The following is a 115,343-nucleotide window of genomic DNA, read 5'->3' as shown; positions in this document are numbered from 1 at the left end:
TGCAGCACCTGCCAAGAGGATACCTGTATTAATCTCATTGATTTGTAGTTGTTCTGGTGTAGCATCTTGTTGTTCTATAATGCCAACTACTCTCCCGTTTTTACGGAGAATGCGACCATAACCCGTTGGGTTATCCAAGTTTCGCGTAAGTAAAACAATACCACCTTCTATCTTTGCCATCTGGAGACGACACAATGTTGAACTTGAAATTAAAGGAACGTCACCATATAACATTAAAATATCTTCATTATCATCAAAATATGATGAAGATTTCTGCATGGCGTGGCCTGTACCAAGTTGTTCTTCTTGAAAAATCCAATTTAAAGATTCATCCTTGAGAGTGGTTTTTAGAAGATCACCGCCATATCCGTAAACTAGATGGATGTTTCTTGCATTAATTGCTTTAGCACTATCTATAACGTACTGAACAATAGGTTTACCTGCAAGCAAATGTAGCACTTTTGGTATATGAGAGTGCATACGAGTACCTTTGCCAGCAGCAAGAATTACTGCGCTTATAGAATGGTCGAACATAAATATCTCGGCTAATTATTTATTCAACGTGGCAACGAAGAAACGGTAAGACTTTATATGGGGCTAAACTATGTTTACTCTATGGGTAGGCATGTAAAACTTATATCTTTAATAAAGCAGATGCTATTATACAAAAAACACTTATTATATAGATATAGCAAAAGCATTGTCATGCTCTCATAAATTATGCTAAATAACCACATCATATGGTGTAGATTGCTCTACAATACCCTGAATTCGGTATTATCTGATTTAACTATCTTAATTTCTTATTTTGCTAATTTATTTCTTATTTTGCTAATTTACTATCTTCCTATTTACTCTACACCACACACCATACCTCATACCATACCTCATGTTCATATTTAATCTATCAAATAAGATAAAAATATCTATATGCCACTATATAGTAATAAATCAGAATATATTTAGTTATTACTCAATAGCAAAGATAATAGAAATACATATTAAGATCATGTAACTCATAGTAATTAAAACCTTTTAGTTTTTAGATTTTTAATTTTTAGATTTTTAAATTAAATGATCATAATCATGTTAAATTAGATATTTAAATCGTTCTATATGTAAAAATACAGAATCATCACTATACTTTAAGTTATAAAAAATCTCACTTAAAAGTATCGCTTGATTATAGTTATAATCGGACTTGATTATAGTTATAATCGGAGATGATAAAGATCTGTTCATGTGGTCTATATTTTCTAAATAATTTAGCTAAGGCATCATACTATCTAGACATTAATCTTACTAATTGTAATACTTTATTGGAAACATGGAACATTAGAGAGACATCACCCTAATACTAGTCAACTTTCTTTTAAGTTTTAGACCTAATAATAAAAACAACATATATTATATTATTCTTTACTACATATATAAATAATCCATTCTATCTCTTATAAAAGATATAACACATATAAATCTATATTGATAGATTCTTCCTCTCAGTGCTCTTAAACTTAAGACAATCTACTAAATATTAGCACCTAACAATAATTCACTAAAATAGCAATAATTCTGCCTATGTTTAACAAAATAATATTTTATGTAACTATAAAGCATGTCCACTGTCTAAATTAGAAATTACACAAAACTTAGCTCCATAGTAAATATACGATAGGATCGTATAATACAACAAATAATAACAAACATATAAGATTTTCATCTTTCTCATTGCTAGAAAGATATCAGTAAACAACATTTTAAAATATATTAATACTCAATCTGATAATACTTTTTAAACTGATTTGTTAATGATTATTGCAAATATAATAAATTTAATTATAATTATTTATCATTATCAAATTTCATCTAAAAATAAAAATGATAATTTTAAACATACATTGAGAATTAAACATACATTGAGAATGTAATATCGACCAGATAACAAAAATATAAGATAAATTTTTTTAAAATTATCACTTTGAGGCTCAACCTAAAAATCGGTATTACATCTCAGGTAAAGCTATATTTATTAAAATCAGAGCTTATCAAAAATAATGATCCTCATTAATAACTATTGTATTTTACAAAATAAATGATTTTAAGATTTTTAAAAATCAAGATAAACTAGTAGTGTAGATGAAAAAAAGATTCTGATTCTATAGAAGAATAGATTATTAATATCTTCATGTGATTCTATAGAAGAATAGATTATTAATATCTTCATGACGATCTAATTTTATAAAATATAGATAATATATTTATATTGTGGATCAAAATTAGATAAAACTATTCATTATAAAATAACAACCATACATTTAATTTCATTAAATAACAAGATATGTAGCATATTACCACAACATTAAAAATTATTGATTTTAAGATAAACATCTTAAATATGATAGGATATAAGGCAAAATATAAAATAAAAATCTTTCCAAAGATAATAATTTTAGCTAATTTGTTTTTATTATAGAATAAAAAAATAATATTATAAGCTAAAATAAATTTTTGATCTATTATCTATTATCTATTATCTATTAATTTAAAGATCACTAATTTTCTGATTTAATATAAATTAATTACATTATTAGCGCGCTAAGTTCAAAATAGGATTATTGTCTACTATAATATCAATATTGGTTATATTTATTTACTATAGTTCATGATGAAAAGTTCATGATTAAAAATTTTAATAAATAGTAAGTTATTCTTTTAAATTTTCAGATAACAGAAGAAATATTCTATTATTTTAAGATAACAATAATTAGTTGTATATTAATATTTATTACATTAATAGATCACAATATTATACAAGATTATTATCTTTTTACATAAAATTTTATTAATTGATAATTTATTATTATATATTTTTATTTAATTTTTATTTAAAAGCTTCATATAAGTATGAATAAAATATTTTAATAAAAATACTGTTAATAAAATTATTAAAATTAAATGATATTTTGTATTAAGAATAACTATTCTGCTATTAGGTATAAATCACGAGGCATCGTTCTCATAGATAAGAATTCTCATAGACATAGATAAGAATAACGAAATATTATATCAATGATTGTCTTAATCTTAAGCTATCACTTTATTACTCATGACATATTTAACGCTCTTTCATAATCAGGATGGTTAACGACAATCGTTGTTTAGTATAAAAATTCATATTTTATAGTCTTAAAAAATAAAAAGACTTCAACCCTTAGCTTTAATTTTTTTAAAGACCTGATACCAAGAAATCAACAAATCAAAGATTTTAGGTAAACTTAAGTTCAATTACTATCAATAGATTTTTTTGAATAGAAAATATTTTAATTATTATTTTAATATATCAGAATAATTTATCTCTTTGTATGCCAGTATATCTCTTATTGTTCGAGATTTTTTGAACACTTTAAATTTCAAATTTTTATAAAAATTTGAAAAATCATCATAGATAGTGTTTAACTATTGCGCATTTATACGCTAATGTTGAGTAAATTTCTAGTAAATTAAACAGAAATTATGTAATGCTTATTAAGCAAGATTTTTCAAGAACATATTGTGTTAGATGTTACTTTATATTAATCAAATTAATGAAAATTCTCTACTATTAATATTGTATCTCACCTCAATTTTGGAGTTATTCGATTCATATATATAATATTTTTATCTAAAAATATTTTATTTTTAGATAAAATAATATCCACTATTAAATAGATAACAATTACCCCCTTTGTCAACGTATTATTTTAGCACCAACTACGCATTAAAATTATTGAAGTGTATGCATATATAGAGAAAATTCACTTATTTTTAACTAAAAAATCTTTCAAAAATATCTTTTAATTATTATTGTATTACTTAAATCTGTCTATAGTCCAAGACATCTAGACCTTTATTGAATAATTTTTTATATTTTGTCTAATATTTACAGTTATTAGGGTATTCTGTTAAAAACATGTTAAAAACATTAATATCTCTGACATCTATGTGCAAAAATAAAGATTTTTTATACTATACATTATTTTATACAAGTTATATTTATAACCTATAGTAAAATGATAAATACTTTTCATCCAATCTAAAATCAGAAAGATTCTATTAGATGAAGAGCGTATAGCAAACATAGAGTATTTTCTTTTTTATTTTTTTTAATTTTCTACGCCCTTAAACACAATCGGCATGATTAACAATAACTCATTGCGCCATCTAATCTTACCACCATACTCTATATAAATCACATATATAACATATTCTTGAAAAAATTTTAAAAACTACAAAGAAATATCCAAAACACGCTCAAAAATCAGAGCAATAATGTTTGCGGCAGTAGAAACTATTTAAAAAAACATATAATATAATAAAAAATATATCTAGACCACTGAGTTGCATATCATCTAGTGCTCTTTATCTTACTTATCTTACTTTGTATATCTTACTGAGATGTAAAGTTTTATGCTATTCATACATCTCCCATTGCCACTTAACATATCACGTCTTACTGTTACAAAGGCATAATGTTACTGTTACAAAGGCATAATGCGAAAAACTATTCTGACAAAATACGGATTTTATTCATTATCGATTTCTCAAAACAGAGTAGCAAAATCTTAAAAATTCACATATATTTTATTATACATTCTTTACTATTTCTAGCACTTTTTAGGTGTTACATTCCTAATATGTTTGATAATATAACCATGAGTTAGATGATATATATAATTTATAGATAATATAATTTACTAGTTTTATATGATCTAAAAATAGATAGTTTAATCAATAATCAAAAATGAGTTAGTATATTTATGGTAAAAACCATAGCATCATCAGTCATAAATTTTTCTATAAACAATGCTTATCAAATATATAAAAAAGATTGCACTGAGAATTTAATTAAGACAGAAAATAAAGCTTACTTTTCTGTTTAAATATAGATGTTATAGAATATATAGAAATACTCTATAATCGACATTTCTAGATGTTTTTATATACTAATTATTTCATTTTATCATAAATATCTTGAGATACTCAAAAAACACTATTATCACTATAAACACCAATAAAATAATAATCTCCAACATTCTTAAAATTTTTTAGTGAAATAATTACAGAACTGTATATTACTTAAGTGTAAATAATCAAAACCGAAAATGTAAATCATCAAAATCAAACTCTATGATCGGTAGAAAGATCAAACATACAAAAAAAAATTAATCAAATAAAAATATCTTTTTAAATCAGTCATTATAAAATTAACAAATTAATATAATAATTAAATTACAATCATCAATAGGAAAATTATCGATAATCTTTATTCCACTGAATAATTGATTATATAACTAAAATCAAAATATAATTATAAAAATATAATGATGTAATATAAAAGTATGATTTTTTTTATAATTCATTATAATAAAATATCTAACATGCATAGTTTATAAAAGAACACTGAAAAATATACAAATAATGTATTATCTCGTCGCATCGTTAGTCGCATCGTTAAATATATCTTTATATGTTGTAAAATATATGTTGTAAAAATTAAAATATAAAAATTAATAATCTTCAATCTTCAAAGAACCCGCACGACTTGCTAAAATATAGAAGCCTTAAATATAGAAACCTTATATAGAATTTTTCTATATGATACTTTTTATAAAAATATTACTACATCATTAGTGATGGTGTACATCGAAAAATCATTTCTCAACAATGTACAAGAAGACTTAAACTGATAAAATGCAATAAACTTTATAATCTTTACTTAATGATCTTTGAATCTCTTCCTGAATATTACTCATAGACTTTTATTTAGATAAAAATTTTTGTAATATCGTCAAATATAATTTTATACATCTTACCACATGCTAACTTCTCTAGCTGCATTGATCACTTTTTCTTTAAAATAAAACATTATTGAAAATAAAGATGTATAAATAATGTTTAATTATATATCTTAAATTATTCTAGGTACAATTTAGCATCCAACTATGGATTGTATATGCTTAATCTAATTAAAACAATTTTGTAAAAAAATCAATCACTATATATCTATAATTTGCTTAAATATAAAATATTTAATTCTCTTATATTTTATATTTGCATACACAATAAAAATATAAAATTATATGAAGAAATTCCAGCTGCCTTAATTTAATTATTTTATCAGAGATACTAAAATAGATTTTCTGACCCACTAGCACTGTTCAGAATAATATCAAAAATTTAGTTATGCTTTTTAAGCATCAGAAAGTGCTGTAACACTATTGTACTCTACAGTAAAAATGTGTATTTTTCATACATAGAACACATTACTAGTAGTGATATAATAATTAATAAAATAATAAACAAAAATACCAAAATCCTGTATACAATCAGCTAATCTATTTTTTTATAGTTATTGCTAATATAAAAATTCTTTATATATATTCACAAAAAACTAATCAATAATATACAGACACATAAAATTTATACAAAATAACATGCAATTCCCGCCATGAGCAATGAAAATTATACTTAAAAATATCTGTAATATATAAATCATCTGCGATATAGATATTAAAGATGCTAAATCTTACTTACTCATACACAAATATAAAAGATATCAACTATGTAATTGATATTATCTATTGTATAATAATACAATAAAGAACTGCATAGAAGAATTTAATATTGAGTCACATATCTATTTTTATCTTAAAATTATCTCACTGCATTCTACAATATCTGGATACTCTATTAGAGAAAGATTACCATGGTGCTAATAGAATTAAATAAATAGTCCTATTGGTTTCAATATATATTACGAAAAATCACATTTCAAAGTAGAAATTATAAATAAACATAAAAGATTTTATGACTATCTGCATAAATTTATCAACACGCGGTAATCAAAATCTTTAACGTGATTGATGGCTTGCATCTGAACTATAGTTAGCTTTCAATAGATCAGATAATTTTTAGTATAGAGGTGCCCTATTTTTACCAGAGTGGCTAATTTTTATCGAAAAGTCCGTGGTTGCGAAGAAGTTAGAGCAACTAAAATAACAGAAAACTGTCAAGTGGCTATTGTTACCAAAAATCATCATAATATCTCACATAAGAATATTAGCGATAATGCTCTTAAAGTATTATACCGTCTGCATAAATTTGGATACGAAGCTTATCTCGTAGGTGGTGGAGTGCGTGATTTGTTGCTTGGTAAACAACCTAAAGATTTTGATATAACTACTAATGCGACACCAGATCAGATGCGGAAATTATTTCGTAATTGTCGTTTAGTTGGCCGTAGATTCCGTCTTGCCCATATCATGTTTGGAGATGAAATTATTGAGGTAGCCACCTTTCGCGGACACCACAAAGTAGAATCAAAACATATTAATCATCATGCACAATGTGCCAAAAATGGTATGCTATTACGTGATAATATTTTTGGCTCTATTGAAGACGACGCTCAGCGTCGCGATCTTACAATTAATAGTTTATATTATAATATAGCTGATTATACAGTCCGTGACTATATGGGTGGACTAAACGATCTTAAGACAGGAATTATTCGCATAATTGGAAATGCAGAAACTCGTTATCGTGAAGATCCGGTTCGCATGCTACGGGTTGTAAGATTTTCGGCTAAATTAGGAATGGATATTGCCTATGAAACTCAAGAACCAATCCCGCGTCTAGCTACGCTACTATATGATATTCCTCCTGCTCGTCTTTTTGAAGAAATATTAAAGCTTTTTCAGACTGGTTATGCCTATAGTACATATCTTGAACTGTGCAAATATCAATTATTCCAACCTCTTTTTCCAATTATTACACAATACTTTACTAAGAGTGGCAATAGTCATATGGAACAAATGATTCTGTTGGTATTAACAAATACTGACACACGCATCCATAATCACATGCGTGTTAATCCAGCGTTTTTATTTGCCGCTATGTACTGGTACCCACAACTAATAATATCCACAACACTTGCCAAAGAAAACAACCTTAACTATTACGATGCTTTTATATTATCTATGAATAATGTTTTAGAAAAAGCCAATCAAGCTTTGGCTATACCAAAGCGTATTACCACATTAGTGCGAGAAATTTGGCAACTACAATTTCGTTTAACTCGCCGACAAGGTAAACGAGCATTCACAATTATGGCAGATCCAATATTTCGCGCCGCATATGATCTTCTCAAAATGAGAGCTCAAGTAGAAAAAAATCATGATTTGCAGAATCTAAGCACATGGTGGCTTGAATTCCAAATATCTGAACTACCAAAACAAAAGATAATGCTTCAAATACTTGATCATCACCTAATTCGTTCATATAAAAAACAGGCGATATATGCATATTCACTCACTGATTTACATCATGCGAAAATAACTAAAAATAGTGATTATTAAAATGCATCGCGCATATCTATCATTAGGTAGTAATCTTGACAGCCCACCACGACAGATTAATAATGCTTTGAAAAGGGTGGCATCTATTCAAAAATCTTACATTGTTTCCACATCTCTATTCTATGAAACTCCATCTTATGGTCCAATAAATCAACCTAATTTCTTTAATGTAGCTGTGTCTCTTGATACACATCTAGATCCTGAAGCACTATTAAGTAATATTCAAGATATTGAAAAAAAACAAGGACGTATTCGATCAGTAGAAAAATGGGGGGCTCGTATAATAGATATTGATATTATGCTCTTCGATAATATAACACTCAAGACACCTCAATTAACTATACCACACTATGATATGCATAATCGTGCTTTTATGATAATACCTCTCCTTGAGATTGCTCCAAAAATTTGTTTACCAAATGGCCAAAAATTATCATCCATCCTAAATAATCTAGATTATAATGCAATAAAAGATATCAGAAAAATCTAATATTTTATGAATCATGATAAAACTTCAACCATAAACCAACCCAAGACTCTATATTTATTAGGATATCACTGACAAATAGCTATCCGTATATATAAGAGTAAAAATATGCCCCTTGATGATCTTTCAATACCCGCCTTAATCTACCAGTGATGCTATCATTAAATTTTTTTAAGATAATAAAAATATTTATCTGTAAAATTTAAATAAAATCAACATCTATACCTTAATAATAGATATCGTACACATATGATAGCTAAATATATAATGTACCGACCAGACTATCCGAACTTTGAAGCTTATTGATAATGAAATTAAATTCTTACACTCTTGATGTAAAAAATGATCTTTCTAAGAATTTTCTAAAATATCTCTTTTTACACACAAAATCAGGTATATCAGCTTTCTATAACTATAAGCTAACTCATATAAATTTATCATGTTTGTTGCAAAAGAATTCATGCTTGATTTATTAAAGATCCGTATCTATCTGAAAGAAAAGGACTTATATAACAACCCTACTAAAAATAATCTTAACGGATTGTGTTTCTTCTGGGCATCCTATGAAAGGATAAAATAGATTATGAATAATCATTTCTATTAATTAAATATTAAAAATATTTAGCAAACTCTAATTCAAATAATAAATATTATAATAATTATTATAATCCATTAGTATCAACATTTATTACTTCTTATTCAGCAAAAATTGAACCACATCAGCATATTGCTGAACATAGGTAGTTATAGAGCTCGTATCTAGCTCCTCACCATTAACCATATATTTTCCATGTATAATGATTGTTGGTACTCCTTTAAGGTGAATATTTTGTGCAACTCTACCTTGTTGTTCACATAATGCATCGATTACTGGGCTATTCCATGCAGTGTCATATTGTTCTGCCTGTATTCCAGTTGATTGAACAAACACTTTTTTTAAGGAAGCTCGATCAACAATGCTCTTTGTAATAAGAATTCCTTCAAAAATAGGCAAGATTGCTTTCTCTTCTAGCCCCATCATCATGGCAATAGCCCATGCTCGAGTTAGGGAACGACCCATATCCCCGCCAAAATTAATAATGTGATACTTAATTAATTTGCTATGTATCGGAAAATTTTTCTGAACAGTCTGATTAGCACACCATTCTTTTTCAAATTCATAACAATGAGGACAATAAAATGAAAAAAATTCAAGAACATGAGGCATACTAATCACGGGTTGATCGAGGCTAATATACTTTTGACTATATCTTGATAAAGAGGCGCTGGCATGAAAAGTGAACATAGTAGCTAATAATAGTAATAGAATATTTTTCATTGCATACCTTCTTTTTCTCTTTTATAAATGCATCATTAAATCTATTATCAATCAGATATACAGGTTAAAAACGATTTTTAATCACACTATCATACGTAAATGCTTGATGTATTATATCAGTATAATAATTTTTCTATTTTGGTAACTATTTCCATATATATCAATGTTACATAACAAAAAAATTCTTAAAAGATTATTAATGAAAATTATAATAGAATAATGAATGAATTGATATTGTAGAAAGTTCTTATCAAACATTTCTTTTGGAATCACTCTCTTAAGAGTCAATACAATTCTATGCAATGAATATATTACTAATATATAAAATCAATTTGAATCTGTTTAAATATCCAATCAGCATCCATTGATAAAGAATCAATATTAGAATACTGTTACAGTATAGTTTTATTATTATTGATAATACATCTAAAAATTGTATAATCTATATATTCTATATAAATTATTTATAAAAATTATCTAGATTACTACAGATACTTCACTAGGACACTAAAAATTAATATTGGTAATTTATACTAATCAGTAACTTACTATTATCATATAAATGATTAAGATTATAGAGAGTGCACTAAACATATGTATTTCTTTCACAGCACCATAATTAAACAATGAATTATGGTGATGATATATTTCCTTTAAAGATTGTTAGAAAGAAAATCATTTTGCATTCTCTCTTAAGAGAAGTGTATTCTTATAGATTATTTTATAGCTCTAATTAGATTCTACTTACTAAACCTATAAAAAAATTGATACGGTCATATATTTTATCAATACTGCTTTATATAAAACAGGTTGAAACTAATATATATATTATATATTATATATTATATTATTATATATTATATTATATATTTTATTAGAGAGGCAACTTGCACTAGAGCCATCATAAATTATTTTTTTATAATATCTAAAATAGCACTGTAATATCTATTGATATACATTACAATATTGCTTTCTATCTAATCTGTCTGATATTAAATATATTATATATAATATAATGAATAATCCAAAAAGAGTTTAGAGATAGATCTAACACTCTTTTAAAAATAAATAATTATATGCTATTAAGTTAACTTAGAATTTTATGCAACGCATTTCTATAATATCTATATATGTAGTGTGTATCACATAATATGATACACAGATATCAAACCTAATTCCAGCGCATAAAAAGATCATTTTCTAATTGAATATCAAACTGATCTAATATACGGTTTACCGTTTGGTTAATAACATGCATTAAATTATTAGGGCGATGATAAAATGCTGCTACTGGGGGCATAATAATCGCTCCCATTTCAGCTGCCGCAGTCATCATACGTAGATGCCCAAGATGTAAGGGGGTTTCCCGAACACCTAAAACCAATCGACGCTTTTCTTTTAATACCACATCGGCCGCACGGATCAACAATCCATCCTGCGAGCTATAAACAATACCAGATAAAGTTTTTATGGAGCATGGTAAAACTACCATGCCAATCGTTTTAAAAGAACCAGAAGAAATGCTAGCCGCGATATCACTGACATCATGCACTACATCAGCCATTTCATATATATCCTGTACTGAGTAATCACTCTCTAGAAGGAGAGTTTTAGATGCTGATTCAGTTATTATAATATGTGTTTCAATATCATCAACCTTCTGTAAAACTTGTAAAGCTCGTACACCATAAATTACTCCACTGGCACCAGAAATTCCAAGAATGAGTCTTTTCATATCGTATTCTCCTATACAACATGACTAATAACATAAGGCATCAGATACAATAATGTCTTATTAATCAACCCGTATATATTAAGTCTGCCAAATGAATGCTTTATTAATCTTGATATAGCTTTTAAAAGGAGTACGAGTTCTTAAAAACTGCCATACTTGAATTAAATAATTTTTATTTCAAAATACTTGTTAGAGCATTTTTTCTAAAGAGTTGATCTATTTATAGATCAATGAATGATTTCTTGTAAAAACTAAATAGTCAAAAACCTACGTTATAAATACTATTCTGACAATCAGACTATTTTTATCTATTTTTATCCATTTTTATAAAAACTAATTTTAGGTTGATAATGTAAACAAAAACTAAAATAAAAAAATTTTAGAAAAAATATATATTTATTTCAGGTAATATTTAAGTTTAATGACACATAAAAGATTCATATTTAATAAATAGTTATTATAAATATTCATTATGTTATATATAGAATATATTATATTAATACTATACTTATACAATAAGACTGTAATATTAGATTAATCACGGATAAAAAAATCAAATTTTATCTAATAATCTAATAATCAAGATTAGATCTATCAAGTAGATCTGTGACAAAAAAGATTAAAATAATAATTTTATTATCTACAATGTTCATTGTAAACAAAATAGAATTTCCGTAAAAATTAACCAATTCTCCGTTATTAACTGTAAAAATATAATCATATATAGCACTGCTATACTATAGTTATCATGACTCTATTTTATGTTTCATTATATATTTCCAAACTTTCCATATCATTTTGACGCTGTAATGTTTTGGCATCATCATTACGTAGTACTTGTAGATACTCAAGATACTCCTTATCAATATCTTGAGTAATGTAAATACCATCAAATACAGAGCACTCAAATCGTTTAATTTCAAGATTACCTTCTCGAACAGCTTCGATTAAATCTTTTAGGTCTTGAAAAATCAATGCATCAGCACCGATTAACTGACGAATTTCTTCTATATTTCTTCCGTGAGCAATGAGTTCTTTAGCATTTGGTATATCAATACCATAAACATTTGGAAAACGAATTTCCGGGGCAGCTGAAGCCAAGTAAACCTGATTTGCCCCCGCTTCACGCGCCATTTCAATGATTTGCTCTGAAGTAGTTCCACGAACGATAGAATCATCCACTAACAATACATTTTTACCGAAGAATTCAGCACGATTAGCATTTAATTTACGTCTTACAGCACCACGGCGCAAATGCTGTCCTGGCATAATAAAGGTGCGACCTACATAACGATTTTTTACAAATCCTTGTCTATATGGCTTGTTAAGAATGCGCGCCATCTCTAATGCTATATCACAAGATGTTTCAGGAATTGGGATCACTACATCAATAGTATGATCTTTCCATTCTCTAGCAATTTTAAGACCAAGTTTAGTTCCCATGCGCACTCTGGCGCTATATACAGAAATCTTATCAAGAAATGAATCTGGGCGCGCAAAATAGACATACTCAAATAGACACGGATTGCACTGTGGATTCTCGGAACACTGCTGACTAAATAATTGACCGCTGACGGTAATGTACACTGCTTCTCCAGGTGCTACGTCGCGTAAAATTTTAAAACCAAGCATATCTAACGCAACGCTTTCAGAAGCTATTATATGTTCAATACGACCATCAGCTCTTTGACGTTCGCCAATGACCAATAGGCGAATTCCATTAGGATCACGAAATGCAACTAACCCATGACCGATAATCATCGCTACACATGCATAAGCACCACGAACCTTCTGATGCAGTTCAGAAACGGCTGAAAAAATATTTTCCGAAGAAAGCCTGTGCGCTTCAAAACGATTTATTTCTTGCGCAAAAATATTAAGTAAAATTTCTGAATCTGACGTAGTGTTTACATGACGATGGCTATCTTCAAACAGCTCTTTACGCAAAATATGCGCATTTGTAATATTTCCATTATGCGCAAGAGTAATACCATAGGGAGAATTCACGTAAAAAGGCTGCGCCTCAGAAGCACTACAGCTACCAGCTGTAGGGTAACGGACGTGCCCGATACCCATATTGCCTTGCATTCGTCGCATATGACGAACATTAAATACAGCACTTACTAATCCATTTGCTTTTCTCATATGAAAACAATTTAAGTGATCAAGAGTCACGATACCAGCAGCATCTTGTCCGCGATGTTGTAACACTGTTAATGCATCATAAATAGATTGGTTTACTGGCATAAAACCTGCAATCCCAACAATACCGCACATATTAATCATTCCTCATAAGCTAAACAATAACACGCTTACCGTGGCATAAAAATTGATGTGCCTTTTAAATAACTTAAAATCCAATGCATTAGACATATAAACTTCGGAGCAAGTTGAGATTTTTCCAAATCTAGAACTGTATTAAAATCAGTAAATGTGTCTAAGAAAAAAAGCATTAATGAAGCAATTATTATACCCCGTAATCCCCCAAAGCCAATCCCAAGGACCTGATCTGTTCCTGAGAATCCAGTTTTTAATACTAGATGCCCCATCATAGAACTTGCAACAGCTCCTAGTGTTAATACCCCAACAAATAAAGATGTTATAGCAATTCCATTGCAAACTAAGGTATTATGTAATCCCACCATCATTAGCCAATTTGACAAAAAATTGTAATAATAATAGGTGATAAATAATGCAAGACCCCAAATGACGAGAGATAATATTTCTTTAATTAAACCACGCTTCAAACTTACAAAAGCTGAGCAAGAAATAATCGCTAATATAGTATAATCTATCCAGATCATCACACGCTTCCGTTATTATTTTTAATTAATAATATATTAATATTTTTATCTTAAAATTATACCTTTTACGCTGCAAATATAATAAAATATGACAACATGTTACTTAATAGTAACATGTTTAAAATATAATATTAAAAAGAATATCTACAATATTAGCTATAAATAACCACCATTAATTTTTAAATTAGCTTTTCATGATAACCTTTAGAAGCATTTTATTACGTCATATCACCTCTTCTTTATTCACAAATAATATAAAATAAGGTAAGATTTTAGCATTAGATATCTTTGTTAATCCAAACCATTAAAAGCAATCATAACAATATCGTTATTTTAACTTATATCATAGTAAGAAAAAATTTATCTATACATCATTTATTCAAACTATGCATCTTTAATAATTTTTTTCATATAATAAGATGCACTTTCCATGCAATATATTTTTCTACCTGATAGAACTAAAGATAACAAAACATTAAAACAGTTATTATAAAACTTGAGTGGTATTATGATAACTGTTTCTCCAGTATTACTAAACGCTGTTCTAGAGCAGAGAGTTTTTCTCTCATACGCAATAAAGCTTGAACTTGAACATCAAACTCTGCTCGACTAACTAAATCCAGTTGCATTAATTGTGACTGAAGAATCTGCCGAATTTTCTTTTCCATATCGTATCCAACATCTCTTACACTTATTGGCATTGCACTATGAACCTGACGGGCTAAACTTTCAATTTTTTTTAAATCAATCATCGTTATTTACCTAAAAATCTCTTAAGGATAGATTATCTTATATACTTAGTTCTATCAGAAAGAACAATCAGTACTATAGATAACATTAACATTTTATAAAATACACCCTTTAGATAAAAGTATTTTTAAAGCGAATACATAATATGAGTATATATTAATGATTTAAAATCACATACCATGCAAATATCTAATCTCACCATTAAAATAATTATATCGCTTAATCATATTACTATATTATACAAAAACTTTTTATAATTCATATACGAATCATTCCTGTTTATTATAATATAACATGCAACCTTCTCTCAATGCCGAGCATTAATTATTATTCTTAATATTAATTCAGAAAAAAATTATTCATTGATACTACAGATAATATTAATATCCCATACAATATATTTTTATTTCTTGCTATACTATCACCATCTAGATTACATCTGTAATGGACATACTCCAATAAGTAATATTTTTAAAATATTTTAGATATATTTAACCATTGTATTTATCAAGTAAAAGCATGTTAACTAAACAAAATACTTCTCTCTAATAACTATTAATATACTCAATACTAGGTCTTATTGTGCTATACCTTAAGAGTTTTAAAATAAGTGGAGAAAAATTCACTTAACATGCCATCCTCCTATTCATCCTTCTTGTTAAATCTATTGTTATGCATATTGACTATTATAGTCAGTAATATGCTTTATATAAAATTTTAATTTAATCAAAATAGTGCTTTATTGTGCTAACCAATCTTCTATTTGTTTCTGAATGCCCACCCAATCCAACTGATAATCAATACGAATTTCATCTTGAGTTCCTTGAGGAATAAACTCATCCGGAAAACCAATATTTAAAACTGGAACTAATTTGCGTTTAGCCATAAAAAGTTCATTAATTCCACTACCAGCACCACCTTTAATCGCACCCTCTTCAATAGTAACTACTGATTGATGATTCTCTAATAAACCCAATACTAAAGACTCATCTAAAGGCTTTACAAAACGCATATCAATTAGTGTACTATTAATTTTTTCTGCTACCATTGCCGCTTGCTGAAGAAGCGTTCCAAAATTTAAGATCGCTAATTTCTCCCCTTTTCGTTTTATTACACCTCTCCCGAGGGGGAGAATTGATAGCGGTTTGATAGGCGCCCCAATTCCATAACCTCGTGGATAACGCACAGCACTAGGCCCTCCTTGATGATGGTATCCAGTATATAACATCTGACGACATTCGTTCTCATCGCTAGGTGTCATAATAATCATGTTAGGAATGCAACGTAAAAAAGAGATATCAAATGCTCCTTGATGAGTGTGTCCATCAGCACCCACTACTCCTCCGCGATCAATCGCAAACAATACTGATAATTTTTGCAACGCAACATCATGAATAACCTGATCATAAGCTCTTTGTAAAAAAGTAGAGTAAATTGCAACTACAGGACGATAACCACCAATTGCCAATCCAGCAGCAAAAGTCACTGCATGTTGCTCAGCAATGGCAACATCAAAATATTGCTTGGGATACTCACGTGAGAAGTTCAACATGCCAGAACCCTCACGCATGGCTGGTGTCACTGCCATGAGCTTATCATCAGTTTCTGCAATCTCACTGAGCCATTGACCAAAAATTTCCGAGTAACTGGGTAATTTTTCAGTATTTCGAGGTAATAAACCTATGTCGAGATCAAACCTAGGAACAGCATGCCAACTGATAGGATCTTCTTCTGCCGGCGCATAACCTTTTCCTTTTTTTGTAATCACATGTAAAAACTGAGGGCCATCTAATGTACGTATATTGCGTAACATAAGAATTAACTCTCGAACATCATGTCCATCTACCGGACCAATATAATGAAATCCAAATTCCTCAAATAATGTACCCGAACCAGGAATAGCTTTACAACTTTTATCAATTCTCTTGAAGACCTCTTTTAAAGATAACAACCCATTAAGGATGTCTTTACTAGTTGCACAAATACGGGAATAAGTTTTCGTGGGTAAAATTTGATTAAGACGATTATTTAATGCTCCTACATTTTCAGAAATTGACATTTCATTATCATTAAGAACAACTAATAAATTAGCCTTGATATCTCCAGCATGGTTCATTGCTTCAAATGCCATACCAGCAGTGATCGCTCCATCACCAATTACACAAACCGTTTGACGACCTTTATCCTCTTTTTCAGCTGCAACAGCCATCCCTAAGCCAGCACTAATTGAGGTAGATGAATGACCAACACTCAAAACATCAAATTCACTTTCTTCGCGCCATGGAAATGGATGCAGACCATTTTTCTGGCGAATAGTACCTATCTTATCACGGCGGCCTGTTAAGATTTTATGTGGGTATGCCTGGTGACCAACATCCCACACTAAATGATCAAATGGTGTGTTATAGACATAATGCAATGCCACAGTGAGCTCAACCACACCTAAACCAGAAGCTAAATGACCACTAGAACAACTAACACTCGAAAGTAAGTACTGTCTTAGTTCACTGCAAAGCAATGGCAGGTTCTCTTTTGGCTGCAAACGCAATTCTTGTACTGTGCGCACCCAGGCAAGAGTAGGATACTTTTTAAATTCAAAACTCATTAGCATCTCATGTAATATTATTGATCACGTGTAATGATAAAACTTGCCAGAGCTTGTAGCATAGCGGTATTATATTTCTGTTTAGAAAAAATTTCTAATACACTTAAAGATTTGTTATATAGATCTCTTATCTTTGCTCGAGAATTATCTAATCCAATTAGTTCAGGATAAGTACTTTTTCTAAAACGACTCTCAGACATAGTTCTTTTTTGTAGACTTTTACTGTCCTTAGCAACATCTAGAATATCATCTTGAACTTGAAAAGCTAAACCAATTGCGTCAGAAAATTGGTCAAGATCTGGAATGAAGGCTATGCCAATATCCCCAGCCGTTAATGCGCCTAAACGAACTGCTGATCGTATTAATGCTCCTGTCTTACATTGATGGATATTCTCTAAATTCTCTATAGTAATAGTCTGCCCCTCCGAAATTAAATCTAAAATCTGACCACCACACATCCCTGCTACACCACTAGCATGTGCTAATTCAGAGAGCATAGCAATACGGTTTTCTAATATAACTCCAGGCATTTGAGAGTTAATCAATATAGAAAAAGCAAGTGTTTGTAAAGCATCTCCAGCCAAGATAGCGATGTCCTCTCCAAACTTAGAATGGCAAGTAGCTTGATCACGACGTAGGACCTCATTATCTATCGCAGGTAAATCATCATGAATGAGAGAATACGCATGCATGCATTCAATCGCTGCCGCTGAGGCATCAAGAGATGCATCTTGCACATGTAACATGTTACCTGTTGCGTATACTAACAAAGGTCGTAAACGTTTTCCGCCTAGCAATACACTATATTCCATAGCTTTAACTAAAGGGGTTTTCTTTAAAGGCAACTTAGAAAGGTAGTCTTTTAACACTACATTTATACGATTATAATGACTATTTAGTGACATATTGAAGCTCATTACGTTTTCCGTTCTTAAGAAAGCTTTAGATTATATCTTCACTGTACTATTATACATCTGCGTCAGCTTATATCTATATCTATCATTATATTTAATATACAGTGATATACTTTTCAATCTTGCACTATGTCTGTCTAAATTAAACAAAGTACAAGATAAACAGACAATAAATAAAGTATAATACAAAATACAAACAGAAAATTATATACCTTAGATAGCAAGTAAAAATTATTCTATAGACTCAAACGTCCCTATGTGAGAAAATATGAATCTATAATATCTCCAGTGATCTAACCATCATCACTAATACTAATCATCAGAATCGTAATTATTTAGAGTAAAAAAATGAACAAACCAGCATTTATCATCACCATAGATACTGAAGGTGATGATCTTTGGAATAACTGCAATCAAATCACAACAAAAAATACTTATTTTTTACCACGTTTTCAAGAGTTATGCGAGACATATCAATTCAAAACAACTTGGTTAACTAATTATGAAATGACTATTGATCCAGCATATATTGAATTTGCTAAAAACATTATTGCTAATAAAAGTGGTGAAATAGGCGCTCATTTACACGCCTATAATAGTCCTCCAATATATAATTTGACTGGGGATGACTTACGTTATAAACCTTACTTAATCGAGTATCCAAAGAAGCAAATTAAGGAAAAAATTATTTATTTGACGCACTTATTAGAAGATGTACTACAAATCAAAATGCATTCTCATAGGGCAGGTCGATGGGCATTTAACACATTTTATGCTCAGTTATTAATTGAGCAAGGTTATAAAGTAGATTGCTCAGTGACCCCGAAAATCAATTGGGAATCTTCTATTGGGGATCCAAAATGTTCTGGTGGTGTTAATTATCAAAATTTTCTTGATCAGGCCTATTTTATTGATGAACAAGATGTGTCAAAACCAGGCTGCTCGACATTTCTAGAAGTCCCAATAACCACTCAATATAAACATGGTTTATTAATCAATCAGGTGCAAAAAGTTTTACATAAGCTATGTAGTAAACGACATTATCCATCAGTGCACTGGCTTCGACCAAAAAGAGGAAACATAAAACAAATGATAAAATTAATTCAAAACACTTTGGCTAGCGGTAAGGATTATGTCGAATTCATGCTGCATTCCTCTGAATTAATGCCAGGAGGAAGTCCAACATTCAAAACCAAAAATGAGATCGAAGAGTTATATTACGACTTAGAGCAATTATTTGAATATCTACGTATACGTACAGTGAGCATGACATTATCAGAATATTATGAAAAAAAACTTCTTAGACATCACACGAATCTAAAAGTATAAAATATTCTTTCTCTCATCAAATGCAGAAGAAACTGCTACTTGTGCATAAATTATATTTACATAAATTACATACTCAACATCAAGCATATATCCCACTATATTACATAGAATTAATTTATCCATAAGAAAGTACTTACATGTAACATGTAATATGCATTACATGATATATAATACAATTATTATTAATATCTACAACATCTCAAACAAGATAAACAGCTAATTTGTTTTCTTAAAAAAGTAATCTATGCAAGATATATGCCCTAATATTCAATAGTTAGTAACTATAAAAAAGAACTTGCTATACATATAGCAAAATATCTTTCTATAATTTACGCCATAATTTATAACAATTAATAAGCCCATTAGTGGAACTGTCATGACAATTGACATCTTCCGTGCGGGATATATCTAAAAGAATACGGCTTGCTGCTTTTTTTCCAATCTCAACGCCCCATTGATCAAAGCTAAAAATATTAAGAATAGCCCCTTGCGTAAAAATTTTATGCTCATAAAGAGCCATTAGTGACCCGAGAGTATATGGAGTGATGTAACGTAAAAAAATCGAATTAGTTGGACGATTACCCTTTAATACCTTATAATTAATTGCCTTTTGATCTAATACAAAATCACTCGGATTATAAGCGTATTCTTTTTTTATTTCTTCAGATGTTTTACCAAAAGCCAGCACCTCTGTTTGAGCAAAAAAAGCAGATATCAACTTATTATGATGGTCACTTAACGTATTCCAAGATATTGCAGATGCAATAAAATCACATGGTATTAACTTAGTTCCTTGATGTAATAGCTGATAAAAAGAATGCTGTCCATTAATACCTACTTCTCCCCAAATGATTGGGCTAGTCTGATAAGATATTGATCTTCCAGTACGATCGATATCTTTTCCATTAGACTCCATGTTGCATTGTTGAATATAAGCGACAAAACGATGCATAGATTGATCATATGGTAAAATTGCTTCTGTTTCTGAATGAAAAAAATTACTATACCAGATGCTAATCAAAGCTAGTAATATTGGTAAATTTTTTTCTAATGGAGCCTCATAAAAATGACGATCCATAGCATATGCTCCACTCAGTAGTTTTTCAAAGTTTTCAAAACCAATAGAAAGCGCAATAGATAAACCAATAGATGACCATACCGAATAACGCCCCCCAACCCAATCCCAGAGCTCAAAAATATTATTGATACTTATCCCAAAATCACTAGCCGCTTTTCGATTACTAGATAAAGCAACAAAATGCTTAGATATATCAATCTTTTTTCCTGAAGTTAAAAACCATGTACGCGCACTACGCGCATTTGTTATGGTTTCTTGAGTAGTAAATGTTTTTGATGCAATCAAGAATAGTGTAGTATCCGGAGTTACAATGCTTAATACTTCAGAAAGATGCTTATAATCAATATTAGAAACAAAATGCATTCTAAGATGATTTTTATATGGTCTTAGCGCCTCTGTGACCATACATGGCCCAAGATCTGATCCACCAATTCCAATATTTACCACATCAGTGATAGCTTTCCCAGTAAAACCTCTCCATTTACCATGAATTACTTCCTTAGTGAACGCCTTCATTTTTTGTAATACCGCATTAACTTGAGGCATAACATCTTGCCCATCCATAATAATCGGAATATTTTCACGATTACGCAAAGCAATATGAAGCACTGCACGATCTTCAGTGCAATTAATTTTTTCACTAGAAAACATAGATTTGATAGCACTATGTAAATTAGTTTCTCTTGCTAGTGCTTGTAATTTGTCTAGTGTTTCGCTAGTAATAATATTTTTAGAAAAATCTACCAGCATCTGATTCTGAAAAAATATAGAAAAATTAGAAAATCGTTGTGTATCATTAGCAAAAAGGTCACTAATTGTTACATTTTTCATTTTTTTAAAATGATCTTTTAGATCCCGCCACGCAGCAGTATATATTGGATTAAAATTTTTCATGAAACTGACTCTTAATTAAGAACGTACTAGAAAAATTGATAACATATAGCTTACCAACAATCTAATAGTTACTTAAATGATGCCTATTAATTTAATATCTATAAAAATATTCTAATAATTTAACCATATCATCACGCACAACTATTAGAAATATAGAAAAAATGACTAATAAAATTTGTATGATGTAATTACCAATAAAAATAACTTAAAAATAAACTATAAAATATCTTATTTAAAAATATTTAAGCGATGCATAACATGCGAGCATAATCTATATTATACTAATAAAATACTAAAGTATTTTATTTTATATCATGGCATAAAGTTAAACCATAATAAGCAGAAATTTCTAATATCTTACTTATTCTATTAAAAATAAATAAGAACGATATTAGAAACTACATCAATAAAGTTATAACGTAGTTTATTAGAGTTTTTAATAAACTAGATATAATATATTTTTAATAGATCATTTTCACTCTATATTACTAATAGAAATATTACTGATATATAAATAGATAACTAAAACTTCATGAAGTAATTTGCCTATAATGCAAATCATACAATATTAAACATCTTAAGTTACTTCAAAAACTAATAGAAATAGCTACACGATCAAATCCACGACAACCTTATTAAATAATTTTAAATGAGTCATTTAGAAAATGAAAAGCATGTATATGGTATGATTACAATGAAGGAAGTTATATATAAATAACTAAAGTATAGTTTAATAAAACTATTATACTAATTTGCAACATTCAATTAAAATATAAAAGGATCGGTACATGCTACAAGATAGATCTGGAGTTCTTCTAGTAAATATTGGAACACCTGAAGCTCCTACTAAAGCAGCTATAAAAAAATATCTTAAACAATTTTTAAGCGATCAAAGAATCATTGACATGCCACGATGGTTATGGTGGCCTATATTACATCTGATCATACTACCTGCTCGATCGCGACGTTTAGTGAAATTATACACCTCAATATGGATGAATGAAGGGTCTCCATTAATAGTATATAGCCAAAGACAATGCTATGAATTATCTAAAAAATTAAATATCCCTGTAGAGCTTGGCATGAGCTATGGAAACCCTAGCTTGAAAAGTGCTCTAGACATACTAATAAGAAAAAAAAAGGTTAATAGACTAATTATTCTCCCCCTGTTTCCTCAGTTCTCTTGTGCAACCGCAGGAGCAGTATGGGATGGAGTGCATAAGGTATTTTCTGGTTATCGACGTATACCATCAGTCTGTTTTATACGTGACTATGCACAAAATCCGACTTATATTGCTGCATTAAAAGCCTCAGTAAATGATTCATTCAAAAGATATGGCAAACCAGATCTTTTAGTTGTTTCATTTCATGGTATTCCTCAACGTTTTGTTAATGAGGGTGACGACTACCCCCAGCGTTGTTATACAACTTTTAAATTACTCATAAAAGCCTTAGGTATGAACCTAAACACAGCCATGCTAACCTTTCAGTCTCGCTTTGGATATGAACCTTGGCTGACGCCATATACTCAAAGTATCTTAAAAATGTTACCCAATAAAGGAATAAAAAACGTTCATGTCATCAGCCCTGGGTTTTCAGCTGATTGTCTTGAGACTTTGGAGGAAATTAATATACAAAATAGAGAAGTATTTTTTCATGCCGGTGGTACACATTTTGAATATATTCGAGCGCTCAATGTTGATGAGGCGCACATTAAAATGATGAAAGAGATAGTAACCCCTTTCTTTTAACAATTGACTACATAGTCATCTTCTATCTAATATTTGAAAATTATAAATTTTTAGTATATTTTTAAATTGGAATTCTGGTGCCTACACTATAAGAATGTGTAAATTCACTTTTTCTTAGTTTTATGCTAAGCGTAATAAATTCTTCAAAAAACCAAATGAATTTTAATAAATAACTTTATTTAAAAGAACTATTTATTTCTTATTTAAGAGGGTAAGATTATTAATATAATATATATAGCCCATCTCATGTCATAAATGCTACAAGCACAACATATTAAGGAAACAATAGAGTTATTAAGATAATTTTTTAAATTATTTAACTGTTATGATGAAATGATTTTAGTAAATTTTAATAATTATAAAAATACACAATGATTTTATTAAACTAATAATGACTGCTCGAATTAAATATTGTAAATTTTTAAAATTTAACAACCATTGATAAACAATAATAATCCTAATGAATAATGAATAATAAATGATAATCATCAAGATGATATTATTTATTTTATAATATTAAAAATATTTATTTAGATTTTTCTAATAAATAAAAATCATTACTATGTAGTAGAATACAGCATAAATTTTAATCCATATACCATGAAGAGATTCTGCAAACGAAATTTTTCTATTATTTATATTAAATCATATTAAAAATATAAAATATATCATATATTTAAATCGTATACTAAATATGTTTTTAATAAATAAATTAAATTATTTTAAAAATAAAAACATATCTATACAATATATAAATTGTATCAATTTTTATTTTATTTCTATCTCTAGCTCTATACATTAAAAAGAAAATGCATAATATCACCATCTTGCACGATGTACTCTTTCCCTTCTGATCGTATTTTTCCAGCTTCTTTTGCTCCCTTTTCCCCGTTATAATTTATAAAATCATCAAAAGAAACAGTTTGCGAACGAATAAAACCTTTCTTAAAATCACTATGAATTTTACCAGCTGCTTCTGACGCCATTGTGCCAATAGGAACAGTCCATGCCCTAACTTCTTTTACACCTGCTGTAAAGTAAGTTTGTAAACGCAATAGATCATACCCAGTTTTAATGATACGCTGTAAACTAGTTCTTTGAATTCCTAATGCATTCATAAACTCCTGACGTGTAACATTTTCTAACTTTGAAAGTTCTAATTCCATCGATGCGCAAACTGTTACTACTTCTGCAGATTCTGTAGCAGCAAGATTATATAATTGATCAAGATAGCTGTAATTTTTACAACTATCTTCATGCACATTAGCGACATACATACTTGGCTTCAATGTGAGAAAATTTAAATCACGAATTAAGCAACGATCTTGAGCACTTAAATTTAAAGTAGAAAGCATAGAAAAGTTTTCTAGATGCGCCAAACACTGTTCGTAGATACCGCGCTTAATTTTAAAATCTTCATCCTTATAGAATACTTGTTTTTTTATGATACGTTGTAGAGCGCGATCACAAATTTCTAAATCAGATAAAATTAATTCACTCTTAACAGTGCTAATATCATCCAAAGGATTTACTGTATTATTAACATGTATGATATTATTATCTTCAAAGCAGCGAACAACATGGATAATGGCTTCAGTTTCTCGAATATGAGTTAAAAATTGACTACCCAATCCTTCACCTTTAGATGCACCTTTAACAAGACCTGCAATATCCACAAACTCTATAGTAGTAGGTATTACCCTCTGGGGCTGTACAATCTTTGCTAATTTTTCTAAGCGTACATCACGAATCGCCAAAATTTTGCTATGAGGTTTAATAGTACAAAATGGAAAATTTTCAGCCTGTACATTTGCACCAGTTAACGCATTAAATAAAGTAGATTTCCCAATGTTTGGCATCCCAATAATTCCGCATTTTAAACCCATTACTACACCTTATATATTACCATAATAATAATTCGAACTTTTCAACCTACAAACCTAATAAAGCAATCTAAATTAATACACTATACTAAAAATTAAAATAAAATTCTGTCCGTAATTTTTCGAGTAACGTATTAAATTATTGTATATGCAGTACAATAAATATTGTATCTGCAGTACTATAAAAATCTTCTTTTAAAGAAAGAGCATGTATGTCTCATGACATATAACTAAAAAATTATAAAATATATTTTATTTTAACAAAATTTATGCATGTGAAAAAATACATAAAATTCATGTAATAAAAATCATTTTGACTTAATAATATAACTCTATCTATTGATTAATGGAGCTACTATCAATAAAAAAACGCACACCTCAAAATTTATCATCTACACAGATCAATCGAGATCACAAAAAGAATCTTTACATAACACCATTATTGGTTAAAACGTAATACGGAATATATTTCTTGAAAATAATAGAAATTATAATACTTTTAATATTGCTATTCTTGATCTAAGAATATTCTATATAAATACTAATATCTTAACAATAATTAAACATATCCAGATCTTGTTACTTGCTTTTTTTCTTATTTGCTTACTTTTTGACTTATTTAGTATTAAATATATTTAAATTAAATAACAAAAAATTTTTTAATACAGTTTATAAAAATAAACATCAATAAAAGTAGTCACTAATCAAAGTAATACTCTTAAGCACTGTATATAAATTTAATACAATTGTCTATTAAAATTAGATTTTGCAACATGCTTCTCAACAATAAGACCACCTCATGAAATAATTAGAGAAAATATATTAAAATTTAATATAAATTAAATATAGTTTGATATGTATATACATGCCAAATCAAAAAATTTGACTAAAGCCTGTTTTCTATAAATGAGATGCTTATTGCTTTTGATTCTTACAGTGAAGCAAAATATCTAGCCTAGTTTTCTCTTTTAATGTTTAATGTATTCTTTATCTTATCCGTAATGAATAACTTTATAAATCTATCTATTGATTCTGATACCTAAAATGATTTTTAAATTTACTCGTAATTAAAGCAATACCTTGTAATCTAACGTAACCATTAATAATGACGTGATCAAGTAATCAGAGAAAATCGTATCTAGCTACATATATTATGTAACTACATATAAATGAGCGCGACTGTAGAGTTTTTTAAAGACTCTTTAATAACATTTTTTTACGTGTCTGGATGGATATAAAATAATACCAAACCCAGCCATGAGGGCTATCAATTCCGAGCAAACATAGCGAATGATAAGAACAGATCTCCTGCCACTGGAAAGAAGACGCTTACCGTGTCGGTATTGACAAATACGTAAATAAAACTATTGTAAATCCACCTGAAAAACCCTACCAAAAGCATTCTGTGCGCAAACTGCTATCAATAATCCACGTATAAGAAATAACGATATAGCACAAAAGAAATATAACTTCTACTAATCCTAGCTCTCTTCAGCCAAAACAGAAAAAATAAAGTCTATGTGTCTATCAGGAAGGAACTTAAGCTGAAATTAAGTTATATAAAGACAATCTTTACTAAAATACCACCAGAACCAATAGCAATTTTTGACTGAATAATATGATAACCTAATCCTAGCGGATCACTTTCAGGAGAAAGAAAAATACTAATACAATGACGTTTCGGATGGTGTATGCACTAGAACCATACTCCAGGCGTAAATGCCGCAATAGAAAATGTTGCCATAACGATCCGAATCAGCGTATACCTAATAAAAATAATACAACCAAACCAGAAATAGCAATAAGTATCGAAATACCAAGATCAAACTAAAACAAAACTAAAAAAGTCGGGATTAATATCAGAATTAATGCGGCAATAGTATTGCTTATTCTTGGTGAGTACATATCGTGATTTACGCACCGAGCTACCATTAAAGGTACAGAGATTTTAGCTATTTCTAATGGTTGAAAACGTATCATACCAAGATCTAACCAATGCTGAGCCCCCTTTGCTTATTTGTCCAGATACATCAACTAAAATAAGTGAGATAAGAAAAAATCGCATATAAGGTAAAAAGCCAATATCTCATAAATATGCGAGGAAATCCGCGCCATAAGTATCATCATACTTATACCCATACTAACCTAAGTCACCTTATATGCTATCATACCAAGATTCTGTCTACTGGCGCCTACTGGCGCTCCACATTATTAATAGACTGACAACTAATAATACAGTAATAATCAAAAAAAAGAACGGATCTACATGTATGCGATCCAAAACACCTCTATCCTTGTGATTAATCATTATTGATTAGTTATTCTCATGCACAAGACAATAAAATAATATGCTAGAAGCCTTCTAATAATGACGCGTAGACATTATGTAATAATCTAAAATTTGACGTGTAATTTTTCCAACAGATGCGCTATCCTTGGCATTCTCAAGAATTATAGCAATTGCAATACGTGGATGATTATATGGTGCATACGCAACCATCAATTTATGATCACGCAAACGTTCATTGAGTAGATTAGCGTTATAGACTTCTTCATCTTTTAAATCAAAAACCTGCGCTGTACCTGACTTGGCAGCAATTTTATATGGTGCATCTGCAAAACTTTTTCTAGCAGTACCGTTGATGTGATTAGCTACACCATACATTCCTTTTTTAACAATTTCCCAATATTCTCTATTTACCTGATAAATAGGGGTAGTCTTTATCTCATTCCATAGTACTTTATGATTCCCTTGTGTAACATAGAGAAAAAAATGTGGAGTTTTAATAGTCCCGTTATTAATCAGAACCATAAGAGCCTTATTCATCTGCAACGGGGTGGCAGTCCAGTAACCTTGCCCAATACCAACTGGAATGGTATCCCCCTGATACCAATGACTTTTAAAGCGATGTATTTTCCATGAACGAGTTGGCATAATACCAGAATTTTCTCCTACTAAATCAATTCCAGTCAGACATCCATAACCAAACTGCTTCATCCAGTTACTTAAACGATCAATACCTATATCATATGCAATTTGATAAAAAAATGTGTCAGAAGACTCTTCTATCGCCTTTATTACATCTAAATTACCATGACCAGATCGCTTCCAATCGCGAAAGCGTTTAGCAGACTGTGGTAATTGCCACCATCCAGGATCAAAGAGAGTGGTATGATTTGTTACTACTCCAGATTTTAATGCAGCAATAGCAATACACGGTTTCACCGTGGAAGCTGGTGGATAAGTCCCTTGGATAGCACGGTTAATTAATGGGTGATTACTATCATTTAACACAATTTTATATTGGTCTTCTGAAATACCACGTACAAATAGATTTGGATTATAACTAGGCATGGACACCATTGCTAACACCTCTCCGTTACGTGGATCAGTTACAACAACAGCAGAACGACTACCACGCAAAAGAGTTTCAATATATTGTTGTAGCTTTAAATCAATACTCAGATAAATGTCTCCACCCGCCTGAGGTGCTCTTTTGTCGAGTTGACGAATAACTCGCCCATAGTTGTTAACCTCAACTTCCGCATATCCAATATTACCATGTAATAAACTTTCGTAATAACGCTCAATACCTAACTTGCCAATATCACTGGTCTCTGTATAATTAGACGAGCTACCATTAATTTCTAAGCGTTGCATATCTTGATGATTAATCTTTGACACATATCCAAGAACATGAGTAAGAACTGATCCGTAAGGATATAATCGTTGCTGATAACCTTCTATGATCACCCCTCGAAAGCGATACTGATTAACTAAAAATCTAGAAACTTGAATATTGCTTAAACTACTTTTCAAAACAATAGAAGTAAAGTGATTTACCCGTTGTCTCTCTTTTTTAAAATCCCTCAATTCTTTAGTCGTCAAATTGACAATAGGCGTGAGTTGCTGCAAAATTAATGATAAGTTCTCAACTTGTTCTGGTATAATTTTTAGCTGATATATAGTTCTATTTAACGCTAAAAGTACGCCATTTCTATCACAAATCAAACCTCTCTTAGGGAGAATTGGTATTAATTTAATTCGATTTTCATTGAAACGCGTACTATAATCTTTATAATGAATAATTTGTAAAAAATAAAGATTAATGAGTAATATTAACAAAAGTAAAAAAATACCTACAAAAGCAATGTATATGTGATGAATAAACAGTTTTTTTTCAGCACTATAATCACGGAAGAAGCTATCTTGTAATTTCATTCGACACTTTAACGCTTACTATCTAATTAACTAATATAATGAACATTATATATTATAATAAAAATTATTCATCGCAATAACTCTATAGATTTTATCTATCCAAACTCTATACTACAGATGTTGATTTATATTAGAATACTAAAAATTAAATAGCTCTCCTCTATTTTTTTCATTTTATTACATACTCAATAAAAGCAATACGCTAGAATTTAGAGAATACACAGCGGCAATTCAATCCCATGCACTGACCTTGAAATTATCAATAACAATACCGATGTAATATGAAAATATTTCCCATAATAAACCTCACTAGCTTCTTGAGCCATTCTTAAGTTATATATTTATACTAAAAGATCTTCACTCATAGTGAAAATGTTCTAAATTTAAACTATCAATTTCAAAATTTGATAAATTTTTCTAACATCAATAGCACTCCTCATAATACGAGGATACATCATAAACATACCAATAATATTTAGAAATCATAAAGCATGACCTATTACAATCATATATATTCAGTATAAATATCATGGTATTTATTTCTGATAACCATTTCAATATTAGGGTAGATCCACCTGATTTTATATTGCTTTATATATTTCAAAACAGAAAAATTGTACAAAATCTTCATTTAATTGAATATTTAAAACGTGCGCTGATTAATTGTACTCAGGAGGGACTAAATAGAAAAGTGATAAAGCAATTTCCGGACTTTGTCATTAAGAGCTCATACTATATTTTTCTCTATAACTATCATTGATGATTACATAATTATTAGAATAGTAATTCTCTACAATATACCTCAACTCACTATTAATTTTAGGGTATGCAATAATTTTAGTTATTAATATAAAAGCTTAAAATAGATATTTTATTGTTTTACAATGTAAATATATTATCTCAGGTAATATATCTGTTAATTAGAAATTAAACATATAAAATATGATCACTATCATAAGATATATAATTCTTGCATAGTGAGTAACATATCCCTATCGAACACTAAAAAATCCTATGCACTAATAACACAATCTCCATTTAATCGATAATATACGCAAGATTTCTACTTTCATTACGGGTACGTATTGTACAAATAGTGAATCTATTTATCTTCTATCTAATTTATGTAGAACAGTATGTTACGATTTAGAAAAAGACTTGATTAATTCAATTATTCTTATGAAAGATATTCCATAACGCAAGAATTTTAAAAAACACAAATAAATTCTTTCCACTATCAGCCTTACGAGTTTTGCTCTGCTACAATAATGAACACAGAAGATATTACAATAAAGACATAAAATATTTTAACTCTGTTTATAATCGTTAACAAATCAATCTTATTGTATAAATGGCACAAATATTATTATTCATATAATCACTTTTATCTAGAGATATTAATTATCTCTGCATATTATTTCGCAAAAATTATTACTAGATGAACGTTACTGCATGATGATTCTAGAAGATTATCTGAAAATCCATGAAACCTTGATCTACTATAAGAGAACTAAATTGTAATCATATCAATTACAACATAAACAAAGATGTAATATGACTGCTTAATAAAGATTGATAAGAAAAACCTTAACTTAACAGATATAATATACTCTAACAAAACTCGAGAATAAATATATCTTTTTATAGTTATAGTCATCTGTAAATATTATCTATAGATGACTAGTAATACATGTCACTAAGCTAAAAAATTGAAAAAACTAGATATACTAAAAAATAATTTCTTACAAAAGACTATTGAAGTTATAAATTCCTATGCATTACTTTCATAAACATATGAAAACTACAAGGCTCAAGATTTTTTACCTAATTATGCTATTAAAAGATATTTTAATAGTATATTCATCTCAAAATAGTACTATATTATATCATTTAGTACATTTTATATCTTAAGTATTATACATAGTAAAAACTATTAAACAGCGAAAACTTATTAAATATAGCTATAAGAAATTATATACCATGATACAGAATTACATGATAACCGCATCATAGATAATAATAATACAAAGGAGTTCTTTTGCCGAAAATTTATATCTATCTTCTATCGGCTTTATTTATTATCAGTGTCTATTCCGCTATCGCTAAGGCGGATCAGACTAATTTAAAAATTACTGGGTTACCGAAAAATTTGCAAACTAATGTGCAAGCACATTTATCTGCATTAACTAATCAGGAAGTTTTTACAGATATCCGTTATCGCTCTCATATTAGCGCAATGGTCAAAGAGGCCCTTAAAGCATTAGGTTATTATGAACCAAGGATTACTTTTTATCTTATACAACCTCATAGACCCAATAAAAATCCCTTACTTATCGTACAAATCATACCAGGCAAGCCGATTACAATTTCTCAAGCAAAAGTGACATTAAGGGGTGGCGCATGCAGAGATGAGGATTATCTTGCGCTAGTTGCAAAAGCAAAACCTCTAAAAGGTAGCATCCTTAATCACAGACAATACGAAAATTTTAAAAACTCTTTAGACAGAATAGCATTACATAAAGGTTACTTTGACGCTACTTATCTCAGAAGCCAATTAAAAGTGGCCGTCTCTCATTATATAGCATTCTGGGATATCGACTATGATAGTGGAGAACGTTATTGTTTTGGCGCAGTCAATTTTATAGGTTCGCATATCCGTGAAGCATATTTACAAAACATAGTACCATTTCACACAGGCGATGTCTATTCCGCTAATAACATAGCAGAGCTAACGCGGCGCTTATCAGAAACTGGCTGGTTTAATTCAGTAGCTGTTATTCCAAGTTTTGATAAAAAAAATATAGATAAAAAAGTACAACTCAAAGGAATTGTTACAACACGCGCTCGTAATACTATTGAAACTGGTTTTGGATCTTCAACGGATATTGGATTACATCTGAAAACAAAATGGAAAAAGAGCTGCGTTAATAACCGCGGACATAGCTTTCATACTATTATGAAAATCTCAGCGCCTGAAAAAAACCTTGAATGGACATATAAAATACCACTTTTACAAAACCCACTAGAGCAGTATTACCTGTTACAAGGTGGCCTGAAGCGCACTCATTTAAATGACACTAAGTCTGATGCCTCCACTCTATCTGTATCACAATATTGGGAACGATCCAATAGCTGGAAGTGGGCCGCTCACATACATTGGATACTAGACCATTTTACTCAAGGTAATAATACTAATACTACCATGCTCATTTATCCAGGAATTACTCTTGATCGAACCCGTTCGCATGGTTCACTTATGATGCCAAATTGGGGTAATTCTCAGCATTATTCTATCGATATATCAAATTCCCTATGGGGTTCATATATCGATTTTATCGTAATACAAGCAAAAAATGTATGGGTTCAAACTATACAAGAAAGATCTAGATTTATTGAGCGTATCAATCTAGGCTGGATTAATACTAAAAACTTCTCAAAAATTCCACCGGATCTACGTTTTTTTGCTGGTGGTGATCAGAGTGTGCGAGGTTATAAATATAAAGGATTGTCTCCGCATGATAATGAGGGAAAACTGACTGGTGCATCAAAGTTAGCAATAGGATCAATAGAATATCAATATCATATGACTGGGAAATGGTGGGGGGCAATATTTATTGACTCAGGCTCGACTCTTCAAGATCTTCAAAAAAATCTCGTTAATACTGGTATTGGTTTTGGAGTACGCTGGGAATCTCTTCTGGGTCCTCTAAAACTTGATGTTGCACGCCCTATAGGTAACGGACATACACATAATATACAATTGTATATTGGTCTTGGACCAGAACTATGAAATGGTTTAAAAAAGTTCTAACGTTCTTTTTTATCTTAAGCGCATTAATATTGTGTTTTATTACGTTCTTAGTAGGCACTACTACCGGCATGAAGCTAGTATTGCATACCGCAACCAAATCTATCCCCGCTCTCCATATCAACACAATTAATGGAACTTTACATGATGGTGTTTTAACAGGAGTCCTCTATAGCACGCCTGGGATTAGAATAAATATAAATAAGGTTCACTTCAAACTAAGTTATAAATGTTTAATGAATAAAAAACTCTATGTGAATGAATTAATACTAAAAAAAGTTAATGTATTGATTAATAATAATTGGCAAACATCACAAATCGCTCATTTAATAAAACAAAAGAATTATAAATATAATATTTCCTATTATCCTTTAATACTTAAAAAATTAGCCCTTTATAAAATAAATATACAAATAAAGAAAACCAGAATATATCTCAGATCTTTTATCGGCGGCGCTAAATGGCAGCCACATGAGCTTACATTAACATCATCCCATATGCAAGGGCTCACAGTTTCACTACCGAAAAATAAAACTAAAGAATTAAGCATGCAAAGTTCAACATATAATATAAAAAAACAGTCTACACATCTATCCTATGATTATATAAACAAAATAATCAAAACACTACAAAAAAAGATGATAATTCCAGATCTAGCAATATTTCATCTTCCGATTCATATAAAGATAATGACACTTTTCTGTGAAAATTTACATTTTATAGGAGATAATAATATCTCTATTTATAAAATTTTAATTAAAGCTACTATTAAGAATCAAAAATTATATTTAAAAAATCTAGTAGTGAATTTTCGAGAGGGAATAATACAATCTCATGGTCACATAACATTCCATGGAACATGGCCATTAAACTTCATATTATATAGTATTGTTCATCTTAATAAACTACAACCTGAAAAAATAAAAGCTAATCTTAATGGCGATTTACATGGTCATTTAAAATTAAAATGCAAATTATCTGGGTCAATACAAGCACTCATAAGTCTCCATACCCAATTGACTCCTTCTAGAAAACCAATATATATACAACTACAAAGCTCTAAATTGTCCTGGCCACTTTATGGAGCAATACCACTCCAAGCTAATAATGTTCATTTTATCTTTAGAGGTAATCTAAGTAACTATTCTGTATCCTTATCGGCAAATTTTAGCGGACAATATACACCATCTATCATGCTAATTGCCAATGCTGAAGGCAATGCAGATAAACTAATTATTAAAAAACTACAGTTAAAATCGTTAAAAACAATAACCGAATTTAAAGGAAGAATTAACTGGAACAAATCACTTAACTGGTGTGGAGAGCTTAGGTTTTTTGACATAACTCACGACCAAGATAACCCTGTAACAGTCTCTACTCTAAATTCAGAACTGATTACTTACGATAGTCTATATAATAAAAAAAACAAAATATTTAAAAATAACATACGGCAAACAAAAAATTTAAGGATATATTTTCCAATAACAAGAAGTTTATTGTATCACCCATTAAAAATCTATGGTTCATTATCCACTTACAGTTTAGAGCAGTGCCATATCCCGGTTATTAACTTAAATTTAGGTGGCAATATCATTACTATTAAAGGTATTTTTAATAAACAGATTGATTTATATATGAGTATTCATGCAAAATATTTAGAACATTTTATTCCAGAGTTGTCTGGTAGTGCAAATGGGAATATCCATATTCAAGGTGATCTTAAAGAGCTGCGTCTTTTAATGAATCTTAATGCTAATCACCTAAAATGGCATGAAATGCAAATCGCTCATATGCAACTGAACGGATCTATTATTACTAGTAATAAAATACAGAGCAAAATAAACCTATGTGCAGAAAAACTAAAATGGAAAAAAATACTAATAAACTTTTTAAAATTACATGCCATTGGCGCTATCAAAAAACACACACTCACAATTAATTTACAAGGAAATCAAGCCTCAAGTCACATTACTATTCAAGGATCTCTTGATCCAATAGTAGGCCGATGGAGTGGTACATGTCCTAGTGTCTACTTTTCAAACACTTTAGGGGAATGGCGCTCAAGCAATAATATTACTCTTAATTACCTTTACGAGAAACAAATGTTCTGCATGGGATCTTCTAATTTAGAAAATCTAAAAACAGAATCATCCGGACCAAAAATAATAAAACCTCATACATCTTCTCATCTTAAAATTTCTTTAAATCACATAAATCTAGCTATGTTTAACATGTTTATGCCAGTTACGACTCAGTTATCAGGAACGCTAAATACTGGAGATGCGCATATCATATTTAACCGTCACGCCTCGCTTATCGATGGCACTATTTCCGTAATAGGTAATAATATTGCAATTAATCATAATGTTGCTGGGCATAACATGCCTATTATATTACATAGTTTTGAACTATATTTAGCGTTTAAAAATAATTGCATGCAATTTCAATGGCGAACTAGCATTATGCATAATGGCGTGCTATATGGTAACATTCAGGTTTCTGATCTTAATGGAAAACGTATATTAATTGGAGATTTTAATGTTGATTCTCTTTCTATAGGATTTCTAAATGCAGTTTTAATGCCAGGTGAAACAATTTCTGGAATAGTAAATACACATTTGCGCCTTGGAGGTAGCTTAAAAAAACCAGAGATATTTGGTAATATGTTTTTAAGTAATGCTAGTTTTGATGGTAGTCTAATTCCTATAAAACTCGCCACTGCAAAAGTAGATATATTATTTAACGGTGTTATTTCACATCTAACAGGAGTCATTAAAACTGAACAAGGAGAAATAGTTTTTCATGGTATCACTGATTGGAGTCAACTAAATAATTGGCACACACGTATCTCAGTAACAGGAGACAGAATACGATGTGCAGTATCACCCACACTAAAGATGGACATCATACCAAATCTAACATTTGAAGCCGCTCCAAAATCATTAACTCTAGTGGGAGATATATATATACCATGGGCACGTTTCTTATTACAAACAGCCCCGTTAACTATAAGCAGAGTTTCTTCTGATGAAACTCTGCTGGATTCAGATCTACAACCTATAGCACCACGATCTATGATAATACCTATTAGTAGCCGTCTTACTCTTCATATTGGTAATGATGTTTTTCTGAAGGCATTTGGCCTACAAGGAAAACTGCACGGTAATTTAAAAATTACACAAGATAAAAAAGGTCTAGGCCTATATGGGCAAATAAAAATATTAGCTGGTCGCTTCCATGCCTATGCTCAGGATCTTGCTATACGTAAAGGAGAACTACAATTTTCTGGATTACTTGATCAACCATATTTAAATATTGAAGCCATTCGTAATCCAGAATCCACTACAGATGATGTAGTTGCTGGGGTAAAAATTACTGGCTTAGCAAATGACCCCAAATTTGAAGTTTTTTCTGATCCAGAACAAACACAAGAATCAGCTTTATCCTATCTTCTTCGTGGTCAAAAATTAACTTCCGCTAGTAATGATAGTTATGCATTAACATCCACACTAATAAGCTTGGGGCTTGCACGCAGCGAGAGTATTATTAGTAAGATCGGTAAAATTGTTAGAGTTAAAAATCTTTCTATGGCCACTATAGGGGCAGGTGATAAACAGCAAGTACAAGTTAGTGCCTATATCCTACCTAGTCTACAAATAAAATATGGCTTTGGTATCTTTGATACACTAGAGACGCTTACCTTCCGTTATCAGCTGATGCCAAAGCTATATTTGGAGGCGATATATGGTCTGGATCAAGCTATTGATATTCTCTATCAATTTGAATTTTAGTAAAAATATCACAAAAAAAAAGACACAAAATACTACATTACATTGAGTCATGCAAATAAAAATAGTTTTTAGTAATTTAAAGAAATATTAAGTATATGTTAAAACAAATACAAAATACCTAAAAATTTTCACAACAATTAGAATTTAATAATTTTGTATAACTAACTTATTGTCATATAATGACACTTAAAGTTATGCTTGAGAATAACATTCTATCACCTTTTGCCTTCTGTGTTATACCTAATCTCAGGTTAAACATATTTAATACGCTTACGATCTAATATTTCTAATATCTTGCTATATCAAGAACCATTATTCTAACCCTAATGCACTTATCGTAATTAAAGCAGTTTTATTTTACTGTATATTACACTTTAATTTTAAATATATTTTATTATAGCACAGGTGACGTTATTAGACACAAAGTAGTTAATATCAAAGCGATTTCATCGACTTATAACATAAGCTTATTTTAATATATTAAGCTAAACTTATTGGCCTTGCATAAGCAATAGATATTATCTGTTAATAAGATACTTTCATAAAGTATAAAGTTTTCTTAAAAAATTCATACCTACCTTAAATATTAAAAGATACCATAATAAGATATAACTAATAACCAACCTATTCTTATCTGTATGATAAAAATTCATAATAAAATATCTCTACTTAACAAAGGTTTTTTGTATAACAGACAACACATCTATCTAGTTTTTAAAAAAATATCTGTACTATTATCTCTCAATGGAGATTTCTTTAAAAGAAACCTTCCTCTCTCTAGATTTTTACATCATTTTGTATATACATCCTTAGACTACTAATAGAACTGTATATCAAAATTAGTTATGTGATTCATTTACAGTAGTAACAAAAATAAATGTATCATAGTAATATTTTATGACACATCTACATTACGATTATAAATGATCAAACAAATCATGCTCACTAGAGGTATGTCAAGATGAAATAAAGAAAAAATGCTTTCAGCATTAGTTAGTATCAGAATTTCTTAATTGCTAAAGATGTCAAGTAGTTTGCTTTTACTGATAGTTATAAGTAGATTTTATGCACTGCATTAGTAATATTACTAATGAATTTTATGCATGAATTTCATTCAAGAGACATAATTGAGAAATGAATACACTAAAAAATGATCGTTACCTACGCGCCTTATTGCGTAAACCAGTAGATAGTACTCCTGTCTGGATGATGCGTCAGGCTGGACGTTACTTACCAGAATATAAAGCGACTCGTGCTATTGCAGGAAGTTTTATGTTATTATGCAAAAATCCAGAGTTAGCTTGCGAGGTAACACTACAGCCATTACGCCGCTATGCCTTGGATGCAGCGATTCTGTTTTCTGACATTCTTACTATTCCCGATGCTATGGGTCTAGAACTTTCTTTTTCAGATGGTGACGGTCCGCGCTTCGCTTACCCCATTACTTGTCGCGCTGATGTTAAAAAATTATCCATTCCAGATCCGGAACAGCAGCTTGGTTATGTCATGAACACAGTGCGCGCTATTCGTAAAAACTTAAATGGACAGGTGCCAGTAGTTGGTTTTTCTGGTAGTCCATGGACTTTAGCAACTTATATGGTTGAAGGTGGTGCTAGTAAAATCTGTTCTAAATTAAAAAAAATGATGTATACAGATCCAAATACTCTTCATCTGATGCTCAATAAATTGGCAGATAGCATTATATTATACCTAAATGCACAAATACTTGCTGGAGCTCAAGCCATCATGATCTTTGATACATGGGGAGGCATCCTCACAAGACGTAGTTACCAAGAATTTTCACTTCAGTACATACACAAAATTATTGATGGTATATTCCATGAGCATGATTGGCAGCGCGTGCCGGTGACATTATTTACAAAAGGTGGGGGACAGTGGCTTGAGGCCATGGCTGATATAGGATGTGATGCACTTGGGATAGACTGGACTATAGATATTGCTGATGCTAGAAGGCGTGTTGGCAACAAAGTGGCTATCCAGGGTAATATGGACCCATCAATATTATACGCCTCTCCTTCTCGTATCAGACAAGAAGTATCGACAATACTTGCAGATTATGGTCATGGAAGCGGGCATATTTTTAATCTAGGGCATGGAATTTATCCTGATGTTTTACCAGAAAATGCACATGAGTTAGTTGAATCTGTGCATAAACTTTCAAAAATATATCATCTACGGTAAGATGTCTACGCGAAGTTTTTAATTCATTGTCACTCATCCTAAAAAAATTCTACCAAGAGTAGATACCTATAGTATATAATATATGAGTGTTATTTTTAATTTTAATACTAAAAAGACAAATTAATGTTAAATATCTAGTATATTATATACACTTATGCTTATGTAGATTAATATACCACTACTAATATTACAAACTTTTTCAATATCAAGTGGACATGCATATAATATATATAATCGTTAAAATATTACTATATATTTTTTGTATTGTAATACATTGTTTTAAAATTTTTATAAAATACTAACAAGTATAAAATACTAATCATTACATAATTACATACAACCTTTGCTCTCATAACAGTTTTAACTATTATAAATACTGAAATATACTTCATCACTAATTTTATCTATAATTATAGGTTTATCTTTCATGAAAGCTATCTATAAATAAACTATACATAACACTTTAGTCTTATATATTTTAGTCTTATATGTTTTATATATAATAAATATATTAAGAAATAAAATATAAATAATTTTTATAGATTTTATTATCTATTATAAATATAATAATTTAATAAATAAAATAATAGTATTATTAATGAAGAATACTATTCTATTAATAGATAATAACTTTTAGAAATCTTAAACATACTTAATAATGTTCTTTTGTAATTTCAACCATTATTTCATATAATCACTATAAATTTTATTATATAATAAACTATACTATATATAGTATAGTTTATAAATTTTTTTATCAAAAATAATTTTTTAAAATAACACACTCCATCAACGAATAAATTATTTAATGCTATTAAAAGCATAATCTTGTTAGTTTTATTTATATTAAAAATTAATCAACCTGTTAAAACTATTTAAATAATTCTAGTTTATACACTAAAAATTCTATAATCATCTAATAATTAAAAATTATAGAACACTTTTATCATGAAATAGAAAAAATCTTAGTATATTGATATTTTGCATAATTTTACAATCTAGTTAGTATTTATCAAAATCAAATATTCAAAAACTCTTATTAAAACATATAGGATAAATGAACTGAATTCCATATGAAGACAGTATTCATACACGAACATAATCGCAATATAAAATCATATTACTCATAATAGATTGCTCGAGAATGCTAATATTTCGTTATTACTTAAAGATTTTATTATGTAAAAAATTACTGACAAATTTAACAGATACTGCTATTATTATTTAAAATTTTTTTCTTAGCATATAAAATGGAATATAATACGGGATACTGCAAAATATGAAGATCAAATATCATCTAGAATGAAATATACAGTCACCTAAAAATCTTAAAAACACTTTTAATAGTAAAATAATAGTATTTTAATTGACCACAAATCATTGATTCATATTATTTATCCGAATGATTAACAATTTTATCAATCATTTTCTTTTTTGAGAAGTAATATTTAAAGAACAGGTAAAGTAGATAAATTCATTTGCATGAGTAGAGTTAAAAGTTTTGTTACTAGTAAAATATTCACCCAGAGGATTTAATGGCTAAAGAAGATAATATTGAAATGCAGGGAACAGTACTAGAGACACTACCCAATACAACATTTCGCATTGAATTAGATAATGGTCATACGGTGATAGCGCATATATCTGGAAAAATGCGAAAAAATTATATTCGTATTTTAACTGGTGATAAAGTTACAGTAGAAATCACCCCCTACGATTTAAGTAAAGGCCGCATTATTTTTCGCAGTCGATAATATGAGTCTATAGTTACTTGGTTTTATAAAAATTCTTTTATCAAAAAAGATGATTATTTATCATAAGTAATATCACTATACATACATGCTATTATATAGTAAAAGATAATATAAAATCGCGTAATATATCCATGCAGAATATCTGTGACTAGTACAAACTCCTAGCAAGAATAATAGATAAGGTGATGCTGTTATTATAAAAATCTAGATAAACAATTATTCTTTAATATTTTATGTATATTTCATAGCCAAATGTATGTAATAAAGCTATTCTCCAATCTAGCTCTATAAGCTATATTATAGTAATAGATAAAATCTAAAAACATTAATTTGTACAGTATACAGATCATATATATATAATTAATCTAAAATTTTTTACATTGTTCTTATTTTTTATAAAAAGATAACTAATCTGTGGTTATTAATCATTTTGTATAGATTTTTTAACTAAAAACAAATTTTTAGAGGTTACTACACGCATGGCACTTATTGGTATTTTTTTTGGTAGCGATACAGGTAACACTGAAAAAGTTGCAAAAATGATTCAAAATAAACTTGGGCATAACATCGCAGGACTGTTTGATATTGCTAATAGCGCCAAAGAAGATCTTGAAAGCTTTGATATTCTATTATTAGGTATTCCCACATGGTATTATGGCGAAGCTCAATGTGATTGGGATGATTTTTTCCCAACTCTATCAGAAATAGACTTTTCAGGTAAATCAGTAGCCTTATTTGGCTGTGGCGACCAGATGGATTATTCTGATTATTTCTGTGATGCAATGGGGGCTATTAGAGATATCATTATATTAAAGTCTGCAACAATCATCGGAAAATGGTCTACTCAGGGTTATACCTTTGAAAAATCTAAGGGGATGCTAGATGATACTCATTTTCTTGGTCTTGCTATTGACGAAGATAGACAACCAGAACTTACTAAGGATCGGGTTAATCGATGGGTAGATCAGATTTGTCATGAACTTAATTTAAAATTATCATCATGATGATGACAGTGATAAAATTATAAAGTTTTAGATTAAAATATTTTTGATATAATCACCCAAGATAAGATAGAATTTTATAAATTCACAGCAAATATTACTCAAATATATTACTTTCATGATAATTTACAGAATTATTAGTGTTTGTATAAAAAACAAATAACATATACCATGAATAATAATTCTATTAGTTTGATAAATATCACTATTTATTTAACTAATATTACAGTTAAATCAAACTTAAAAAATTTTTCAGAAAGATTATAAATGTTATAGTTTATTCTAATTTAATGACCATGTTGTAAAAAGTAGTACTGATAGTTACTTTAGAAAATCAACTACAAACATTTTGAAATTCGTGTATCAATCCCAATATTTTCTTAAGTAACTTAAGTGTAAAAATATTTTTATATATGAAAAAGATTTCAAAAGCTACCGTTACATGCACTATTACATTTTTTTCGATTTTATAGAACATATATCACTTAATAATAATAAAAATAATAATAAAAATTTATTAGCCTATGGATGAACATAACCCACACCTTCTACATATAGGTAAAGTAAAATAAAAACAATATGAAATTATATATATATACTCATTGCCCATTTTGCATTAAAACACGTATGATTTTTGGTTTGAAAAATATTGCCGTCAATCTTATCGTGCTAATGAACAATGATGAGATCACACCTAAAAAAATGATCAATAAGAAAATGGTGCCAATTTTAATGAGAGAAGATAATAAATATATGGCAGAAAGTCTTGATATCATTAAATACGTTGATACTTTAAACCAAACTCCTGTACTAATAGGTAAAACTAATCCTGCAGTGCATTACTGGTTAAATCATGTCAATAAATACATATACTATTTACTTATACCACACATAGCTGTAGCGCCATTTATTGAACTATCCACTCCTGAAGCGCGCAGCTATTTTAAGATAAAAAAAGAAAAATCCTACGGTAATTTTGAAAACTTGACTAAAGATTTTTCAAAATTAATCAATAATATTAATAACGATTTACAGCAGCTCGCGATACTTATTAATAAGCCTGATTCAGTAAATGGTCAACTCTCTCTCGATGACTTTCATTTATTCCCTCTTCTATATCTATTATCTCTTGTAAAACAAGTTAAGTATCCAATACAAGTTGCTCACTATCGTGACAATATAAGTAAAAAATCAAAAATACCTCTAATCTTTTAGATTATATCTTACATGTAAGAATCATTATAAATATTTTTATAAACACTATTTTCTATGTATTTTTACAATTTTACATTTATTAATATTAAGATATGTTCACTGAACACCAGCCAACGATAAGATCCATATAAATTTGTGATCATCTGATTGAGACACACTCAAATAATTTATATAAAATTTTTTTAATTATCAAAACTCAATAAAAATAAAACAACAAAAAATTCTAAAAATTTTATACAGCATGCCGAATGTATTAGTTTTTATTTAAAGAATCTCTGTAAAGATCTAGGGTAGGTGCAGTAATTTATATCGCCAAACAAGCGATAATAATTTTTTTTATTTTTAGTGAAAAATAATACCTGTTAGATATTTTTAACAAATAGTATAAAAACATCCTTTGCCATTGGCAATAATCTATTACTATGTATTTTTTCAAGTAATAACTAGAAATATTTATTCAATACCACAAAAAACTGATCTATAAATAAATATATTTATCCTTTGGACATAACATGAATAAAACCCTAGAATATAATTATGTTTAACAATTTATACAACATCACACTAGTGTATATCTATAAATTAATGTATCTATAATTACTGTAATTATAGCTCTAATACAAAATAGAGTGTTTAATAAATATTTTTATATTTTATTAAAAAAATTTCTTAATAAAGAAAAAATCTATAATTAAGAGTTATCATCATTGTAAAGTAAAACAAACGCTCATCTTGTGAAATATAAAAGATAAGTTTCAAAACAAACTCTTGATTCCCATGCAGTCTTTATATTATTGCTAACAGTTTAAAAATTCCATCGTTTTTCCTATTACATGGCGCATCGTCCATAACTTTTAGACGCTTTTTCTTAAAGAAAGATCAGACATATTATGTTATTTATATTGTATCTATTAGAATATTCAAATTAATTAATAAGCTAGTGTTAAATATCTATTAACTTACAGTTTAATTTTACATAAAATTTTATGAGTACTACAAATTATCACCTGAACTATTTAAATCTATATATTGTATGTATAAAAAATCAATCCTTCATTGAACTAAAAACTTTTATAAAATAAAAAATTATTAATTAATTAAAATAAGTAAATTAATTCATACAAACTAATATAGTGGCATTATACATACGTAACATCTCGCTCTTATTATATTATAATAATTTATATATAATATAAAAACTTAAATAAATATTATATAAAGGTCTTATTTTATATAAAAGAATCATTGGTTTTTAAAAATCTTAAACAGAAAATCCAAACAATTATCCTTTTATTAATTATTAAGAATTGCTGATAAAAGTATCAAATAGATTTTTAATATTAATTTTAGATACAATATCCTAAATTCATAAATCTGAATAAAATTAATAGGTAAAACAAGGTGATTTATTTAATTATTATGTCATTTTAAAATTAATGATAACTTAAATTTTATCTAATCAATGATCTAATCTAACCAATGAGATTTCACAAAAACAATAATATGAAAAACAATATAATGCCGATCATTGATTATATCATCACCACTTTTAAGAATTATGATGAATTACTAACGATGCAGGCATTACCTACCTATATTATTATCAAATAATATAAGATAGATGCTAATTTCATATATTATTTTATAATATATGTTCATTTTTCATATATGAATTTTATTTCATTAACTAATTTTTAATTATATTTTTAATTATATATTATATGATATATTAGTGAGTATCATTTAAATAGTATTATTTTTAATAATCTATCATATCATGTTCATATATCATATTATAAAAGCCATTTGAACTATATTACCCAATAAATCGTAGCAAAATATCTATTCTGAGCACTGTATAGTGTGCATACTGCTTTAACAAAATAATCGCTAAATTTTTTTCTACGTTAAATACTCCATATACATATAGATTCATAAAATCATGCATAAAATTAGAGTTACTTTCAAGGTAATAGATAACAAAAATCTATATAAAAATATTAAATATAAAAGATATTTCTGTGCAAAATGATGATTTAATAGTAAATCTCTATGAGAAATATAAATTTTAATCTCAGTTTATGATACAATCACCTGAGGTTAGTATATTAGTACTAGATTGTAGATAAACTCTTTTATAACTACTCATTACGTATTTTATTTATCCTTCATGATTTTCAATACATAATTACATCAACTAATCAAAGGATGAGGATTGTTCATCTTACGCCCATACTCTCACATGAAGAGTTTATAAAACACCTATCAATATAATAAAGTTATTTAATTAATAAAATATTTTCATGTTTTATGTATTATGAATTTTCAATAAATGATATTCTTATAATTGAGCATCCTGCACGAATGTAGAATATACAATCATGCAGATATTATTTTAAATTTTTTTTACTAACTTATGCTATTTCTTTTATCTAATAATAATTAGATGTATACTCCATGTGATTTTTGTTTTTCAAGATATCTCAATAAAAATTTCTGCGACAAGCAGGCAAATAGTTTATAAATCTCAAAATATAAGTATGAGCTACATTAAAAAATGTAGAACATTTTAATAAATAAATAATTAAGGAGATTAATTTTTATGATACGTATTGCTCTATTCCTCCTAACTAACCTTGCTGTCATGTTAGTATTTGGATTCATTCTGAGCTTAACAGGGGTGAGGTCAAACAGTTTGACTGGTCTTATAATCATGTCCGGCCTATTTGGTTTTGGTGGGGCTATAGTTTCGTTATTGATGTCAAAATGGATGGCGTTACGTTCGGTTGGTGGTGAAATAATTCAGAATCCTCGTAATGAAACTGAAAACTGGTTAGTAGAGACTATCTCCCTACAATCAAAAAGAGTAGGCATCACCACTCCACAAATTGCTATCTATCATGCGCTAGACATTAATGCTTTCGCTACTGGTGCACGCCGTAATTCCTCATTAATTGCAGTATCTTCTGGCCTACTAAAAAACATGAGCCGTGATGAATCTGAAGCAGTTTTAGCACATGAAATTAGCCATATCGCTAATGGTGATATGGTCACTATGACCTTAATTCAAGGAGTTGTAAATACTTTTGTAATTTTTATATCGCGAATTATAGCTCAACTGGTATCAGGTTTTGGCTCAGATTCAGATGATCCTGAAGAAGAAAAGACCAATGGTCATCCCATGATTTATTTGCTTGTTTCTACAATACTTGAGCTTGTCTTTGGCGTGCTTGCTAGCATTATTACCATGTGGTTTTCACGTCATCGTGAATTCTATGCTGACGCAGACGCGGCTCGCTTAGTTGGATGTAAAAAAATGATTGCCGCCTTACAACGTTTAAAAACTAGTTACGAGCCAGAAGAGCCTGGTAATCTGATGGCATTTTGTATTCATGGTAAATCCAAATGGATCAGTGAACTTTTTATGTCACATCCGTCACTTGATAAACGCATTGAAGCTTTAAACAAAATAGAAAATCGTATGCAAAACGATAATATTACTAATTTCTAATTTTTAATGTATTATATTTATTTTTAAAGTTCATTCTATAAATATAGAATAATATCTTTATTAAATTTACATCCCTATGATACAAACATAAACTAATAAAAATCTCTTAATTTTTCGAAAATAAAAACTTTGGTGCGCTAAAATCGCTCTAACAAATCTTTAAATCTGATAATGCGAATGCTCTAACCAACTTTCTAAAATAATTGCAGCAGAAAGTGAATCAATAAAATCTTTTTGAAGTAAAGCGGAAAACCCTCCTTGTTTAAATATTTTCGCACGCGCTTCAACTGTACTTAAACGCTCATCATGTAGATCTACCGTTATTTTATAACGTTCATTAAGACACTGTGCAAAAAAAGATGTTTTTTCTGTAAAAGGCTGCCTACTTCCATCCATGTTAAGTGGCAAGCCTACCACAATGTGAGTTGGTTTCCACTCTTGAAAAAGACAATCTACTTGCTTCCAGTCAGGTGTACCAAATTGTGCTTTTATCGCTTTTAGCGGATATGCTGTACGAGTAATACGCTGACCAGTAGCAACTCCAATACTTTTTATACCAAAATCAAATGATAAAAATGTCTGATTGAGCATCACGCATGGCCCGCTTCGCTAACAATATTATACATATCAATACCAAGATTCTTAGCTGCTGCGTTCCATCTTGATGCTATAGGCGTGCGAAATAACACATTACTGTTTGCAGTAGTGGTTAACCAAGCATTCTCCATTAACTCTTGCTCTAATGGACCTTGTCCCCATGCACAGCAACCTAAAGCAACTAACACATCATCAGGTTGCTCATCAGTACCTAAAGTTTCTAGAACGTCGCGAGATGTGGTCATTATCGTATCATCTGAAACACGCATACTAGAAGAAAAGGTTTGTTGTGCTGAGTGTAAAATAAACCCTCGGTCTTCTGCTAACGGACCTCCAGAAAAAACTGGTTTATTTAACTTAATCTTAGATACTTTAGAAGAGTGAACAATTTTTAATTTTTGAAGCATCCCTGAAACCATAAGATTATCCATAGGTTTGTTAACAATTAATCCCATAGCCCCATCAGAATTATGTTCAAAAATATAGACAACTGCCCGCTTAAATAACGGAGTTTTTAAAGTTGGCATAGCAATTAAAAAATGATTTTGTAAATTCATACTAAATATTCTGCATTTATTAAATACCTATTATTTTAGGTATTATCAAAAGAAATCTCTCTATATAAAGGATAACGCTCTATTATAGAAAGCATTTAGGTAAACGTTTTTCGATAACATCCATCAATAGTCCACTAATTGATATTGATAGAGCGGCCTCAATCTCACAAATACAGGTTGGACTCGTGACATTAATTTCAGTTAATTTGTTACCTATAATATCTAATCCAACAAACATAAGACCTTTTTTTTGCAATGTTGGGGATACGCGATCTACGATTTTTCTATCACTTTCAGATAGCATGCGCACTTCTCCATAACCACCAGCTGCAAGATTACCCCGTACTTCACCTACTTGTGGTATACGAGCCAAGCAATATGGTACGGCTTGACCATCTATGACAAGAACACGCTTATCACCATCCAGAATCGATGGTAAATATTCTTGTGACATGCAATATACACTGCCATATTTAGTTATAGTCTCAAGAATTACTGATACATTTGAATCGTCTTTTTTAATACGAAAAATAGATAAACCCCCCATTCCATCTAATGGCTTAACTATAATATCATGATTCCTTTGCCAAAATTCACGAATTTTTATAATATTCCTGGTCACTAATGTCTCTGGTATGAGATCAGAAAACCATAAAGTAAATAATTTTTCATTACAATCACGCAAACTCTGCGGTTTGTTAATAACAAGAACACCTTGTTCCTCAGCTCGCTCTAAAATATAAGTAGAATATAAAAACTCAGCATCGAATGGAGGATTTTTTCGCATGAGTATTACATCCAGACTAGATAACGCTATATCTTGTTCATTTGTAAAAGAAAAATAAGGAGAATTATTATTTTGTATAATTATATTAATTAATCGCGTACGAGCACGCCCATCACCCTTATATAAGTATAAATCAGGCATTTCCATATAATGTACTTCATAACCACGAAACTTTGCCTCTATTAACATCGCTATACTAGAATCTTTTTTTAAATTAATCGAGGTAATTGGATCCATTACTATACCTAGCTTAATCATCCCTCTTATTACTCCTGTCAATCTCCTTCATTTTTTAGTACCTAAATAAATACCTCATGTATGCATAAGTCATAATATTATATTTTTAAGAAAAATTAAACTTTTAGTCTAAAAAGCGATTTTAATAATAATTACAACTATTATAAAAAAGATTTTATATTAAAAATAAAGGAAAGTTCTTAATATCTAACAACTCAATCAAACTATATCTGATACCATCATAGTATACATGTTAATATCTAATTTATAACATAAATGTGTACTGTACCAGTACAATACATTATAACTTTATATTCTCAATACTCAAATTTTTACCCAATTCGCATATCATACATTCTATAATGATATTATTAGAAGTATTTATCCAAGATGGCTTATTGTTTTGTATTGTCTATATTCAGTTATATTTTTCAGTTATATTTCATATATATATGATATTTTACATACTCTATCCTATATCATATAGGATAGACGATAACCATAGCATCTATGACTGATTAGTTAAAAAATTTTTAAACTTCTATATCTCTAGCATGATTATTAATAACAGATTGCACTAAGTACATCAATACAAAATTTATAGTTTTTTAAGAAAACAATTCTTAATCAAAAGATGAGTTTTTCATACGCTAATAATGATCCTGATAATCACTGATCAGCTAAAAATTTTTGAGATAATTAAAATTTTTATCTACTCGATCTCATAGCCATGATAGAAATAGCTAGGATCGAATTATGTAAAATACCTTACCGTCACGTCATTTAGCATGACGTTCTGCTATATTAATCTCCAATTAAAATAACATATACATACTCGCATTAGAGAGCGAACTATTTATGATATGACTAAACGCTATATGATAATAAATCACTACTATGTCTCTTTATATTAAAATAATCTACAATGCTTTTTTGCACTACACTATGTCTATAACTATATAATTTGCACATTAATACTTGCAATATCTTAATATGTAATATATTAATTTTGCAAAGAATGTGACATTATATCCTATAATAAATGAAATATAATTGACGTACATAATATGCTCTTTTTGGTCTGTTTTATAATCTTAATGTAGATGGTGTATATGCGTAAAATCAACACGTGTCACCAGAAGCTGGTCAATCCGGTAACTATCAATATCGACCACCTCAAATTTATATCCTTTTAATTTTATAAAATCAGTACGTTTAGGGATTTTTCGCAACATAAACATCATAAAACCACCAATAGTTTCATAATTTTCTGAATCAGGAAAAGAATCAATCTGCAATACACGCATAACATCATCAATCGGGGTGCTACCTTCAATTAACCATGAACTTGCGTCTCGCGCAATAATCTGGTCTTCTAATCCTTGTCCGGCTAAATCACCCGTTAAGGTTGTCATCACATCATTAAGAGTAATAATGCCCACTACTAGTGCATACTCATTTATGATGACTGCAAAATCCTCTCCGACGGTCTTAAAACTTTCTAAAGCTTCAGATAATCGAAGAGTATCTGGTACAATAAGCGCAGAGCAAATCTGTATGTTGCTATTTAAAGATAAAGGCTGGTGACTGAGAACGCGCATTAGAAGCTCTTTTGAATCTATATAACCAATGATGTGATCAATATCATCACTACAAACTAAAAATTTTGAATGCGGATGACAGGCAATCTTCTTTTTTAAACTACATTCATCTTCATCGAGGTCAAACCAAACCACGTTTTCACGTGGAGTCATGGCAGAAGTCACTGCCCGTGACTCTAGTTCAAATACATTTTCAATCAGTTCATGTTCTTGTTTTCGCAATACACCAGCTAATGCTCCTGCTTCAACTATAGCGTATATATCATCAGATGTAATTTCATCCTGACGCACCATTGGTATTTTAAAAATTCGAAATATAATAGTAGCGCCGCCATTAAAAAACCACACAAGTGGACGAAAAATAAATAGACACACACGCATTAAATGAATAATTTTGAGTGACATTTTTTCGGGAGAATTCATTCCTAAACGCTTAGGAAATAAATCAGCGAATAATATAAATAGACTGGTAGTAAGTGTAAATGAACATATAAAACTAAGACGCTCTGCAACATCAACGCGAACTATATGCACAAAAATCGTAAAAAATGCTGGAGAAAAAGCTGTATCACCAACGATGCCACCTAAAATTGCTACTGCGTTCACACCAATTTGTATTACAGTAAAAAACATACCAGGATTTTCTTGTATATTAAGCACATGCTGCGCATTAATATTACCATCATCAGCTAAAATCTTAAGCTTAATTTTTCGAGCTGCCGCCAGGGAAATTTCTGAAATCGAAAAAAATGAACTAACCAAAATAAGTAGTATTATTATAAGAAAACTATCTAACATAAAAAATCCATATTAAGTCTCAACGATCCATATCGTAAGTCAATGATTTTAATTAAAAACAAAATTATTAACGTATTATATTCAATCTAAAACATAAATGTGCAGATTTCCGCGTTTACTTATAAAAACATTAACACTATGATGATGTATATACTAAAAAATCTATAATTTTACATAAGTTTTCAGAAAATAACATGAGATTTATAATCATGACCTAATATCAGTATATATTTTAAAAAAAAATCGTGATCGTTGTATAATTTAACTATGGAGCAATATTTTATAAATTTTTAGTTTCTACTAATCAAAAACAAATAACTTTTATAGGAATGGCTATGTCCTGATAAATTCAGATATACAAAAAATATTCATGCTACCGCGCAGAAAAACTGTGAAAATATTTTTAACCAAATTAATCATACATAAGTTATATAATAACTAGAAGTTCTATTTATTATCTTAGGTAGACAATCAATGATCCAGCCCTAATACCTAATAAATAAAAATGATATTCAATATAATATTTTATCAAAAACACTCACATATATTAAACACATGATATAAATGCATAATATATTTTATATATTAGAAATAATATGCCAGAATGACATCTTAGAATTTTTAGAAAATCTAACTAGCGCGCAACTATTATCTCACAACAATAATACTAGTAGAGATATTTACAGATCATATGAAACAAAACATAGTAGAAATCAAAAACCTAAATTTTGCTTATAATAATTTATTAATTTTTGATAATATTTCTATTTCCGTGCCTAGAGGAAAAATAACAGCTATTATAGGACCATCCGGCATCGGAAAAAGCACATTATTAAGATTAATTGGAGGACAGATCCATCCGCAACGCGGAGAAATATGGTTTAACGGTAAAAATATCCCTGCTCTTTCTAATTCATGTTTGTATGAGACACGAAAAAAGATGAGCATGTTATTTCAATCTGGCGCTCTATTCACAGATCTTAATGTATTTGATAATGTTGCCTGGCCGCTTCGAGAACATTCTTATCTACCAATACAATTACTAGAAAGCGTAGTAATAATGAAACTAGAATCTGTTGGATTGCGGGGGGCTGCACATTTAAAGCCCTCTGAGTTATCAGGTGGAATGATAAGGAGAGCTGCATTGGCGCGTGCTATTGCTCTAGAGCCAGATTTAATTATGCTCGACGAGCCTTTTGTTGGCCAAGATCCTGTTACTACAAGTGCTTTAATTAAGTTAATTAAAAATCTTCAACATTCTTTAGATATAACCTTTATTATTGTATCTCATAATGTTTTGGAGGTTCTTAGTTTTGCGAACTATGCGTATATTATAGCAGATAAGATAGTATTAGCGCAAGGCACAACAGAAGAACTGCGTAAACATCATAACACCCGAGCCCGTCAATTTATTAACGGTATTACTGAGGAACATATACCATGCTTCTTTCCTTCTAGGGATTATCTACAAGATTTAATTGGATCAAGAAAAGGCATACAATAATGTATCTAAAATTATTGGCTTTACTGAGTTGCAAAATAATTAACTTTTGCGCTTCCTTAGGGCGAGCTGGATTAATACTATTCCATGCACTATTTAATCTTCCACGTTGTCACTTACATATAGCGTTATTAGTAAAACAACTATATAATATTGGATTTTTATCACTATTAATCGTTATGATTTCTGGATTATTCATTGGAATGGTTTTAAGTATGCAGGGATACCAAGTATTGAAAACTTATGGCACTGAAAGCGATCTTGGGATGATAGTCACTCTATCACTTCTACGCGACCTTGGGCCAGTAGTTACAGCTCTCTTATTTACCGGGCGCGCTGGATCAGCTGTTACTGCAGAAATAGGTCTCATGAAAGCTACTGAACAACTTGCGAGCATGGAAATGATGGCGGTTGATCCATTACAACGCATTATTCCTCCTAGATTTTGGGCTGGCTGTATTAGCATGCCTTTACTAACTTTTATCTTTATCTCAGTTGGAATTCTGGGTTGTGCAGTAGTAGGTGTGACTTGGAATGGCATTGATTCTGGTTTTTTTTGGACTGCTATTCACGATAGCGTTCATTTAAAACAAGATATTACAAATTGTGCAATTAAAAGTGCAATATTTTCTGTAACTGTGATATGGATAGCATTGTTTAATGGCTATTATGCCACTCCAACCTCTGAAGGAATATGTCAAGCCACCACAAAAACTGTAGTGCACGCCTCACTAGCAGTACTTGGTCTAGATCTTATTTTGACAACGCTAATGTCAGGGCGCTAATATACAATGCAAACAAAAAAAAATGAAGTTTTAGTAGGCATATTCCTGCTCGTTGCTCTAAGCGCGATTCTTTTTATATGTCTTAAAGTAAGTGGTATCAGCCCATTATTTAATACACCCACATGGAAGCTATATGCCACTTTTGATAATGTAGGTAACCTAAGAACAGGTTCACCAGTTAAAGTTGGAGGTGTAGTAATAGGTCGCGTGACCGACATTACACTAGATCCAAATACTTACGCACCAAAAGTTCAAATAGACATTAAAAAACAATATAATAATATCCCAAATACTAGTTCACTGGCAATACGAACCTCCGGTCTATTGGGTGAGCAATATTTAGCGCTCAACATTGGCTTTAGTGACCCAGAAATAGGTACTAATATGCTAAAAGATGGCGAAACTATTCAGGACACAAAATCAATTATCGTACTTGAAGACATAATTGGTCAATTTCTATATAAAAATGATGATACGGATAATAAGCATCGACTTTCTATAGCTGATATTACAAGCCCAAAAAAATCAAAACCTCGGTTGATAATCAATAATCCATAACAGAGGCTAATATGTTCAAATTTATACTTATCCTGATAATAATATTCTCTTCACAGGTAAAAACAAAAGAAAATACACAAAGCAATCCTTATAAAATCATGGCAACAGTTGCCATACATACTTTTGATCGAATTAAAAATGAAAAGACAATTATTAATCATAATCCATGCTATCTTCAAAAAATTATAGAGGAAGAGCTTTTGCCCTATATACATATAAAATATGCAGCCGCATCAGTATTAGGACCTTATTACCAAAGTACAACTAAAGCTCAACGCAACACCTACTACAAGGCTTTTAGAATATATGTATCTCGTATTACTACTCAAATGTTAGCAATGTATAAAGGACAGTCTTTTTACATTACACCAGAAAAACCAATTCATACCGAAACAATAGTTCCTGTTCGCATAACTATTGTGGATCCTACTGGCGGGCCAAGAACACGATTAGACTTTCAGTGGCGCAAAAACAGTATCACTGGTCATTGGCAAGCCTGTGACATTATCGTAGAAGGTGTGAGCATCATTATGACTAAACAAAATGAATGGAGTTATATTTTACGCCAAGAAGGTATCAATGGTTTAACAAAAAAACTGCAATCCTATACTCATTATTCAATCAAATCGAATAAATAATAAGAATGAATAACCAGCTAAAGTGGAAAATAGAGAAAAAAAACCTCTATCTTACAGGTGCACTAGTGCATAAAACGTTACTACCTTTATGGCAGCAACGTCATTTAATAATGAAATGCGTAGATAACATAGATATCTGCAAATTAACACGAGTCGACACAGGTGGCCTAGCTTTACTAATTCACTTGCAGAGAAATAATGCACATCATCAAAAAGAACCATGTATTTCTATTTCTGGGATCACGACTCAAATCCATGCTCTGATCACACTGTATAACTTGCAAACAATTATTAATAATAAGCACTGAGGAATTCGATCGATAACATTAACAACATAGTAAAAACTACCTGATAACTCAGAAAATCCCTCAAGAAAATTTTTCTTATTACTTTTAGATCTGATATTGTATACAATCATAGTATTATAAGTAATACATAATTATAAATTATATCTATTTTAGATAAATTTTAATTAATGTATAGAACTGTGCTATTTTATAAACTCTGATCGATCCTATTATAAATTTGATAGCTTACAGAAATGTTTTGGTATTTTACCAAGCATTAATTTAGCACGGTAAACTTAATCTTAATCAATTAAATTACCTTAATATCTTATTCCTTAATATCTTATTATATAATTAACATCTATTATTTAGATACCCTGAATGTTTTATAATTTCTAATTTATATATCAGACTTTTAGTTAAACAGCCTTACTGACTCTACTATCATAGTCTATATAACTTATTATGCAGTCAATATATATATGAATATGCTATGAATTTTTTATTTATTAAACCTAAATAAAAAATATATTTATATATATTATTTACACATACCTTTTAAATTATGAAAATAGATAACATTTTCTATATAAAATTTAAAAAAATACATACATATATATTCTAATAGTATCATATACTATACATATAGTTTAGCAACTTACACGATCATACTAAGAGCTCTATATCATATTCTATACCATAAACATATATAACAACTAGTTATTTTTGCTTAAAGTAAGCATAACTAATAACGAGATTAATTTTAACAGAATATAAAATAATAATGATATATCAAATGTTTTTCGACCAAAATGATGACATATTATATAAAATATAAACAAAATTTCTATTTAAAAAGTTATTTAAATATCCTATTTAACGATTTTAAAAAATCCAAATTTTTAACAATAAAAAATAATTATCTAAATCTTATATGACAAATCGTCCTATACAATTTTATATAGCAATCTATTTAAGTATTACTGATTTATGTCATTCAGGAAATTCAAGATTCTATTAACCTATCTTTCTTAGAAGAACCATAACAATTAATTATAGAAATAATATAATTTACATTTAATAAAACTTTGTTAGATTACCAGTAGCTGATTAGAATCATGATTAAATTGATATAACAATAAAAGTTAAGTGATCCATAAAATATTCTCTTAACTGTATTACAGAATCACGCAATTATGCAAAATTCTAAGATAAAAGTAATTTTTAGAATTTTTTATCTTCTCAATAAGATGTTTGCTTATTTATGATATAGTGAGATTTAGAAAATGGTTGATAACAGTATAATTAAATCCGTTTTACTAAAAATATTACCATTACAAAAAGTATATGTTAGTGGTGATAGTAGTCATTTACAAATTATTGCGATTGGTCAAGTCTTTAATGGACTTAGTCGCGTTCAAAAACAAAAAATAGTATATGCCCCTCTAGCATCCTATATTACCGATCATCATGTGCACGCTATTTCCATTAAAACATTCACCCCAGAAGAATGGAATCGTGATTCGCAATTGAATGGTCATTAAATCATAATATGAGAAGAATATCATTTCTTATATGACCATATTATAAAATAGTTTGCAGAACTTACTGGTAACCATTTCTAGAAATTTCGAGTAGTGATAATGGATAAATTTCGCATAAAAGGTCCAACCCGGTTAAGTGGTGAGGTTACTATTTCTGGAGCTAAAAATGCTGCATTACCTATTTTATTTGCTGCTTTGCTTGCTGAAGATCCAGTAGAGATATATAACGTCCCGAAGTTAAGAGATATAGAGACTACCATAAAATTACTCAGAAAGCTAGGTGTGAAAGCTGAGCACGATAATGCAGTATATTTAGATGCAAGTAAAGTCAGTGTATATTGCGCTCCTTATGATCTAGTAAGAACTATGCGAGCTTCAATTTGGGTTTTAGGTCCATTGCTAGCACGTTTTGGAAAAGGCCAAGTATCACTACCTGGAGGCTGCGCTATTGGTGATCGACCAATTGATTTACATATTACTGGTCTCAAGCAACTAGGTGCTCATATCAAACTCAAAGGTAGTTATGTTAATGCTTCTGTACAAAATCGTCTAAGAGGTGCTCATATTGTAATGGATAAAATTAGTGTTGGCGCTACAGTTACTATCATGATTGCAGCCACACTTGCGAAGGGCACCACTATTATTGATAATGCAGCACGAGAACCAGAAATTGTTGATACTGCTAATTTTTTGAATATGCTAGGAGCAAATATTACCGGAACAGGTAGCGATTGCATAACGATTATAGGCGTAAAACGATTAGGTGGTGGTGTATATCGCATTTTACCTGATCGCATTGAAACAGGAACCTTTCTAATTGCGGGTGCGATCTCTGGCGGTAAAGTGATGTGTCGAGCTTCACAACCGAATACATTATGTAAAGTATCTGAAAAACTACGTGAAGCTGGAGCGGACATTCAAGAAGGAAAAAATTGGATTAGTGTAGATATGCACGGAAGACGACCAAAAGCAGTGAACATTTCAACCGCTCCTTATCCTGGATTTCCAACTGACATGCAAGCTCAATTTAGCCTCCTGAATTTAATTGCTGATGGATCTGCACAGATTACTGAAACTATTTTTGAAAATCGTTTTATGCATGTTCCAGAACTTTTGCGCATGGGTGCAAAAATTGCAATTGAAAACAAAAATACCCTTATTTGCCATGGTGTTAAAAAACTATCTGCAGCACCAGTTATGGCTACCGATTTACGTGTTTCCGCTAGCCTTGTGTTAGCAGGCTGTATTGCTGACGGAATTACCCTGGTAGATTGTATCTATCATATAGATCGTGGCTATGAGCTTATTGAAAAAAAATTAATTGCATTAGGAGCAAACATTCAGCGCATCAAAAATTAATATTAAGTATACTCCAAAACTATTATCAGATATCAAGCAAGTAATGTTACCATTAACAAAAAAAGTAAGTAACCTTTAGTTGCTAATCTCTGTACTCATTATTTTATAACTATCTACCATATCATATCATCGATAAAAATATGCATTTAGTATAATTTTGCAACATTATATGATCTAAATAGAATGCCTAATATTTCTAATTTTATTAGAATACGTTATTAGTTTAATTATCTTCAGGAGCGACTAATGATAAACCTTGCATTAACTTATCTCCTAATTACACATACCATATAATTTTAGTTATAATATTAATATTGTCTAAATTAATACGTTTATTCTATGGAATATAAATTCCATTATAGTTGTTTAGCATATACAGCTTTATAATACTTTTCTTTATATAAAAAATATATTTTTAAAATATTTATTTAAAAAGTAACTTACTTTAGAAAAGTCTTAGTAAAAACTTTAGAACATGACGGTTAAGCATTAAAAATAAAGTAAAGATATAGTATTACGATACTAATGCAATTTTTATTGCACATATATCAATATGATACGTTAATCATAAATGTGATTTTGCTGTTACCAGGAAAAATATACATTTAGAAGTACGCTAGCAAAAATAGTTGGTTGTGCTTAATACAGAAAACTACATAAATCATTCATTATGTAGCTCCAAAAAGTTTGGATTTTATCTATATGATATAGATTCAATGATTATCAAGAATAAATGAATAAACTCTATCATTTATACATAACACCGAAATAGATTATCAAACAATATTCCAGTTTCAATCAAAACTCTCTATCTTTATTTGTATATTCTCAATAAACTATATTTTATTCCAATAATGCATTATTCTAATAATATAGACCTATTCTCTATATATTAATCTATACTTTATGACATATATAATGCAAAAAATTTTCCACACTAATTTTATTAAAAATAACAGTATACTATATTAAGTAATACCTAAAGATTCTATTATAATTAATAAACATATGAATAAAATTATTTACTGTTACGCAATAACTGATTGATGTTTGTTTTTAAAAGAGTCTTAGCGTCTACCGTCTTAACAATAACTGCACAATAAAGGTTATATTTTTTATTTTTTGACGGAAGGCTGCCAGGAACTACAACAGAACCTGCTGGGACGCGCCCATAATATATCTGATCAGTATCACGTGCATAAATTTTTGTACTTTGCCCAATATATACCCCCATAGATATTACCGAACCGGCTTCTACGATCACCCCTTCAACAATTTCTGAACGTGCCCCAATAAAACAATTGTCCTCAATAATGGTTGGTTTTTTTTGCAATGGCTCTAGAACTCCGCCAATACCAACACCACCAGATAAATGTACATTTTTACCAATCTGCGCACATGAACCAACTGTTGCCCAAGTATCGATCAATGTACCTTCATCGATATATGCACCGATATTAACATAAGAAGGCATTAAAACAGTATTACGAGCAACATACGCACCATACCGAACCGATGCCGGTGGAACAACGCGTAATCCTTTTTTTTTAAAACAATTAGCATCATATCGTGCAAATTTCATGGGTATTTTATCATAACCAGGATTATCCAAACTACCCATGATCTGATTTTTTTTAATATAAAAAAAAAGTAATATCGCTTTTTTTACCCACTCATGAATTATCCACTGACTTTTGATTTTTTCAGTAACACGCAAACTTCCATTATCTAAATGAGCTATAACATCATAAACTGCTTCACAAGTGCTCGGGTCAGCGATTTTAGTGTTAGTAATACACAAATTATCAAAGGAATCGTTAATAATTTTCTCTAACTGTTTCATAAATAGTTTAGCTCAGTTTATTTATATATAAATATATCTAAGATCTAGAAAAAATTAAACACAAACTTTTACAATATTCAAGTAAGATAATCTCATGGTATATACTAATAAAATTTCAGATATTTAGAAAATTCGCAATATACATTTATATATATTAAATAAAAGAGATTTACATGTGCATTTATAAATTAAATATATTATTTTAAATTAAAAATCAACACCCCATATCAGTGTAGATAGCTAATGCTTTATATACAAGATATTTTCTAATAATTATATATGCTAGAATCACCTACCTTTTCAATATTAGAAAAATTTAGAAAAATTTTAATAGAACAGACTATCTTATTGAATTCATCATTTTGAGGAGCAAAAATAAAATTTGCATGTGAAAAACATCTTATAAAAAAACAATAGATCTTTAAAGTAAATCTTTAAGAAAATTTTTAATTATTCTAATAAATAAAATATTTAAAATTTTATAACTACATCTATTATCATCGCCACACTAAAACTAAAACACTGTTTCGCGTAGATCACTCATTTAAAGATACATATTATACAGAAACTGAGAAAAATTAAACATTTACTACAAATTTAAGATTAGTAAATTGACTATAGATCACAAAGAAGACTCTTATTTATCCTTGTCATCACTTTTGAGCACTGTAATACATTCATGAACCTTAGTGCACTAAAAAAGAGATTGCAAAATAAAATCATGAAAACAATTAGCACAAATATTCTATAATAATTTGACAAGTTATCTATATATAATTGCACAGAAGTGTTAATAGTAACAGGATTTTTCTTTCAATCAAATCAACCATAAATCTTTATTATTTTATTCAAATAAAAAGAATGAGTTTCCACAAAACTATAGAACTTAATATAAAAATATTAACATGAAATCCTTAGATTGCAATAGAGACGGATATTCTGACATAAAGAAACATCATATGGATGATATCCAATTGCACAATGTATAATAAATAAACAATTAAATAATTTTAAGGTTTTTAACAATGAAAAAAATCATTCTTTTTATTAAAAAAAATAAATATAGCAGATATAAAAATCGTTCTCTCTATACCATATTTTAGACCCCGGATAAATCAAAAATATCCACTAAAAAATAACAGCCGATAAAATAAAATTAATTCTGATCAAGAATAAACATAATAAATATTACAAAATATAATTGGGTAGTAGTTTAAAAAGTCCACGTATTATCTCAATAAACAATATATATTATGTTGTCAGTGACATTAATCAAAATTTATAATAAAAATTATAATTAATATCCCCCCCCGTAATATGTTCTATATGGAGTTAAAAAACTTCTATAATCAGTATCAAAATATTTGATATACTTCATATATTCAAGATATTAATTGAAAATTAACTAAAGTGTTAAAAAAGTTATAATCTAACCTTAAAATCACTTATGAAATAAATCTGTAAATCTGGCATTAGAATAATAAAAAGAAAAATTTAACATCTTAATAGAAATATTAATCCAACGTATTTGTATAACTTTCTATACTAATAAAATTCTTAAAAAACAATCACAAATATAATATATCACATACTTGAGCTATTGGTGGTGAGAGAGGGATTCGAACCCTCGATACGTTTCCATATACACGCTTTCCAGGCATGCTCTTTAGGCCACTCAGACATCTCACCAAAATTTATTACACTATTATAACAGAATCCTATAATAGGATTAAATGTTTTCTAAACAGATCAAGAAATTATTTATATGTACATAATATTTTATGTACAATGGTGCCCATAGTTGATAGTACGCTTTTATTTTATATTTTTATGAAATTATTTAATATAAAACATTAAATATAGTTTTATAAATTAATATAAATGTTTCAATTTTTCTCGAAAATAGATTACTCCATATCATTTTAGAGTTAATTGCTTAATTATGATTAACATTAAAACTATTTATAATTAATAGAACTTATCAAATATACTTTCTTAATGCAATAAATCTCCACACGATTTCTATCGTTACCATCATTCTCATTATCTTATATAATATATTTATATATTTGTTATTTTTGCATATGAGTTATCTTCATCTTATATTATTAAATAACTACAGTTATATATAATTACTAATAATAATGTCATAGAAATCTATTTCTCCACGCTCCATTGAAAATATATATTATAATATATAGTTTTATTTATTTATATAGTAAGATCACCTATAGACTGTATATCGCATTCTATATATATAGAATACCAAAAATAAAATTTATAAAAATATCTTACATGACATAAGTCATTACACGTCCCTAAATTATAAAAAAGTTATTAATTCTATGTTTAAAGATAGAATTAATAACTTTTACATGTAACTTAATTACCTAATGTTATATATAATAATATTATATAAAAAGATGCGCTCAATCAATCATTTAGATAAAAATGCCATAATTATTACAGTTATTCGTTCTGTCTCTATACAATCTATATTATCATCCTTTAATATATCCAGAATAAAAATTTATCATGGAAAAATATAGAGTTTTTATTATAAAGAAATCTTTAAATTCTATTTATTATAATTATAAAAAATAACTTTTCTATCTAAATATACTATCCATCACAATATAAATTATTATCTTTATTTCTATAAATACACAATGCGCTATTAATTTTTACAGCTATCTATTTATTTTTTAAAAAATATGTTATTTCAGGCCTAAAAAATATCTGCTATTCGACGATTTTATAATCGCATATTTTATAGATTAATGCAGTAATCCATTGTAGGCGTACTTTAGGATTAGACAAATCATAAATAAACCTAATACGTATTGGACTATCTAAAAACCAAGAACATGGATCTTTTTCTAAAAGATCCAGAAACCATCTAGTATTAACCCTATTGTTTTTGTCTAGTTCAATCCACCCTCCTTTTTCATTCACCTCAACTTTTCGTATTCCAAATTGTTTGGCTAATATACGCAAGGCTGAGATATCTAGAAGCGTACGAGTACTGTCTGGTAATAATCCAAAACGATTAATTAATTCTATTTTGATATTTTTTATTGAATCCAACTCTTTAGCGCTAGCAATGCGTTGATAGAATGACAAGCGAGTGTTTACATCAGTAATAAAATTACTTGGAATTAGTGCAGGTATCCTAAGATCAATATCAGTTTGACTGTTAATTAAATCCGCCAAAGATGGTTCACGCCCTATTTGTAAAGCATTAACAGTATTTTCTAAGAGTTCAGTATACAAAGAAAACCCAATCCCTTCTATTTGACCGCTTTGCCCCTCACCAAGTAATTCTCCCGCTCCACGGATCTCAAGATCATGCGTAGCAAGCGCAAGACCTGCACCTAGGTCTTCTATAGCAAGAATGGCTTCTAGACGTTTATGTGCATTGCTAGTCATTTCTTTTTGACTCGGGGTGAGCAACCATGCATAGGCTTGATGATGAGAGCGGCCAACACGCCCACGTAGCTGATGTAATTGCGCAAGACCAAATCGATCTGCGCGCTCAATTATGATCGTATTGGCACTTGGTATGTCTATACCGGTTTCAATAATAGTAGTACACACTAATACATTAAAGCGTTGATGGTAAAAGTCATGCATGACTTTTTCCAATTCACGCTCACGCATCTGCCCATGACCTAATGCAATACGAGCTTGTGGAACTAATTCTGACAATTGTTGTGTGACTTTTTCAATATTTTCGACATCATTATAAAGATAATACGCTTGACCACCACGAAGCACTTCACGTAAAATTGCCTCATATACTATTTTCTTGTCATATTCATGAACAAAAGTTTTTACTGGTAAGCGACGAGCTGGAGGGGTGGAGATTATTGACAGATTACGGATACCATGCATTGCCATATTTAAAGTACGTGGAATGGGAGTAGCGGTTAATGTTAGAACATCAACGTTAGCCCGTATTAATTTTATACGCTCTTTATGACGAACACCAAAACGGTGCTCTTCATCAATAATTAATAAACCAAGATCATGCCATTTAATTTTATTTTGCAATAATTTATGAGTTCCTATAAGAATATCTATTTTTCCTGAAAATGCATCTGTTAAGATCTCAGACTGCTCTTTACCTGTACGAAACCTTGATAACATCTTAATAGAGACTGGCCAACGAGCAAAACGATCCAAAAAATTATCATAATGCTGCTGGGCTAAAAGGGTAGTTGGTACTAGTACAGCTACTTGTTTATGATTCATAACTGCTAAAAACGCAGCACGCATAGCTACTTCTGTTTTACCAAAACCCACATCCCCACAAATTAAACGATCCATTGATACAGGCTGACACATATCTCTCAACACTTCATTAATCGCTTCTGCTTGATCAACAGTAGCAACAAATGGAAAACTTTCGCAAAATAATTGGTACTGTTCTAAATCTTTTTTGAATGCGAATCCAGTTTTAGCTGTACGCTGCGCATAAATATCGAGAAGTTCTACCGCTACATCTCGCACTTGCTCAACAGCTTTTTGCCGAACTCGAGACCAAGTATCCCTACCTAACTTATGCAGTGGAGCATCTGATCCAGAGCCTCCGATATAACGACTAATTAAATGTAATGATGATATAGGCACATATAGCTTAGCATCTTCGGCATACATAAGAACAAGGTATTCAACTGAAATTCCGTTAGTTTCTAAGACAATTAACCCCATATATCGCCCAATACCATGCTCAATATGTACAACAGGCTGACCTAGATATAGCTCTGATAAATTCTGAAAAAAAATATTAGAATCAATATTATGAGAAGTTTTTTGATAGCACGGGGTAACAAAGTTATCACCAAAGAGATCTCTTTCGCAGATTAAAGCGCGCTTTCTCCTATGATCAATAAAACCAACCTCACTAGCAGAAATTAATAAATATTTCCCTGAACCTTGTGCTTGCGCTAATGAATTAATGATTGTTAACCTTAATAAAATACAAGATAAACGCTCTTGCAGAATTTCCCGACGCCCTTCGCTTTGTACTGAAAATACCACCTGTCCTTGAAAAGAGTTTAAAAATTGACGTAATCTATCTAACGGTTTTTTAGATGTTGCCTCGATCTTAAAACCTGGTAAAGGGGAATAGTCTAAGTTAGTATTATAGAAACTTTCTTTTAATCGCTCAGAATTGAGTCGTATAGATGGCCAGTTTTTAAACTCACATAAAAATTCATCGCTACTAAACCATAAGAACCTAGGATCTAGTGGCGGTCGCATTATATTAGTATAGCAAGCCCTATAACGACGCCGCAGATCTTCCCAGAAACGTCGTGAAGCAGTCTCTATATCAGCAGTAATTAATATTAGCGTATTCGTCGGTAAATAATTAAAAAGTCCCGGTAGCGGTTTTTCAAAAAATAATGGTTGCCAATATTCAACACCTGCAGGTAAGACACCTTTTTTAATCTTTTCATGAATATGATTAAACTCTGTATTAATTTTAAAAATTTTAAACCATTTCGTAATAAAAATCTCAAGAGCAGTATCATTAACAGGAAATTCATAAGCTGGCAGCAAATTAATTTTCGTAATTTCTTTCGAAAAAAGTTGATGGTCACTATCAAACAGATGCAAACTATTAATCTGATTATTAAATAAGCTAATACGACAAATTTCGTTACAACCCATAGGATAAATGAACCAAAATTCTCCATCATTAGAAAACTCGCCATGTTCCATTACACGATGTACACCGCGATATCCTATTTTTTTTAGTTGAGTTAATAGTTGATCATGAGTTAATATTTGACTTATTTTTAATATACATGCAGTATTTACTAGAAAATTATATGGACAAACTCGTTGCATTAAATTATTGATAGATACAATAAGAATGCCATGATTTAACGTAGGTAATTGGTATAGCATAGATAAACGAGAAGATACAATCTCTTTATCTGGAGAAAAACTATCAAACGGTAAAGTGCCCCAATCAGGAAATCGCATAACTATTCGATTAGTAAATTTTTTAATTTCTTCAAATAAGAGTCGTGCATTCTTTATATCTTTTGTAACAATCATTACTGGGCCGTTATGGCGTTCAGCTATTTCAGAACATTCAATAGAATAGGCTGCACCGGTTAGTTGCCCTAGATGACGTTGATCACCTGCTCTACATGGCAGGTCATAACAATAAAATTCTGGCATAATCAATTATATAGTTTTTACGTAAAATCATTAATTGTTTCTGTAAGAAACTTACCTCAGGTAAGTTAGTAAAAATAGATTTTTATATTTTATTAAATAATCAACAATTATAATAAATAAAATTTTTTGATATTATCAATATGATGAATCGATCAAGATGTTGATCTTTTTATATCTTCCTTTTTAATCGGATAAAATTGAAAAATATTATTTATTAAAAATTTATCTTATATGTTATGCTTGGTTACTTTATGTTGATCTATGAGATATGTAGATGTATATTATTCTCTAAATTCATGGAAATCCATATTAATTTTAACCCCTATTAATTTTAACAAAGAACTTCAATCACCATGCTCTTATATACATCATCATATCTCAGTGTCTAAGAATATTTTATATCCATGAGTTATATATACCATATTGACCAATTTTTAAGCCATAATGCATAACACTATTTTTAAAGAATTTTTCTACAATCTTTTGATTAAAAAACCAAATCATAAGATGTTTAATCTGACATTATCTATTAATATTATACTATATATTTTATTTTTCATTCAATTAACTAATTGATGTATATTGAATTACATAAATATAAGTAAAGTAAATGATATTATTACATCTATTACATAGATTACATGAGTATAAGAAACTCTTCCCTACATAAATAAATTTTTTGTTTATATTTTTATATAGATACACTATTAAATATCTATTTAAGTTGAATTATAAGTTCTTATAATAAAATTTAGAATATATAAAAAATGAAAACGCATCAATCACCAATATGTAATATTTTTACCTATACGCCTTGTTTGTTTATCTTTTCGGTTCCATTATTAGTGACTAGAGAATTTTCCTCAAGAATTAAATTGCGCCACTCAGTATCTAATGCATTACGCTGTAAAAATAACTGTTCACGTTGAGCAACACATAATCGTGTTTGATATGTAATGTATACGACAAAGATCGCAGAAATCAGTATCATCATTAAAAGCGATATTGCTATCTTACTGTTGTGCATTAAATCTATAAAAATAATCTGCGGTAAACTATATCGCTTATTTTTCATAATCTATATACGCTCTGCAATACGCAAAGTTGCACTTCGAGCTCGTGGATTATTAAAGATTTCAGTTATATTTGGCATAATCTTACGCAGTGATTTTAGACATCTCTTTTCTAAATGATCAAGTTGAGCTTCCGATATTGGAAAACCAGATGGCACCTGTGGTCTATTACTGTGCTCTCTGATAAAATTTTTTACTAGGCGATCCTCTAAAGAATGAAAGGTAATCACAGAAAGGCGACCGCCTGATTTTAAAATTTGTAGCGCACCTAAAAGTGCTTCTTTAATCTCTTCTATTTCATTATTAATCACTATGCGAATTGCTTGAAAGCTACGCGTTGCTGGATGTTTCCATTTTTCCCTAAATGGAATAGCAGTATAAATTACATCAGCCAAATCTTTTGTGCGTATTATCGGATTTGTATGATTTCTTTTAATAATCGCACGAGCAATACGTTTTGCAAAACGTTCTTGACCGAAAGCCCGCAACACAAAAGCGATATCTTTTTCTTTTGTATTCAGTAACCATGTTGCCGCTGATTGGCCACGAGTAGGATCCATGCGCATATCCAACGGTCCGTCCTTCATAAAGGAAAAACCACGCTGAGCATCGTCTATTTGTGGTGAGGAGACGCCAAAATCTAGCATGATACCATCAATTTTTCCCATCAATTGATGCATTGAAACATATTGAGCCATCTTAGAAAAAGAACTGTGAACGACAGTAAAACGAGGATCAGTAATTGCAGAAGCGATAGAAATTGCCCATGGATCACAATCCATAGCATATAAACGCCCCTTCGCTCCAAGGTGCGATAAGATTACACGTGAATGCCCACCACACCCAAAAGTTCCATCAATGTATATACCATCCGATTTGATATTAAGCCCATGAACCGCTTCGTTTACTAACACTGGTATATGTTTTTGAATAGTTTTCATAGAAATCTTTTTATTTTTCAATCTCCTCATGGATGTATAATTATATTAAATAATTTTACATCTCGATTGTTTTTCCTCAATAATTTTATTTAATTTTTCTCTATTAATCCCATAATTTTCTTAAATTATTATATCTTGCATTCAAAACCTTTGATCTAAATGCACCGATAAGTTAAACACAATTTTTTAATCCAACAAAGCTATATATGAATATTAAAATTTAGTATATTAATAAAAACGTAAAAAATAAACCGAATACTTCTTAAGTAGAAGATCTACTTACTTTCAATAGAAAGCTATATGTCAAAATTATTTTCTGCCAATAGTTAGGTAAGCATTTAAAATACATACTAATACCATTAGTTAATAAAAATATGCATTATACATAAATCTCTATTGCCATAAAATATGGATATCATCTCTATATCATATATTAATATAAATATACTAGATTATCGGTGAATATATTGAATTGATAGGATGCTTCTCTTAAACATTTCTGATAAAAACCAATAAAATCAGGTGATATTTTTAATTAAAAACGAAAAAGTCAGTTACTGAACACTACTTGATAAACTAATACCATTATATTAATAAAGTGATAATAATAAATATCATCGCACCACTTAATCACCTATCTTTCCTTCATATTAATTTTCTATATCTTTTTTATAACCTATTAAATAATCAGTAATTATACTTATAGTATCACATAAAAAATAAATAATTCATGCTAGATATTTTATAAACCCTAGTCTTTTATCTGCTAAAATGCTAATAAAATAAAATAAACTTAAACATGAAATTTTCATGTAAGATAAAAGGATTTTTTTCAAAAAAAAATAATGAAACTCTTTGTATTTAAACTTGGTTACAAAGTAAATAATGACATCTCATAATATATTAACACACTCTTAAAAAGTTTTTACTGAAACTAATAATTAGTTAAAAAATATAGCGTCATACTCATAAATATCTCTAATAACAGTAGAGCTATTAGCACTTACTATATTATTTTTAGCTGGGTCTAAAGAAAAAATTTACACATAAAGCGTTTTATTTTAGATAAAGATTATTCTAAAAATAATAAACACTAAGTCAATGACCAACCAATTAAAGACTAATCTTTCATAAAATCTCTGCAATAATAGATATTATCATGATATTTTAATTTATTTAAGAAGTACTCATGATACAATTTTGTCTAAAAAACATATTCAGTTAGTAACTCTAAAAGAAAAGCATCTCAAAAAATCCAAAAAAATTATTTTTTAGCGTAAATTACATGAAAAATATGATTACTGTGTCAAATAATTAAATAAAAATCACGGTAACAACGTAAATTTTTTCTTTATCCCCTGATACCAAACAAGCTACACAAGATAAAACTTTTCATATAAGATAAATGAATAATTGACAAAGATAACCATATTTTTATTTAGAAACTTGGAGTATTTTAATTTTCAAGAACTATTGATCATTATATTAATAATATAAAAATGCTAAAATATAAGATTCTAAAAGAATAAAATTAACGCTATAAATGGCGCACTAGATAGGTTTACACAGAATACAAATAACTAAAAATCTCTATTAAAATCAACTCTTGACACCATAAAACTAACCTGATGAATAAAAACACAATACGCTTATTATATCATTAAGAATGAAATATCGTTGTTAACTAGGAAAATCCATGAAAATTACAGTATTTGGTATTGGTTACGTTGGTTTAGTTCAGGCTGCTATTTTAGCTGAGATTGGACATGATGTGCTTTGTATTGACATCGATGCTATAAAGATTCGACGTTTACAACAAGGAAAAATTCCTATTTTTGAACCTGGTCTTGCTCCGTTAATTATCAAAAACTACGAAGCTGGACGCTTACAATTCTCCGTTTATGCAGAGAAAGGAGTTCATCATGGGTTAATACAAATTATTACCGTTGACACACCATCAGATTCTGATGGTATGTCTGACTGTAAAAACGTCCTCTCTGTTGCGCATGTAATTGCTAAATATATGAATCACTACAAAGTAATTCTAAATAAATCAACCGTTCCGGTTGGAACCACGGAGCATGTTAGCTGTTTAATTAAAAAAACTTTAAAAAAGCGTGGTATACAATTAAAATATGATGTAATTTTCAACCCTGAATTTCTAAAAGAAGGTGCAGCAGTTACTGATTGCATGAATCCAGATCGCATTATTATTGGGGCTAATAACAAAAATGCTGTTAAGCTTTTATATGAACTTTATAAGCCATTTAACCAGCATTACAACCGAATACTCCTAATGGATATTCGCAGTGCTGAGCTGACCAAATATGCTGCAAATTGCATGCTTGCTACTAAAATTAGTTTTATGAATGAAATAGCTAACCTGGCAGAACTCCTTGGTGCTGATATTGAAAAAGTAAGGCAAGGAATTGGTTCTGATTCACGCATTGGAGACTCATTCATTTATCCTGGCTGTGGTTACGGTGGGTCTTGCTTGCCAAAAGATATACGCGCCTTAATACGTATTGCTGAAAAACTTGGATATCAGTCATATTTATTAAAAGCAGTAGAAGATATTAATGAAATACAAAAACATAAACTATTAACCTTAATCAAAAATCATTATAAAGATAATCTGAAAGGAAAAACATTTGCCCTATGGGGTCTCTCTTTTAAACCTAATACTAATGACATGCGTGAAGCTTCTAGCAGGATTGTAATGGAAACATTATGGAATTTTGGTGCCACTATACAAGCTTATGATCCAGAGGCAATACAAGAAACAAGGCGTATTTATGGTTTTCGAAAGGATCTAAAACTTATAGCCAAAAAAGAACTAGCGCTAAAACATGCAGATGCTCTTATCATATGCACAGAATGGAATGCTTTCCGAATACCAGATTTTAATCTAATAAAAAATATATTAAAAGAACCAGTAATTTTCGACGGACGTAATTTATATGACCCTAAACAAATGAAACAACGCGGATTTATTTATTATGCTATTGGCCGTGGAGAGTCCATTAAAAAACCCCTCACGAATATATTAGATAGAGATATCAATGACTAAATGCTACTTAGTACTTATCTAGACTTTAGTGTTTATATAACGATTATAAAAACGAGATCCATATTAATAAAATTATTACTAATATGTTATCATAAGTTCAATAAAAAATAATAATGATTTTTCTCATAACATTGTTTCTTTATTAAACGATAAAAAACTAAATCATAATTTACTTTAATGAATAAAAAATACCGCCATAAGAAATAGATTCAAATATACCATTTAATCAGTTCCACCTACAGTTAACTTATCAAGTTTTATAGTAGGTTGTCCAACGCTAACTGGAACAGTCTGCCCTTCCTTGCTACAAAATGAACCCCCCGTGTCTAATGCAAGATCATCTCCCACCATTGAAATATTCTGCATAGCTTCTATACTAGACCCAATGAGCGTGACTCCTTTTACAGGGGTGCTCACAGCACCATTTTTTATTAAATAAGCTTCTGAAGCAGAAAAAGCAAATGTTCCCGATATAATATCCACCTGTCCACTATTTAACTTCGTTATATACAATCCATAATCGACACTTTCAATAATTTCTAGTGGCGTTGATAATCCTGATAACATGTAGGTATTAGTCATACGAGGCATCGGTAAATGTGCATAAGACTCACGGCGACCATTACCAGTAGAGCTCACACCCATCAGTCGAGCATTCAATTTATCCTGTAAATAACTTTTTACAACACCTTTCTCGATCAATATATTATATTGACCTGGCACACCTTCATCATCAATAGAAAGAGAACCAGATAGGCCATACACCGTACCATCATCTACTATAGTACAAAGTTCAGAAGCCACTTTTTTGCCAATCCGATCGCTAAATATAGAGTTTTTGCGTCGATTAGCATCACCTTCTAGGCCATGACCCACTGCCTCATGCAAGAGAACACCTGGCCATCCAGAACCTAAAACCACGGGAATTGATCCTGCAGGAGCGGACGTAGCATGTAAATTCACTAAAGCCATACGAACAGCATCACGAGCCCATGATTCTGCTCGAACCTCACCAGCTACATCATCCAAGAAAAACTTATAACCGAAACGACCACCACCGCCACTTATAGCTTTTTCCAGTTTTCCATGATCCTCTACTTGTACGTTAATTGATAATCCAATAAGAGGACGAATATCAGCTACTAGAGTTCCATCAGTTGCTGCAACCAATACATGTTCATATGAGGTAGCTAAATGAACTGAAACATCCTGAACGCGCTTATCAGTGATGCGCGCTACCTGATCAATTTTATGAAGTAATGCAATTTTATCTTCAGATGTAAAAGTATTAAAAGGATCCTGGTGTGAGTATTTTTGGAAAGGCGTCTCTTTGTTAAAACAGCCAATTTTTTTATTACCCCTCTCCGACACAATACTGCGTGCAGCAATAGCACTCTGACGTAAAGCTTGTAATGTAATATCATTAGAATAGGAAAAACCAGTTTTTTCAGCAACAACAACGCGCACTCCTATACCATGATTAGTATTGCAATACACATCTTTTATAATTTTATCTTCTAATGTCCATGACTCATGATAAACATGTTGAAAATAAAGATCACCATAAGTAATATTTCTCTCAGATAGAAAATCTAAAGTTGAAGATAGATCTCTTTGAGTCAAATTATTTTCAGTTAAAAGCTTCTCACTTATTAAGGGAACGTTCATGAATATCCATTTAATATAAACACCTAAAAATAATAATATTACCACCAAAAATACTATAAGTGGTATTACTGAAATGTCAAAAACCACGAAGATTACTTCTATATGAATAAATTCTACAATCTAATACATTTTTAAATTTATAGTTTATCTAATATATACAATATATATAACGATCAATATCGTTTTATAAGCATATATGAATAATGTGACTGTGACTAGCTGTTAAGATTCTTATCTTAATTAAGACATTTTACTATTTTTAACATGCATTTACTATAAATTTTATAAACATTAACACGTAATGAAAATATATATAAACATAAAAATTTACTTAAAATATATAGACTGCTAATAATATGAAATATTTAGTTAACATATAGTAATAGAACTATAGTTCATTAATCGTTGATAACGACGATCTAATAATTCTTCTTTGCTTAGCGTATCTAGATCCGCTAGATCTACTAAAATTTTCTGTTTCATTGTTTTACTAATTATCAACAAATCACGATGCGCCCCACCCAGTGGCTCAGGGATAACACTATCAATTAATTTTAATGCTTTCAAACGAGTAGCAATGATAGCCATAGCCTCAGCAGCCACAGAAGCCTTATCTATGCTCTTCCATAAAATAGAGGCACACCCCTCTGGAGAAATCACTGCATATATACTGTATTGTAACATATTAACCTTATCACCAACACCAATAGCCAGCGCCCCACCAGAGCCACCCTCACCAATCACAGTACAAATGATTGGCACCGAAAGTCTAGACATTTCCCTCAAGTTACAAGCAATTGCTTCTGCTTGCCCACGCTCTTCAGCCCCAACACCAGGGTAGGCACCTGGTGTGTCAATCAGTGTAATAATCGGCATATTAAAACGCTGTGCTAAATCCATTAGACGTAATGCTTTACGATAACCTTCAGGTGCTGGCATACCAAAATTTCGGCGAATTTTTTCTTTAGTTTCCCTACCTTTTTGGTGTCCAATAATCATCACAGGACGTCCAGAAATTCGTGCAATACCACCAACAATGGCTTTATCATCTGCATACGCACGATCACCTGCCAGCTCATCAAAATCAGTAAATATAGTATTAATATAATCTAATGTATGGGGACGTAAAGGATGTCGAGCTAATTGTGCAATTTGCCAGGCACTTAAGTTAGCAAAAATTTTACGCGTCATGTAGGTGCACTTATCACGCAATCGGTGAATCTCCTTATCAATATTAATATGCTTAGACCCTGCTTGGCGTTTAATTGCTTTTAGAGAATTAATTTTTTCTTCAATCTCCATAAGAGGTTGCTCAAAATCTAAATAATTGAGGCTCATAGTCATCCTATTCTAATAAAATTCTAGCTTTACTTTATCTAATCCTAATAAGAATCTTAAGTCATTTAATAAACTGTCATGTAATGACACTCTCCATGATTCGCCAAAACACAATGTAACTCGGTAATTGCTGCCTTGATAGTGTAATCTAATAGGAGAAGCTCCTGGACGATATGGTGTCAATAAATCATGTAAGCGCTGTATAAACTTTGAATCTATGTTACTATTTAATACAAAAAGAGAGAGATAACGCGTATATTTTTCACGAGCCATATTTATATCAATAATCTTATGAGCTATTATCTGCATGCCACCATTAAACCTATCAACACTCACTTGACCAGTAACAATCAGAATGCGATCTCTATCTAAAAGATGTTTAACTTTATCAAGTAAATCTCTGAATAATTTTACTTCAATTTTACCCGAACGATCATCTAATGTACATACACCAATACGGCTACCTTTTTTCGTTGCTATAACCCGAGATGCAATAACCACACCAGCAACAGTAGTCATTTCTCCTTTTTTAGTTGGGCATACATCTTTTAAGCGATGCCCGCTAATATAATTTGAAATTTCTTCTAAATATTGGTCAATAGGATGCCCAGTAAGGTAAAAGCCTAAGGTTTCTTTTTCTTTCTCTAATCGAATATTTTCCGGCCAAGGTTTTACATTAAAATATGTTTGCTGCACTAAATCCTGTGGCTCTAATAGTGCTTGAAAAATATCAGATTGACCCATCTCTCCTGCCTTACTGTGTTGAACAGAAGATTTTATAGCATCAGGAAGAGCGTTTATTAATGCGGCCCGATGTTGCCCAAAACAATCTAAAGCGCCAGATATAATTAATTTTTCTAAAACTCGACGGTTAATTTTTTTAACATTAATGCGTGCGCAAAATGAAAAAATTTCATAAAAACAACCATCTTGTTCTCTTGATTGAATAATTTCTGAAATTGGAGCTAAACCAACCCCTTTAATAGCGCCAAGACCATAAACAATTTCTCCGTTATCATTAACATAAAAGTGATGCAATCCGGAATTTATATTTGGTGGTAAAACTGTTAAACCTATTCGCCAACATTCATCTACTAAAATAACTATTTTATCTGTATTATCTATATCAGCATTCATCACTGCGGCCATAAATTCAGCTGGATAGTGAGCTTTTAGCCATAGCGTCTGATAAGACACCAATGCATAAGCAGCTGAGTGTGATTTATTAAAACCATAACCAGCAAATTTCTCAACCAAATTAAAAATTTTCATTGCTAAAATACTATTTATGCCTTTTTCTTTAGCTCCTTTTTCAAAAATACTCCGTTGTTTAGCCATTTCCATAAGGTTTTTTTTTCCCATTGCCCTACGTAAAACGTCTGCACCACCTAGACTATAACCAGATAAAACCTGAGCAATTTGCATAACCTGTTCTTGATACAAGATTATACCGTAAGTTGACTCAAGAACCGGTTGAAGCAACTTATGCTCCCACTGTGCGTCTGGATACGATATCTTTTCTCTTCCTTGCTTACGATTAATAAAGTTATCTACCATACCAGATTGCAATGGTCCAGGACGAAATAGTGCTACTAAAGCAATTATATCTTCAAAACAATCTGGTTTTAATCGCTTAATTAAATCTTTCATACCGCGTGATTCTAACTGAAATACTGCAGTAGTCTCAGCATTTTGTAATATCTGAAAACTTTTGGGATCTGAAAGTGAAATCTCAGAAATCTGAATTAATTGAAGACCATTTTTTTTAAGACGAGCATTAATCATTGCTAACGCCCAATCTAGAATAGTTAACGTACGTAATCCGAGAAAATCAAACTTAACTAAACCAGTATACTCAACATCGTTTTTATCAAACTGAGTAACTGGGTTTTGACCATTTTCGTCACAATATAATGGTGAAAAATCAGTAATTTTTGTTGGCGCAATCACTACGCCTCCAGCATGTTTACCAGCGTTTCGTGTAACACCTTCTAGCTTACGAGCCATATCAATAAGAGATTTAACTTCTTCATCTGTATTATATAACTCAATTAAACTAGAAGAACATTGCAAGGCTTTTTCTAGTGTCATACCTGGATCTAACGGAACCGCCTTGGCAATGCGATCAACAAAAACATAAGGATGCCCTAATACACGACCTACATCACGTATTACAGCTTTTGCCGCCATGGTACCAAAAGTAATAATTTGTGACACTGAATAACGACCGTATATATTAGCTACGTGTTCAATTACTAAGTCACGCTTTTCCATGCAAAAATCAATATCAAAATCTGGCATTGATATACGCTCTGGATTTAAAAAACGCTCAAATAATAAATTAAACTCCAACGGATCTATGTCTGTAATGTTTAGAACATAAGCCACTAATGAGCCAGCTCCAGATCCACGGCCTGGGCCTACTGGAATACCTTGCTCTTTAGCCCACTGAATAAACTCCATCACAATTAAAAAATAACCAGGAAAGCCCATTTGATTGATAACCTGTAACTCTTTATTCAATCGTTGTTGATAGCGCTCATAATGAAGAATGCGTATATTTCTATCTGGAAAACGATGCGCTAAACGAACCTCTAGGCCATGCTGAGATTTTTGAACTAAATAATGTTCTGTGGATATTCTGCCGGTGGGAAATTTAGGCAAAAAATACTCACCAAGTTGGATAGTTACATTACAACGACGAGTGATTTCTATACTATTCTCTAACGCTTCAGGAATATCTGAAAAAAGTGCACACATTTCCTCTTCACTACGTAAATATTGCTGTGCGCTATAAGATTTAGGGCGTTGAGGATCCCCTAAAGTATAGCCATTTTGTATTGCCACACGAATTTCATGCGCCTCAAAGTCTGACTTAGAGAGAAAACATACATTATTAGTAGCAACCACAGGAATAGTGTATAACCCTGCCAACTCTAGGGCTGCATTTAAATATATCTCTTCATTCAATCTGCCAGTCCGGCTTAACGCGAGATAATATCGGTTAGGAAAATATTTCTGATAAAAATTTAAAAACTTTTGTGCTTGTATTTGATTACCACGTAGTAACATTTTACCGACATCCCCTTGATATCCGCCAGAAAGCAATATGAGGCCTTCCTTATATTCTAGTAACCAATTACGCTCTATCGTTGGACCATTCGACCCATAACCGCGCAAATAGGCACGTGAAATTAAAAGCGTTAGGTTTTTATAGCCTTTATTATTAGCTGCTAGTATAGTAATATGAGGTAATTCATTACCCAGGATGCGACAACTTATCCTAAAATCAGCACCGATAATTGGTTTTAAACCATAATTATGCGCTATTTTATAAAATTTAATAAGACCAAATAGATTAGTAAAATCTGTAATAGCAATGGACGGCATCCCCATATTTGCTGCATGCATTACTAATGAGGCTATTTTTGTTAAACCATCTTTTATTGAGTAGTCACTACGTACATGTAAATGAATAAAGCGAGGCTCTGGCATCTGAAGTCCTATGCGCGAGTTGGAGAATAATAAAGAAAGGGAAGCTATTGTAAGACTTGCAAGACCCAAGAGGGGGTGTTTTATAGAAAAATTAAAATAATAGATCTAGTCTAAAAAGGCGCTTGTCCAAGTGAATTGACTATATAATCAATGTAGACTGCTTAATCTACAACTATCTTACTTATAGAATAAATCACCATATAGCGATGCTAAAAGACACATGTAGTGATAAGATATAAACATGATTATTCTCATAATAATTAAATATATGAAAGAAATATGAATCAAGATCTAAAGATAAATATATCAATATTATATATTCTCTATAGCTTTCTGAGACATGAAAATTAAATCTTTGTCCATTAAAATAACTTTTTAATTCTAATCTTTTTTAGATATATTGATTTGCTAAAAACTGAAAATAATATTCACCAATATACTATAGAGTATTAGACATGCCATCGTCTATTATTATATAGCTTCTTAACTTTAAGATAAACGTAATATCTCTATAGAAATCACTATTAGGATCTAATGCATTATATAACTATACTTAATAATTTATTGACAAATCTCTAATACTGCCTCTGCAGCCCTTTCATTTGCATTTCGGCGCAATTGTCTATGTAAATTAGAAAAAATATCAAATAACGCATAGCAACTTTGTTCTTGACCTAAAAATACTTCCAATTCAGAAGCAAGCCGTGATGGTTGGCAGCTATCCTGTAATAATTCAGGAACAAGTTTAAAACCTGCTAGAAGATTAGGTAATGATATATACTCTGTACGAACTAATCGTCTAGCTAACCAAAAAGTCACCGGTTTTACGCGATAAGTAACAACCATAGGACACCTCGCTAACATACACTCTAGCGTGGCTGTACCAGATGCAAGTAAGGTAGCGTCACTAGCTTGCATAGCTTGCCGACTTTTTCCATCTAAATAACGTACCGGTAAATCCGGTGAGACGCGGGATTGAATCGCTTTAAACTGCGCTTGATGTTTATCATTCACTAACGGTACTAAAATCTCTAATTCTGGATATTTTTCTCGTAAAATCATCGCTGTTTTTAAAAAATCTGAACTTAGCATTTTTATTTCAGCGCTACGGCTTCCTGGGAGCAAAGCCAAACATAAAGCTTTTTCTGAAATTCCAAGCTCACAACGTGCAACTGATTTATTTGGTACAATTGGCATAAGATCTGCCAAAGCATGACCAATAAAACAACAAGGGATATTAAAATGATCATAAAATAATTTTTCAAATGGAAAGAGCAGTAATACAAGATCCACTGCGCGTCTAATTTTATATATACGATTTTTTCGCCACGCCCATAATGCTGGGCTTACATAATGAATAGTTCGAATGCCATGACGCCTAAGATTTTTTTCTAGTGTCAAATTAAAATCTGGAGAGTCAATTCCAATAAAAACATCTGGTTTTAAATTAATTAATCGACGAGTTAGAACACGGCGAATATACCACAGGCGTCGTACACAACAAAGCACTTCAGAAAACCCCATTACAGAAAGCTCTGACAGATCATACCATGCCACGCACCCCTCAAACTGCATTAGAGGTCCAGCGATCCCCACAAAACAGGCATGGGGGTGCTTTTTTTTTATCGCATGGATAAGCCCAGCGCCAAGTATGTCACCAGAAGTTTCTCCGGCAACTAATGCAATCGTTAAAGATTGTGTGGCCATAGATTAGCGAATAATCCCTCTAGTGGATCGAGCAAAAAAATCATAAAATAACTGCACCTCTGGATGTGAATTCGCAATGCTCGCGATCTCTATTTTTACCTTGTCAAGTGTTTTCCCGCTACGATACAACATCTTATAGGCAGTACGGATCGCACTTAATGCCTCTTTACTAAATCCATGACGCTGTAAACCTACCACATTAATCCCAAAAGGCCTTGCATGATTCCCCTGCGCAATAATATAAGGAGGCACATCCTGCGTCACACCAGAGCATCCACCTACCATAACATAAGAACCGATAATACAGAATTGATGCACTGCGGTCATGCCACCAATGATTGCAAAATCATCAACATTAACATGTCCAGCTAATGTAGCATTATTAGATAAAATACAATTGCTCCCAATAATACAATCATGAGCAATATGTGCATTTACCATTAATAAATTATCATTACCGATACGTGTAATTCCATTTGCTTGCACGGTTCCACGATGAATTGTGACACTTTCACGTATGTGGTTACGATCTCCAATCTCAACTCGTGTTGGCTCACCAGAATATTTTCGATCCTGATTTACATCACCAACTGAGGCAAATGGCCAGAGAGTATTATTTGTTCCGATAGAAGTATGACCATGAACTACCACATGTGATTTGAGAACTGTACCAGCGCCAATTCTAACATTAGAGCCCACAACACAAAATGGATTAATCTGAACGCCAGCACCAATCACAGCGCCTTCTTCAACAATGGAACTAGGGTGAATAACGGCGGTAGCATCAATCACCAATTAAACCTCCCGGCTACGGGCACACATCATTTTTGCTTCACAAACAATTTTACCATCAACGGTCGCATCGCCTTTAAAACGTGTTAAACCACGACGGGTTTTTTCAAAGTTGACTTCCATAATCATTTGATCACCTGGAACCACTGGACGTTTAAAACGTGCTTCATCAATACCTGCAAAATAGTAAAGCTCACCCGATTCTAATTTACCCATGCTTTTGAATGCAAGAATACCAGTAGCTTGAGCCATAGCTTCTAAGATTAAAACCCCTGGAAAAATAAGCTTTCCAGGAAAATGACCTTGAAAAAACGGTTCATTTACTGAAACATTCTTCACTGCTCGCAAATATTTGTTTTTTTCAAATTCAATAACTCGATCAACTAATAGAAATGGGTAGCGATGCGGTAAAAGATTAATGATCTCTTCAATTTTTAGGGTATGCATGTGAATAGTCAAAATACTCTTCCCGTCCTAAAAGCTAATAGCATCAGTAATGAGACTTGTAAAAAATCTATAATTTTTCCACAAACCAAAAATAATTTTTGAGACCATATGCTCATTCTTGTTCGCATATTATTTGGTATACACTATATATAGGCTATATGGTAATTTACTTATTCTTCAATATTTTTGAATGTACGTTCAAGATTTTTCAAGCGTTTTCTAATATCATCAATATGCATTACTAATGTTACCGTTTTACGCCAGGTTTTATTGGGTTGAATCGGAATTCCTGAAGAGTATATACCTGGTTCCGTAATAGATCGCATTACCATGCTCATCCCGGTAACAGTAACATTATCACAGATTTCTATATGTCCATTAATAACACTTGCACCACCAATCATACAATATTGCCCAACCTGAAGGCTTCCAGCCATAATAACACCGCCCGCTACTGCAGTATTATTTCCAATAACAACATTATGTGCAATCTGGCATTGATTATCCACAATAACATCATTACCAATTTTCGTATTATCGAGAGAACCGCGGTCAATAGTAGTACAGGCACCAATCTCAACGCGATGGCCAATAATTACTGTACCTAACTGAGGAATCTTAACCCAATTACCAGAGCCCCGAACGTAACCAAAACCATCAGAACCAATAACTGTTCCAGATTGAATTAAACAATCCTGTCCAATTTCTACTTCATGATAAATTGAAACATTTGCCCATAGTTGACTCCTAGAACCAATATGGGTTTGTTTTCCAATAAAACATCCAGCGCCAATGACCACATCGTCACCTAATACAACGTCAGATTCAATCACTGTATTAGCGCCAATTGCCACACGTTTTCCAAGACAAGCTGTGCAATCAATTACCGCACTTGGAGCAATCCTGATCGCTGGCTTGGGTGTTTTATCAAACAATTGCGCTATACGAGCATATGCCAGGTATGGATCAGTCACTATCAATGCAGAACCATAAAAAAATTCAAGATCCGCTCGTGTCAGTACCACAGCTGAAGCTTGGCAAACTAAAAGCTTTTTACAATAGCGCTTATTAGAAAGAAAAGTTATCTGGCCTCTTTGAGCAGATTGCATAGATGCAATGCCAGAGATAGAAATTTCTCCATCACCATGCAATTCTGCATTTAACTCCTTGGCCAAATCAGCCAGTCGAATAAAAAACATAAATTATTTTACCTGCTTCAACACATCAGCAGTGATATCTCTCACTGAGGAAACGTAAGCAACCGCACCTCGATCTAGAACTAAATCATAACCTTTAAGTGTAGAAACTTTCTGCACAGCATTCTGAATTTTATATATAATTTTATCCCTCTCTTCTATTTGGCGGCGGCGGGTATCCTGATCAAAAACCCGAACGGTAGTATTAAATTCTTCGCGCTTTTTGATAATATCTTTTTCCATTTGAAGCTGATCACTTGCTTTCATGGTTGACCTGTTACGCTGCATATTCTGTATTTTGGTTTGCAGATCATGTTCCATATTCTGCAAAGCAATCGTTCGATCCTTAAACTCTTTTTCTAACTTATGCGTTACAACAACAAGTTCTGGTAATTGCTGAAAAATATCAGAAATATTTACTACTGCGATTTTATCAGAGGCTGTAGCAGATACAGAAAAAATTAAAACAAAACTTAGACTTATAATACGAAAAACCTGTTTCACTTTTGAGCTCCTTAAAATTTTTAAAATATTTATTATCATTGCGGTAACAAAACACATCACTACAATATCGTATCATATTAACTGATCCATTCTAATGCAGATTATAGCTTATTGTCTGACTCTACTTACATATTGTACTACCAAGTTTTTCCTATATAAAATTGAAATGGTTCAGATTTGTCTCCATGATACCTCTGAAAAGGGTACGCATATGAAAATACTAATGGTCCAATAGGTGACATCCACTGCAATGCAACCCCTGCTGAGATACGAATATTTTTAGGTTTACTATAATCTGGAATATGCAGAAGCGTCATCTCCTTAGTTTCTTTCCAGCACGTATCCCATAACATACCAGCATCTACAAATAGAGAAGTACGTATTAAATTGACATACTTTTCGTTAAGAAAAGGCGTTGGTGTAATTAACTCAGTACTTAATACCACCAGAGCATTACCACCAACCGAATCTTCAGACTGACATATACCACCCAAAGAACCACTCGCGCACTTAGATAAAGCATTATTATAATATACAGCCTTTGGACCAATAGTGTTAGTACGTAAACCTCTTACTGTTGTTAAACCGCCAGCATAAAAATTTTCATAAAACGGCAACTCATGGCCATCAAAACCGTCGCCATAGCCTAGGCGACCACGACATAAGAGAATCCAATCTCCTCTGGCATTCAATGGAAAATATTGCTGCATACTCATCATGATTCTATAGAAAGTATTTTTTGAACCAGGTATAGTTATTTTACCATTAAGATTCGTGTGATGCCCTCTAGTAGGAAAAAAGCTACGGTCTAATGTATTATAAGTCCACCCATAATTTACAGTAAGATCATCTGTAGAGAACTCTTCAGCAGAAGAAACTGAGGGGTTTTCACCATAAGTACGCAAATAACGCCACATCGCAATCTGTGGTTTCATATCAGAAAGACTATGATGAAGATAACCAAAACCAATATGGAGGGTATTGGCTTCATTTAATGGAAAACCAAGCATACTCTCCCCTCCATAATATTTATTAGTATAATCTGACAAATCCGCAGCATGGGCCTTAAAATCATTATAAATTAAACGTCCACCCAGGCTCACGCCAAAAGTAGTAAAATAAGGATCAGTCAGAGATAGTTCAGCATACGTCATGTAATCATTTTTTGTACTATTTATACCAATAGCATTACCCGTTCCTAACCAATTATCCTGAGTGAGTCCAATCTGAAAATTCACACCATTTTCCGTGCCATACCCCACACCTAAATTAATCGCTCCAGTATTACGCTCTTGTACTCTATACACTACATCCACTTGATCTAAAGACTCAGGTACTCGTTGAATATTAGAGCTAACTGAAATAAAATAGCCAAGACGATTTAAACGCTCTTTTCCTTGTTCCACAAGGTCACTTTGTAACCATGTACCTTCCATTTGCCGAGCTTCACGACGCATAACGACATCTTTAGATACATGATTACCTTCAAAACGTACTTGACGTACATGATATCGAATACCTGAATTAATAATAAAGCTTAAGTTCACAGTTTTTTTAGTATCATTAATATGCAGCTTCGTCTGAATATTTGGATATATATACCCCTGATGTCCTAATATTTTTTTAATAGTCTCTTCTATACGCAAAGCATGCGTTCGATTATATAATCGACCAATCTGCTCTGATTTTAAAGCCAGAATCTCTCTTGAATCGAGTTTTATATTACTATTAATCATAATATCAGTTAATTGATACTGCTCACCTTCTGTGACATTAATAGTAATATAAATACCTGTTTTATCTGGCGTCAAATTAATCTGAGTAGAATCAATATTAAAACGTGCATAACCACGATCGAAATAGAAGCTTCGTAAAATATTTAAATCTTCATTGACTTTTTGTGTCTGATATTTACTATCACTCAATATATGCAACCAAGAATTTTTATCTCTTAATTTTAAATGAGAGAGAAGTTCATCTGTTTTGAATATTTTGTTACCCACTATGTTAATTTGTTGAATTTTTGCAGGTCTCCCCTCAGTAATAATAAAATTTAAATCAACACGGTTACCTGGTAATGTAGTTGAAACAGCGTGCACACTTGACCGATAATGACCGATACTATAGTAAAAATCCTCTAATTCCTGCTCAATAGAGGCAAGAGAAGAACGATCTAGCGACTCTCCAATGCATATACCAAAAGCGTTTAAATTCTTTTTTAATAATTCTTCTTTAAGAATTTTATTTCCTAAAAAAGTAATACAAGCAATTACTGGACGCTCCTTGAGTTTTATAATTAGAGAATCACCATTACGTATGAGCCGCACATCATCGAATTTTCCAGTCGCAAATAATGTATGAATAGTCCTTCTAATATCTTCATGAGAAGCTACATCTGAAACATGAACAGGTATACTTCGTAGTACAGACTCAACAGAGATCCGTTTCAATCCATCAAAATAAATATTTTTGACCACAAATCTATCCGCACTACATACAGTAGCGCTGCTCAAAAAAAGTGATGCTATGAGAAAATTTTTCATTGACATCCTTTTATAAATGTATCCCGGCTTTTATTATAAATTTTATTACATAACATAAAGTTATATAATTTAAAGCAATTCAAAGCATGATAAATTATCATAAGTAATAGTCCTTTAAAATACACTGGACTAATGAAATTAAAATGATAAGAAAGTTTATGAATTTGTTCAGGCATAGGGCTACCTATTATCTTCAATACTATAGAAAGTAGGTTATCACTATCTACACTAACAGTGAACAAGGATTGATCGTCCAAAGATTAACACTTAAAAAGCGCCAGAAACATGATGTAGTAAATGCAGTAATATTCTATATGCCCTAAAAAAACACTTTTTCAAATAAACAAAAATATCTATTAAGATTATGAAATTGTCTCTCATTTATTTTTGATTTTGAATGTTTTTAACATTAAAATTAAGTATATTTTTAGATATAAAAATCTCCTTACAAATAATAACCCACAACTCATATTAGAAACTGTTCTATACCAAGCAGGTATACTACACATATAAGGAAGAAACCCGTAATGTTCTTGAAATTTTTTGGAAAATAGTTCTTTTCACTTAAAAAACTCTATCTTATGAATCGTCCAACTAAAGTTCTTACAGAGCATATCTATTAAAGTGATTTCACTGTAACACACCGAAATACTCTAAGGATTCTAATAACTTTTATTAGAAAAATATTTTCCTTTTCAGTCTTATCGACTCTCTGTAAAGAATTCTTATACCTCCAGTATTTGTCATCTAAATATATCAACCTATAAGATATAAATAGGACGCAAAATAAAAATAACCTACATTACGCTTGTAGTTAACAGCATAGACATTTTAGTACTCTATAATCATTAATCATTAAAAAGATATAGTTAAATATGTAGTACTGCGTTAAAATATTTGCGCTAATCATTCCACTAAAATTCTTAATTAATTATTCCAACCTAACCTCTTGATTCTATCAATAAATTTTACTAACAACCAGCCATTAAAGAACTAGCTCGCCTAAAGAAATATTTATTTCACTATAGTTAAAAAATAACTAAAATAATTTGCAAATAAACACATTTAAAAATTATCAAAATAAAATCTATCTCCTAAATTTAAGATCAAAAAAACTTATAATTAGTTCAAATTTTATTTTTACTATACCCCTATTAAAAATTTTGATTATTAAGTCATTTTATAAAGATACACGAGATTCAAAATAATCACCTTCTCATTTAACATCACAATTATAAAAACTATTAATATTATTGAATAAAACCTATTCAATTCTAAAAACAAACAAAATATTGCATTATTTATACTTTACTTTATAGTAATGCACCATCTAAAATACGGACACTCATGCACAATGATATCAATAATTTCTATATAAACTTTAAGAACAATTTTCAAAGCATGCCACTCAGTAGAACACCCCTTATATAACTTCTGTAATCACAAGCTGCAAACTAGCGAAAATTGGAGCGGCAGCAGTCAGACTATCAATACGATCTAATATACCACCATGGCCAGGAATTAGTTTACCACTATCTTTGATGCCAGCTGTACGTTTAAAAATACTTTCGCTTAAGTCACCCAAAATAGAAGCAAACACAGTAAATATAGAACATAAAAACAAACTTATTGGCGCTACACCCAATACTGTGAGTTGAGTAAATATAAAAAAGATTATAAATGCACTCAATAGACCACCTAGCAAACCTTCCCATGTTTTTCCTGATGAAATTTTTGGCACTAACTGATGTTTTCCAAAAACTTTTCCAAATAAATAAGCACCAGAATCTATCCCCCAGACTAATATTAATAAATATAGAAGACGCCACGCACCAACAGTGTGATCTAATTGATAGTGATATTGACGAACTGTCAGCATACCACAAAAAAACGACCAAATAGTTAATAAACCAAATAAAATACCCAATATACGTGAAGTTCTCCACAATACGGCTGAAGATGGATAAAATAATACTAAAGGTATCACTAATATCCACCACCATACTGCAATCCATAGTATATCAGGAATTCTTAACCAATGTATCCATTCCAGCGCATTACCGAATAATATATCAAACATACTAATTGATAAAATAAACCCACACAATATTATAAAAAATACCCGATGACAGCAAGAAGATAAACCTGCCAAAGGACACCATTCCCATGCAGCTAACATGCTTATTAAGAAAATAGTAATACTAAATGCCAATATAGGTAGACAAAATAATGCTCCAATAATAATTGGAATTAATATCAATGAGGTGATGCATCGCATTCGTAACATCAAGCCTCCTAAGTTCCTATAAACATTTACGTTCCTATAAATTTTAAAGAGTGATACCACCAAATCTACGCTCTCGTTTTGCAAATGCATTTAGTGCACCTTTAAAAACATCTTCATCAAAATCAGGCCACAAAATATCTGTAAACCAAAACTCTGCATAAGCCGCTTGCCATAATAGAAAATTACTAATACGATATTCTCCTCCGGTCCTTATTACAAGATCAACAGGTGCTATTGTGCTTAAGCATAGATGCGCGCTTAACGTTTTTTCTTCAATTTCGTCTGGACGAAGAATCCCGTCTCGCACCTGTTCTGCTAAAGCCCGTACTCCGTGAATAATATCCCAACGCCCCCCATAGTTTGCAGCAATATTTAATATTAAACCTTGATTGTTCTGAGTTTTTTCTTCAGCACATCGGATACAGTCTTGTAAGCGATGACTAAAACGAGTGGTATCACCAATAATATTCAATCGAATATTATGTTTATGTAAATTTTTAACTTCTGTATCAAGAACTAAGACAAATAACTCTAATAAGGCTATAACTTCCTGATCAGGACGACTCCAATTATCACTACTAAAAGCATATAACGTCAGTGCATCTAATTGATAATTTACTGCAACACTAATAGCGCGCCGAACAGATTCCGCACCGGCCTGATGTCCAGTAATCCGCAATTTCCCTTGTTTTGTTGCCCATCGACCATTACCATCCATAATAATTGCTACATGACGAGGCTTAACCATCGGTTGGTTCTTATATTGCAATTGATCTTCGGGCGACATCGCGCGTCATGATCCCCCTAGTTCAGAATTAAATAACTTCTGAGAATCTTGCTTTATTAAAAGCTAAGCTAGCATAATATAATTAGCCATTTTATTAATACGTTAATAATCTCTAACTTCAAAATCAAAAATTAACACCAAGATCATAAACCAAATCATAACAGATCATTTTTTAATAAATCGTGACAATAACTCCCATGCTACAGATCTTGCTTCACAGTCGATAACAAGTACCGCATCAACGCTATCTGGCTCACAACAGGACAAATTATCTAAAACGGCAGCATTTAGTGAAACAATATCAGTGAAAGCTATTCTTGATGCTAAAAATGCTGCCACCGCAATCTCATTAGAAGCGTTCAATATCGTGGTAGCCGCCTGTCCCGCTTTGCTAGCCTGAATGGCCAACTTTAGGCAAGGATAACGTACATAATCAGGTTCTAAAAAAGTCATTGCTGAAAGTTTCTGAAAATTAAGCTTTGTAGCTCCTGATTTCACTCTCTGAGGCCAACCCATACCATAAGCAATTGGCGATCGCATATCCGGGAAGCTCAACTGTGCCATAATACCACCATCGAGATAACGAACCATAGAGTGTATAACAGACTGTGGATGAATAATCACTTCTATCTGCTTATCGGAAGCATTAAAAAGCCATTTTGCCTCAATATATTCTAAACCTTTATTCATCATCGTAGCTGAATCAACAGATATCTTACGCCCCATCATCCAATTTGGATGCAAGCATGCTTGATCTGGTGTCATATAATGAAGTTTTGATAAAGGAATGTCGCGAAACGGACCTCCTGATCCTGTCAAAATAATACTCTCAATACCATTGCTCTCTAAAACAGCAAAACCTAACTGAGTCTGTAAAGATACGGGTAAGCTTTGAAAAATAGCATTATGTTCACTATCAATAGGCACAATCTGAGCCTGAGAGGAAATAACCGCTTCTAGAAAAAGGCGCCCGCATGTTACTAGTGATTCTTTATTAGCCAGCAAAACTTGTTTGCCAGCCTGAATAGCGGATAAGGTGGGCAATAAGGCTGCTACCCCTACAATTGCCGAAACCACCTGATCAACATCATCTAGCGCAGCCATATCACAGATTGCCTGTTGACCATTTAAGACTTCAGTGGAGATATGAAAATAATGCAATCGAAAGCGTAATTCACGCGCAGCTTTCTCATCTAGCATAACAGCGAAATCTGGACGAAACTCTAGACATTGCCACATCATCCGTTCAACATTTCGTCTCGCCACTAAAGCTTTAACAGCAAATAGCTTGCGGTTTTCTCGAATTACAGATAACGTACTACTACCAATAGATCCAGTTGAGCCGAGAATCGTTAATTGCTTCATACATTTACTCAGAATAATAAAATGCAGTCGTCATTGTAAAAAATCGGACAGTTATTCTAATTTAGAACATTGTATATAATATTAACACATAATACTGTGGCAAAATTTCTAAAAATCTAATATATCCTTCTCTTTATCTAATAAAATTCTATCTATTTTCTTAATAAAAATATCAGTAATTTTCTGAACCAATTCTTGTCCGCGTCGGTCTTCTTCTAGGCTAATTTTTTTTTGTTTTAAAAGCAGCTTGATGTGATCATTAGCATCACGACGTATATTACGAACTGAAATTTTTCCCTGTTCAGACTCACTACGCACCAGTTTAATTAGTTTATATCGACGCTCTTCGGTTAATGCTGGAAGCCGAATGCGGATATCTATACCTACTGTCTGCGGATTCAAACCTAAACCTGAAGTTATAATTGCTTTTTCAACTAAGGAAATTATAGATCTATCAAATACGTTAATCTTTAATGTGCAAGCGTTTTCTACAGTAATATTAGCCAACTGAGATAAAGGAGCAGACGATCCGTAATAATCAATAACAATACCATCAAGTATAGATATCGATGCGCGCCCGGTATGAATTTTTCTAATGTTTTGTGTAAACACTTCCACGCATTTTGTCATACGTATTTCAGTGTTATTCTGAATATCATTTATCACTCTGAACAGCCTTCAATGCTATTGATATTATCACTATGATCAGGAACTGAAACGCAATCTGTCAATGACTTATCACCCTGATTAGATTGGCAGCGCCTACCTTAATTCTCTTGATGTGATTGCAATTAAACAAACATTAATTTGTAATTAAAGTTCCTTCTTTTTTACCCATAAGTATACGACATAGAGCGCCTGGCTTATTCATATTAAATACACGAATAGGTAGCCCATGATCACGCGCTAAAGTAAAGGCAGCTAAGTCCATGATTTTTAGAGCGCTACTTAGTACTTCTGAGTAAGTAAGTTTGTCATATAACACCGCCTTTGGATAACTTGCCGGATCCGCAGAATAAACACCATCTACTTTAGTAGCTTTTAGTACTGCGTTAGCCTGAATTTCAATGCCACGCAAACAAGCTGCAGAGTCAGTAGTAAAAAATGGGTTACCAATACCTGCAGCAAAAATAACTACATGATTTTTTTGTAAAAGACTATTGGCCTTGTCCCAACAATAAGTATCGCAAACAGCATTTAAAGGGATAGCGGACATAAGCGTGACCTTCATATTTTCACGATACATAGCATCTCTCATGGCTAAACCGTTCATTACTGTTGCTAACATTCCCATATGATCTCCTACTACACGATTCATACCAGCCTGTTCTAAACCTGATCCGCGAAATAAATTTCCACCACCAATAACTATACCCACCTGAACGCCTAATGCTACTAACTCTTTGACCTCTTTTGCCAAGCGCCTTAGCGAACTAGGATTAATACCAAAACCTTCAGAACCTTGAAATGCCTCACCGCTCAACTTTAGCAGGATACGTTGATATACAGGTTTTATATAAGTCGCCATAGTCATGTCCTAGACGATGTCTGTAATCAGGAATTCTAATTTTCACTAGAATTATATTTTCACCAAAATTATCTTTCAAATCTCAAGGGGTGATATATAACGAAGATGAGATTGTTATTGAATAGTTAGATTTCAAAAACAACTATCTAAACTATCTAAATAACGATTCTCATAAAAACTACTTCGTGACTTGAGTTAATAATGAAACTTCTTTTTCAACATTTAATCCTTTTTCTTAATCCCCTCACCTACCTCAAATCGCACAAAATTATTCACAACAGCATCTTCTTCGACAAGACATTGACTGACATCTTTATTCAAATCTAAAATAAATGGCTGACTAGTTAAAGAGATTTCTCGAATAAATTTTTGCATTCTGCCTGTCACTATTTTTTCAGCAATCTCTTTTGCTTTTCTAGATTGCATTGCAATTTCTAATTGAACCTGGTACTCTTTTTCTAAAACTTCAGATGATACATCTTTTGGTGCAATAAATTCAGGTTTGCTTGCTGCGATATGCATAGCAATTTTTTTAGCAAAATTGACGGTTGATTTTGTCAGAGACACTAACACACCAATACGTTGGTCATGTAAATATTTTCCTAAAACTGGACCTTCTAGAGAAACTATTCGTCGAATATGAATATTCTCACCAAAATGAGAAATTAGAGACATACGCTCCTCTTGAAACTTGTCTTCTAATTTTTTTGCATCGATTACACGACTAAAAATAGCAGCATCAAGTACTTTATCAGCAAACAATTGAAAGCTAACATCCTTAACCACAAAATCTGTCTGACAATTGATCTCTAACATAACACCGTAATTCCCTATTGTTTTGCATCTAATCAAACCTTCTGCAGCTATATTTTTCGTTTTTTTTGCTCCTTTAATTATACCAGCTTGACGCATATATTTTATGGCTAAATCAACATCACCGTGCGCATCAATAAGCACTTTTTTACAATCCATAATACCTGCACCGGTGCGTTCGCGTAAATCTTTTACTAGAGCAGCGGTAATCTGAACCATTCTTTTCTCCTAAGATTAACTCGCATTATATTTAAAATATATACATGTATCTGATACAGAATAGTATTTTTTTTTTAAAAAAGACACCGATATCTTTTTAAGATAAATCATACAATAAATGCCAAAAAAAGTCAAAATCTCACAACCTATCCAAAAATCACTATCTCATGATAACTATTTATTAAAAATAATAAAATATACCCACTATACCTCAAATAATATGCAGTAATTTTGTACATTCTGTTATTTAATCTAAATTATGCTCTAGATAACCCATCACGAATAGTAGCCTCTACTATTGTTAGATATAAATTGATAGCACGAATAGCGTCATCATTTCCTGGAATAATAAAATCCACGCCAGCTGGATCAGAATTTGTATCTACAATAGAAAACACTAAGATGCCTAAGTTATTTGCTTCTTTAATCGCAATATGTTCATGATGAGCATCCACGACAAATAGTGCGTCTGGCAGGCCACCCATATCCTTAATCCCACCTAAACTATTTTCTAGCTTAGCTAATTGACCAATACGAATTAGGGCCTCTTTTTTAGTAAGCTTCTCAAAGGTACCATCCTGAGACTGAAGCTCTAATTCTTTTAAGCGCTTAATAGACTGACGCACTGTTTTCCAGTTTGTCAACATACCACCCAACCAACGGTGATTGACAAAAAATTGATCACAACCTAAAGCGTGTTTTTTAATAGCTAAATTCGCCGAACGCTTAGTGCCAACAAATAAGATTTTACCTTTACGGGCAGAGATCTTTGTAATTTCAGATAAAGCTTCATTAAACATTAGAACAGTTTTTTCAAGATTAATAATATGAACCTTATTGCGGGATCCAAAAATAAATGGTTTCATTTTTGGATTCCAATATCGAGTCTGGTGACCAAAGTGTACGCCTGCTTGAAGCATTTCATGCATAGAAATAGTTTCCATCATTACCCCTATAGAGTATATAATACTAATTATATTATTTTGTAGTTAAAATTATATATGTCCAATAAAAAAACCTATTAGTTTTAAACTAAATAGGCTCTTCAGAATTACATCAATAAAATCTCTTCGAAAACACAGAACGTTTTATACGCGTAGTGCTTATTATTTCATAGCTATCACAACGAATAGTAATTACACTGTGTATTAATATTTTTACTATATTATATATTAATGCCATAAAACTCTGATTATTATCGAATAAAATATAGTAATTAAAATATTATTATCTACAGTTCTGCAATTGTTACTAACTGCTTACTTTAATGGTTAATTATGAGAATAATATTCGATTGCATTAACATCTATTATATTAATCTAGATGATTGTTATCATAGACCATTCATCGTCTAAATAAAGCATCTTCTATTAAAGATAAGAAATAAGTTTAGATCTTACGATGCACATAGAGCAATCGATATAATGCAATATAAATTATTTTTATAGCAAGAGGAGTGACTAACTATACCTGGTATAATTTAGTATAACTATTATTTAGCATAACCATTGTATAGACAGTTCTATACATAAAAATGACATGACTATATGTAAATAAAGCACATATTAAGAGTGCTTATCATCAGATATTATCCGATCGCCACGAAAAAGTTTTGTACATTAAAAATAATATTAGGCATATTTTACAGTAGAAAATCAACAGTACAAAAAATCATCATATCTTAATATATCTACCTCTTAATCTCTCTTAAACAAAATCATGCATATTTTAGATAGCTAGTTATAGAGATAAACTGGATACTCTAACTAAAATATTCAAAATACCACTAAACCAATCCACTAAACGAATAATATTTAATATTATAGAGCATTATGCTCGAACGGTATATATATACTAACCATCATCCTTTCATCATACAAGAAATCAAATAAAAAAACTAATAAATTAACAAAAATCACCTCACTCTAAACTGTTACTTATTTTAAAATTAAGGAAGATGATATAAATAAAATATTTTATTTTATAAGATAAATATATTCCTTTTCTTGCACTTGTGATTAATTATAAAAAAGACTAGAAAAGACCTCTAATTTTAAACTACTATAGTTAACAATACACTACTACATGCTATTATAATACCATCTTGCATTAGCAATACTATTTTGCATCTCATCTTCTTATCAGAAAGCATCTTCCTTTCTTACTTAATACGGATATATATATTCTATGGCTATTTTAATTAAATCTAGTAAAGAGATCAATAAAATGAGAACAGCTGGTCGCTTAGCCGCTGAGGTTCTTGAAATGATCAAGAAACATGTTGTTCCTAATGTTAATACAGAAACACTAGATCGCTTATGTCATAATCATATTACTAAAAAACACAATGCTATACCCGCATGCCTGGGTTATCGGGGATACCCAAAATCCGTATGCATTTCAATTAATGATGTGGTATGCCACGGTATTCCAAGTCAAAATGATATTCTAAAAGATGGTGATATTGTTAATATTGATGTCACGGTACTAAAAGATCACTACCATGGTGATACTTCTGCTATGTTTTTTGTAGGTCAACCAACCGCTCAAGGTGAGAAACTTTGTCGTATTTCACAAAATAGCCTCTATCTTGCTATACAACTTATCAAACCCGGGATTCGCCTAAGAACCATCGGAAGAGAAATTCAAAAATTCATCGAAAAACAAAACTATTCCATAGTACGAGAATACTGTGGACACGGTATTGGAAAAGGATTTCATGAGGAACCTCAAATTCTTCATTACGATGCTGATGATGGCGGTGTAGTGTTAAAAGAAGGCATGACGTTTACTATTGAACCCATGATTAATGCTGGAAAGTGTGGTGTTTACACTTTGCAAGATGGATGGACAGTTAAAACTGCAGACTCCAGCTTATCTGCTCAATATGAGCATACCGTTGTCATAACACATAACGGATGCGAAGTTCTGACACTACGTAAAAATGAAATAATTCCTCGAGTATTTACACATTAATATTTAAATACTAATAGAGAAATCTATATTTATAAATAGATCACTAATAATCCCAAAAAAATAAAAACAAGTTAAGTTAAAATCTTAGATATCAATACATATTACGCAATACGTTTAAGTGTTGAATAAATTATAGTGTTACAACTTTTATGACATCATTCCTATTATGTTATGTTATGTTATGTTATGCTAAATAATATATCCATTAAAAATCAGTAAAAAAATTATAAAAATATAACTATATACTGAAAAAATAACACCTGTATATATAGACAGAGTATGAGATATTTCTCATGTTAAAACAGCATCTCATATTACTGGTAAAATTTAAAAAATTGAATATATTTTATCTTTAACTAGTAAAATTAAATAATGGATTAGAATAACAACAAAAAAATTATATGCTGATCTAAATAGATCTATTGAAATCTATTTAAATTTATTTGAAAAAATAATCTAAAATATAAGCCAGTAAATCAGCATAAATAACTTTATTATCAGGTAACCACAGTCGGAGACCCTAATAGAATTAAATGCTCTATATCTAAATCCAACCAAAGAATATTACTGGTTTTTGTTAATAATCAGATCTTTTTTAAAAAAATTTCTTACCTCCTTAAAGATTACTATACATTGAGTATTTTCTTGATAATAACTTTCTAATCTTATAACTTGATTCAGCATAAAGAAATTATTATTTACTGATAATCTCAAAAAACACATTCCGATTTTAAATATTTTGAGGTTACTATAATTAATAAATTAAAAAACCTTACAGCTTTACTTAAATTTTTAGTAATTATTTCAGTTCTACGATACCATTTCTTCTATTATCCATATCCGATACGAAAAAATACAACCAAATCTTAAAATACAAATCATTAACATTTTCCTACTAAAGATGGGATAATTATCATTCAATTCAATAATGATCTTTTCTTTAATTGTATAACTTGTCTCATCAAGTAGAGGTAGTTTAGGCGATGCTCTGATTAATACGAGAAAGAATTATTTATTAAGACCGCGACTTAAAAACAACATTAAGATTACTATCTATACACCAAAATGGTATATCTTGAGCGTCATAATATAATCTTAATTACTTATTAATCTAGCAAGATTGAACGAGTAGTGCATCAAATAAAATCTATCTACATATTTATATATGTAATATTTTAAAACATTCTCACTATAGACTTGATCTTTTATCTAAAATGTTATCAAAGATATTATCAATCAAGATTCTCACTTAAATCAATTCTATTCATACTATATACAAAAAAAAGAATTAAAATTTGCACACTGCGCTGAAAAAGATAATGAATATAAAAATATTACTCATTCATCAAAATATATTGGAAATATCTTTATCGATCCGTTTAATTTCTTATGTTATGGGGAAACATAAAAAATCTACATCTAATGGTAGTATATTTCTAAGTCATATATATAAACCTGTATTATGAATCTTTAACTATTTGTACATAATAGAGATAAATATATATTAATTGTTCTATTATAGAATTTTCTTCCGTGATTTTACAAAAAAAATTATTTTTACAGTGAATAAGATATATTATATAATATAATAATTCTTCTAATATGTTATGTATCGAAAAAAGATGCTTTTCATGCATATAGAAATAATTTTCTGCACCAAGTAGCATCAAGGTGATCAGTGAGAACCCTATCTAAAACGGTCATCTGATTTATTAGATTTTACGTAGCTCTGATAATAAATACATATATTATGAAGCGTATACTACACTATATTTATTCTAATCAGTGATAAGCTTATTAACAGTATAAAAATATCAATACATTAATTATTATAATTTTCAATTAAATCGTTAACTTATCTATGACCAGATGCAATCTATAGTATAACGTCGCAATACAAAATAAATCTAAATTACATGCATCTACTATAAAGTGCCTATATTTCTATTTAATATATAATTCTACAAATAGAAAAATATTTTTATATTATACACTTTCAAATTACTCAAATAACTAAATAAAATAACTTTTAAAAACGCCGTATAATATAATTACTAATTAAATAGATGTTATATATCATAGTAATTAACATTAATAAAATCTGAATGAATTGCTTAATTAAAAGAAAAATACAACACACCATGCTTTATTAATCATCTGCATGAGATGTTATTATAATCTGAGCTCATATCCTATATAATATATATTATTCTTATTTATCAATTAGTATATTAATTTACGTTAAGATTTCTTTTATATTCTAATATAAAATACTTTTAGACATATACACTTATCCTGTTAAGTAAGTTAAATAATAGAAAGCTATGCAACATGTGTTTTACATCATCGATTATAAAAACACACTATACCAATCATATGGTGATAAAATTAATACTTTAATGATGATAAGCTATATAAAAAATAGAAAAACAATATCGAATATAAAATTCTTTGAAAAAGTAATCGTAAGCTGCAATAATTAACATGTATAAAATATGCATCAGCCTCTCACTATAAAGACACTTATGCTATGATTTTAGTAATCATTAATAATTGTAATAAATAGCAAGTAGAGTCTACTTTATTTCTATACTTTAAGAAAGGATCAATAATAACATATGTTGTATATATAAAGGATCCAAAAATATCCACCAATATATTCATATTTAATATATATGTTACTTATTTTAATAATATTACTTATACATTCTAAATACATATATGCTTATTGCTAAACTAAAAAATTTTAGAGATCAAAAATATAACCAAAACCCATGCGCGAATTCTAATATTTTTTATATTTTTCTCAATATATTCGCAAAACTATAATCATAGATATTTAGTGTAGGAGGGGTAATGCGTCATAATCGCATTTCTGTAATTTTTTTAGATAGAGATGGTACTATTAATCTAGATTATGGATACGTCTCTACAATTGAGACCTTTAAATTTATCGACGGTGTCATTGATGCAATGCGCGAACTAATGAATATGGGTTTTTCTCTTGTATTAATCACAAATCAATCTGGTATTGCACGCGGTATATTTAGCATGAATCAATTCATTTCCTTAACTAAATGGATGGAGAAATTTCTTGCAGACAGAAATGTTAGATTACATGGTATCTATTTTTGCCCTCATTATCCTTCAAGCTTAATGTACTTATGGCGTCAGTTATGTAACTGCAGAAAACCAAAACCAGGAATGTTACTTTCTGCCCAAAAAGAGTTAAATATTAACATGTCAGCTTCCTATATGGTTGGTGATAAAATTGAAGATATGCAAGCAGCAACATTAGCAGGTGTTGGAAACAAAATACTCGTACGTAGTGGTCAGCAGCTTAAGTCTTCATCTAAAAATAGCGCTGATGGGGTACTAGATAGTCTTAAAGATTTACCGAGATATATCCAAAAATCTTGAATTGTCATGAATTTATTTATGTCATATAATACTAAAAATCCTATCATAATAGATAGATTGTTAATCTATAGCCTACTATTATCATTAATTTTTTAACACATCTAACACATCATGTTAGATGTAGAATGATTCTTAGATGTAGAATGATTCATATACTATATATTAGCCAGGAGTATATTCTTTATACTACCCAAGAATATTTTTAAGAGAAAAATATCACACATACCTATAGATCCAAGTGAACCAAAAAACACACATGATTCTATAAATCAATTACCCTAGTAAACTACTGCGTATGTATATAAATATAATTCTTACAAACACTGAATCGAATCTTCTTACCAATTAAATATCATATAACCAAATATATCTCTATTAATTATCGCTGATTCACATTCTATTAAAAATATTTTAAAATCAACTGGATAATTGTAAACAAAGATCATATCCTTTAAATTAAGATCAGTCGGAAGATTAATCGCCCTAATATAAAATAAATTAACCTTGACAGCAATTACTAATTTGAGTGATAAAGATCTTTCAATATTAAAAATTAATCGTATTCACTGATAATACTGAGCAGTGATAGTAAATTATCTAAAAATTAATATCCATTTCATATTATAAGTTATTATAATATGTTAATAATTTTTTATACAATTCATGAAAAAATTATTAATGTTTAAAAACTCTTCTCATTGACAATCATTTCATGTATTTAGATTAAAAATCTGCTTTAAATAAAAACGCATAAAAAGGAAATATACTTAAAATAAGCACAATATATAAATTAAGCTGATACTAAATAGGGACTAAAATTAGATTCAAGCGCTCCGTCTACCTCAAGATTTAATATATATCAAATAAACACCTCTATTTTATAAAAACCATAAATAGTATTGAATAATATTAAAATAGAGTTATCGTAGTTAATATAATTTAACTACATATATACCTGAAATTTATCTAGATACCACCTTACTTATTATATTTTTTTAGAAATTTTCTATAGAATTACAAAAAAAATCAGATATCAAATTGCATGCCAGATGATATATGAATAGTATGATACGCATAATAACGATCACCTGATGAGATGATCACATAAAAATTTCTATTATTTAACTAAGCTAATTATAAATGAAAACCTTAGGATTGATTGGATGGCGAGGGATGGTAGGCTCTGTTCTAATGCAGAGAATGAGTGAAGAAAGTGATTTTGATATAGTACATCCTATTTTTTTTTCCACTTCCAGATATGGTCAAATTGCGCCGATATTAAATGGAAAACCAATGGGAATTTTGCAAAATGCACTAGATATTAACGCATTACAGGCTCTTGATATCATCATAACCTGCCAAGGTTTAGAATATACTAAATGCGTATACCACAAACTGCGTAATACAGGTTGGTCTGGTTATTGGATTGATGCATCATCTACCTTGCGAATGCAAGATGATGCAATAATAATTCTCGATCCAGTAAATTCTCCGGTTATTTATGATGGTCTAAGTAAAGGGATAAAAACTTTTGTAGGAAGTAATTGCACTGTAAGTCTAATGTTGATGTCACTAGGCGGTTTGTTTACTAATAATCTGGTGGAATGGGTCTCTGTAGCGACCTATCAAGCGGCTTCTGGTAGTGGCTCACGTCATATGCGTGAGCTATTGACTCAGATGGGAACTATACATCATCATGTTAAGAAAGAACTACAAAACCCAGCGTCTAATATTTTGGACATTGAGCGTAAAGTTAACGGAATAACAAAAAGCGGTATCCCTACAGATAGATTCACGGTACCACTAGCAGGTAACTTAATCCCATGTATTGATCAACATTTGCATAACGGTCAAACGCTGGAAGAATGGAAGGGGCAAGCCGAAACAAATAAAATTTTAAATACCACCCATACTATTCCGGTAGACGGAATATGCGTAAGAATTGGCGCATTACGCTGTCATAGTCAAGCACTAACTCTAAAATTAAAAAAAAATATCCCTTTATTAGATATTGAGCAATGTATACTAGAGCATAACCCATGGGTCAAAATAATACCTAATGATCGAGAGATGACTATGCGTCAATTAACACCAGTGATGGTATCAGGTACATTAGATATCCCTATTGGTCGATTACGTAAACTAAATATAGGGCCAAAATATATCTCTGCTTTTACTGTTGGTGATCAATTATTATGGGGTGCAGCTGAACCACTACGCCGAATGCTTCGCTTGCTACTAAACTAGCACATAAAGATGATTGATGTTATCATAAAATATCTTTATTTTTATTTTTATTTTTATTCAGATTATACAAAAAAAGACTTTCATATTTCTACATTACAAACATAATATAATATTTATTTAAAATTTAAGACTAACTTTAATTAATTGGTGCATATAGCGGATTAGGCTTTCTAATATTTATTAGATTAGACATAATAAAATTTTCCACTTAATTATTAAAGATATTCAACGGCAAGGGTGTTAATTTATAATTAATGCACAAATTCACACAGAAAACACACCAATTAAGAGGAATTTTTATTTATGATCTTATGAATCAATTGCCTCATATAATAGTATATATGCATCAAAGAATTCTTCTTTCTCTACATCATGAAAATATATTTAACTATTTAACTTTATTAAATCAATTAATTTATAAACTTCAAAATAGTCTTCATAAGACAATAATCTTACTTAAAATTCTTGTCTTATGGTACCTAAAGTTATATTGACTAAAACTATAGATATTAATAACTTTAATTATCAATTTTATACTAAAAATAAATTAAAGCCACTAATATTAATACTCTCTACGTTATAGGGGTAATGTTTTAATCTACACACCTACTCAACCCCTAAATCTATATAATTTTTGTTTTAATTCATAACTATTAATAGGGTTAGCATGCTTGATCTCAATCTACTCCGCCAAGAACCAGACTCTATTGCTAAAAAACTATTACGACGAGGTTATAGTTTAGATATAAAAAAACTACAGACATACGAGGAACAGAGAAAATCACTACAAATTTCAACAGAAACCTTACAAGCAAAACGCAATGTATATTCCAAATCTATTGGGAAAGCTAAAGAACGAGGAGAAGAAATTGAATGGTTATGTAAAGCGGTTAAACTACTTTCTGAACAAATTGATGAACTTAAAAAAGAATTAGATGTAATATGTACTAAAATACATACTATTTTAGTATCCATTCCAAATATTCCAGATGAAGATGTACCTATTGGGCAAAATGAAAGCAATAATCAAGAAATTAAGCGATGGAAAAAACCCAGAGAGTTTAATTTTAACATACGCGACCATGTTGAGTTAGGTGAACGTGCCGCAGGATTAGATTTTAAGGCTGGAGTTAAACTCACCGGCTCTCGTTTTGTTGTAATGAAAGGTCAAATAGCGTTAATGCATCGGGCACTTAGTCAATTTATGCTCAATCTTCATACAAAACAACATGGATACCAAGAAGTATATGTACCATATATAGTGAATAATATCAGTTTATACAGTACTGGTCAGTTACCAAAATTTACTCAAGAATTATTCTATATAGATTCTTTAGATTCTGTATTTTCCAATAAGCATTATGCTCTGATTCCAACGGCCGAAGTATCACTAACTAACCTTATACGCAATGAAATTCTCGAGGAAGCATCTCTTCCATTAAAACTAACAGCACATACACCCTGCTTTAGATCTGAAGCTGGAAAGTACGGTCGTGATACACGCGGACTAATACGCATGCATCAATTTGATAAAGTTGAAATAGTACAGATCACTCGTCCAGAGGATTCTCAAAATGCTTTAGAAGAGATAACCAAACATGCTGAAACAGTTCTACAACTTTTAGCTATACCATACCGCACTATGTTGCTATGTACTGGTGATATGAGTTTTAGTGCACAGAAAACTTATGACTTAGAAGTTTGGTTACCCGCTCAAAACAATTACCGAGAAATATCTTCCTGTTCAAATATGGGAGATTTTCAAGCTCGCCGCATGAAAGCCCGCTGGCGCCCCGCGGGTAGTAAAAAAACTCATTTTGTTCATACAATAAATGGTTCTGGATTAGCCGTAGGCCGAACTCTTATAGCAGTTCTCGAAAATTATCAACAATCTGATGGCCGTATTGCAGTGCCGGAAGTTTTAAGACCATACATGCATGGAGCATCTGTAATAGGATAAAAAAAAGATTACATGACTATCTAATAGTCAATCATCATAACAAACAAAATTTTTAATAAAACCCTTATCTACAAGCTCATCTACAAGCTTATAATTTTGATGTATGAATGAAACCGGTATAATGGATAAATTCAAATCTTATTTTCTATATTTTATATAATTGATATTATGTCGTTATTAATATCGCATATAATAAAGTATGATAAAGTGAATACTTCACTCTACAGTAAAAATGATCATGTACCGTCTTAAAACGACTTACCGCACTGTAAGATGAGATCTTCTATCAGCCGCATACTTATGTAAATTGATATAATATACATAAGTGTATATCTATGTAATTCTATTACAATTAATACAAAACTGTAAGTATTAAGATATTATGAATGATATAAAATCCTTATTTAATTTTACATAATTTACAATTTATATTTATATCGCTATATACTGATTTAATGATAAAAACACTCATATCTAGAAACTAGTGAGATTATCATGAAAAAATGGTTCACTGTATCCTTCATGCATATTAAAATGATCGAATCCTTTAAGAAATATCTTCACTGGTTTTTGATTTTTTAAAAAAGTTAGCCCATGTTCTTTTGGATAAACTTTTCCAATACATGTATATGATACTCCGTGAGGTCCTAGTGCAATTTCTAAACTAGCACGATTAATCTCTGGTACAGTAAAGCATAACTCATAATCTTCTCCACTACTTAATGCCCAGCGTAAAGCCTGTTGTGCTGAAAAATTTTGTGTAATTACTGAAGATATTGGCAATGCATCAAGGTCGAGTTGAGCACCACAAGAGCTAGCATTTAAAATATGACCTAAATCTGAAATCAAGCCATCTGATAGGTCAATAGCAGAACTAGCTATATCACGTAACGATTTGCCCTGAGGAACTCTAGGTACAGGCCTTAAATGGCGCTGAATCAGCGCTTCGCGAGACACTTGATCATGAATATTTATTTTATGTCGAAGCAATTGAAAACCAGCGACGCTATCACCTAAAGTGCCCGTTACATAAATCCAGTCGCCAACACACGCACCGCTTCGTTTTAACGCTAGACCTTGTGGAACTGTTCCATGAATACCTAATGTCATGCTTAGCGGTCCGCGAGTTATATCCCCACCAATAAGCTGCATATGATAGTAATCTAAAAGATTAAATAAACTATCACTAAAAGCTTGTAACCAATGGTTGTTAACTTTTGGCAATGTTAAGGACAGAGTTAACCATGCAGGATCTGCACCTATTGCGGCTAAATCACTAAGATTTACAGCTAAAGCTTTATAAGCAAGATCAGCTGGATGAATATCACGTAAAAAATGCACACCTTCCACTAAAGTATCAGTACTGATAGCTAAGGTCGTTTTTTCAGATACATTCACTAGCGCACAATCATCACCAATACCTTTTTCTACATCATGTCGAGAGCACAGTCCACGACCAAAATAACGTGAGATCAGTTCAAATTCACCACATGCCATAGTTATATCCTAAAACTGCAATCATGATAATTATTATAATCCATAAAGATTATTTGCGGTTAGGTCGAATCTGTAAAGCAATTTTATCTAAGACGCCATTAATAAACTTATGGCTATCTTCAGAGCCAAATACTTTTGCGAGCTCTATTCCCTCATTGATTGCTACTTTATAGGGTACATCTAAACGCTCCTTTAATTCAAAAAGAGCGATACGCAAGATAGCCTTTTCTATATGACCAAGATCTTCAATATTACGAAAAAGATATGGTTGCATTAATGTATCAAGATAGCCAAAATATATGGAAATGCCACTAAGAATCTCTCGAAAATAACTAATATCAACATTATGAATATCTTGCTCTAAGATAAAGTAGTTGATAATATCCACAATATTGTTTTTAGAAATTTGCCAAGCATACAGCGCCTGTACCGCACACTCTCGAGCGCGACGACGAGAAGAAGGATTCATGAAGGAGCCTCTAAATAGAGTTATTCTTTAATAACTTTTAAGATATTAATCATTTCTAGAGCGGTAAGAGCAGCTTCAGCTCCCTTATTACCCCTTTTCGCTCCAGCTCGGTTGATCGCTTGCTCAATATTTTTCGTTGTTAAAACCCCAAAAGATACCGGAATATTACTATGCATAGAGATATTTGCCAAACCAGAACTCGCTTCTCCTGCTATAATCCCAAAATGAGGAGTGCTGCCTTGAATTACTACCCCCAAAGCTATAACTGCATCATATTTTTCAGTTTTTGCTAATAATTTAACAATCAATGGAAGCTCATAAGCACCAGGTACCCATACAACTGTAATATTATCATCTTGAACTTGACCAATACGTTTCAGTACGTCAATCGCGCCACTTAGCAAACATTCACTGATAAAGTTGTTAAAACGTGCCACAACCAAGACAATACGCGCATATGGAGCATTAGTAGTAGCTTCAATCAGGTTCATAATCTTTCTTCCAAGTTATATAATAGACTAACAGGAAAAATAATAGCACATTTATATAAAAACTTCTTTATTTTACGTATACATAATATTAGATGGCTGTAAAGTAAGCCTAACATCTGGACCTATGGGTATAATATCAGTAAATGTTAAGACAAAAACATCATTCAATGTTTCTATTCCTGATATCTGACATAATCCGCGACCAGTATCTCCTATTAATTTAGGCGCAAAATAAATAATTAATTCATCCACTGCCTTTGCTTTTAACAAAGCACCGGAAAACTGTGATCCTGCTTCTACTAAAATAGAATTAATTTCTTTTTGTCCAAAAAAAATCAACATAGAAGTTAAATCAAGATGACCGTTATGATAAGGTATGTTGAATTGTTTCACATTATCTGGCCATTTTTTTTTATCACATATATGTCTCATTAACCAAGTTTCGCCAGGTTGATTAATTACTTTATGCGCTTGAGTGATACGATTTTGGCTATCGATGATTATACGTATCGGCTGCCTTAAGAGATCTTCTGGGTATATCTCCCTAATAGCATTATCTAACTGATTATAACGCACCGTTAAAGATGGATTATCTGCTAGTATAGTTGCGCTAGTACTAAGAATAGCTGAACTTTGTGCCCGTAGTCTTTGTACGTCTCTTCTTGCCTCTGCAGAGGTAATCCACTGACTTTCTCCATCAGACATAGCTGTTCTTCCATCTAAAGAAGAACCCATCTTTAGCTGTATCCAAGGAAAGCCACTGCGCATACGCTTTAGAAAACCGCGATTTAGTGCTTCTGACGCAGACATCATTAACCCATGGTTAACTCCAATTCCTGCTTTTTTTAAACACTCCACCCCACGACCAGCTACTCGTGGATTAGGGTCTTGCATGGCTATAAAAACATATCTCACACCAGCCGCTACAAGTGCGTCACAACACGGTGGTGTTCGCCCATAATAACTACATGGCTCTAATGTAATATAAGCAGTAGATCCTCGTGATTTTTCACCTGCCATGCGTAATGCACAAATTTCTGCATGTAACTCGCCAGCTCTTAGATGATAACCTTCGCCTACAATATGACCATCACGCACCAGTACGCATCCAACATTAGGATTGGGAGAAGTAGTAAACCGACCACGATAGGCCAATTCTAACGCACGAGCCATATAAGATTGATTGCTCATTCTACACACCCCAAAACTAACATTAAATTACTGACAAGATATGTACTTGTTGATATAAGAATTTTCTTTAAGTAAATGGCTGATATTACTTATTCGTTTCAGAGAACTTATAACTAATTAGCATTCTATGAATGCATAACATAATATAAAGAGTAAACCTTTCTTGCATAAGTAAATATTAAAAACTATCTTAGAAAAATAGAAGCTGATTAATTTTTAGTAACATTAAAAAATTTTAATCACCTTTTGACAATAAATAAAATCTGATGTATTTTTAGTGTTTCTCTCTATTAATTTAAATAATTTTTATCTTCTATATCACTACAATTTTTTTAGAATAATTTTGTGTTAATATAACAAACATCATTGCTTATCAAGCATAATTATTTTATTCTGAAATTTATCTGTTAGTATGTTGAATGCATTGAATAAACAAGAAACTATCTTAAAATAATTTTTTATATTAAAATAAAAGGTTCATTAAACACCACTAAATATTATCTAAGTATTATTACTTTTAAAGTATTATATCGTTAAAATAAAAAACCATAAAAACATATAAATATTTCAACTAAAAACTAGAATAACCTATATTGAAAATACATAGCATTAATATTTAATATATTTATATTAAATAAGGATTTATAGAATACCATAAGATAAAAACTATCACTTGTACTTTTTTAAAAAATAGACAAGTACAACTAATAGTTACTGCTAATAAGATCATGATAATTACAAAAAAATTAAATATTACGTATTTCTTCTTAGATTAAAGAATATTTCTTGTCTTTCAAAAACAAGAAAGACAATTGTATATAAATAAAATGCATATAAAGATGTACCGCCCTCAATTAATAGTTCAAATTATATTATATGTAATCTATTAGTTCATCTAAATATAATAGACTAGAATAATGATTCTATTAATAATAGGCAAAATTCTAACATAGAGAGTAAAATCTATTAATTATAACTAATATTATTATATTTTTATAAATACTTCTAAACCATCAGCAAGTATTCTATATAATATTTTATTAATTGATTCTCAATATACTAAATATATATCATATATTATATAATAATTTTTATTAGTACTTTCTTTCCATCATACCAAAAAAAATTTTAAGCATGATAAAAATATCAGATGTTCTTAAAATTAAACACCATCTAAAGCACTAAAAATCAATATAAAAATATGCTGTCTCTATGCATATAGAGTTTTTTAAAAAAAAATCATTATCTAAATTAATATGTATTACAATGCCAATCAACCAAACATGTTTACATGTTATATAAAAAAATAAAACGCTAGAAAAGTTATGATGTGTTACAAAAAAAAATCTACATAATATATAATCAAACTTCCATATATTCAGTCATTATAAATTTCACGCTTTATAAAAATTTCATGAAAAATTATACATCTATTAAATATAATAATAGAAAATTTTTTCCATTGTGCTAGTAAAATTTAAAAATACTGTGCTATATGCATGCCCAATATACAAACTCTAAAGTATTCTCTTAGAATCTGCCTCCTTACCCTATAATAGTTACTGTAAAAATTTGCCCATCATCATACTGTATACACAGAATGATAAACAAAATGATACACAGAATGCAGAGTACAATACTTATGATATTTTCATGTTATTTGATAAAACTCTTTATACCATTTTACAAAGCGAAGAACACCCTCTTTTACTTCGGTATATGGTTGATATCCAATTATTTTAACTAAGTCACTAATATCAGCACTAGTGGAAATCATATCACCAGGCTGAACAGGTAACATATTTTTTTTTGCCACCATACCTAATGCGTCTTCTAATGCTTTAATATAAGTCATTAATTCACATGGACAACTATTACCAATATTAAAAAGTTGATACGCTGCTGAGCTACTAGCAATATTACCTCCTTCTGCTGTCCAATCTAAATTAACCGCAGGAATCATATTATGTAAAACCATGATAGCTTGAACTATATCATCAATATAAGTGAAGTCGCGCTGCATTTTTCCATAATTATATATATTAATAGATTTGCCAGATAAGATAGCTTGTGTAAATTTAAACAATGCCATATCTTGACGACCCCAGGGTCCGTATACAGTAAAAAAACGCAAACCAGTAGTTGGAATTCCGTATAAATGAGAATAAGTATGAGACATTAACTCATTAGCTTTTTTAGTAGCAGCATAAATCGAAACGGGATGAGTCGTATCATCATCTATAGAGAATGGCATCTTGCGATTTAAACCATATACTGAGCTAGAAGACGCATACAAAAAATGCTCTACGTTACTATGACGACAACATTCTAAAATATTTAAATGACCAACAAGATTCGCATTAGCATAAGCAAGAGGATTTTTCAAAGAATAGCGCACTCCCGTCTTGGCAGCTAAATGTATCACACGCTGCACAGCATTAGATTGAAATACATTCATCATTTCTGCATAATCAGAAATGTCCACTTTGCGAAAAGAGAAAGCCATATAATCGGTATTAATCTTTAGACGGGCTATTTTTAAATTTATATCTTGATGAGAATTGTTTAAATTATCTAACCCAATCACCTCATGACCAGCTTTAAGAAGACTCTGTGTCACATGAAAACCAATAAATCCCGCTACGCCAGTAACTAAAAATTTCATATCATCCTCCTAAATATAAATTTAAAAAGATACTCTAATAGTTATGATATAATCATAACTATTCTGATTGCTCGTTTATAAGTAAAATTCGATACATTATACAATAACTATCTCTATTACTATTTAATTATTAAGGCTTAACACGTTTTATAAAAAATTTTTTTCAACTTTCAAAAACGGATGTTTCATTAAGAAAATAGCTCTTGTATCAATTATCTATCTACAACAAAACGCTCAATAGTTATGCGTATATCTTGAGGTATTAAATTCGAGAGAATTTTATAGATATTCGTGAGGTGTTGATCTTTCGCACACTGAAGATCTTTAGATTCTTGCATATAACCTTTATGACGTATCGTAAAGATCAAAGTATTGAACATTGTCTTATCAAAAAACTCTAAAACATGAGTTCCATATAAAACAGATAAGCGTTGTGCTATAAGACAACTTTTATCTGAGATCATTTTTCGAGTGATTGTTGGATTCTCAATTAAGATTGCAGAAATAATAGTATAACGTTGTAGCGCTTCTTGTGCACCTGTTGCCAAGAGTTGCAATATATAAAAAAAATCTTCTTTTAAAGAAATAGAGCTTTTTTCTTTTTTTAATAGTCCTTGACGCTCCATTTCAGATACCAATGCATCTAGTAATCCAGGCAATTCATCCTGCGACCAATGCAAGAATAACTCACTTTCAAGGATCGGATAAACCATGCTAACTTGATAATACAACTCACGGCAATCTATTCTACGGTTCTTAATTAAAATAGCAGAGATTAATGCTGGTATTATAAACATGTGATGAATGTTATTACGGTAATAAAGTAAAAATTTTACCTTATTTTTTGGCAAGATAACAACGTCATCCATTGTATTTTTTTTTACCTCAAACTGATTCATACTTAATGCGTGTTCTAAAAGTTTTTCAGCAGTTACTCTGGGCACTGTCGCATCAGAAGAATACGGTACATTTCTTAAAAGTTGCAAATAACAATTAAGGTGCTGAGTAAGCTGTTGACGTGGCAAGGTATATTGATCTGAACCTATTAAAGCCATTACACAAAGGTTGATGGCATTTATTGCTGCAGCATTGTTAATTCTGATCATTATATGTTTTGCAATATCATGCACAGCTGAAGTTAACCAAACTGGATGCTGCGTTTTAATTGGGTCAATAGATTTCCGCCATTCTGGTATTTTCTTATCGAGATACTTTATTAAGGAAAGTGGTTCTCCAAAGTTTACGTAACTTTGACCAAAATTACGTAAATTTTTTAATGCACGTAATATAGAAAACAATCCTTCTTTTTCTTTAATAGCTCCAGCTAATTCATTTGAATAAGATTCAACTTCTATCACATGTTCGTAACCAATATAAATAGGTATAATAGTAATAACACGTTGATTTTTACGCAACATTGCTTGTAAAGTCATTAAGAGAATACCAGTTTTTGGAGGTCTCAGATATCCGGTACGTGAACGTCCACCTTCGATAAAATATTCTACTGGATAGCCGTTAAAAAATAACTGACTTACGTATTCACGAACAATTGTTGAATATAGTTTATTACCATTAAAAGTTCTACGAATAAAAAAAGCACCCAAATAACGAAATATCTTTCCAATGGGCCAAAAATTTAAGTTAATACCAGCAGCAATATAAGGTAAAGTTAGCCCTTGATGATAAAGGATATATGAGATTAGCAAATAATCCATATGACTTCTATGGCAAGGCAAATATACAATTGCATGCCCTTTATAAGCCATATCTAATATACGCCGACTTCCTCTAACATTGATATCTTGATAAAGTTTACCTAAACTCCACCGCATAATACGATCCGTAAGATAGATCGCTATATAGGAAAAGTTCGCAGAAATCTCTTGGATTAACGTAATAGTATTTTTTTGTGCTTTCTGATGAGAAATACGTTTACTGCTTGCCTCTTCTGCAATTGCTTTTTTGATAACTTTAGATTGCAACAGTATGACCAATAAGTTACTACGTGTTAACATTTGTGAACTGGTCTCTACACGACCCTGACGGATAAAATGTATGCGCGCTATACGAATCAGCTTTGAAAAAATTTTCTTATTAGATCCATACTGAGTCTGTATATCACGTATTGATATAATCGATGAAAAATATATACAACTATCACGTCCTAAACAACATACTTTTAATAATTTATTGATTTTACTAAACCAGTTATAATTTATTATTTTGTTTTTGCCAAAATAATTCCTACTAGGAGGCCGTTCAAAAATTATTGACACAAAAACAATATGCATATTTAGCTTAGAATCACGCTGATGCAATTCTAATATCAAATTAAGTAATTCCACTAACTGTAGATTATAAATAATTTCAGAGCGAAAATTTACGCTATCCTGAAGAAATACGTAATGGGGTAATAGATTGCCAGCAATCTCTATAGGTGATAATGGATCAGATAGACCTGCTTTCTGACAGTAATTTTGCAATGTAATTAAGTCAGTTTGTGATTTATCAGGAAGGATGTATATGATATTACTTTCTCTATCAAAATTCACGATAGATTCTAAATTAGCTGAAATAGCTCGGCTTTTAACAAATATTTTAATAAGTATTTTCAATAAAAAATTATTTATTATACCACCAATAAACATAGATCCAACCAAAACGATTTAAACGAGTAAGTGCAATACTATACAGCTAATATTTTATATTAATACTTTTATACCAAATCTAATCAATAAACTCTGAGATAATTGAATTATCTTTTATATTATTGACTTTAATGTATAGCATTGTAGTTAATGTACTTGTATATATGCTTATAAATATAAGATCTCAATACAAAAATTATCTCTTTTAGGAAAACCAAATCGATTATACTACTAATCATAGAATAAAAAATAAAAAATTAATAAAAATCTATAACATCTCATAATTGACCATTATAATCATTACTAGAATGAAAATTATTAAAATTAAGAAATGCTCAGAGTTATGTTATTAATTTTATACTAATGGTATACTGTTACTTGAGGATAATATATAAACCTCTTACTCATACTGTATGATTATATAACACAGTATAAAGTGTTAGTACTGATTAAATAATCATAGTGAAAAATATACTCTTTTGTACGAATGTTTATTTCCAAAAAAATACTAAAATTATATTAATCTTAGTAATCTTTTCAAGATTTGATTTTAAATGACAGCTATACTGTGAACTAGTATAAAGTTCTTTTAAAATATTAAATAAAATACAGTCAACATAGTATGCAATGCTGTATCTATAATGTGTTCTATATAGTGAATATTATAGAAGAATCTACTAAAACTTAAAAATATATTATTTTTATTAGAATGGTAATTCTACATCCTAACGTGGGACATACAGAACATTATTCATTATGAATACCGTTCATAATTCGTCTATCAAGATCTTTTTCCTCTTTTTAAATATCTTAAAAACATTAAAAAATCCTCTTAATGATATTCTTTTGCTAAACTTTTTGCTTCTTTTAAATATTAAAACCACAATAATGTACATCTTAAATCAATCAATAGTTTTTAAAAAATAGTTCTTATTATTTAGGTCATCTTCAGGTGATTATTATGGGAATCAAGTGGTAACTATATAATTTTATTATATATTTAATTATATATTGCCATCTTCTCCTTTAAATCCCCTAAAAAGCTCTATGTCTTCATGTTTCATAAATAGAAAATTTTATATATTAAAAATATATAAAATATAAAATATACAATAATTCTCACCGGCGCATCAGAAGTTAAATACCAATTAGATAATAAACTGAATAAATAAACTGAATAAATAAGCTGAATGCTCATGTAAAATGAGCTAGGTTTATAAAAAATAAAGCAATATTTAAATAAAATAAATAGCGCAATAACAATTTAATGTGATTAGATAAAAAAATAAAAATTTTGCTATTCTTTGATTTAACTGTATTATATCATAAGGTAAGATATAAACTGTCTAAGTTTTATTTAGTCTAAATAAAAATGTACAGTCTACATGTTCTAACTATATCAACCTCGCTAAATTAGTAATTATCTTAGCAAAGATCTCTTCTCAATATCATCTAAAAAATTAAATATATTAAGTATTATAATAAATAATAACAAAATCAATTAACTAACTATGCACTTCATGAGGCAATAGATAATAAAAAATAATAAAAAAAAATATATGTTAAAGTAATTTAATAATGAAAATTAACTAAGAGCTATGTAAAAATTACATAAAAAATTTATTTATAATCAAAAGAAAATTTTTTCAAAAAATAAACTATTGTTAGATAATTTGATACTAATTAAGTTTAAGTAATGATTAAAAGTTTACTACATAAACCGAAATGCTCTAAAAATAAATTTCCATAATATATTATCATCAAGATGAAAGTACTTTTATTAAAATAGACATTTATTTTAAAATATAAATTTTATGTCATATATAATATATACATAATATAAAATATTAATGTTATATTTATAACCATAAGTCATAGTATATTAACTAAACTAAACATCGCTAGTATTTATACTATATATTATTTTTAATAAATTATAAAAATCATATAAAATGCAATTTTTATTTAAAAGACCCTGATCAAAATAGAATTTGTTAAAATTTATATTATTATTACTATGATGATACTATAAATATTTTGTAACCTATGGTTTTATATATATAAAAATATGCAGTACTTATTATCTTTGATATTTTTATAAAAAAATTTATTTATTGAGAATGCTTATTAGTCTAAATAGATTTAGATTAAAATATGAATAAAATATTTGTAGAACAATCAAATACGCTTATATTTTTTTAAAAACATACTTATTCATTCAAAAGTGGCAAAACAAAGCTTATGGCTTATAAATTTTATAAAAAATTAAAATATCTCAGCTAAGATCATCTTAATAAGATTCAATTGTGTGTCGACTATAAAATATAATCTCTAAAAAAGACTGCTACTAAAATCGCACCTGTATACATTGTAGAAATTTTATAACAATAGTTTCAAAAAATTTTTATCTCTAAAAGCCTTTTACAACTTTCATGATAAAATCTTATAAAAATCCCCAGATGGAGTAACACGAAATCGATTATGACAAAATAATAATAATGGATCATCTAATGTACTATCACTATAACCACTCTCAAGTTTTAAAGGTTGACCGATTCTCTTAGATAATTGTGCTACTTTTTGACGCCCAACACATCGCATTGATAATACTCTCCCTCCATAAGCCCTGATCATCTGACTAGCGATTAATCGAATATGTGGAAAAAAATCAACGTTACAATATATTCGCTCCACCAATGCTTGCGGTGATCCGGTAATTAACCAAACGTCAGTGTTTTGACAGCTAATATGCTCAGCAACTCGTTGATGTATTTTTAAAAATGGTGTTTGTCTCTGCAAAAACCAATTAGTGAACTCTTCTTCTCGTTGTAATAGTAAAGATTCTTTACGTCCGACCGTTATTGACCATAAAAGCAAACTCATTGGCCAACGCGACGCGCGACCGTTGATTATCAGCCCTAAACCAATTAGTGGCAATACTACTAAAAGTGGAAGAATATTTAATAGGTTCCGCCATAGCAACCAACATATAAAAGAACGAAAAATATCTTCTTGATGAAGTGTACCATCAAGATCAAAAAATATTATACGTCGTCTGTGGTAGACTATCACAAACTTTACCCCCAGAACTATACGAAACCTATGAGATTTTGTGAAATTAACTATTTCGCGAGAAAGAATTTTATAATATATAATACTCTACAAAAAAATCCTTTCCAGATTTTTTGGATGGAAAAAATCAAGCAAATAAATTTTTAAAATAACAAAATAATATCATGTTTTAAAAACACCTATACTAATAACTATCAAAATA

At 30.4% G+C, this 115,343-nt stretch carries 64 protein-coding genes, 1 tRNA gene and 2 pseudogenes (1 of these 67 running past the window's edge); 23 read left to right on the top strand and 44 right to left on the bottom strand.

Going from position 1 to position 115,343, the window contains the following annotated elements; all coding sequences use genetic code 11:
• Window positions 1-534: the start of a bifunctional UDP-N-acetylglucosamine diphosphorylase/glucosamine-1-phosphate N-acetyltransferase GlmU gene (gene glmU, locus ERCISPPS3390_RS01195; protein ID WP_197095037.1), read on the bottom strand. 840 nt of this gene lie to the left of the window's left edge; 534 of the gene's 1,374 nt are visible here — the first part of the coding sequence; the start codon lies at window positions 532-534; its stop codon lies off the left edge, out of view.
• 6,434 nt (window positions 535-6,968) lie between these two features.
• Here glmU and pcnB point away from each other — a divergent pair.
• On the top strand, window positions 6,969-8,393 hold the full coding sequence (gene pcnB / locus ERCISPPS3390_RS01190) for a polynucleotide adenylyltransferase PcnB (protein WP_197095392.1): 1,425 nt from the start codon (window positions 6,969-6,971) through the stop codon (window positions 8,391-8,393).
• Between the two features lies 1 nt (window position 8,394).
• Entirely contained in the window at window positions 8,395-8,883 is a 489-nt protein-coding gene (gene folK, locus ERCISPPS3390_RS01185) for a 2-amino-4-hydroxy-6-hydroxymethyldihydropteridine diphosphokinase (RefSeq protein WP_197095036.1), read from the top strand.
• Between the two features lie 685 nt (window positions 8,884-9,568).
• Here folK and ERCISPPS3390_RS01180 read toward each other — a convergent pair.
• The 7 genes and pseudogenes from ERCISPPS3390_RS01180 to ispA all read right to left on the bottom strand — a co-directional run bounded on the left by ERCISPPS3390_RS01180 (window position 9,569) and on the right by ispA (window position 19,009).
• The gene (locus ERCISPPS3390_RS01180) at window positions 9,569-10,198 is read right to left on the bottom strand and encodes a DsbA family protein (RefSeq protein WP_197095035.1); all 630 of its coding nucleotides are present in this window, start codon (window positions 10,196-10,198) and stop codon (window positions 9,569-9,571) included.
• Window positions 10,199-11,369: 1,171 nt separating this feature from the next.
• Complete coding sequence (locus ERCISPPS3390_RS01175; RefSeq protein ID WP_197095034.1) at window positions 11,370-11,933, bottom strand: UbiX family flavin prenyltransferase; 564 nt, start codon at window positions 11,931-11,933, stop codon at window positions 11,370-11,372.
• 759 nt (window positions 11,934-12,692) lie between these two features.
• A complete protein-coding gene (gene purF / locus ERCISPPS3390_RS01170; protein WP_197095391.1) occupies window positions 12,693-14,210 on the bottom strand; it encodes an amidophosphoribosyltransferase in 1,518 nt (505 codons plus the stop codon).
• A gap of 35 nt (window positions 14,211-14,245) precedes the next feature.
• Complete coding sequence (locus ERCISPPS3390_RS01165) at window positions 14,246-14,737, bottom strand: CvpA family protein (RefSeq protein WP_197095033.1); 492 nt, start codon at window positions 14,735-14,737, stop codon at window positions 14,246-14,248.
• 515 nt (window positions 14,738-15,252) lie between these two features.
• Window positions 15,253-15,489 (bottom strand): annotated as a pseudogene (gene ubiK / locus ERCISPPS3390_RS01160) (ubiquinone biosynthesis accessory factor UbiK); the annotation flags it as partial.
• A 737-nt stretch (window positions 15,490-16,226) separates the two neighbouring features.
• Window positions 16,227-18,092, bottom strand: coding sequence for a 1-deoxy-D-xylulose-5-phosphate synthase (gene dxs / locus ERCISPPS3390_RS01155; RefSeq protein ID WP_197095031.1), 1,866 nt, complete (start codon window positions 18,090-18,092; stop codon window positions 16,227-16,229).
• Window positions 18,093-18,109: 17 nt separating this feature from the next.
• On the bottom strand, window positions 18,110-19,009 hold the full coding sequence (gene ispA / locus ERCISPPS3390_RS01150; RefSeq protein WP_197095030.1) for a (2E,6E)-farnesyl diphosphate synthase: 900 nt from the start codon (window positions 19,007-19,009) through the stop codon (window positions 18,110-18,112).
• A gap of 345 nt (window positions 19,010-19,354) precedes the next feature.
• Between ispA and ERCISPPS3390_RS01145 the strand changes: the two genes are divergently transcribed.
• Window positions 19,355-20,335 carry a polysaccharide deacetylase family protein gene (locus tag ERCISPPS3390_RS01145; protein WP_197095029.1) on the top strand — a complete coding sequence of 327 codons (981 nt, stop codon included), beginning with the start codon at window positions 19,355-19,357 and terminating at the stop codon, window positions 20,333-20,335.
• Window positions 20,336-20,657: 322 nt separating this feature from the next.
• Here the strand turns inward: ERCISPPS3390_RS01145 and pgi are convergent, their stop codons facing one another.
• Window positions 20,658-22,307, bottom strand: a complete 1,650-nt coding sequence (gene pgi / locus ERCISPPS3390_RS01140; RefSeq protein WP_197095028.1) for a glucose-6-phosphate isomerase — start codon at window positions 22,305-22,307, stop codon at window positions 20,658-20,660.
• 788 nt (window positions 22,308-23,095) lie between these two features.
• Between pgi and hemH the strand changes: the two genes are divergently transcribed.
• Window positions 23,096-24,058 carry a ferrochelatase gene (gene hemH / locus ERCISPPS3390_RS01135; RefSeq protein ID WP_197095027.1) on the top strand — a complete coding sequence of 321 codons (963 nt, stop codon included), beginning with the start codon at window positions 23,096-23,098 and terminating at the stop codon, window positions 24,056-24,058.
• A gap of 791 nt (window positions 24,059-24,849) precedes the next feature.
• On the opposite strand, the gene ychF is transcribed toward hemH, so the two are convergent.
• The 3 genes and pseudogenes from ychF to mrdA form a co-directional block, all read right to left on the bottom strand.
• Window positions 24,850-25,944: a redox-regulated ATPase YchF gene (ychF, locus tag ERCISPPS3390_RS01130; protein ID WP_197095026.1), complete on the bottom strand. Its 1,095-nt coding sequence runs from the start codon at window positions 25,942-25,944 to the stop codon at window positions 24,850-24,852.
• Between the two features lie 1,188 nt (window positions 25,945-27,132).
• Window positions 27,133-28,252: pseudogene (locus ERCISPPS3390_RS01125) on the bottom strand (FtsW/RodA/SpoVE family cell cycle protein).
• Window positions 28,253-28,303: 51 nt separating this feature from the next.
• Entirely contained in the window at window positions 28,304-30,163 is a 1,860-nt protein-coding gene (gene mrdA / locus ERCISPPS3390_RS01120) for a peptidoglycan DD-transpeptidase MrdA (RefSeq protein ID WP_197095025.1), read from the bottom strand.
• A gap of 2,038 nt (window positions 30,164-32,201) precedes the next feature.
• Between mrdA and tamA the strand changes: the two genes are divergently transcribed.
• The 7 genes from tamA (at window position 32,202) to htpX (ending at window position 47,445) form a co-directional block, all read left to right on the top strand.
• Window positions 32,202-33,953 carry an autotransporter assembly complex protein TamA gene (gene tamA / locus ERCISPPS3390_RS01115; RefSeq protein WP_197095024.1) on the top strand — a complete coding sequence of 584 codons (1,752 nt, stop codon included), beginning with the start codon at window positions 32,202-32,204 and terminating at the stop codon, window positions 33,951-33,953.
• On the top strand, window positions 33,950-37,762 hold the full coding sequence (gene tamB / locus ERCISPPS3390_RS01110; protein ID WP_462476146.1) for an autotransporter assembly complex protein TamB: 3,813 nt from the start codon (window positions 33,950-33,952) through the stop codon (window positions 37,760-37,762). The genes tamA and tamB overlap by 4 nt, the downstream gene beginning before the upstream one ends.
• A gap of 1,134 nt (window positions 37,763-38,896) precedes the next feature.
• Window positions 38,897-39,964 carry a uroporphyrinogen decarboxylase gene (gene hemE, locus ERCISPPS3390_RS01105; RefSeq protein ID WP_197095022.1) on the top strand — a complete coding sequence of 356 codons (1,068 nt, stop codon included), beginning with the start codon at window positions 38,897-38,899 and terminating at the stop codon, window positions 39,962-39,964.
• Between the two features lie 1,535 nt (window positions 39,965-41,499).
• Window positions 41,500-41,718, top strand: coding sequence for a translation initiation factor IF-1 (gene infA / locus ERCISPPS3390_RS01100; protein ID WP_072666130.1), 219 nt, complete (start codon window positions 41,500-41,502; stop codon window positions 41,716-41,718).
• A 479-nt stretch (window positions 41,719-42,197) separates the two neighbouring features.
• The gene (gene fldA / locus ERCISPPS3390_RS01095) at window positions 42,198-42,722 is read left to right on the top strand and encodes a flavodoxin FldA (RefSeq protein ID WP_197095021.1); all 525 of its coding nucleotides are present in this window, start codon (window positions 42,198-42,200) and stop codon (window positions 42,720-42,722) included.
• Window positions 42,723-43,298: 576 nt separating this feature from the next.
• Window positions 43,299-43,934: a glutaredoxin 2 gene (gene grxB, locus ERCISPPS3390_RS01090; RefSeq protein ID WP_197095020.1), complete on the top strand. Its 636-nt coding sequence runs from the start codon at window positions 43,299-43,301 to the stop codon at window positions 43,932-43,934.
• A gap of 2,602 nt (window positions 43,935-46,536) precedes the next feature.
• On the top strand, window positions 46,537-47,445 hold the full coding sequence (gene htpX / locus ERCISPPS3390_RS01085) for a protease HtpX (RefSeq protein WP_197095019.1): 909 nt from the start codon (window positions 46,537-46,539) through the stop codon (window positions 47,443-47,445).
• Window positions 47,446-47,604: 159 nt separating this feature from the next.
• Here the strand turns inward: htpX and ruvX are convergent, their stop codons facing one another.
• The 4 genes from ruvX to paeA form a co-directional block, all read right to left on the bottom strand.
• Window positions 47,605-48,036 carry a Holliday junction resolvase RuvX gene (gene ruvX, locus ERCISPPS3390_RS01080; protein WP_197095018.1) on the bottom strand — a complete coding sequence of 144 codons (432 nt, stop codon included), beginning with the start codon at window positions 48,034-48,036 and terminating at the stop codon, window positions 47,605-47,607.
• On the bottom strand, window positions 48,036-48,599 hold the full coding sequence (locus tag ERCISPPS3390_RS01075; RefSeq protein WP_197095017.1) for a YqgE/AlgH family protein: 564 nt from the start codon (window positions 48,597-48,599) through the stop codon (window positions 48,036-48,038). The genes ruvX and ERCISPPS3390_RS01075 overlap by 1 nt, the downstream gene beginning before the upstream one ends.
• Window positions 48,600-48,681: 82 nt before the next feature.
• A complete protein-coding gene (gene gshB / locus ERCISPPS3390_RS01070) occupies window positions 48,682-49,644 on the bottom strand; it encodes a glutathione synthase (RefSeq protein WP_197095016.1) in 963 nt (320 codons plus the stop codon).
• A 1,073-nt stretch (window positions 49,645-50,717) separates the two neighbouring features.
• Window positions 50,718-52,022: a polyamine export protein PaeA gene (paeA, locus tag ERCISPPS3390_RS01065; protein ID WP_197095015.1), complete on the bottom strand. Its 1,305-nt coding sequence runs from the start codon at window positions 52,020-52,022 to the stop codon at window positions 50,718-50,720.
• Between the two features lie 691 nt (window positions 52,023-52,713).
• Here paeA and ERCISPPS3390_RS01060 point away from each other — a divergent pair.
• The 7 genes from ERCISPPS3390_RS01060 to murA all read left to right on the top strand — a co-directional run bounded on the left by ERCISPPS3390_RS01060 (window position 52,714) and on the right by murA (window position 58,694).
• Entirely contained in the window at window positions 52,714-53,526 is an 813-nt protein-coding gene (locus tag ERCISPPS3390_RS01060) for an ATP-binding cassette domain-containing protein (protein WP_197095014.1), read from the top strand.
• A complete protein-coding gene (gene mlaE / locus ERCISPPS3390_RS01055; RefSeq protein WP_197095013.1) occupies window positions 53,526-54,308 on the top strand; it encodes a lipid asymmetry maintenance ABC transporter permease subunit MlaE in 783 nt (260 codons plus the stop codon). Before ERCISPPS3390_RS01060 ends, mlaE begins: the two co-directional genes overlap by 1 nt.
• A gap of 6 nt (window positions 54,309-54,314) precedes the next feature.
• Window positions 54,315-54,866, top strand: coding sequence for an outer membrane lipid asymmetry maintenance protein MlaD (gene mlaD, locus ERCISPPS3390_RS01050; protein ID WP_197095012.1), 552 nt, complete (start codon window positions 54,315-54,317; stop codon window positions 54,864-54,866).
• 11 nt (window positions 54,867-54,877) lie between these two features.
• Window positions 54,878-55,504, top strand: coding sequence for a phospholipid-binding protein MlaC (gene mlaC, locus ERCISPPS3390_RS01045; protein ID WP_197095011.1), 627 nt, complete (start codon window positions 54,878-54,880; stop codon window positions 55,502-55,504).
• A gap of 5 nt (window positions 55,505-55,509) precedes the next feature.
• Complete coding sequence (mlaB, locus tag ERCISPPS3390_RS01040; protein ID WP_197095010.1) at window positions 55,510-55,812, top strand: lipid asymmetry maintenance protein MlaB; 303 nt, start codon at window positions 55,510-55,512, stop codon at window positions 55,810-55,812.
• Between the two features lie 1,265 nt (window positions 55,813-57,077).
• On the top strand, window positions 57,078-57,335 hold the full coding sequence (locus ERCISPPS3390_RS01035; RefSeq protein WP_197095009.1) for a BolA family protein: 258 nt from the start codon (window positions 57,078-57,080) through the stop codon (window positions 57,333-57,335).
• Between the two features lie 99 nt (window positions 57,336-57,434).
• Window positions 57,435-58,694, top strand: a complete 1,260-nt coding sequence (gene murA, locus ERCISPPS3390_RS01030) for a UDP-N-acetylglucosamine 1-carboxyvinyltransferase (protein WP_197095008.1) — start codon at window positions 57,435-57,437, stop codon at window positions 58,692-58,694.
• A gap of 1,018 nt (window positions 58,695-59,712) precedes the next feature.
• Here the strand turns inward: murA and dapD are convergent.
• The 5 genes from dapD to rsmH form a co-directional block, all read right to left on the bottom strand.
• A complete protein-coding gene (gene dapD / locus ERCISPPS3390_RS01025) occupies window positions 59,713-60,537 on the bottom strand; it encodes a 2,3,4,5-tetrahydropyridine-2,6-dicarboxylate N-succinyltransferase (protein ID WP_197095007.1) in 825 nt (274 codons plus the stop codon).
• A 1,601-nt stretch (window positions 60,538-62,138) separates the two neighbouring features.
• Window positions 62,139-62,226, bottom strand: a tRNA-Ser gene (locus tag ERCISPPS3390_RS01020).
• A gap of 1,053 nt (window positions 62,227-63,279) precedes the next feature.
• Window positions 63,280-66,732, bottom strand: coding sequence for a transcription-repair coupling factor (gene mfd, locus ERCISPPS3390_RS01015; protein ID WP_197095006.1), 3,453 nt, complete (start codon window positions 66,730-66,732; stop codon window positions 63,280-63,282).
• An 805-nt stretch (window positions 66,733-67,537) separates the two neighbouring features.
• Window positions 67,538-67,807, bottom strand: coding sequence for a cell division protein FtsL (ftsL, locus tag ERCISPPS3390_RS01010; protein WP_197095005.1), 270 nt, complete (start codon window positions 67,805-67,807; stop codon window positions 67,538-67,540).
• 3 nt (window positions 67,808-67,810) lie between these two features.
• Window positions 67,811-68,746 carry a 16S rRNA (cytosine(1402)-N(4))-methyltransferase RsmH gene (gene rsmH / locus ERCISPPS3390_RS01005; RefSeq protein ID WP_197095390.1) on the bottom strand — a complete coding sequence of 312 codons (936 nt, stop codon included), beginning with the start codon at window positions 68,744-68,746 and terminating at the stop codon, window positions 67,811-67,813.
• A 1,696-nt stretch (window positions 68,747-70,442) separates the two neighbouring features.
• On the opposite strand from rsmH, the gene ERCISPPS3390_RS01000 reads away from it, so the two are divergent.
• The gene (locus ERCISPPS3390_RS01000; RefSeq protein ID WP_197095004.1) at window positions 70,443-71,816 is read left to right on the top strand and encodes a UDP-glucose dehydrogenase family protein; all 1,374 of its coding nucleotides are present in this window, start codon (window positions 70,443-70,445) and stop codon (window positions 71,814-71,816) included.
• Between the two features lie 222 nt (window positions 71,817-72,038).
• Here the strand turns inward: ERCISPPS3390_RS01000 and tldD are convergent, their stop codons facing one another.
• The 16 genes from tldD to rpsB form a co-directional block, all read right to left on the bottom strand.
• On the bottom strand, window positions 72,039-73,484 hold the full coding sequence (gene tldD / locus ERCISPPS3390_RS00995; RefSeq protein ID WP_197095003.1) for a metalloprotease TldD: 1,446 nt from the start codon (window positions 73,482-73,484) through the stop codon (window positions 72,039-72,041).
• Between the two features lie 369 nt (window positions 73,485-73,853).
• Entirely contained in the window at window positions 73,854-74,822 is a 969-nt protein-coding gene (gene accA, locus ERCISPPS3390_RS00990) for an acetyl-CoA carboxylase carboxyl transferase subunit alpha (protein ID WP_197095002.1), read from the bottom strand.
• A 12-nt stretch (window positions 74,823-74,834) separates the two neighbouring features.
• On the bottom strand, window positions 74,835-78,317 hold the full coding sequence (dnaE, locus tag ERCISPPS3390_RS00985; RefSeq protein ID WP_197095001.1) for a DNA polymerase III subunit alpha: 3,483 nt from the start codon (window positions 78,315-78,317) through the stop codon (window positions 74,835-74,837).
• 561 nt (window positions 78,318-78,878) lie between these two features.
• Window positions 78,879-80,024 (bottom strand): lipid-A-disaccharide synthase, encoded by a 1,146-nt coding sequence (gene lpxB / locus ERCISPPS3390_RS00980; protein ID WP_197095000.1) that lies wholly within the window; start codon window positions 80,022-80,024, stop codon window positions 78,879-78,881.
• Window positions 80,025-80,027: 3 nt separating this feature from the next.
• The gene (gene lpxA, locus ERCISPPS3390_RS00975) at window positions 80,028-80,816 is read right to left on the bottom strand and encodes an acyl-ACP--UDP-N-acetylglucosamine O-acyltransferase (RefSeq protein WP_197094999.1); all 789 of its coding nucleotides are present in this window, start codon (window positions 80,814-80,816) and stop codon (window positions 80,028-80,030) included.
• A 3-nt stretch (window positions 80,817-80,819) separates the two neighbouring features.
• Entirely contained in the window at window positions 80,820-81,275 is a 456-nt protein-coding gene (fabZ, locus tag ERCISPPS3390_RS00970; protein ID WP_157989018.1) for a 3-hydroxyacyl-ACP dehydratase FabZ, read from the bottom strand.
• Between the two features lie 158 nt (window positions 81,276-81,433).
• Entirely contained in the window at window positions 81,434-82,462 is a 1,029-nt protein-coding gene (gene lpxD, locus ERCISPPS3390_RS00965; RefSeq protein WP_197094998.1) for a UDP-3-O-(3-hydroxymyristoyl)glucosamine N-acyltransferase, read from the bottom strand.
• 3 nt (window positions 82,463-82,465) lie between these two features.
• Window positions 82,466-82,963 carry an OmpH family outer membrane protein gene (locus ERCISPPS3390_RS00960; RefSeq protein ID WP_231517342.1) on the bottom strand — a complete coding sequence of 166 codons (498 nt, stop codon included), beginning with the start codon at window positions 82,961-82,963 and terminating at the stop codon, window positions 82,466-82,468.
• Window positions 82,964-83,100: 137 nt separating this feature from the next.
• Window positions 83,101-85,512, bottom strand: a complete 2,412-nt coding sequence (bamA, locus tag ERCISPPS3390_RS00955) for an outer membrane protein assembly factor BamA (protein ID WP_197094996.1) — start codon at window positions 85,510-85,512, stop codon at window positions 83,101-83,103.
• A gap of 1,417 nt (window positions 85,513-86,929) precedes the next feature.
• A complete protein-coding gene (locus ERCISPPS3390_RS00950) occupies window positions 86,930-87,793 on the bottom strand; it encodes a phosphatidate cytidylyltransferase (protein WP_197094995.1) in 864 nt (287 codons plus the stop codon).
• 43 nt (window positions 87,794-87,836) lie between these two features.
• Window positions 87,837-88,580: a polyprenyl diphosphate synthase gene (gene uppS, locus ERCISPPS3390_RS00945; RefSeq protein ID WP_197094994.1), complete on the bottom strand. Its 744-nt coding sequence runs from the start codon at window positions 88,578-88,580 to the stop codon at window positions 87,837-87,839.
• A 165-nt stretch (window positions 88,581-88,745) separates the two neighbouring features.
• On the bottom strand, window positions 88,746-89,945 hold the full coding sequence (gene ispC, locus ERCISPPS3390_RS00940; protein ID WP_197094993.1) for a 1-deoxy-D-xylulose-5-phosphate reductoisomerase: 1,200 nt from the start codon (window positions 89,943-89,945) through the stop codon (window positions 88,746-88,748).
• Between the two features lie 108 nt (window positions 89,946-90,053).
• Entirely contained in the window at window positions 90,054-90,611 is a 558-nt protein-coding gene (gene frr / locus ERCISPPS3390_RS00935) for a ribosome recycling factor (protein WP_197094992.1), read from the bottom strand.
• Window positions 90,612-90,747: 136 nt separating this feature from the next.
• Window positions 90,748-91,473 carry a UMP kinase gene (pyrH, locus tag ERCISPPS3390_RS00930; RefSeq protein WP_197094991.1) on the bottom strand — a complete coding sequence of 242 codons (726 nt, stop codon included), beginning with the start codon at window positions 91,471-91,473 and terminating at the stop codon, window positions 90,748-90,750.
• Between the two features lie 222 nt (window positions 91,474-91,695).
• The gene (gene tsf / locus ERCISPPS3390_RS00925; protein WP_197094990.1) at window positions 91,696-92,505 is read right to left on the bottom strand and encodes a translation elongation factor Ts; all 810 of its coding nucleotides are present in this window, start codon (window positions 92,503-92,505) and stop codon (window positions 91,696-91,698) included.
• Window positions 92,506-92,762: 257 nt separating this feature from the next.
• A complete protein-coding gene (gene rpsB / locus ERCISPPS3390_RS00920; RefSeq protein WP_197094989.1) occupies window positions 92,763-93,449 on the bottom strand; it encodes a 30S ribosomal protein S2 in 687 nt (228 codons plus the stop codon).
• 1,243 nt (window positions 93,450-94,692) lie between these two features.
• On the opposite strand from rpsB, the gene map reads away from it, so the two are divergent.
• The 4 genes from map (at window position 94,693) to serS (ending at window position 103,108) form a co-directional block, all read left to right on the top strand.
• Complete coding sequence (map, locus tag ERCISPPS3390_RS00915; RefSeq protein WP_197094988.1) at window positions 94,693-95,481, top strand: type I methionyl aminopeptidase; 789 nt, start codon at window positions 94,693-94,695, stop codon at window positions 95,479-95,481.
• Between the two features lie 2,856 nt (window positions 95,482-98,337).
• On the top strand, window positions 98,338-98,901 hold the full coding sequence (gene gmhB / locus ERCISPPS3390_RS00910; protein ID WP_197094987.1) for a D-glycero-beta-D-manno-heptose 1,7-bisphosphate 7-phosphatase: 564 nt from the start codon (window positions 98,338-98,340) through the stop codon (window positions 98,899-98,901).
• Window positions 98,902-100,041: 1,140 nt separating this feature from the next.
• Window positions 100,042-101,148, top strand: coding sequence for an aspartate-semialdehyde dehydrogenase (gene asd / locus ERCISPPS3390_RS00905; RefSeq protein WP_197094986.1), 1,107 nt, complete (start codon window positions 100,042-100,044; stop codon window positions 101,146-101,148).
• Window positions 101,149-101,815: 667 nt separating this feature from the next.
• Window positions 101,816-103,108 carry a serine--tRNA ligase gene (gene serS / locus ERCISPPS3390_RS00900; protein WP_197094985.1) on the top strand — a complete coding sequence of 431 codons (1,293 nt, stop codon included), beginning with the start codon at window positions 101,816-101,818 and terminating at the stop codon, window positions 103,106-103,108.
• A 474-nt stretch (window positions 103,109-103,582) separates the two neighbouring features.
• Here serS and thiL read toward each other — a convergent pair whose 3' ends face one another.
• The 7 genes from thiL to yfhb all read right to left on the bottom strand — a co-directional run bounded on the left by thiL (window position 103,583) and on the right by yfhb (window position 115,141).
• Window positions 103,583-104,605 (bottom strand): thiamine-phosphate kinase, encoded by a 1,023-nt coding sequence (gene thiL, locus ERCISPPS3390_RS00895; RefSeq protein ID WP_197094984.1) that lies wholly within the window; start codon window positions 104,603-104,605, stop codon window positions 103,583-103,585.
• A gap of 49 nt (window positions 104,606-104,654) precedes the next feature.
• Complete coding sequence (nusB, locus tag ERCISPPS3390_RS00890) at window positions 104,655-105,074, bottom strand: transcription antitermination factor NusB (protein ID WP_197094983.1); 420 nt, start codon at window positions 105,072-105,074, stop codon at window positions 104,655-104,657.
• Window positions 105,075-105,094: 20 nt separating this feature from the next.
• Complete coding sequence (gene ribH, locus ERCISPPS3390_RS00885) at window positions 105,095-105,565, bottom strand: 6,7-dimethyl-8-ribityllumazine synthase (RefSeq protein ID WP_197094982.1); 471 nt, start codon at window positions 105,563-105,565, stop codon at window positions 105,095-105,097.
• A 72-nt stretch (window positions 105,566-105,637) separates the two neighbouring features.
• Entirely contained in the window at window positions 105,638-106,756 is a 1,119-nt protein-coding gene (gene ribD / locus ERCISPPS3390_RS00880; protein ID WP_197094981.1) for a bifunctional diaminohydroxyphosphoribosylaminopyrimidine deaminase/5-amino-6-(5-phosphoribosylamino)uracil reductase RibD, read from the bottom strand.
• A 1,651-nt stretch (window positions 106,757-108,407) separates the two neighbouring features.
• Window positions 108,408-109,421, bottom strand: a complete 1,014-nt coding sequence (locus tag ERCISPPS3390_RS00875; protein ID WP_197094980.1) for an NAD-dependent epimerase/dehydratase family protein — start codon at window positions 109,419-109,421, stop codon at window positions 108,408-108,410.
• Between the two features lie 212 nt (window positions 109,422-109,633).
• Window positions 109,634-112,069: a glycerol-3-phosphate 1-O-acyltransferase PlsB gene (gene plsB, locus ERCISPPS3390_RS00870; protein ID WP_197094979.1), complete on the bottom strand. Its 2,436-nt coding sequence runs from the start codon at window positions 112,067-112,069 to the stop codon at window positions 109,634-109,636.
• 2,430 nt (window positions 112,070-114,499) lie between these two features.
• Window positions 114,500-115,141, bottom strand: a complete 642-nt coding sequence (gene yfhb, locus ERCISPPS3390_RS00865) for a phosphatidylglycerophosphatase C (protein ID WP_231517341.1) — start codon at window positions 115,139-115,141, stop codon at window positions 114,500-114,502.
• Window positions 115,142-115,343: the final 202 nt, after the last annotated feature.

The sequence above is a fragment of the Candidatus Erwinia haradaeae genome, from assembly GCF_900698885.1.
Taxonomy (GTDB): Bacteria; Pseudomonadota; Gammaproteobacteria; order Enterobacterales; family Enterobacteriaceae; genus Erwinia_E; species Erwinia_E haradaeae_H.
Note: the sequence above shows the minus strand (reverse complement) of the source record. Positions and strands in the feature narration are given on the sequence as shown.

What these genes read in the sequence shown, in the direction of transcription:
- ychF (WP_197095026.1), bottom strand. Translation starts at nt 25,944, where the DNA reads ATGGGTTTAAAATGCGGAATTATTGGGATGCCAAACATTGGGAAATCT.
- ERCISPPS3390_RS00875 (WP_197094980.1), bottom strand. Translation starts at nt 109,421, where the DNA reads ATGAAATTTTTAGTTACTGGCGTAGCGGGATTTATTGGTTTTCATGTG.
- serS (WP_197094985.1), top strand. Translation starts at nt 101,816, where the DNA reads ATGCTTGATCTCAATCTACTCCGCCAAGAACCAGACTCTATTGCTAAA.
- uppS (WP_197094994.1), bottom strand. Translation starts at nt 88,580, where the DNA reads ATGTCGCCCGAAGATCAATTGCAATATAAGAACCAACCGATGGTTAAG.
- ispA (WP_197095030.1), bottom strand. Translation starts at nt 19,009, where the DNA reads ATGAGCTTCAATATGTCACTAAATAGTCATTATAATCGTATAAATGTA.
- pyrH (WP_197094991.1), bottom strand. Translation starts at nt 91,473, where the DNA reads ATGGCGACTTATATAAAACCTGTATATCAACGTATCCTGCTAAAGTTG.
- ispC (WP_197094993.1), bottom strand. Translation starts at nt 89,945, where the DNA reads ATGAAGCAATTAACGATTCTCGGCTCAACTGGATCTATTGGTAGTAGT.
- htpX (WP_197095019.1), top strand. Translation starts at nt 46,537, where the DNA reads ATGATACGTATTGCTCTATTCCTCCTAACTAACCTTGCTGTCATGTTA.
- tamB (WP_462476146.1), top strand. Translation starts at nt 33,950, where the DNA reads ATGAAATGGTTTAAAAAAGTTCTAACGTTCTTTTTTATCTTAAGCGCA.
- gshB (WP_197095016.1), bottom strand. Translation starts at nt 49,644, where the DNA reads ATGATTAAGCTAGGTATAGTAATGGATCCAATTACCTCGATTAATTTA.
- mlaE (WP_197095013.1), top strand. Translation starts at nt 53,526, where the DNA reads ATGTATCTAAAATTATTGGCTTTACTGAGTTGCAAAATAATTAACTTT.
- grxB (WP_197095020.1), top strand. Translation starts at nt 43,299, where the DNA reads ATGAAATTATATATATATACTCATTGCCCATTTTGCATTAAAACACGT.
- infA (WP_072666130.1), top strand. Translation starts at nt 41,500, where the DNA reads ATGGCTAAAGAAGATAATATTGAAATGCAGGGAACAGTACTAGAGACA.
- ERCISPPS3390_RS01060 (WP_197095014.1), top strand. Translation starts at nt 52,714, where the DNA reads ATGAAACAAAACATAGTAGAAATCAAAAACCTAAATTTTGCTTATAAT.
- nusB (WP_197094983.1), bottom strand. Translation starts at nt 105,074, where the DNA reads ATGAATCCTTCTTCTCGTCGTCGCGCTCGAGAGTGTGCGGTACAGGCG.
- ribD (WP_197094981.1), bottom strand. Translation starts at nt 106,756, where the DNA reads ATGAGCAATCAATCTTATATGGCTCGTGCGTTAGAATTGGCCTATCGT.
- dapD (WP_197095007.1), bottom strand. Translation starts at nt 60,537, where the DNA reads ATGAAACAGTTAGAGAAAATTATTAACGATTCCTTTGATAATTTGTGT.
- bamA (WP_197094996.1), bottom strand. Translation starts at nt 85,512, where the DNA reads ATGTCAATGAAAAATTTTCTCATAGCATCACTTTTTTTGAGCAGCGCT.
- ERCISPPS3390_RS01000 (WP_197095004.1), top strand. Translation starts at nt 70,443, where the DNA reads ATGAAAATTACAGTATTTGGTATTGGTTACGTTGGTTTAGTTCAGGCT.
- ERCISPPS3390_RS00950 (WP_197094995.1), bottom strand. Translation starts at nt 87,793, where the DNA reads ATGTTACGAATGCGATGCATCACCTCATTGATATTAATTCCAATTATT.
- mlaD (WP_197095012.1), top strand. Translation starts at nt 54,315, where the DNA reads ATGCAAACAAAAAAAAATGAAGTTTTAGTAGGCATATTCCTGCTCGTT.
- tsf (WP_197094990.1), bottom strand. Translation starts at nt 92,505, where the DNA reads ATGGTTCAGATTACCGCTGCTCTAGTAAAAGATTTACGCGAACGCACC.
- fldA (WP_197095021.1), top strand. Translation starts at nt 42,198, where the DNA reads ATGGCACTTATTGGTATTTTTTTTGGTAGCGATACAGGTAACACTGAA.
- ribH (WP_197094982.1), bottom strand. Translation starts at nt 105,565, where the DNA reads ATGAACCTGATTGAAGCTACTACTAATGCTCCATATGCGCGTATTGTC.
- folK (WP_197095036.1), top strand. Translation starts at nt 8,395, where the DNA reads ATGCATCGCGCATATCTATCATTAGGTAGTAATCTTGACAGCCCACCA.
- pgi (WP_197095028.1), bottom strand. Translation starts at nt 22,307, where the DNA reads ATGAAAAATTTTAATCCAATATATACTGCTGCGTGGCGGGATCTAAAA.
- gmhB (WP_197094987.1), top strand. Translation starts at nt 98,338, where the DNA reads ATGCGTCATAATCGCATTTCTGTAATTTTTTTAGATAGAGATGGTACT.
- rsmH (WP_197095390.1), bottom strand. Translation starts at nt 68,746, where the DNA reads ATGAAAACTATTCAAAAACATATACCAGTGTTAGTAAACGAAGCGGTT.
- mlaB (WP_197095010.1), top strand. Translation starts at nt 55,510, where the DNA reads ATGAATAACCAGCTAAAGTGGAAAATAGAGAAAAAAAACCTCTATCTT.
- ERCISPPS3390_RS01075 (WP_197095017.1), bottom strand. Translation starts at nt 48,599, where the DNA reads ATGAATTTACAAAATCATTTTTTAATTGCTATGCCAACTTTAAAAACT.
- tldD (WP_197095003.1), bottom strand. Translation starts at nt 73,484, where the DNA reads ATGAACGTTCCCTTAATAAGTGAGAAGCTTTTAACTGAAAATAATTTG.
- accA (WP_197095002.1), bottom strand. Translation starts at nt 74,822, where the DNA reads ATGAGCCTCAATTATTTAGATTTTGAGCAACCTCTTATGGAGATTGAA.
- ERCISPPS3390_RS01180 (WP_197095035.1), bottom strand. Translation starts at nt 10,198, where the DNA reads ATGAAAAATATTCTATTACTATTATTAGCTACTATGTTCACTTTTCAT.
- lpxD (WP_197094998.1), bottom strand. Translation starts at nt 82,462, where the DNA reads ATGTTTTTTATTCGACTGGCTGATTTGGCCAAGGAGTTAAATGCAGAA.
- map (WP_197094988.1), top strand. Translation starts at nt 94,693, where the DNA reads ATGGCTATTTTAATTAAATCTAGTAAAGAGATCAATAAAATGAGAACA.
- mfd (WP_197095006.1), bottom strand. Translation starts at nt 66,732, where the DNA reads ATGCCAGAATTTTATTGTTATGACCTGCCATGTAGAGCAGGTGATCAA.
- ERCISPPS3390_RS01145 (WP_197095029.1), top strand. Translation starts at nt 19,355, where the DNA reads ATGAACAAACCAGCATTTATCATCACCATAGATACTGAAGGTGATGAT.
- plsB (WP_197094979.1), bottom strand. Translation starts at nt 112,069, where the DNA reads ATGTTTATTGGTGGTATAATAAATAATTTTTTATTGAAAATACTTATT.
- paeA (WP_197095015.1), bottom strand. Translation starts at nt 52,022, where the DNA reads ATGTTAGATAGTTTTCTTATAATAATACTACTTATTTTGGTTAGTTCA.
- dnaE (WP_197095001.1), bottom strand. Translation starts at nt 78,317, where the DNA reads ATGCCAGAGCCTCGCTTTATTCATTTACATGTACGTAGTGACTACTCA.
- hemH (WP_197095027.1), top strand. Translation starts at nt 23,096, where the DNA reads ATGCTACAAGATAGATCTGGAGTTCTTCTAGTAAATATTGGAACACCT.
- mlaC (WP_197095011.1), top strand. Translation starts at nt 54,878, where the DNA reads ATGTTCAAATTTATACTTATCCTGATAATAATATTCTCTTCACAGGTA.
- mrdA (WP_197095025.1), bottom strand. Translation starts at nt 30,163, where the DNA reads ATGAAATTACAAGATAGCTTCTTCCGTGATTATAGTGCTGAAAAAAAA.
- ftsL (WP_197095005.1), bottom strand. Translation starts at nt 67,807, where the DNA reads ATGAAAAATAAGCGATATAGTTTACCGCAGATTATTTTTATAGATTTA.
- hemE (WP_197095022.1), top strand. Translation starts at nt 38,897, where the DNA reads ATGAATACACTAAAAAATGATCGTTACCTACGCGCCTTATTGCGTAAA.
- purF (WP_197095391.1), bottom strand. Translation starts at nt 14,210, where the DNA reads ATGTGCGGTATTGTTGGGATTGCAGGTTTTATGCCAGTAAACCAATCT.
- ERCISPPS3390_RS01175 (WP_197095034.1), bottom strand. Translation starts at nt 11,933, where the DNA reads ATGAAAAGACTCATTCTTGGAATTTCTGGTGCCAGTGGAGTAATTTAT.
- thiL (WP_197094984.1), bottom strand. Translation starts at nt 104,605, where the DNA reads ATGGCATGTGGTGAATTTGAACTGATCTCACGTTATTTTGGTCGTGGA.
- ERCISPPS3390_RS01165 (WP_197095033.1), bottom strand. Translation starts at nt 14,737, where the DNA reads ATGATCTGGATAGATTATACTATATTAGCGATTATTTCTTGCTCAGCT.
- rpsB (WP_197094989.1), bottom strand. Translation starts at nt 93,449, where the DNA reads ATGGAAACTATTTCTATGCATGAAATGCTTCAAGCAGGCGTACACTTT.
- dxs (WP_197095031.1), bottom strand. Translation starts at nt 18,092, where the DNA reads ATGAGTTTTGAATTTAAAAAGTATCCTACTCTTGCCTGGGTGCGCACA.
- murA (WP_197095008.1), top strand. Translation starts at nt 57,435, where the DNA reads ATGGATAAATTTCGCATAAAAGGTCCAACCCGGTTAAGTGGTGAGGTT.
- asd (WP_197094986.1), top strand. Translation starts at nt 100,042, where the DNA reads ATGAAAACCTTAGGATTGATTGGATGGCGAGGGATGGTAGGCTCTGTT.
- lpxB (WP_197095000.1), bottom strand. Translation starts at nt 80,024, where the DNA reads ATGGCCACACAATCTTTAACGATTGCATTAGTTGCCGGAGAAACTTCT.
- ERCISPPS3390_RS01035 (WP_197095009.1), top strand. Translation starts at nt 57,078, where the DNA reads ATGGTTGATAACAGTATAATTAAATCCGTTTTACTAAAAATATTACCA.
- ruvX (WP_197095018.1), bottom strand. Translation starts at nt 48,036, where the DNA reads ATGCTCAATCAGACATTTTTATCATTTGATTTTGGTATAAAAAGTATT.